Raw genomic sequence first — 114,645 nt, 5'->3', positions numbered from 1 at the left:
GGTGATTGCCAAGCTGGAAAACAAACAGAATAACTCGGCACAGCAACTGGCAGACTTGCGCCAGCAAGTGCAAACCACCGCGCGCAAACTGGCAGAAACCCGCCAGCGCGTAGCGCAGATGCTGGCCAGGCAGTACAAGAGTGGCGATCACGACGCCATGAAGCTGATGCTCAACGCCGACGATCCGAACCAGACTTCGCGCGACATGGTGTATTACCAGCATATTGCCAAGGCACAGCAGCAAATGGTGACGCAACTGATCAGCCATCAACATGAGCTTGAAGCGCTAACCTTCCAGCTGGAACAGGAGCTGGCCCGCCTGGATGCGCTGTCCAACCACAAAAGCCGGGAAAAAAACGCCCTGCTCAACAGCAAGACCAACAAGCTTGCCCAGTTGAACAAGATATCCGGCGAAATCCAGGCCGGACAAAGCCGGCTGAGCAAGCTGCAGGAAGATGAAAAGCGGCTGACCAACCTGATTGCCCAGATCAACCAGGAAATCGAGCGCCGCCGCCAGGAAGCCATCCGCAAGGCGGCGGAAGAACGCAAGGCCCGCCAGGCCGCGGCACTGGCGGCCAAGAAAGAAAACGAACGCCGCCGCAAACTGGCAGAAAGCGCGCGCAAACAAGGCAAGCCGGTACCGGAAGTGGCCAGAAAATCGGTTCCGGTACCCCAAGAGAAGCCGGTTGAAGAGGTGGCTGACAGCAGCGCGGCAGGCAAGGCCTTTGCCAGCCTGCAAGGCCGTATGAAGATGCCGGTATCAGGACAACTGGCAGGCCGCTTTGGCAGCGCGCGCAGTGAAGGCACTTCGTGGAAGGGTGTATTCATCCGCACCTCCGCTGGCCAGCCGGTTCATGCAGTCGCCGATGGCAACGTGGTGTATGCTGATGCGCTACGCGGATTCGGCAACGCCGTGATCGTAGATCATGGCGGCAATTATCTGACGGTGTACACCGGGCTGTCGTCCATCGGCAAGGGCGTGGGCAGCACGGTGAAAGCCGGAGAAACACTTGGCAACACAGGCGCACTGGACAGCGGCGAATCCGGCCTGTACTTTGAAATCCGGCATATGGGACAACCTCTCAACCCGCAAACCTGGGTACGTTAAGCCACTCGCGGTATCGGAGACCAACACACAACATGACTAGTCATCGCATGAAAAAAATTGCCTGGCTTGCCGCCGGGGCTCTGGCAGGCGGTGCCCTGACCCTCAGCGTACAGGCTTTTGCCGGCAAGGAACCCACCACCCTGCCGCTGAACGAGCTGCGTACCTTTGCCGAAGTATTCGGCCGCATCAAGCAGGATTATGTCGATCCGGTTGATGACAAGAAGCTGATTACCGAAGCCATCAAGGGCATGCTCAGCGGTCTGGACCCCCACTCCGACTACATGGATGCAGATGCATTCAAGGAACTGCGCGAAGGCACCCAGGGTGAATTTGGCGGTCTCGGCATCGAGATTGGTGCCGAAGACGGCCTGGTGAAGGTGGTGTCGCCAATCGAAGATACCCCGGCACAGAAAGCCGGCATCAAGAGCGGTGACCTGATCATCAAGATTGACGACACGCCGGTACGCGGGCTGTCGCTGAATGACGCGGTCAAGCGCATGCGCGGCAAGCCGGGCAGCAAGGTGACGCTCACCATTGCCCGCAAGAGCGAAACCAAGCCGCTGGTATTTGCCATCACGCGCGCCATCATCAAGACCAAGAGCGTGAAATCCAAACTGCTGGAACCGGGCTACGGCTATGTGCGCATCACCCAGTTCCAGGAGCACACCACGGAAAACCTGGCCGAAGCCATTGCCAGCATGACCAAGCAGAACAAGCAGCCGCTCAAGGGCCTGGTGCTGGACCTGCGTGACGATCCGGGTGGCTTGCTGACCAGCGCTGTCGGTGTTTCTGCCGCCTTCCTGCCCAAGGATGCACTGGTGGTGTATACCGAAGGCCGTACCGCTGACGCCAAGATGAAACTGACGGCTTCCGCACAGAACTACGGTCGCCCCGGCATGCCGGACCCGCTGTCGGTACTGCCGCAGGAAACCCACAAAGTGCCGCTGGTGGTGCTGGTGAACGGCGGCTCCGCCTCGGCATCGGAAATCGTGGCCGGCGCACTGCAGGATCACAAACGTGCGGTGCTGGTTGGCACGCAAACCTTCGGCAAGGGTTCGGTACAATCCATCCTGCCGCTGGGCAGCGCCGGTGGCATCAAGCTGACCACCGCCCGCTACTTTACCCCTAGCGGCCGCTCCATCCAGGCCAAGGGCATTGTGCCGGATGTGGTGGTGGAAGACGCTACCGTGACGGCGGCCGACCAGGCACTGCGCGTGCGCGAGGCGGATCTGGAAAACCATCTGGCCAATCCGAATGGCGATGAAGTCCCGTCCAAAGCGGCCAAACCGACCAAGCCAGCAACGCCGCCTGTGATCAAACAGGAAGCACCCAAGCCACAGGACGACAAGAACGCCAGCCCGGAAAACCCGCGCGAGCCGAACCCGAAACAGGATTACCAACTGTCTCAGGGCCTGAACATCCTCAAGGTGCAGCAAATCCTGATCAAACAAGGCAATTGATGCCATTTTCGACAGCCACCCTGCTACTGGCAGCGGTGGCTGTTTTCATTTCCGGCCAGCTCATGGCAAGCGGCAAAAGCCCTGCCCTTCCAGTCCTATTCCTGCTAGGCTTGTCGCTTCCGAAGTCCTTACATGGCGGGAGCCACTCCAACAATGCTGAACCGGGAATTTGTCCTCTCCTTCCGTGAAGCCGCCCCCTACATCAATACCTTCCGCGGTAAAACCTTCGTGCTGGCAGTCAGCGGCGAAGCCGTGATGGAAGGCGGGTTTCACAATCTGTCGCAGGATATCAACCTGCTGGTGAGTCTGGGCGTACGCGTGGTGCTGGTACACGGCATCCGTCCGCAGATCGAAACACTGCTCAAGCGCTTTGGCCTGAACCGGCTGTTCCACCGCGACCGACGAGTGACCGATGCCAGCACCATGGAGATCGTCAAACAGGCCTGTGGTGCCACCCGCCACGGCATTGAGGCACAGCTATCGATGGGCATGCCCAACTCCCCCATGTTCGGCTCCCACTTGCGCGTGGCCGGCGGCAACTTCATCACCGCCCAGCCGCTGGGCGTGCTGGATGGGGTGGACATGCAATACACCGGCCAAGTGCGGCGCATCGACGTGGATGGCATCAATACCCGGCTGGGAGCTGGCGAACTGGTCTTGCTCTCGCCGGTGGGCTATTCCGTCACCGGCGAGGCTTTCAATCTGACCATGGAAGAAATGGCCGCCCAGTTGGCATCGGCCCTCAAAGCCGAAAAGCTGATCTTCGTGATTGAAGGGCGCGGTGTTACCAACGAGCAAGGACAGCATGTCAGTTCGCTCACGGCACAGCAGGCCGAAGACCTGCTGCATGCCGGCCATCTGCAACGCGATGTCACCGCCTACCTGCCCTATGCCATCAAGGCCACCCGCGATGGGATTCCGCGTGCGCATCTGGTCAGCCATCACGAAGACGGTTCGCTGCTGGCCGAACTGTTCACCAATGGCGGCACCGGCACCATGATTGCCCGCGACAGTCTGGTGAAGGTGCGCAATGCCAGTGTGGACGACATCGGCCCCATCCTGAACCTGATCCGCCCGCTGGAAGAACAGGGCATCCTGGTCAAGCGCAGCCGCGAGCATCTGGAGATGGAAATTTCCCAATACTCGGTGCTGGAACATGACGGCAAGATTTATGGCTGCGTGGCCATGCATGTGTTTCCCGAAGCCGGCATGGCAGAGCTGGCCTGCCTGGCCGTGGCACCGGAGCGCCGGGAAGGCCGCTTTGGCGAAACCCTGCTCAAACATGTGGAATACCAGGCCCGCACCCGTGGCCTGAAAGCCCTGTTCGTGCTGACCACCCAGACTGCGCACTGGTTTGTCGAACGCGGCTTTGCCGAGGCCGGACGTGGCCAACTGCCGCTGGCACGGCAAGCCTTCTATAACAACCAGCGTCGTTCCAAGATCTTCGTCAAGGAATTGTGAGCCCGCAGACCACCCCGGCGGCGGCATGGTTGGAAGGGTGTCATGGTTGTGACACAATACTGCAGTATATTCAGTTCAATTTTTGCAAGGATTAGCAATGGCCAGAAACGTCAATTGCATCAAGCTGGGTCGCGAGGCCGAAGGTCTGGACTTTCCGCCCCTGCCGGGCGAGCTTGGCAAGCGTGTGTATGAAAATGTCTCCAAGGAAGCCTGGCAAGGCTGGCTGCGTTATCAGACCATGCTGATCAACGAAAACCGCTTGAGCCTGGCCGATGCCCGTGCCCGCCAGTATCTGGCCGCACAGCTGGATGCCTACTTCTTTGGTCAAGGTGCTGATGCACCGGCTGGCTACACGCCACCGCAGCAGTAATTGTTTCAAGCCCTCCTGCGCGAGGGCTTTTTTGTCTCCACACTCATCATCATTGGCGCGAAACCGTATGTCACAAACCCACGAGTTGCTGCTCAACCGTGAACTGGGCCTGATCGAATTCAACCGCCGCGTACTGGCCCAGGCTGAAGATCCAAGCCTGCCGCTGCTGGAGCGTCTGAAATACCTGTGCATCGTCTCGTCGAATCTGGACGAGTTCTTCGAAGTGCGCATGGCCTGGCTGAAAGATACTGCCCAACTGACTCCGGGACGCATTCTGGCCGATGGTTCCACACCGGTACAGATCATGGCGCGCATTTCGGCGGCAACGCACGAACTGGTCCGCCAGCAATATGCGGTGATGAGTGATGTGCTGTTCCCGGCATTGCGTGAGGAAGACATCATCTTCCTGCGCCGTAACGAATGGACCGAACAACAGCAGGAATGGGTACACGATTTCTTCAGCAATGAGCTGATGCCCATCCTCACCCCGATCGGGCTGGACCCATCCCACCCCTTCCCCAAGGTGCTGAACAAGTCGCTCAACTTCGCGGTGGAACTGGAAGGCCGTGATGCCTTTGGCCGTCAGTCGGACATCGCCATCGTGCAGGCACCGCGCATTCTGCCGCGCGTGATCAAGGTGCCGCCGGAAGTGTGCAGCGGCCACCCGCATACCTTTGTCTTCCTGTCCTCCATCCTGCACTCCCATGTACACGAGCTGTTCCTGGGCATGACGGTGAAAGGCTGCTACCAGTTCCGCGTCACCCGCGACAGTGAGCTGACGGTAGAAGACGAAGACCTGAAAAACCTGCGCACAGCCTTGCAAGGTGAATTGAGCCAACGTCAGTTTGGCGATGCGGTACGGTTGGAAATTGCCGACACCTGCCCACCGCATATGGAAGAGTTCCTGCTCACCCAGTTCAATCTGAAGAAGCCGGACGTGTACCGGGTCAACGGCCCGGTCAATCTGGTGCGACTGATGCAGGTGCCGGATCTGGTGGACCGCCCGGATTTGAAATTCCCGCCCTTCGTGCCCTCTCTGCCAGACCAGTTGGGCAAGAAGCAGCCGCTGTTCGAAGCCATCCGCAAGGGCGATATTCTGCTGCACCATCCCTTCCAGAGCTTCCAGCCGGTCATCGACATGCTGAATCTCGCCGCGACCGACCCGCAGGTGGTGGCCATCAAGATGACGGTATACCGCACCGGCACCGACTCGGTACTGATGGAGTCGCTGATTGCCGCCGCCCGCGCTGGCAAGCAGGTGACGGTGGTACTGGAACTGATGGCGCGCTTCGACGAGGAAGCCAACATCAGTTGGGCCAGCCATCTGGAAGATGCCGGCGCGCACGTGGTATACGGCGTATTCGGCTACAAGGTACACGCCAAGATGCTGATGGTGATCCGTCGCGAGGACAAGCGCCTGCGCCGCTACGTACATCTGGGTACCGGCAACTACCACCCGCGCACCGCCCGTTTCTACACCGACTTCGGCCTGCTCACCTGCAATGAAGAAATCGCCAGCGATGTGAATGACATCTTCGTGCAGCTCACCGGCCTGGGGCGTGCCAGCCAGCTCAAACAGTTGTACCAGAGTCCCTTCACCTTGCATGGCTTGCTGATCGACTCCATCGAACGTGAAATCGAGCACGCCCAGCAAGGCCGCACCGCACAGATCATCGCCAAGATGAATGCCTTGCTGGAACCACAGGTCATTCACGCGCTGTACCGCGCCAGCCAGGCCGGGGTGAAAATCCAGTTGATCGTGCGTGGCGTCTGCGCACTTCGCCCCGGCGTGCCGGGGCTGTCGGACAACATCACCGTGCGTTCGGTGGTGGGCCGCTTCCTGGAGCATCCACGCGTCTATTACTTCTACAACGACAAGCAGGAAAACCTGTATATCTCCAGCGCCGACTGGATGGGCCGCAACCTGTTCCGCCGCATTGAAACCTGCGTGCCGATTCTGGACCCCAAGGTAAAGCGCCGTGTCATCAAGGAAGCGCTGCGCCTGTACCTGGAAGACAATGTCAACGCCTGGGACATGCAGCCGGATGGCAGCTACAAGCGTCGCTCCAGCCGTGGCAAGGAGCGCTGCGCCCAGAATGTGCTGCTGGAAGAATACGCCCGCTAGCGATTGCGCCAGCACATCGTACGCCATCACGGCCATCAGGTGGAACTTCTACCTGGTGGCCGTTTTCCTATGCAACAGTCACTGGCAAAGGAAAGCATCTTGGAAATCCTGTTCTTTGTACTCGCTGGCGTGCTGATCGTATTAGGCATGGCCGGCACCCTGTTTCCCGCCCTGCCCGGTCTGCCGCTGATGCTGGGTGGTTTTCTGCTACTGGCCTGGGCCGATCAATTCCAGCATCTGGGCAGCAGCGCGCTGCTGCTGATGACCTTGCTTACTGTTGCGGGACTGGCTATCGACTTTGTCGCCGGCCTGCTGGGTGCCAGGATGACCGGAGCCAGCAAGCAAGCCCTGTGGGGGGCCTTCATCGGCAGTATTGCCGGCCTGCCGCTGGGATTGGTCGGTGTCATTCTGGGGCCGCTGCTTGGAGCTGCCATCGGCGAGCTGCTGGCCCGGCGTGATGCCTGGCAGGCCGGGCGTGTCGGGCTGGGCACCCTGGCCGGTTTCCTGATCGGTACCGTTGCCAAGCTTGGCTGTGCCTTTGCCATGCTGGCCACCGCCTTGTTTGCCTGGTTCTGGTAATCCGCGGCTGGCAGACCGGCAGCACAGCGCAGCCGGCCTGCTTTTGGTAGAATCTGGCGGTCAACGATTATTCAGCAGGGTCCCTCATGGCTCAATATGTAATGTCCATGCTCCGCGTGAGCAAAGTGGTGCCGCCCAAGCGCCAGATCATCAAGGATATCTCCCTGTCCTTTTTCCCCGGTGCCAAGATCGGCCTGCTGGGCCTGAACGGCTCGGGCAAATCCACCGTGCTGCGCATCATGGCCAATGTGGACAAGGAATACGACGGCGAAGTACAGCATCTGCCTGGCGTGAAAATCGGCTATCTGCCGCAGGAGCCGCAGCTGGACCCGGAAAAGACCGTGCGCGAAGAAGTGGAAAGCGGCATGGGTGACGTGATGGGTGCGCAAAAACGGCTGGAAGAAGTCTATGCCGCCTATGCCGATCCGGATGCCGACTTCGACGCTCTGGCCGAAGAACAGGCCAAACTGGAAGCCATCATTGCCGCCGGTGCCGGTGACAATGTGGAACACCAGCTGGAAATTGCCGCCGACGCACTGCGCCTGCCGCCGTGGGATGCCAAGATCGGCCCCTTGTCCGGTGGTGAAAAACGCCGTGTAGCGCTGTGCAAGCTGCTGCTATCCAAACCGGACATGCTGCTGTTGGACGAACCCACCAACCACCTGGACGCCGAATCGGTAGAGTGGCTGGAACAATTCCTGGTGCGCTTCCCCGGCACCGTGGTGGCCGTTACCCACGACCGCTACTTCCTCGACAACGCCGCCGAATGGATTCTGGAACTGGACCGTGGCGAAGGCATTCCGTGGAAAGGCAACTATTCCAGCTGGCTGGAGCAGAAGGAAGAACGCCTGGAGAAGGAAGCCAAGAGCGAAGGCGCCCGCATGAAGGCGATGAAGCAGGAACTGGAATGGGTACGCCAGAACCCCAAGGGCCGTCAGGCCAAGTCCAAGGCGCGTATCGCCCGCTTTGAAGAACTGTCCAGCTACGAAACCCAGAAGCGTAACGAAACCCAGGAAATCTTCATCCCGGTGGCCGAGCGCCTGGGGAATGAAGTGATCGAATTCGATGGCGTATCCAAAGGCTTTGGCGACCGCCTGCTGATCGACAACCTGTCGTTCAAGGTACCGGCAGGTGCCATTGTCGGCATCATCGGCCCCAACGGTGCCGGTAAATCCACCCTGTTCAAGATGATTGCCGGCAAGGAACAGCCGGACAGCGGTACGGTGAAGATCGGCCAGACCGTGCAAATGGCCTTTGTCGAACAGAGCCGCGAAGGCCTGGAAGACGACAAGACCGTATTTGACGACGTATCCGGCGGTGCCGACCTGCTGACCGTGGGCCGCTTTGAAATGTCCAGCCGTGCGTATCTGGGCCGCTTCAACTTCAAGGGTGCCGACCAGCAGAAGAAGGTGGGCATGCTGTCCGGTGGTGAGCGTGGCCGTCTGCATCTGGCCAAGACCCTGCTCAAGGGCGGCAACGTATTGCTGCTGGACGAACCGTCCAACGACCTTGACGTGGAAACCTTGCGTGCGCTGGAAGATGCGCTACTGGAATTCGCCGGCACCGTGTTCGTGATTTCCCACGACCGCTGGTTCCTCGACCGTATCGCCACCCACATCCTGGCGGCGGAAGGCGAATCGCAGTGGACCTTCTTCGACGGCAATTATCAGGAATACGAAGCCGACAAGAAGAAACGTCTGGGTGAAGAAGGTGCCAAGCCCAAGCGTATCCGCTACAAGCCGATTACCCGCTGATCAGCCTGCCACAAAACAGAACCCCCGCACTGGCGGGGGTTTTGTCATTCAGACACTTCAAGGACTCAGGACAACTGGCTGTGCGAACCATCGCACAAGGGCTGGCCTTCGCTCAGCTTGCAGCCACAGAAGTATACCAGGCCGCTCTTGTCCGCCACATACTCGACCGGACTGAAACAGGAGCCGGCATGGCTGCCATCGCAAAACGGCTGTTTTTCACTTTGCCCACAAGCACACCACCAGTAACGCTTGCCAGCCTCCACTTCAACAGCATAGGGAAAACTCTGCGGAGAAAACGGTTGTTCAGCCATTGCACACTCCTTGCCAAACGGCATCCGGGCCTTTCAGCTTAGTGGGCAAACCGGACGAAAACCAGCCAACTCGGCCTGCCGCACATGAAATGCTAAAATGCCCGCATGTACTCCCTTCTTCGCCGCTGTAGCCTGCTGCTGATCATGCTGATGACCGCCTGCAGCACGCTGCCAGACTACCCGCCAGCGCCAGCAGGCTTTTACCGGGTTCAACCTGGTGACACGCTGTACCGCATTGCCGTCAAGCATCGCCAGAGTGTGGGCAATCTGGTGAATTGGAACCAACTCAAGGACCCTTCCAGCATCAATGCTGGCCAGTTGCTGCGCATCAGTCCGCAAAATAGCAGCGGCCCAAGCCAGCCCAGGCCAACGGCCAAACCGGCCCCCACGACCCCATCCCGCCCAGCCGCCAGTAGCATCGCGCTGCAATGGCCAGTCCGCGGCGTGGTGATTGGCAAGTTCAACGGTAACAACAACAAGGGCATCGACATCGCGGGCAAGGAAGGCGAGCCGGTACGCGCCGCCGCCGGAGGCACTGTTGCCTATGCCGGCAAGGGCATACGCGCCTATGGCAATCTGCTCATCATCAAGCACGGCAATGATTACCTGACGGCGTATGCCCACAACCAGACCTTGCTGGTAAAGGAAGGACAAACCGTGCAGGCCGGCCAGCAGATTGCCACTCTTGGCCATTCCGGCAGCAGCCGCGACATGCTGCATTTCGAGCTGCGCCGCCAGGGCAAGGCCATCGATCCGCTATCCGCCCTGCCTGCTCAATAACCACGCCCCCGCTGCACCAGCCCCTGCGGCGGCAAGCCTTGCTGCAAGGACTGCAGATTGGCGGCAATCTGCGCCACGGCGGTAGTCACTAATGTCATGGCAGCAATATGCGGTGTGACCAGCACCGCAGGATGGCTCCATAGCGGATGCACAGACTCCAGCGGCTCCACTTCAAACACATCCAGCATGGCAAAGCGCAGCTGGCCACTGTCCAGCAGCCCCAGCAAGGCTGCTTCATCCAGCTGCTCACCTCGCCCGGCATTGATCAGGGCAGCACCACGCGGCAACAGCGACAGCATGCGGCCATCCAGCAGGCCACGTGTGGCAGGCGTGGCCGGCAGCAAATTCACCAGAATATCGGTACGCGCCAGCAAAGCAGGCAAGCCGGCATCACCGGTAAAATCCTCCACGCCCGGCAACTGCCTGCCGCTGCGACTCCAGCCGGCTACCGCATACCCCATGGCTGCCAGTGCCTGTGCCACGCGACCGCCAATCTCGCCCAGCCCCAGCACGCCGATACGGGTCTGCGCGGCCGGGGTGGCAGCCACCGGCTGCCATTGGCGTTGCGCCTGCTGACGACGGTATTGACCCATGTAGCGCTGTACGTGCAAAACACCGTACAGCACATATTCCAGCATCTGCTGCGCCATGCCGGCATCGGTCAGCCGGATCACTGGCACCGCCGGGTCCAGATCATCACGCTTCAAGATGCGGTCTACTCCCGCCCCCAGCACAAACACTGCTTGCAGATTCACCATGCCCTTGAAGAAACCGGCTGGCGGATTCCACACCACGGCATGTGCCACCTGGCTGGCATCCACGGCCGCGGGCCAGCAGGCCAAGGCCCTGCCTGGCAATGCCTGCTGCAGTGCGTCCCGGTACGCAGCCATATCCTGTGGCGTATAGAGGTAAATCATCGGACTCTCCCAAAAGTGGCGGCATACTGCTCATGCATTGTAAATAATCCTCCCCCTTCAGAGCAGATTTTCCTGGATGCACGGCGGTCTGCAGCATCGCCAGGGCATGCAGCGATTGCCCTGGCCGGCACATTGGGCCAAGATCACGGCTTGGCTTTATGGAACTCGCCCCGCATGACCCGAACCTTTTACCCGCTGCTGCTGCTGACCATGCTTGCCGCCTGTAGCACCCAACCCGTCGCCCCATCAGCGAGCCAACCTACAATACCAGCCGTACCGGCTCCCGCGCCGCTACCCACACCGACGCCACCACCTCCTGTCGTGCCTGCGCCCAGTGTCATCCCCCCCCCTCCAACCATTCCTGCCGCCAAGCCAGCCTTGAACGAGAGCCAGGGACGCGCCTTGCTGGGCAGGCTGCTGCCACCGCATATCAGTGACCGCCAGGGCTGGAGCAATGACATCATTTCCGCCTTCACCGCCCTGAAGATTCCCTATCGGGCGGAAAACTTCTGCGCCGTTGCTGCCGTGATAGAACAGGAATCCAGCTGGCAAGGCGACCCGACCGTCCCCAATCTGCCGAACATCGTCTGGGGCAAGATTGGCGAGCGGGCCAACAAATACCTGGTACCGCTACCCGTGGTCAAAGCCGCGCTGCTCAAAACCTCGCCCAACGGCAAGAGCTACAAGGCACGTATCGACAGCTTGCGTACCGAGCGCGAAATGAACCTGCTGTTCGAGGACATGTCAGCCGAAGCCAGCAAGCTGGGCTTGCCGATGAATATGAAAAACCCCATTCGTACCGGTGGACCGATGCAGGTGAGCGTGGAGTTTGCCGAAGCGCACGTCAAAATCTGGCCCTACCCTTACCAAAGCGGCAACAGCATCCGCAATGATGTGTTCACCCGCCGTGGCGGTATTTATTTCGGCAGCGCCATCCTGCTGCAATACCCGGCACCGTATCAGGACATGATCTACCGCTTTGCCGACTTCAATGCCGGACGTTACAGCAGCCGCAATGCGGCCCTGCAAGCAGCCGTCAGTCAATTGACGGGCCGCAAGCTGGCGCTGGATGGTGATTTGCTCAGTTATACCGGCAAGCAGGCAACGGGCAGCACCTACCAAGCCTTGCTGAGCTTGCGCAGCCGACTGGACATGAGCCAGAGCGCCATTGAAAGGGATTTGCAGCAGGAAAAAAGCAGCGCCCTGGCGCAAACCGAGCTGTATCGCAAAGTATTTGCGCTGGCAGACAGCAAAGCGGGCAAGCCGCTGGCACGCGAACGCATGCCGCAGATCGACCTGCACAGCCCCAAGATCAGCCGCAAGCTGACCACACAATGGTTTGCCGACAAGGTGAATGCCCGCTATCAAAGCTGCATGGCCAGGCAATAGCCACGCATGGAAATGATGAGGCAAGCAGGCCGGGGAAGGCCTGCTTGCTGCAGCGGCAGGCATCATGGCGTGACACAGCGTGAGGACAAAAACGAAAAAGCCCAGTCTTGCGACTGGGCTTTTTCTTGAATCCTGGCGTCCCCACGGGGAATCGAACCCCGGCTACCGCCGTGAAAGGGCGGTGTTCTAACCGCTAAACTATAGGGACTTTGGTGCACCCGGAGCGATTCGAACGCCCGACCCTTTGGTTCGTAGCCAAATACTCTATCCAACTGAGCTACGGGTGCAGATTCTGGCGGAGAAAGAGGGATTCGAACCCTCGATACAGGTTTAAGCCCGTATGCTTCCTTAGCAGGGAAGTGCCTTCGACCACTCGGCCATTTCTCCGTTCAGAGAGCGCCATATTAAGCAAGGCAGCGCCCTCTGTCAAGCATTTGAACCAAAAATTATGCCGGCTGATCCAGGCCGAATACCTTGTGCAGCACGCGTACGCCCAGCTCCAGATATTTCTCGTCCACCAAAACCGATACCTTGATTTCGGAAGTGGAGATCATCTGGATGTTGATGCCCTCTTCGGCCAGGGTACGGAACATGGTGGAAGCCACGCCACAGTGCGAACGCATGCCTACGCCAACGATGGAGATCTTGGCGACTTTTTCGTCGGCATCAATCTTGGCAGCACCGATGTGGGTCTGCACTTCGCGCAGGATCTCCATGGTGCGGTGGAACTCGCCACGCGGCACAGTGAAGGAGAAGTCGGTGGTACCGTTCTCGCCCACGTTCTGGATGATCATGTCGACTTCGATGTTGGCATCGGCAATCGGACCGAGAATCTGGTAAGCGATGCCCGGCTTGTCCGGCACGCCTTTCACATTGATGCGTGCTTCATTACGGTCAAATGCGATGCCTGCAACGACGGCCTTTTCCATGTTTTCATCTTCCTCGAACGTAATCAGCGTGCCTTCCCCTTCATCCTCGAAGCTGGACAACACACGCAGACGTACCTTGTATTTCCCTGCGAACTCTACCGAACGGATCTGCAATACCTTGGAACCCAAGGACGCCATTTCGATCATCTCCTCGAAGGTGATGGTCTTCAGGCGACGGGCATCAGGCACCACGCGCGGATCGGTGGTGTAAACACCATCCACGTCGGTGTAGATCTGACATTCATCCGCCTTCAGTGCGGCAGCCAGTGCCACGGCGGAAGTATCGGAACCACCACGACCCAGCGTGGTGATGTTGCCGTTTTCATCCACACCCTGGAAGCCGGCCACCACCACTACCGAACCGGCAGCGAGGTCTGTCCGCATGGCGGCTTCGTCGATGGATTGAATACGCGCCTTGTTGTGGGCGTCGTCGGTAGTGACACGCACCTGCCAGCCACAGTAGCTCTTGGCGTCAACGCCAATGTCCTTGAGCGCCATGGCCAGCAGGCCGATGGTGACTTGCTCGCCGGTGGAAATGATCACGTCCAGCTCGCGCGGGTCCGGATAAGCCTGGATCTCTTTGGCAAGGGCAATCAGTCGGTTGGTTTCGCCACTCATGGCAGATACCACCACCACGACATCATGTCCCTGCGCTTTCCATTTGGCGACACGGCGGGCCACGTTCTTGATGCGCTCCGGAGAGCCCATCGAGGTACCGCCGTACTTTTGTACGATGAGTGCCATGCTTGCTTCTTATATAGAAAGGTTGATATGTCGGACTTCGATTCTGGCCCGATCTTCGCCATAAAAGCAAGGCCATTGTTCGACAATGCCCACTGCTCTTTGCGCAATGCAACAAATGGCGGGCCTTCTACCGTGTCGAATCAGATAAAACGCAGGCCGGACCGGTTCTTTCAGGTGGTTTGGCAAAGCAGGCGCTGCGGATGGGTGTAGACATTGACGCGTCCCGGTCTGGCAAAGCCCAGCAGGGTAAGGCCGTACTGCTCGGCCATCTGTACCGCCAGGGCGGTTGGTGCGGCCACTGCCACCAGGATTTCGATCCCGGCAGCGGCGGCTTTTTGTACCATTTCATAACTGGCGCGGCTGGTGACCAGCGCGGCACCTGCGCCCCAGTTACTGAGCGCACGGCAACCTATCAGCTTATCCAGTGCCACATGGCGGCCCACGTCTTCGCACACTTGCAGCAAGCGGCCTTCCAGATCCAGCCAGGCTGCCGCATGGGCGCAGCCGGTGGCTTGCGACAGCAACTGCTGTGCCGGCATGGCCTGTAAGGCCAGATTGAGCGCTGGCAGCCCCAGGCGGACGCTATCGGGCAGCGCTAACAGCGGGCGGAAGACTTCGGCCAGTTGCTCCACGCCGCACAGACCGCAGCCGGTGCGGCCTGCCAGTTGGCGTCGCCGTTCCTTGAGGGCGGCAAAGCAGGCGCTGGCCAGTTCGACATGTACTTCAATGCCACTGGCAACTTCTCGCACCTCGATGTCGTAGATGTCGGCCAGTTGACGGGCAATGCCCTCTGCCAGGGTAAAACCGCGGGCAAAGTCTTCCAGTTGCTGCGGGCTGGCCATCATCACCACATGGGCCAAGCCGTTGTAAACCAGGGCAACGGGAATTTCGCAGGCAAGCACGTCGTCACGGGACTGCAAGGGCTGCCCGACCTGCCATTGCTGGCGTTGCACCGTAAGCTGCGGGGGGAATGCAGGGGGCTGGTCTGCGCTCATCAATTTGCATTCTCAATGGGTAAATTGGCATCTGCTATTTGAGCTTGGGCAAATAGCTGACGATAATGCATGCAGGCTACAACCGTCCGGTTGTTCAGGCCAGTCTTTCCTGTGTCCGTCTCTGTGCGCCGCGTGGCGGTTGTCTGGGACACGAGATCTGGAAAGCCTTTACTCCATTCCTCACAAGGAGCCCCTCCATGCAGGTCAATCGGCGGCAGTTCTTCAAGCTGTGCGCCGGGGGTATGGCAGGTTCTACGATTGCAACACTGGGTTTATTGCCGGAAAAGGCCATGGCCGATGTACGCAGCTACAAGCTGCTGCGTGCCAGTGAAACCCGCAACACCTGTCCTTACTGCTCGGTAGGCTGTGGCATTCTCATGTACGGCCTGGGCGATGGCGCCAAAAACGCCAAGTCCGAAATCTTTCATATCGAAGGCGATCCGGATCATCCGGTCAACCGCGGCGCACTCTGTCCCAAGGGCGCAGGCCTGGTGGATTTCATCCACAGCCCCAACCGCCTGAAGTACCCGGAAGTACGGGAAGCCGGCAGCAATGAATGGAAGCGCATCAGCTGGGATGAGGCGTTCGCCCGCATCGCCAAGCACATCAAGCAGGACCGCGACGCCAATTTCATCGCCAAGAACGCGGATGGCGTGACGGTAAACCGCTGGCTGTCCACCGGTTTTCTGGCCGCTTCGGCCTCCAGTAATGAAGCTGGCTGGCTGACCCACAAATTCACTCGCAGCCTGGGCATGCTGGCTGTCGACAATCAGGCGCGTGTATGACACGGACCAACGGTGGCAAGTCTTGCCCCAACATTTGGTCGCGGTGCCATGACAAACCATTGGGTCGACATCAAGAACGCCAATCTGATCGTGGTGATGGGTGGCAATGCCGCCGAAGCACACCCGGTTGGCTTCCGCTGGGCTATTGAGGCCAAGACCCGCAACAAGGCCAAGCTGCTGGTTATCGACCCGCGCTTTACCCGTACTGCCTCGGTGGCAGACTTCTACGCGCCCATCCGCACCGGCACGGACATTACCCTGTTGTCCGGCGTGATCCGCCATTTGCTGGAAACCGGCAAATACAACAAGGAATACACGCTCGCCTATACCAATGCGGCACTGCTGGTACACCCGGACTTCACCTTTGAAGACGGCCTGTTTAGCGGTTACGACGCGGAAAAACGCAAGTACGACAAATCCACCTGGGCCTACCAGTTGGATGAGAAGGGCATGGCCAAACGCGACGACACGCTGAGCGACCCGCGTTGCGTGATCAACCTGCTCAAACAACATGTGTCGCGCTACACCGCCGATGTGGTGGAAAACATCTGCGGCACGCCCAAGGCGGCTTTTGAAGCCATTTGCTCTTATCTGGCCGAAACCAGTGCGCCGGACAAGACCACCTCCTTCCTGTATGCCCTGGGTTGGACCCAGCATTCCATTGGCGCGCAAAACATCCGCACCATGGCGATGATCCAGCTATTGCTGGGCAATATGGGCATGGCCGGTGGTGGCATCAATGCGCTGCGTGGCCACTCCAATATCCAGGGTCTGACCGACCTGGGCCTGCTCTCCACCAGCCTGCCGGGCTATATGACCATGCCGTCGGAAAAAGAGCCGACGCTGGACAGCTATCTGAGCAAATACACCAGCAAGCCGCTGGCCGACGGCCAGATGAACTACTGGCAGAACTACCCCAAGTTCTTTATCTCCTTCATGAAGGCGATGTGGGGTGACAAGGCCACGGCAGACAACAACTGGGGCTATGACTGGCTGCCCAAGTGGGACAAGGGCTACGACGTGCTGCAGTACTTCGAGCTGATGCACCAGGGCAAGGTGAACGGTTACTTCTGCCAGGGCTTCAACCCGGTGGCCTCCTTCCCCAACAAGAACAAGATCGTGGCTTCGCTGTCGCGACTGAAGTTCCTGGTGATCATGGACCCGCTGGTGACGGAAACCTCCACCTTCTGGCAGAACCACGGTGAGCAGAACGATGTCGATCCGGCCAAGATCCAGACCGAAGTATTCCGCCTGCCCACCACCTGTTTTGCCGAGGAAGACGGCTCCATCGTCAATTCCGGCCGCTGGCTGCAATGGCACTGGAAGGGTGCGGAAGGCCCTGGCGAAGCCATGACCGACCCGCAAATCCTGGCCGGCATCTTCCTCAAGCTCAAAGCCATGTATGCCAAGGATGGCGGCACCTTCCCGGATGCCATCAACAGCCTGTCCTGGGCTTATGGCGACCCGCACGAGCCCAAGCCGGAAGAGCTGGCCAAGGAGCTGAACGGCAAGGCGCTGGCTGATCTGCCCGATCCGAAAAACCCCGGCCAGTTTCTGGCGAAAAAGGGCGAGCTATTGCCTGGCTTTGCCCTGCTGCAGGCCGATGGCAGCACCGCCTCCGGTTGCTGGATTTTTGCCGGTAGCTGGACCCAGGCCGGCAACCAGATGGCACGGCGCGACAACAGCGACCCGTCCGGCCTTGGCAACACCCTGGGCTGGGCCTGGGCGTGGCCGGCCAACCGCCGCATCCTGTACAACCGCGCCTCCTGCAAACCGGATGGCACGCCATGGGACAAGAAACGCACGCTGATCAAGTGGAATGGCGAAAAGTGGGTGGGTGTGGACGTGCCGGACTTCAAGGCTGACGAACCGCCAGGCAGCGCCATGGCACCCTTCATCATGCAGCCGGAAGGGCTGGGACGCCTGTTTGCGCTGGACAAGATGGCTGAAGGGCCGTTCCCTGAGCATTACGAGCCGTTCGAGACGCCGCTTGGCACCAACCCGCTGCATCCCAAGGTGATTTCCAACCCGGCCGCCCGGCTGTTCAAGGACGACAAGGCGCAACTGGGTCAGCATCAGCAGTTCCCCTACGCTGCTACCACCTACCGCCTGACCGAGCACTTCCATTACTGGACCAAGCATGCGCGGCTGAACGCCATCATGCAGCCGGAACAGTTTGTGGAAATCGGCGAGGAACTGGCCAAGGAAAAAGGCATTGCCCATGGTGATCTGGTGAAGGTGTCATCGCAGCGCGGCTATATCAAGGCCAAGGCGGTAGTAACCAAGCGCATCAAGGCGCTGAAGGTGAACGGCCAGCAGGTACACCATATTGGCGTGCCGATTCACTGGGGCTTTGAAGGCGTGGCCAAGAAGGGCTTCATCGCCAACACGCTGACGCCGTTTGTCGGGGATGCCAATACCCAGACGCCGGAGTTCAAGTCCTTCCTCGTCAACGTTGAGAAAGCCTAAGGAGCGACCATGTCACTGCAATCGCAAGATATCCTGCGCCGCTCCGCCAGCCCCACCCAGCCGCCGATTGCGCGCGAGCACAAGGCGGAAGTGGCCAAGCTGATCGACGTGTCCACCTGCATCGGCTGCAAGGCCTGTCAGGTGGCCTGTTCGGAGTGGAATGACCTGCGCGACGAGGTGGGCAGCAATGTCGGGGTGTACGACAACCCGGCCGACCTGTCCGCCGAAAGCTGGACGGTGATGCGTTACAGCGAAACCGAGCAGAACGGCAAGCTGGAATGGCTGATCCGCAAGGACGGCTGCATGCACTGCGCCGACCCCGGCTGCCTGAAAGCCTGTCCTTCGCCCGGTGCCATCATCCAGTACGCCAACGGCATCGTGGACTTCCAGTCCGAGCACTGCATTGGCTGCGGCTATTGCATTGCCGGCTGTCCGTTCAATGTGCCGCGCATCAACCAGAAGGATAACAAGGCCTACAAATGTACCTTGTGTTCCGACCGGGTAAGCGTGGGGCAGGAGCCGGCCTGTGTGAAAACCTGTCCCACCGGCGCCATCCGCTTTGGCAGCAAGGAGGACATGAAGGAATACGCACAGGAACGGGTGGAGGAGCTGAAAACCCGTGGCTATGCCAATGCCGGGCTGTACGATCCGCAAGGCGTGGGCGGCACCCATGTGATGTATGTGCTGCACCATGCCGATCAGCCCGAGCTGTACCACGGGCTGAAGAAGGACCCGCAGATCAGCCCGGTGGTCAGCCTGTGGAAGGGCATTCTCAAGCCGTTGTCCACCATCGGCCTGGCCGCTTCGGTGCTGTTCGGCTTCTTCCACTACATCGGCGTCGGCCCCAACAAGGCCGAAGATGACGAAGAGGAGGACAAGGCATGAGCAAGGAAAAGCTGATCAAGCGCTACAGCGCGGCGGAACGCATCAACCACTGGATCGTGGCGCTGTGTTTCCTGTTGCTGGCCATCTCCGGCCTGGCCTTTTTCTACCCGGCCTTCTTCTGGCTCACCGGGGTGTTTGGCACGCCGCAACTGGCGCGCATCATCCACCCCTTTGTCGGCGTGCTGATGTTTGTCGGTTTTGCCCGCCAGTTCTTCCGTTACTGGCAGCACAACTTCATCGACCAGGAAGACATCAAGTGGATGAAATCGGTGAAGTCGGTGCTGGCCGGGCATGAGGTAGGCGATACCGGCAAGTACAACGGTGGCCAGAAAGGCATGTTCTGGCTGATGACGGGCTGCCTGCTGGTGCTGATTTGCACCGGTGTCGTCATCTGGCGGCCCTACTTTGCCTACTCCTTCCCCATTGATGTGGTGCGCATTGCCCTGCTGCTGCATGCCTGGAGCGCACTGGCGCTGATTGCCGGCATCATCGTGCATGTGTACGCCGCCATCTGGGTGCGCGGCACCATCCGCGCCATGGTGGAAGGCGTGGTCACCCATGCCTGGGCCAAGAAGCATCACCCGCGCTGGTATCGTGAAATGACAGGAGACAAGCACAAGCCATGAGCATACGCATTGTTCCGGTCGAGCAATTGGCCGAACGGCAGGCAGCCAGCCTGGACATCACCCCGCTGCTGCTGCCGCAGCCCGCCACGCTGTATCGTCAGCGCGCGGCGCGGCTGCAGCAGTTGGCTGCCGGCCATGTGATGGCCGATTACCTGCAACTGGCCAGCCGCATTGCCCAGGCGCAACACCAGTTGGTACACAGCCAGCCGGTGTTGCTGCCCGTGCGGGAGGCCTATTTCCAGCAATGTGCCGAGCACGGCCTGCCGCCCTTGGGGGCCATGGCCTGGCAACGTGACGCGCAGTGGCTGCAGGTGCTGCTTGCCCTGTGTACACAACTGGCGGACGGTGCCAGTGCAGCCGTGCAGCAGGTGCTGGCGCAGTTGCTGGCCGCACCGGCAGAGCAGCATGAACAGGCAGCCCAGTCACTGCTCTGCGGTGATCTGACCGCGGTGGATAGCGCGCAAGCGCCCTTCATCTGGGCGGCCTTGTCGGTGTACTTCAGCCAGTTGGCCAGCCAGTTGCAGGTGGCTGCCGTGGCCGAACCGGGCGATGCGCGTCATCTGTGTCCGGTCTGTGCCAGTGCGCCGGTGGCCAGCGTGGTACGCCAGGGTAATGAGGCCGGTCTGCGCTACCTGCACTGCAGCCTGTGCGAAAGCGAGTGGCATATGGTGCGCGCCAAGTGCAGCAACTGCGAAGCCACCCGCGACATCGGCTACTGGTCGCTGCAGGACGCGCATGCTGCCGTGCGTGGCGAATCCTGTGGCGACTGCGGCAGCTATCTGAAAATCCTGGCGCTGGACAAGGACCAGCAGGCCGAAGCGGTGGCCGACGACCTGGCCAGTCTGGCGCTGGATGCCGCGCTGGAGGAACAGGGCTTTGCCCGCAGCGGGCTCAACCCGCTGTTGTTTCCCGGCTAGACAGACCAGCTAGCTGCCTCTGCAACCGGCCCGCGTGGCCGGTTTTTTATTGCTGCTCCAGCACAGCGGTCTGCACACAATCGCCCCCTGGCCGCAGTTTGCCGTTTGCATTCAATTCACCCAGCAACTAGAAAACAAGAACATCAAACCGATGTCGTGATGACAAAAAACGGCTGCCACAGCCGCATAAACGACCATCCGCCACAGTTGCTGGGTGTAGTGGCCAGCCTGCAGGCCCATGGCAAGCATGACAAGGGGGGGAATATGAGCAAGACCATACTGATTGTCGATGACTCCACCAGCTTGCGGCTGGTGATCAAGATGACACTGGAAGGTGCCGGTCATCATGTCATTCAGGCTGCCGATGGCCAGCAGGCGCTGGCCATGCTGGAGCAGCACCGGATCGACCTGATCATCACCGACCTCAATATGCCGGTGCTGGATGGTTTTGGCCTGCTCGATCACATTCGTCAGCATCCGTCCCACCGGCAAATACCGGTGGTGATGCTGACCACGCAGGGTGCGCCCCACCTGCAACAGTTGGGCCAGCAAAAAGGCGGCTGCAGCTGGATTGTCAAGCCGTTCGAGCCTTCCCACCTGCTGGCCGTGGTGGCCCGCCTCACCCAACGCTGAGGCCCGCCATGTCCCATCTGCTCTCGCTGTCTGGTGAACAGACCATCTACCAGGCGGTGGCCTTGCACCAGCAACTGGCCGACGCGCTGCAGCAACACCCGGAGCTGGCACTGGAGCTGTCGCAAGTCAGCGAAATCGACTGTGCCGGTGTCCAGGTACTGCTATGGCTGCAGGCCGCCATGCAACAGCAAGGCCACCCGCTACGGCTGTACCAACCCAGCCAGACCGTCAGCAGCTTTCTGCAACTGATGGGGTTTGATCAGTTACAAGCTTGTGTGGAGCATGGCGATGAATCTTGAACAGGCCATGCAGTCCTTCCTGCTGGAATCTGCCGAACTGCTGCAAGAGATGGAAAGCATCCTGCTGGAAGCCGAAGCCGACAGCATCACCGCCGAACAGCTAGGGGCACTGTTCCGCTGCATGCACACCATCAAGGGTTCGGCCGGCCTGTTCGGACTGGATGACATCGTCCACTTCAGCCACCAGGCAGAAAACCTGCTGGACCAGTTGCGCGATGGCAAGCTGCAACTGGATGCAGAACTCAGCGGCCTGCTGCTGCGCAGCCACGACCACGTCAAGGCGCAACTGGCCGCGCTGGAAGCAGGCCAGCCGCTACCGGCTGGCGAAGCCGCCGCCATCGAGGCCGAAATGGCACAGCGCTTGCAGGCTGAGCCGCCGCCATCCGCCAGCACAGACGAAACCCACCCACCGCTGCCTAGCAGCGACTGGCTGCTGACACTGCGCTTTGGCCCGGATGTCCTGCGCAATGGCATGGACCCGGCGTCCTTCATCCGCTACCTGGCCACGCTGGGCGAAATAAAGACCATTGCCAGCCGCAGCAGCAGCTTGCCCGCCGATGAGCATTTCGACCCGGAACGCAATTACCTGCGGCTGGAGCTGCAGTTTTACGGCGCGGTGGATGCAGAACAACTGGACGGGGTGTTTGCCTTCGCCAGCGAAGGCAGCCAGTTCATCATCAGCCCGCGTACACAACTGGAGCAGCATCTGGCACAAGCACTGTCACTGGGCGATGCGGCCGAGCAGCAATGCAGCCGTCAACTCTGGCAGCAGTGGGGGCTGTTGCCAGAGCCGCAGCCCGCCGGGGAAACAGCCGCCACCACGCCGGATGAGCCACCCTGCACGGCAGAGCCCCTGGTGCCAACCGCCATGGCCAATCCGCCCGCCGATAGCGAGGGCAAAACCACCCGCAGCAGCGAAAGCCGCTTCATCAAGGTGGAAGCCGGCAAGCTGGACAGCCTGATCAATCTGGTGGGCGAGCTGGTGATTGCCGGGGCCGCCACCAGCCTGCTGGCACGCCGCCATGGCAATGGCCCGCTGCTGGAATCTACCGCCGTGCTCTCCGGGCTGATCGAGCAGATTCGCGACCAGAGCCTGGCCATGCGCATGGTACCCATCGGGGAAACCTTCAGCCGCTTTGGCCGCGTGGTTCACGATGTCAGCCGAGCCCTGGGCAAGGAAATCCGGCTCCAGGTCAGCGGTGCCGACACCGAGCTGGACAAGTCCATGGTGGACAAGCTGGCCGATCCGCTCACCCACCTGGTGCGCAATGCCATCGACCATGGCATCGAAGACGTGGCGCAGCGCCGTGCCGCCGGCAAGCCGGACGCAGGGCACCTGTGGCTGGACGCCTACCACGACTCCGGCAGCGTGGTGATTGAAGTGGCCGACGATGGCGGCGGTCTGAGCCGGCAGCGCATTCTGGACAAAGCCCGTCAGCGCGGCATGCTGCACGGCGACAGCCCGCTGGCCGAGCAAGACGTGTTCCGGCTGATCTTCGAAGCCGGCTTCTCCACCGCAGCCCAGGTCAGCAATCTGTCCGGACGCGGCGTCGGACTGGATGTGGTGAAGCAGAACATCGAGCAACTGCGCGGCACAGTGGAAGTGGAAAGCGAAGAAGGCCTTGGCACCACCTTCCGCCTGCGCTTGCCACTGACCTTGGCCATCATCGATGGCTTTCTGGTTACGGTGGGCAGCGCCACCTTTGTCCTGCCGCTGGACAGCGTAGTGGAGTGCATGGCGCTGCCGGAGGCGGCACTGGCCACAGCAGCAATGGGGCGCTTCAGCCTGCGCGGCGAAGTACTGCCCTTGCTCAACCTGCGGCGTTTTCTGGAGCTCGATGGCCAGCCCGGCCATCGCCAGAACGTAGTCGTCATCCAGACCGGTGACTGCAAGGTGGGCCTGGTGGTGGATGCGCTGAACGGCGAGTTCCAGACTGTCATCAAGCCGCTAAGTCCGCTGTTTCGGCAGCTCAAGGCCATCAGCGGCTCCACCATCCTGGGCAATGGTGAAGTCGCCCTCATCCTGGACGTGCTGGCACTCACCCAGCATGCCCGTGCGCAAGAACACATGCTTTACCTGGACGGACAAGAGGCAGCGTCCTTGCTGCCTGACCACTGGCAGCACCATAACGACGGGCAAACGGGGAAAACATCATGAAAAAATCTGCACCCATGGGAATAACCATGCGGCTAAGCCTGGGCTTTGGCAGCATTCTGCTGTTGCTGCTGCTATGTGTATCGGCCGCCTTGTACAGTTTTGAACGCAGCAGCGTCATGCTGGGCAATATGCGCGTGAATGACCGGGATGCCAGCCGCGTCTCCACCCTGATCGAACAGCTACAGGAGCTACGGGTGGTGTACCGCAACGTGATCATCTACCCGGACCTGCACGCCATCAATATGGCCATCCAGAAATACAATGAAGCACGCCAGCGCTATCTGGACAGCGAGCGGGTGCTGGTACGCGACATGCTGGCCGAGCAGGCGCTGACCCGCCATGAACGGGATTTGCTGGCGCAGTTGGCCACGGCACGGCCACCTGCCTTCAGTGCCATGGACAAGTCCGAAGGACAGGCCGCCAACAACGAAAAAGACACCGCCATCCAGTTGATGAAGACCGAAGTGACACCGGCGATGGAACGGCTGATGGATATCCTGCGTCAGTTGTACGACACCGAACAGAACCTGAACGAAGAAGCCAGGCAACAGACCGAACAGAGTATCCAGCAGGCCCATGACATCATGAGCATCCTGGCCATTACAGCGCTGCTGCTGGGCAGTGTGCTGGCAGCACTGATCGTCCGCTCGCTACGCCGCATCATCGGCGGCGAACCCCATGCCGTGGCTGAAATCATGCAGCAACTGGCTGCCGGGAAACTGGATGGCCGACTGTCGCTGCGCAAGGGTGACAATAGCAGCATGATGTACTCGGTGGCACGCACGGTCAGCACCCTGTCCGGCATCATGGCCGAAGTGAAAAACAGCTCCGCCAACCTGGCCTCCGCGGCACAACAACTGACTGCCACCTCGCAAGCGCTGTCGCAGTCGGCCAGCGAATCCGCTGCCGGCATCGAGGAAACCACCTCCGCAGTGGAGGAAATGTCTGCCGCCATCAATCAGACCAATGACAACGCCCGTATTACCGAGGGCATTGCCGAACAGGCGGCACGCGAAGCCACCGAGGGTGGCGAAGCCGTACGCCAGACCGCCGCCGCCATGCGGCAGATTGCCGAGCGCATCGGCATCATTGACGACATTGCCTACCAAACCAATCTGCTGGCGCTCAATGCCGCCATCGAAGCCGCCCGCGCCGGCGAACATGGCAAAGGCTTTGCCGTGGTGGCTGCCGAGGTACGCAAGCTGGCCGAACGCAGCCAGGTGGCGGCACAGGAAATCAGCCAGGTGGCCGCCAGCAGCGTGGGGCTGGCCGAACAGGCTGGCAAGCTGCTGGAGGGCATGGTGCGCTCCAGCGGGCGTACCGCTGACCTGGTGCAGGAAATCGCCGCGGCATCCAGCGAACAGGCCAGCGCCGTCAACCAGATCAGCAGTGCCGTACAGCAGCAAAATGGCAGCACCCAGCAAAATGCCTCAGTCAGTGAAGAACTGGCCTCCACTGCCGAACAAATGAGCAGCCAGGCGGAAAACCTGCTGGAACTGATGAATTACTTCCGCTTCAAAGACAGCCAGGGTGAAGCAGCAGCCGGCCCGCATGAACCACCGTCCGCCCAGGCCGGCCTGTCAGCCCCTCTGCGGCGCATCGGCGGCAGCCATGCCGATGATGCCGACTTCATCCGCTACTAGGCCCCCACCATGGCAGCACAGGCACACTGGCGCAGACAGGCCGCCGCCCCGCCAGCACAGGCAGCGGCCAGCGCAGCCGCACAGCGGCAATACCTGCGTTTCAAAACGGGCGATGCTCAGATGGGCATTGTGCTGGAGGCCATCCGCGAACTGCTGGAATACCAGCCACTGACCACCGTACCGCACATGTCGCCCTTGCTGGCCGGCGTACTCAACCTGCGAGGCAGCGCAGTGCCGGTGCTCCATCTGGCCCACTGCCTGGGCTTGCCGACAGCCGCGCCACAACGCCGCAGCTGCATCATCCTCCTGCAGTCGGCCACCACACCGCTCGATCAGATCGGCATTCTGGTGGACGAAGTCCATGCCGTGGTGCAGATCAGCAGCGATGCCATCGAAGCACCGCCGCAACTGGGTGCGCTGCTTCCCCCCGGCTTGCTGGCGGGCATGGTGCGTGAAACCCAGGGCTTCACCCTGCTGCTGGAGGCTGGGCAACTGCTGGCACCGCCAGTGCTGGCACAGCTATGCCGTGCCAGCACGGCTGCGGTGGCGGCATGGCCAGACAGCCCGTCGTCATCGGGAGAAGAACATGACTGAATCCATCACCGCCAGCAGCGGACAGTATCTGCGCTTCCAACTGGGGGCGGAAACCTTTGCCTGCGACATCCTGCAGATCCGGGAAATCCTGGAATACCACCGCCCCACCACCGTGCCGCAAATGCCTGCCTTCGTGCATGGCGTGATGAACCTGCGTGGCAGCGTGGTACCGGTCATCGACCTTGCACAGCGCTTGGGCCGCGCACCGGGCAAGGTGCTGCGGCGCAGTTGCATCGTCATCCTGCAACACGGCGCTCCGGCCCAGCCTCATCCTGTGGGCATGCTGGTGGATGCAGTACATGAAGTCATCGACCTGCACCCTGCCGACATCATGCCGCCGCCGCCATTTGGCAATCAGCTGCGGGCCGACTTCATTGCAGGCCTGGCGCAGTGCGATGGCCATTGCCTGATGCTGCTGCAAATGGACAAAGTGCTGTCGCTGGAGGAAATGGCCGCCCTGGCCAGACCGGCTGGGCTGCAGATTCAGGCGGACATCCGCAGCGTGTTGAACTAGATTGGGATAAGCAGTTGCCTGCAACCCTTGTACCCGTTTTCGCTGTCAACCAGACCAAGATCATGCCCAGTGACTCACGCAAAGAGATTTTCCTGCATCCGGGTGAATGGAAATTCGCCGGTCAGGAATACATCATCAGCACCCTGCTCGGGTCCTGTGTCTCCATCGTGATGTGGCATCCGCAGCTATTGCAGGGGGGCATGTGTCATTACCTGCTGGCCCGGCGCAGCGACAGCAGCGACACCTTGTCCGGCCGCTACGGTGACGAAGCCATGCTGCTGTTGCTGCGTTCCGCCCTGGCCTGCGGCAGACCATTGAAAGAGTTCCAGGTCAAACTGCTGGGCGGGGCTACCGTGCTGTCACACCGCGAGGGAGAACGCAGCAGTAATGACGTGGCGGCACGCAATGTAGAGATGGCGCGCCAATTGGCACGCCAGTTGGGGCTGAATGTGCAGGCGGAAGATCTGGGCGGGACCAGTCCCCGCATGGTGGTGTTTGATGTGCAATCCGGCGATGTCTGGGTGCGCCTGTCACAGGATGGCGATACCCACGACAGCCTGTCGGCCAAAACAAGGAAAAAAGCATGAGCATCAAAGTGATGATCGTGGACGACTCCGCCGTGGTACGGCAGGTTCTGAGCGAAATCTTCAATGCCAGCAGCGGCATCGAGGTCATCGATGTAGCCACCGACCCCATTGTTGCCATGGAAAAAATGAAGCAGCAGTGGCCGGATGTCATCGTGCTGGATGTGGAAATGCCACGCATGGACGGCATTACCTTTCTCAGGCAGATCATGGCCAGCCGGCCTACGCCGGTTGTCATCTGCTCCTCGCTCACCCAGAAAGGGGCCGACATCAGCATGCAGGCGATGGCTGCCGGCGCAGTGGAAGTCATCGCCAAGCCGCATGCGGGAGTAAAACAATTCCTGCAGGACAGCAACAACCTGCTGGTGCAGGCGGTGAAAGCCGCCGCCCAGGCGCGCATGAGCCGCATGCGCAGCCTGCCCCCCACCCCGCTGGAAACCCGCCCCAAGTTGTCGGCAGACGCCGTGCTGGCTGCACCAACCGGCCAGCAGATGTTCCAGACCACCGAACGCATCGTCATCATCGGCACTTCCACTGGCGGCACCCAGGCACTGGAAACCATCCTGACCAAGCTGCCGCGAACCTGTCCGGGGCTGGCCATCGTGCAGCACATGCCGGAAAAATTCACGGCATCGTTTGCCGAGCGGCTGGACCGGCTATCGGAAATCGAAGTGAAAGAAGCCGCCAGCGGAGACCGCCTGCTGCCAGGCCGGGCACTGATTGCCCCCGGCGGCAAGCACATGATGATCAAGCGCAGCGGTGCCTATTATCAGGTGGAAGTGGTGGATGGCCCGCTGGTCAGCCGTCACAAGCCATCCGTCGATGTGCTGTTCCGCTCGGCCGCCAAATTTGCCGGCCGCAATGCGCTGGGCATCATCATGACCGGCATGGGGGATGACGGTGCCAAGGGCCTGAAGGAAATGCACGATGCCGGTGCCAGAACCATCGCCCAGGACGAAGACAGCTGCGTGGTGTTCGGCATGCCCAAAGAAGCCATCAAACTGGGGGCCGCTGACGAAGTCATGCCTCTGGACAGTATTGCCAAGGCCATATGCCGCTGAAAGGGAACGACAGCAAGCCGCATGCCGGCATGCAGGATGTCTTGATCGTGGAAGACAGCAGCCTGCATCGGCAACGGGCCAGCGACATCTGCCAACAACTGGGCTTTGGCAGCATCAGGCATGCGGGCAATGGCGAGGAAGGCATGGCGATGGTGCGTGAACGCCTGCCCGACCTGCTGCTGCTGGATCTGGAAATGCCGCGCATGGATGGGGTGCAGGTGATGCAGCAACTGGCACAGGAAAACCTGGCCCCACCCATCATTCTTACCTCCGGCAAGGACTATATGTTGATTTCCACGCTGGAGCTGATGGGTGCCGGACTAGGCCTGCCGGTGCTCGGTGGCCTGAAAAAACCGCTCAAGCAAAGCCAGTTGCAGGATCTGCTGCAGCGCCTGTGCCGACAAGCTAGCAAACACGGGGAAGACTGCCGGCTGTACGATCCGGCAAGCGTGCGCCAGGCGCTGGAACAAGGCCAGATCATCCCGCACTACCAACCAAAGGTCGACCTGAAAAGCGGCCATATCAAAGGGGCCGAGATGCTGGCACGCTGGCAGCATCCGACAGACGGGCTGATCTCGCCGGCGCGCTTCATTCCCGTGATAGAGCAACAGGACTGGGCAACCGAACTGACACTCAGCATGCTCGAACAAGGCTTGCGCCAATGGCAGGAGTGGGCACGCCACGGCTTGCGCCTGCCATTGTCCATTAATCTTTCCGCCCGTTCGCTACAGGACAGCAGCCTGATCAGTGCGGTAGAAAGCCGGCTGCAGCACAGCCGGGTACCCGCCCGTTACATCATCTTTGAAGTCACTGAAACCGCCATCGCCGACAAGCTGACCGAAGCCATCGGCATTGCCGCCCGCCTGCGGCTGACCGGCATCGGCCTGTCGATTGACGATTTCGGCACCGGCTTTGCCACGCTGCAGCAACTCACCCGCTTTCCCTTCACCGAACTGAAAATCGACCAATCGCTGGTCACCTCCATTGCCGACAAACCCCATCTGCAGGCCATCACCGACAGCATCATCGCCCTGGGAAACCGCATGCAGCTATGCACCGTGGCCGAAGGCATCGAAACGCAGCAAGATCTGGACACCATGCTGCAACACGGCTGCCTCATGGGGCAGGGCTACTTTATTGCCCGACCGATGGATGCCAGCCAGTTTCTACTCTGGGCCAAGCAGCACCAGCCTGGCTTCAAGCCGACACCGCGCACCATCAGCTAGCACACCGACAGCCACCATCCTGCGGCATCAGGGCAGCCGCCACAGCGGCGGCTCGTCCATCAGGGCAATCTGTTCGCGTAGCGACAGAATCTGCTCCTCCCAGAAACGCGGCTGGGCAAACCAGGGAAAGGCAGCGGGAAAGGCCGGATCATGCCAGCGCCGCGCCAGCCAGGCGGCGTAGTGCAACAGGCGCAGCGTGCGCAATGCTTCCAGCAAATGCAGCTCACGCAGATCAAAATCGCAGAAGTCCTCGTAGCCGGCCAGCACGTCGCCAAGCTGGGCGGATTGCTCCTCGCGCGTGCCGGACAGCAGCATCCACAAATCCTGCAGCGCCGGTCCCATCCGGCTATCGTCAAAGTCGACAAAATGCGGGCCATCGTCCGTCCACAGCATATTGCCGTTATGGCAATCGCCATGCAGCCGCAACTGCCGTACCGCACCGGCACGGTCGAAACAACGCCTTACACCATCCAGCGCCTGTGCCGCCACGCCGCGGTACACCTCGCGCAGATCGGCCGGCAATACATGAGCATCCAGCAGATAGGCAACCGGCTCCTCGCCAAAGCTGTGGATATCCAGTGCGGGACGGTGCTGGTACGGTGCCACCTGCCCCAGTGCATGGATGCGCCCCAGAAAGCGGCCTATCCACTCCAGCGTGTTGCTGTCACCCAGCTCCGGCACCCGGCCGCCGCGGCGGGTAAACAGCGCAAAGCGGAAATCCTGATAGTGATGCAGGCTGGCATGGCCAAACAGCATGGGCGGCACCACGGGAATCTCGCGTTCGGCCAGTTCCAGACTGAAGGCATGTTCCTCCATAATCTGCGCATCGCTCCAGCGTCCCGGGCGATAAAACTTGGCCACCAGCGGCGGGCCATCCTCCATGCCCAGCTGATAGACACGGTTTTCATAGCTGTTGAGTGCCAGCAGGCTGCCGGAGGCTCGCAGCCCCAGACTTTCCACTGCATCCAGCAGGACATCTGGCGTCAAGCCGGCAAAGGGGGGCATGGTTTCTTGGGTCATGGCGGCATTATACGTACAGATCACACATCACTATCCATTGCTGTCCGCACTCGGCTAGTATCCAGAATGGAAACACCCACTTTGCAGGAGAATGTCATGCATCCCAGCGACTCGCGCCACGACAGGAAGCTGCTGTCCCTGCCCGCCGAAATTGCCGAAGCCACCTGGACGGGCTGGCAGTGCATCGCCCATACCTTGCACCATCAGCGTTGCGAACCGGCCAGCGACCGGCGCAGCCAGCTATTGCACCTGCTGCGCTGGCTGGCCGGCAATCTGTTGCTGGTCGGGCTGCTCTACCTGCTCTACCGATATTCCCGTTTCTGAAAATACACCATGCCGCTGAAAAACCTGTATGCCCGTCTACCCTCGGTAGACCGGCTGCTCAATCATCCCCTGCTGGAAAAGGTGCTGGACCGCCACGGCAATGCCGCACTGGCCGCCGCCGTGCGCCAGACCCTGGACGAAGCCCGTCAGCACATCCGCAGCAACAACAGCCTGCCGCGCTGGGCCGAAGACGAACACCAGTTGGCCTCCCTGGCCAGCCAGCGGGTAAGTACCCGCCAGCAGGTCCGGATACGCCCGGTATTCAACCTCAGCGGCACCGTACTGCATACCAATCTGGGACGGGCGCCGATGGCGGAGGCTGCAGTCGAGGCAGTCAGCCGCGCCATGCGCGAAGCGGTAACGCTGGAATACGATCTGGATGGTGCTGGCCGTGGCCATCGGGATAGCGCCATCAGCGAATTGCTGCAGGAACTGACCGGTGCCGAAGCCGCCTGCGTGGTCAACAACAATGCCGCGGCGGTGCTGATTCTGCTGTCCACCGTGGCAGCCGGGCGTGAAGTGGTGGTATCGCGGGGAGAACTGGTGGAAATCGGTGGTGCCTTCCGCATGCCGGATGTCATGCGTCAGGCCGGTTGCAAGCTGGTAGAAGTGGGCGCCACCAACCGCACCCACCTGCGCGACTACCGCCAGGCCATCAATGCGGAAACCGGCTTGCTGATGAAAGTACACACCAGCAACTACCATATTGAAGGCTTCACCCACAGTGTCAGCGAAGCCGAACTGGCCGAACTGGCACACCAACATGGCCTGCCAGCAGCCACCGACCTGGGCTCAGGCGCACTGATCGACCTGTCTGCCTACGGCCTGCCGGCGGAACCCATGCCACAACAGATGATTGCCCAAGGCGTGGATCTGGTCAGCTTTTCCGGCGACAAGCTGCTGGGCGGCCCACAAGCCGGGCTGATCATCGGCAAGAAAAGCTGGATAGACAAAATCCAGCAACATCCGCTCAAGCGCGCACTACGCTGCGACAAGATGACACTGGCGGCACTGGAAGCCACGCTACGGCTTTACCTGCAGCCAGACCGGCTGGTGCGCCAGCTTCCCACCCTGCGCCGGCTGGTACGCGCGCAGCCAGACATGCAGCAACAAGCGCTACGCCTGCTGCCCTTGCTGAGCCACTTTGCCGGCAACAATTTCGACACCGCAGAACAGGCCTGCCTGTCGCAGATCGGCAGCGGCTCGCTGCCGGTAGATCGCCTGCCCGGCTGGGCTATCACCTTCAGTCCGCGTGATGGTCGCGGCAGCACGCTGGAAGCACTGGCCAACCGGCTACGCAGCCTGCCCGCACCGGTGATTGGCCGCCTGTACGATGGCAAGCTGTGGCTGGATTTGCGCTGTCTGGAAGATGAAAGCGCCTTTCTGGCCAATCTGCGCCAGGCAGACCCGGCGGGCAATCCCGGCTAGCCGTGCCAGCGGCTCCAACCCAGGATCAGCACCAAGGCCGCCACACCCCAGCACAGGGTGGCGGCAGCCAGCGCCCAAGGCAGACGCAGGCGGTCCAGCAGGCAATACAGGCTGAACAGGTAGACAAAATAAGGCAGCAAGGACCACATGCCAAACAGCAGCGTGGTCTTGAGTGCTACTGCACCGCGCTCACTACCGACAATGTAATGGGCAATCAGCGCAAAAGTGGGGAATAGCGGCACCAGGCCGGCAATATAGTAATTACGCGAGCGCGACAGCAGGCTGATCAGCACTACCGCCAGCGCGCCGAGCAGGGACTTGAGCAACAGAGCCAAGATCATTCCACAGCAGGATGGATAACAGGCACCATTCTGACATGATCAGCCGCCAACAGCGCCGAAATGCAGATCATTCTTATTATTGTTTTTATTTACCGAAACAAACGGCGCAATTAATAAAAACTTAAGCCAGCTATGGCATACTGCACTTCCCCACCAGATCCGGACTGTTTTGCCATGACCATACACCCCAGCCATTCCCCACACGAAACCGTGGACGAAGCCGCGCGCAACAAGGCTGCGCACCGCAGCACCATGGTCAGCGTCTGGGTCAATATCGTCCTGGCCAGTGCACAAATCCTGATCGGGGTGTTTGCCAGATCCCAGGCGCTGATCGCGGACGGGATTCACTCGCTGTCCGACCTGCTCTCCGACTTTGTTGTGCTGCTGGCAGGCCATCACAGCCGCAAAGCACCGGATGCCGACCATCAATACGGCCACCAGCGCTACGAAAACGCCGCCTCGCTGGTGCTGGGCCTGCTGCTGCTGGCCGTGGGCATTGGCATGCTGTGGTCGGCCGCAGTGAAGTTTCATGACCCCTCTGCCATCCCCACCGTACACAGCGTGGCCCTGTGGGTTGCCATCACCGCGCTGGTTTCGAAAGAAGTGCTGTTCCGCTTCATGCTGGCAGTGGCGCAGCGGGTACGCTCCAGCATGCTGGTGGCCAATGCCTGGCACGCGCGTTCCGATGCCGCTTCCTCACTGGTCGTGGCCATCGGCATCATCGGCAACCTGATGGGTTATCCGATTCTGGACCCGGTTGCCGCACTGATCGTAGGCTTCATCGTGGGCAAGATGGGCTGGACTTTTGCCTGGAATTCACTGCACGACCTGATGGATCGTGCCGCCGACACCGAAGAAGCAGATGCCATCCGCCACACCCTGCTGGCCACCAGCGGCGTACGGGCGCTGCATGATCTGCGCACCCGCAAGATGGGCGACCTGATCCTGGTGGATGTTCACCTGGAAGTCGATGGCCATATGAATGTATTCGATGCCCATTCCATTGCAGAACAGGCACGCGCACGGGTGATGGCCGCCCATCCGGTGCTCAATGTCATGACCCACATCGACCCGGTGGGCCTGGAACACCCTACAGATCGCTCCGTCGCATGATTTTTGCCACTGCCGGCCATGTCGATCATGGCAAGACCGCCCTGCTCACCGCGCTAACCGGCCAGAATGCCGACCGCTTGCCGGAAGAGAAAAAACGCGGCATGACCATAGACCTGGGTTATGTCTACCTGCCGCTGGCGGACGGACGGGTAGCCGGCTTCATTGACGTACCGGGCCACGAGAAATTCCTGGCCAACATGCTGTGCGGCCTGTCTGGCATTCCGCATGCCTTGCTGATCGTTGCCACTGACGACGGCATCATGCCGCAGACACGAGAACACCTGGCCATCCTGCAGCTAAGTGGCATTCCCCAGCTCAGCGTAGTCATCAGCAAGTGCGATCTGGCTGATTCCCGCCGGCAACAGGCAGTGGCCAAGGACATCCGCCAACTGCTGGCCGCCAGCCCATGGCCAGATGCACCGCTCTTTCCGGTATCCAGCCACAGCGGCGCGGGGATTGCGCCATTACGCCAGCACCTGCTGCAACACCTGTCAGCACTCCCCTCCCCTGCCGGCCAGCGTTTCCGCCTGGCCATAGACCGCGCCTTCAGCCTCAGCGGTGCCGGCCTGGTAGTCACCGGTACCGCCCTGGGCGGTCAGGTACAACTTGGCGACCGGCTCTGGCTCAGTGGCAAGGATGAGCCACTCAGGGTGCGTAGCCTGCATGTGCAAAATACCGCAGCGCAGTCTGGCCAGGCCGGGCAACGCATCGCACTGAATCTGACTGGGGATATTGAAAAGAAAGACATCCAGCGCGGTGACTGGCTGTTCAGCACCACAGCGCCTGCACCTAGCAGCCGCATCACCGTCAGCGTGCAGGCCATCGCCCCCCTGCGGCACTGGCAGGCCTTGCATATCCACCATGCAGCACGCCACATTACCGGACGGCTGGCACTGCTAAACCGCAGCCAACTGGCTGCCGGAGAAACCGCCCTGGCCGAACTGGTTCTGGACCAGCCATTGTGGATGGTTTGCGGTGATCGGCTGATCCTGCGCGATGCCAGCGCACGCGACACCCTGGCCGGCGCACGTCTGCTCGAATTGCAGGTACCGGGCCGCGGCAAACGCCAGCCGGCCCGGCTGGCTTATCTGCAGCAATTGCAGCACGCCACACTCACCCCCGCCGACAGACTGCAACTGCAAAGCCGGCAGCAGACCGTGGTGCTACAGGATTTTGCCTGGGACATGCAGCTGGATGAACCCGCCCTGCAACAATTGCTGCAAGCCAGTCCCGGCCAGCAAGTGGCCGGACGGTTCTATCACCTGCAACACTGGGAAGCCATGCAGGACACCTTGTTGCAACGGCTGGCCATGCTGCACCAGCAACAGCCGGACCAGTTGGGTGCCAGCCGAGGCCGCCTGCGCCGGCTGGCCCTGCCCACCGAGCCGGAAAGCACGCTCAACCTGCTGGTGGAACAACTGCTGCAACAGGGCCGGCTGCTGCAAACCCGCGGCTGGCTACACCTGCCACAGCATGTACTGGCCTTCACCCCGCAGGAGGAGCAGCACTGGCAGCGACTGTCATCCTGCTTTGTCGGCAGCGAAGCACACTGGGTGCGCGATCTTGCCGACACCCTAGGCGACGATGAAGGGGAAACACGCCGCCTGCTGCACAAGGCTGCGCGCTTGGGACATGTGGTGGCCGTGGTGCAGGACCGCTATTTCTCCAGCGCCAGCATGCAGGCCATGGCTGACATCATCCGCCAGCTCTGCCAGCAACACGGACATGCCGACGCTGCCGCCTTCCGCAACCAGCTGGGCTGCGGCCGCAAGCTGGCCATTCAGATACTGGAATTTTACGACCGCACCGGCTTTACCCGCCGCCTGGGCGACCGCCACCTGCTGCGCGAAAACCTGCTGTTTTCCAGCAGTCAAACCACTGCAGCGCAGCACGCTTTCCCGCCGACGTGAAACCGGTATAATCAGCCGGCATGGAAGAGAGGCATCCCCGGTGGGGTGGCTGGTCTTCAAAACCAGAGGGGGCCGCCAGCGGTCCCGGGTGGGTTCGACTCCCATTCTCTTCCGCCATCAACAAGCCACGCCAAGCCGCGTAAAACCGCGTTAAACCAAGGCCCAGCAACGGTTTCAAACTAACAGCGCTGACGTGATGGCGGCTTTAGGCGGCTTCATGCGGCGTCAGAATTCGCACAAATTTCGCACAAGAAACTGAAGGAAATGCAACCTGGGCGCAGCACCCTGAGTGCGTGCGGATATGAGAAGTGGCAATGATGCAAAATACGGGCGCAGAAACCATGCGCAAAACGCATGAAACCGCATGAAGGCAACCAGGTGCAATTCCAGCACAAGAGCCTTGCCACGGGCTGTTTACGGGGCAATCATGCAGCTGCATATTTTTCGACGCCTCAAGTGGGCGGGCGGGGTGGGACAGCAGCCATGCCGGAAAGCGGCACCATCCTGCCTGGCCGCAAGATAGCGGTGGCCGCTTCATGAAACAAAACAGCAAGCGCGCGGCGCTATGCGTCCCTGCCCTCTCATCCAAGCACCTGCGCGCCGGTCAAGGCCACTTGCCTACCGGACAACACAGATGACAAAACCCGCATTACTGCGGGTTTCATCGTCATTCTGCCGTAATGGTTGTAGCGCGCGGGCCAGGGCTCACCCAGTCATGCCAGCCAGGGTGCGGCGATAGTACTCAAGATACACCGCATAAAGGTGATGCAGCACGCTGGCACTGCGGCGGCCTGATTTGGACAGGCATGCCTGCCGGGCGGCATTCAGTTCGCGCAATTCGTAGGGCATCAGCACGATTTCATCACGCGACTGGAAAACCGAATAAACCGATTTCAGGTTTTCAATGGCATGCTGGATCAATCTTGCTTCGGGAGAATGCACATTTACATACAGCACATGAAATGCCTTGAACAAGGCAATCAGCTGGATGATCCGGTCGCCATCTCCCTTGCCGGAACAAAGATCCGAACAACAGGAAGTCAAATTCTGTTTGATATTTATCATCTTGCCACACCGACCTTCACTGACTATTGCCGGACATCACGCAACTGCCGTGACATGATACAGCCCGGATTCAACACCTCACTCACCACTACCGACGGCCAGCAGCAACAAGATGCCTGCCGCGATTCCGATATTCCCAGCATGCCAGCCAGATTCCCGCATGACAGCCGGGCACGGTGACAAGACCGTTCACCTTGTACCAAAGGGCAGAAAAACACAGGCATACCTGCCAAGGATAACACTCTTGACTGACTTGCCAAGTGAGCGCAGCAAAGCAAATTATTGCGAATACTCGGCAGATTATTTAAAAGTCATAACAAGTAAAAAATGATCATCCATATCCATTAAATAGCTGCAACAGCGCTGCCAGCCAGCGTGTATTGCCGGACAAACAGTCATGATCAGGGCTGATCAACCGTCCGCTCACCGCATGCAAGCATGCCTAAAGTCGTGTTCTGGCAGAACTTTCTCCAGCACCCTGCCATCTTCTATAACAGATCATCAAAGCCCGCACGGGCTGGGGGATAAGATAAATGTTCAATCAACATCTGAAACAGCGGATTGCACAGTTGGAGCAGCAACTGGCCGCCTCACGGCAACTCGAAACGGCGCTGGACCTCTCCATGGCGCAAATTCGCTTTAGCCCAGATGGCACCATCAGCGCGGTCAACCAGAACTTCCTCGACACCATGGGCTATACCAGCCCTGAACAACTGCTGGGCAAACCGCACAGCATGCTGTGCGATGCAGCCTATGCGGCCAGTGCCGACTACCGCAAGCTGTGGGAAGGGCTGCGCCGCGGCGAGAGCTACCACAACCGGGTGCGCCGCCTCTCCCGTGATGGCCGCACCGTCTGGCTGGAAGCAACTTACACCCCGATACTGGATGCGCAAAACCGGGTGGTCAGCATCATCAAGCTGGCCACCGACGTCAGCCATAGCGTGCAAGAGGCCGCTCGCAACAAGGCCATCCTGCAGGCCATCAACCAGGCGATGGCCGAAATAGAATTCACCCCGGATGGACAGATCATTGATGCCAATGAAAATTTCCTGAACGTAACAGGCTATACCCGCGACAGCCTGATCGGTAAACAGCACCGCATGCTGTGTACCGCCGAATTTGCCGCCAGTCCGGAATATGCCGCCTTGTGGGAACGCCTGCGCAATGGTCAGCACTACAGCGGACGTATCCAGCGCCTCACCCGCGACGGCAGACTGATCTGGCTGGAAGCCAATTACAACCCGGTGCGGGACGAACAGGGCAGAGTGTGCAGCGTCATCAAGTTTGCCACTGACATTACTGCCCAGATCACCCAGCAACAGCAGGAACGCGAGTCTGCCTTGCTGGCTTACTCATCCTCGCGTGAAACCCAGTCGCTGGCCGACGCCGGTGTGTTCGACATCGAGCAGAGCATTGAAGACATCATGAATATGGCCAACAACATCGAGCGTGGCAGCCAGCAGGTACAGCAACTGGGTGAGCGTTCGCAACAGATCGGCTCCATTGTGCAAACCATCAAGGAAATTGCCGACCAGACCAATCTGCTGGCGCTGAATGCAGCCATCGAAGCCGCCCGTGCCGGCGAGATGGGCCGTGGCTTCGCGGTGGTGGCCGACGAAGTGCGCAAGCTGGCAGAACGCACGTCGAGTTCCACCGTACAAATCAATACCATGGTGCAGGACATCCAGAAGCATACCCTTACTGCCGTCGCCAGCATGGACAGCCTGCTGGCCCAGGCCAATGGCACTGTGCAGCTATCCCAGCGGGTAGGAGAAACCATTTCCAGCATCAATCACCAGGCCAAAGGCGTGGTTGCCGCAGTCAGCCGTTTTGCCGACATGAAAAACCGGGATACACATGACGCCAGCTAGCACACGAGGGTAAATCCGAATTGGCAGCGGCAGCATGAACATTATCTAATGCAGCCTGAACCCTGCTCCTGCCTGTTGGAGGCCCCGCGCACCATGAAAATCGGCCTGTTCATTCCCTGTTTCATCAACGAACTGTTCCCCCATGTGGCCATGGCCACGCTCGAACTGCTGGAAAGCCTGGGCTGTGAGGTGGACTACCCGCTGCAGCAATCCTGTTGCGGCCAGCCACTGGCCAATAATGGCGATAGCAAGGGCGCTTGTGACGCCGCTAAGCGTTTTACCGCAGTGTTCCAGCAATACGACTATGTAGTCGCCCCCTCCGGCAGTTGCGTTTCGCACGTCACCCACCACTATGACTGGTATATTGCGGAAGACCCCGCCTACCAGCAGCTCAAGCCCAAGGTCTACGAAATCATCGAATTCCTGCAAGATGTGCTGAAGCTGGAAAAGCTGCCCAAGCCGGTGTACTTCCCGCACAAGGTTTCCATTCACCAAAGCTGCCACGGCCTGCGCGAGCTGCATCACGCCAGCCCGTCCGAACTGATGATGCCCTATCACTCGCGCCTGGAGTCCATCCTCAAGCTGGTGGATGGCGTGGAAGTGTTGCTGCCGGAACGCCGTGACGAATGCTGCGGTTTTGGCGGCACCTTCTGCGTGGATGAGCCGGAACTGTCCACCGCCATGGGCGAAGACCGCATTGCCCAGCACGAAGCCACCGGCGCGGAATACATCGTCGGTGCCGACCCCTCCTGTCTGATGCATATGGGTGGCATCATCCGTCATCAGGGCAAGACCATCCGCCCGCTGCACATCGTGGAAATCCTCACCGGCCGGGGAGCAGGCGCATGAAAGACGACAGCGTAAAACACCCGCAGGCAGCGGCTGAATTCCTCAAGGACCGCGCCCAGGCCAAGTGGCACGACAGCGCCATCTGGTGGGTAAGACAAAAACGCGATGCCCAGGCCAAGCAACTGCCGGAGTGGGAAGAACTGCGCCGGCTGGCTCGCGAGATCAAGGCACATACCCTGTCGCAGCTGGATGACTACCTGGCCCAGTTTGAAGCCAATGCGCAGAAAAACGGTGTCACCGTACACTGGGCGGCCGATGCCGACGAGCACAACCGCATCGTGCACGGCATTCTGGCAGCACGGCAGGTGAAGAAGCTGGTCAAGTCCAAGTCCATGCTGACCGAAGAGTGCGGGCTGAACCCTTATCTGGAACAGCGCGGCATCGAGGTGGTGGATACCGACCTGGGCGAGCGCATCGTGCAATTGCGCCACGAAGCCCCCAGCCACATCGTGATGCCGGCCATCCACCTGAAAAAAGAACAGATTTCCGAACTGTTCCACAAGGAGCTGGGCACCGAGGCCGGCAATAACGACCCCACCTACCTCACCCACGCGGCACGGGCCAATCTGCGCGAACACTTCCTGTCCGCCGACGCCGGCCTGACCGGGGTGAACTTTGCCATTGCCGAAACCGGTGGCGTGGTGGTGTGTACCAATGAAGGCAATGCCGACCTTGGCACCAGCCTGCCGCCGATTCACATTGCCAGCATGGGCCTGGAAAAAATCATTCCCAAGCTGGAACACCTGGGCGTGTTCACCCGGCTGCTGGCCCGCTCCGCCATCGGCTCGCCGGTAACGACCTATACCTCGCATTTTCACCAGGCGCGGCCCGGTGGCGAGATGCACATCGTCATCGTGGATAACGGCCGCAGCGAGATTCTGGGCAATGAAGACTTTTACCAGAGCCTGCGCTGCATCCGCTGCGGTGCCTGCATGAACACCTGTCCGGTTTACCGGCGCAGCAGCGGCTTTAGCTACAGCTACATCATTCCCGGCCCCATCGGTTCTACCCTTGGCCCCAGCCGCGACATGAAAAAGCACGGCAGCATGGCCTTTGCCTGCAGTACCTGCGGCTCCTGCTCCAATGTCTGCCCGGTCAAGATCAATCTGCACGAACAACTGGTACTGCACCGCAAGAAGGCGTTTGAGCAGAACCTGCTGCCAGTCGGCAAAAAAATGGGTTTGCTGGCCATGCGCTTTCTCACCCAGCACCCAGCGCTGTTTGACCTGAGCGGCAAGGTGATGCGCAAGGTGGTACCCATCATTCCGGAAAGCCTCACCCGCCACAGTGCCTGGAGCCGAGCCGGACGGGATGTTCCGCCGATGCCGGCACAAAGCTTCAAGGAGCTGTACCAACAGCGCAGTCAGGACAAGCAGGACAAGGAGGGCCAACAATGAGCGCCCGTGACAACATACTGGCCCGCATTCGCCAGAACCGGCCGCAAGCATCAGCGCTGCCGGATATTCATGCCGTACCGTTCATCCGCTACGACAACCAGTTTGAAGCGTTTGCCACGCTGATCCGCAATCTGGGTGGCGACGCAGTCCAGTTGCAGGATGGCCAGAGCGTGGCCGATGTCGTGGCCGCACGCTGGCCGGAAGCCGGTCGCACCGTCGACCTGACCGTGGCTGGGCATGAAGAAGTGGATGATCCGCACGCCTGGCATGACGTCGACGTCGCCATCGTCCCAGGCCAACTGGCGGTGGCGGAGAATGCCACGGTGTGGGTCAGCCATCCGGACAACCGTTTCCGCTCGATTTACTTCCTCACCCAGAAGCTGGTACTGGTAGTGCCGCGTGAGGCGATGGTAGACACCATGCGCGATGCCTATGCCCGTATCGAAGTGGCAGAACACGGCTTTGGTGCCTTCATTTCCGGCTCCTCACGCACGGCGGATATCGAACAAAGCCTGGTGATGGGTGCGCACGGTGCCATGGCGGCCCTGGTGATATTTGTCTGATTTGTACGCACGGAGCATTGCTTCCTTGGGGCCCCTGCGGGGGCCTTTTTTCATATCAGCCCGCCCCATGAAAAAACCGCCGGTCCAAAGACAGGCGGTTTTGTGGTGTCACTGCAGTCAGGCGATCAGCGGCTGACTTCCACCTTGTAGCGCGGCGGCAGCAGCAAAGCCGGAATCTCGCGCTGTGCCTTGCGGCTGCGGCGGCTGCTACCGGCAGGCTTGATGGTTTTCAGGCCTTCGCCAGACTTGCCCGCCATCAACGCGGATGCCGGTACCGACATCGGATCACGCAGGGTTTCGCGCGCAGGGGCACGCGGGGCGGAACGGCCATGATCACGACCAGCATCACGCTCGCGCTCGTGTCGATGAGAGGATTCCTCACGCGGCGCAGCCGAGCCTGGCTCAAAGCCGGACACCACTTGCGGCGTCAGCGTTTGACGGGTCAGCTTTTCAATGGCCTCATGCTGACGGGTTTCCGCCGGACTCATCAGCGACATGGCCACCCCGCTGGCACCGGCACGACCGGTACGACCAATGCGATGCACATAGTCTTCCGGCGAATTGGGCAATTCGTAATTCACCACGAAGGGCAGTTCACTGATATCCAGGCCACGCGCTGCCACATCAGTGGCTACCAGCACCCGCAGATTGCCTTCCTTGAAGGCGGACAGGATTTCCAGCCGCGAGGCCTGTGCCTTGTCACCATGAATGGCTTCGGCCACCAGACCGTCACGTTTCAGATCCCGCGCCAACTGGTCAGCGCTCAGCTTGGTCTTGCAGAACACGATGACCTGGCTCATGTCACGGCTCTTGATCAGATGGCTCAGCAAATAGCGCTTGCGACCAGCATCGACGGAATACACCAGTTGCTCAACGTGTTCATTGGTGGCATTTTGCCGCGCCACTTCCACGGTTTGCGGGTCTTTCATGAAGTCGGCGGCCAGACGCTTGATTTCCGGTGCAAAGGTGGCCGAGAACAGCAGGGTCTGCCTTTCCTTGGGCAGCAGGCTCATGATCTTGCGGATATCCTGGATGAAGCCCATGTCCAGCATGCGGTCGGCCTCGTCCAGCACCAGCACTTCCACCTTGTTTAGCTGGATGCTTTTTTGCTGGATGTGGTCCAGCAAACGGCCCGGCGTGGCAATCACCACTTCCATGCCACGCCGCAGCTCGGCAGTCTGCGGGTCCATATTCATGCCGCCAAACACGGTGGTGGCTCGCAGCGGCAAATACTTGGTATAGGTTTTTACATTCACGCCAATCTGGTCGGCCAGCTCGCGCGTGGGCGACAGCACCAGCGCCCGCACCGGGTGCATGGCCGGGGAAACACTGGTATTGGCGAATTTTTTCAGGCGCTCAAGAATGGGCAGCATGAATGCCGCTGTCTTGCCGGTGCCGGTTTGTGCAGCAGCCAGCAAGTCGCGTCCGGACAGCACCAGCGGAATGGCCTTGGCCTGGATGGGCGTAGGCTCGGAATAACCCTGTTCTTCAATGGCACGAAGAATCTCGGGCGACAGCCCGAGTTCGGAAAACAGCATGTGTGTGCTCCTGCAATTCGATTGGGCGATATCATCGCAGCATGCGACGCATCCCCCTTGTTCATGAACATGGCCAGGCCAAAATGGCAACGCCGCCCATCAGGGGCGGCGGTAGGCAGGCATCAGGCCATGTGGTTGGCGATACTGAGCAACAGGACGACAAACAGCCATAGCAAGGCTGAACGCCAGACCAGTCCGACGGCACTTTTCAGAAAGGCCGGATCAGCCTCGTCACCCAGGCCCAGTTCGGGCCGGAACTTGATGGAGTAATCCTGTCTGAGCGGATCGCCCAGCTTGACCCCCAGCGCACCTGCTGCCGAGGCCAGAAGAATGCCATTGGCGTAGTTACCCCAGGTTCTGGCCTGGGAGCGCCAACAGTAAACAGCATCTTCGAAGTCACCCATCACCGCAAAACTGGCAGCGGTGAGGCGTACCGGCAACCAGTCCAGCCAGGCTGCGGCACTGCCGGCAAAGCGGCCAAACCGGTCTTCTTCTGCCTGACGGCTCCCCCACTTCTGCCCCAGCATGCTGCACAGACGGTACAGCAAGGCACCGGACGGACCAGGCAACAGCACAAACCAGAACATGGTGCCGAAGACATGACGGTAACTGTCCACTACGCCTTGCTCGATCGCCAGCCGGGAAATCTCGCCCACCGACAACTCAGCAGCCGGTTGGCCAGTCCAGCGCGACAGTGCAAGGCGTGCGTCCAGATCACGCCCTTCAGCCAGCGCCAGCGAAATCTCGGAAAAGGCACTGGAGAAATGGCGGAACCCCATGGTGAGATACAGCACCAGCACATTCCACAGAATGGCCAGCAGCGGATTGGCTGCATAAAGGGCGTAGTACACGCCCAGGCTCAGCAGCACCGGCGGCAGGATGGCCAGCATCCACGCAAAGACGCCGTGCCGGTTGGCACCGGCATTCAGATTGCGTTCCAGGTGATTGGCATAGCGGGTAAATATATGCCAGACGCGGTTACGGTTGCCCAGGGGGCGCAGCTGTTCAAGTGCCAGCGCAAATATCAGGGAAATCAGGGTCATCAGATTATGGATGGTGGTTTGCTCAGGCCCAGTGGCGAAGATACCACAAAGGGGCAGGTACGCCCACCACATCGCATCTGCCGAGCGACGTGCAGGGGAAAATACGGATCAGGCAGAACCCAGAAAGCGGCGTCCGCCAACCGGCTGCGGCTGCTGGCCGCCACGGTCGTAACTGAGGGTGGCGGCAGCGGCCTGACGCAATACGGCCAGTGATTCTTCCACCTGCCCCAGTTGCTGTTCGATAAAACTGCCATTGAGCTGATTGATGCCCTGGGCACGATGGATGAGATCTTCCAGTGCCAGCCAGGCCTGGCGTTCTTCGGGCTTGTCGGCCAGCCAGATGTACACGGTATCGCTGTCGGACAAGCCCAGCGACTTCATCAGCCTGGCGCGAGACTGCGAGTGCATGGCCAGTTCGTCCAGCACCTTGCTCTTGCTGTCAGCCAGGTCCTCCAGCAGGTGTACCTGGCCGGCAATCATCACCTGCTGCTCCTGTTGCAGCAGCTCCACCAGACGGGCCACTTGCGCAGCCTCGGCCCGGCACAGATCGGCAAAACCTTGTTCTTGCGTCATTGCAGCTTGACCATCGTGCCAACAGTTACTGATTCAGCAGCTCTTGCGTAGACGCAATCAGGCTGTCGGCAATCTTCTCCGGGTTAACCGAGAAGCTGCCGGATGCGATAGCGTTCTTGATGGCATCCACTTTGGCCGCATCAAAAGCCGGTGCGGTGTCTGCCTGGGCTTCCAGCGCACTGATGCTGCTGGCCAGCGGGTTGATTTTCACGCTATCGGTCGGGGTGGAGCCGACAGCAGTAGCCTGTGTGCCGGCATCACGCCGGGCCAGCTTGCTCTGGCCGCTATAGGCAGCAACGGCACTACCCGAGTTGTCGATTTTCATGGCGAGGCCTTCCAAACTAGCTAGGGGTTTCTCTATTATCGGCTGAAAAAGCAAACTCTTGAAATATTTATCAATAACTCAGGCTGACGGTGCCATCCGGCAGCACCACGCCGCGAATCACCCTCCCGCTATTTAGCCTGACGGAGACAGCATCCCCTATCGCCGCATTGCCATTGGCAATGCCCTCGGACAAGACGCGGAAGCCTTCACCACCGGCTTCCACCTTGACCGGCTGGCCGGCGCGCACCAGATATGGCGCATGCACCATGAAACTGCGCAGCCAACTGCCTGCCGGCGCTCCGCTGCGCATGCTTTGGCCAACGGCAAGGTCAAGATTGCTGAGCACATTGCGCGCCATGGCAGGATTGGCCACCTCCACCAGCTTGACATCCCCCTGCTGCAGCACTTCACCGGCACTCACCGAACGAGTCAGTACCACACCCAGTTGTTTTTCGTTGATGCTGACCGGCAGGCGTATGCTCCAGCCGCTATCCGGACAGACAATCACCAGCGCCGTATTGCCCGTGGTCTGTGCCGTATTGGACCAGTCCACCCGCGGCGATGCGCAGGCGGACAACACCAGCCGCCGATCCAGTTTGCCCAGCTTGTAGGTAGCCTGACGCGGGGCCATTTCCTGCTGCATGAAGCGGTCGGCCAGTTTTTCCAGCGCGGCCATATCCTGGCTGGCGGCGGCCTGCGCCAGGCCGGGCAGCAGCCAGGCCAACATCAGTGGGGAGAATTTCATCCTGCCATTGTATCCGCTACGATCCTGCCTGCGTATCGCTACCGGCCCATGCGGTGACTGCCAGACCTGCCAGCCTTGCAATCACAGCATTCTGAGTGCGAAATCCGCCGACAGTTGCTGCTCCAGATAAAAAAACAGGCCACACGGGCCTGTTTTTTCAACAACACCGGCGCTTACTGCGCCAGTGTCTGTTCGACAAAGGCCTTGACCTTGGCAGCATCGGCATCGAACACCACCACTTTTTGCGGCAGGTCTTCCAGGCCATCAAAGCCGGCGGGGCGCGGCGGGTCACGGTCCAGTGCTTCGCGGATGGTATCGGCAAACTTGGCCGGCAGCGCGGTTTCCAGGCAGACCACGGTTTCACCCGGCAAACGCAGCTCACGTGCCACCTTGATGCCATCGGCGGTGTGCGTATCCACCACCACGCCATCGGTTGCGTCCACCGCACGGATGGTGGCCAGACGGTCGGCATGGCTGCTCTTGCCGGAAACAAAACCGAACTTGTCCGCTGCCTCGGCCAGCTTGGCCGACAGATCAAAGCCCTTGCCGGCGTCTACATCGGCCCACAATGCCTTCACCGCAGCACCGTCGCGCCCCACCAGATCGAACACAAAGCGTTCGAAGTTGGAGGCCTTGGAGATGTCCATGGACGGGCTGGAGGTGACATAGGTATTGGCCGTGCCGCGCGGACGGTAAGCACCGGTGCGGAAGAATTCGTCCAGTACGTCGTTTTCATTGGTGGCCACGATCAGGCGCTGCACCGGCAGGCCCATCTGGCGCGCGATATGACCGGCGCAGACATTGCCGAAGTTACCCGACGGCACGCAGAAGCTGACTTGTTCGTCATTGCTGCTGGTGGCGTTGAAATAACCCTTGAAGTAGTACACCACCTGCGCCACCACGCGGGCCCAATTGATGGAGTTGACGGTGCCGATCTGGTACTTGGCCTTGAAGGCGTGGTCGTTCTGCACTGCTTTCACGATGTCCTGACAGTCATCAAACATGCCCTTGATGGCGATGTTGTGAATGTTGGCATCTTGCAGGCTGAACATCTGCGCGCGCTGGAAGGGGCTCATCAGGCCGTCCGGGCTGAGCATGAACACGCTGATGCCCTGCTTGCCGCGCATCGCATATTCGGCAGCGCTGCCGGTGTCACCAGAAGTGGCACCAAGGATATTGAGCGACTGGCCTTTTTTGCCCAGCACGTATTCGAAGAGATTGCCCAGCAACTGCATGGCCATGTCCTTGAAGGCCAGCGTCGGGCCATTGGACAGTTCCAGAATCACCAGGCCATCGGACAGGCGCTTGACCGGGGTGATGGCTTCGCTGCCAAACACGGCTGCGGTGTAGGTGCGGCTGACGATGTCCTTGAGGTCGGCCTCGGGAATATCGGTGGCAAACAGGCGGATGATTTCAAACGCCAGTTCGGCATAGGACAGACCGCGCCAGGCGTCCAGCTGGCTGCGGCTGATCTGCGGGTAGCTTTCCGGCAGCGCCAGGCCGCCATCGGGAGCCAGACCCATGAGCAGGATGTCGCTGAAACTTTGCGGCTGCATGCCGCCACGTGTGCTGATGTACTTCATGTGATGTGATTCAACCTGTACGAATGCGGAAGACGGTGCCAGAAGGATGGTCGCGGACTGATAGGTGTCAATCGGCGGCGCTGGCCTCCAGATGATGACTGCAAGCAGCGGAGGCTTCGGCCAGGCGTTTTTTGCCGCGCGGGTCGCCCTTGCGGATCTGCCCGGTCAGCACACCCATCACTTCTTCGGAAGTGAAGGTGTTGGCCAGATGCTCACTGGCGCACTGACAGTATTTCTGAATCTGGGCATCCGAGCGCTCGCTGGCTCCATCCGAGGCCGGCGTGCGCTTGATACAGCCACGCATCAGAAATCCCTGCAGCAGATTATGCTGACCGGGGGTCAGTGGCGTGGCATACAAAGTTGATGCCGTCAGGGCACAGGCCATGCCTACGCCATTCATCCAGTACCTTGCCATGTGCAACCATTCCATGGCCGCCCCACTGTGTGCAGCAGGGCGGCAGCTTGCTTAGTCGTTGAGTTCTTCCATGCGCAGGCGCACCACCTTGCCCGATACGCTTTCCAGCGCTTCGATAGCGGCGATGGCTGCATTGATGGCGCGTTCCTGCACACGATGGGTGAGGATCACCACTTCGGCATTGCCCTCGCTGGCAGAACCCTTCTGGATCAGCGCTTCGATGGAAATGCCGTTTTCTGCCAGCAGGCCGGTGATATTGGCCAGCACACCAGCGCGATCGGCCGCACCGATACGCAGGTAGTAGGAGCTGTAAACCTCACCAATCGGCAGGATGGGCAGGTTTTTCAGTTGGTCCGGCTGGAAGGCCAGATGCGGCACGCGATGTTCCGGGTCTGCGGTCAGCAGGCGGGTTACGTCGACAATGTCGGCCACCACGGCAGAGGCGGTGGGCAGCGCGCCGGCACCGGCACCGTAGTGCAGGGTCTGGCCGATGGCATCGCCCTTGGCCAGCACGGCATTCATCACGCCGTTGACATTGGCAATCAACTGGCTGGCCGGAATCAGGGTCGGGTGTACGCGCAGTTCCACGCCGGCATCGGTACGGCGGGTAAAGCCCAGCAGCTTGACGCGGTAGCCCAGTTCTTCGGCGTACTTGATGTCGCGGCCATCCAGCTTGCTGATGCCTTCCAGATAGCAGCTGTCAAACTGCATCGGGATGCCAAAGGCCAGCGCGGCCATGATGGTGAGCTTGTGACCGGCGTCGTGGCCTTCAATGTCGAAGGTGGGGTCGGCTTCGGCATAGCCCAGGCGCTGTGCCTCGGCCAGTACGTCGGCAAAGCTGGCACCCTTGTCGCGCATTTCGGTCAGGATGAAGTTGGAAGTGCCGTTGATGATGCCGGCAATCCATTCGATGCGGTTGGCCGACAGGCCTTCACGCAGCGCCTTGATGATGGGAATGCCACCGGCAACCGCAGCTTCGAAGGCCACCATCACGCCCTTTTCCTGGGCGCGGGCAAAGATTTCATTGCCATGCACCGCCAGCAGCTTCTTGTTAGCCGTCACCACGTGCTTGCCGTTTTCGATGGCCTTGAGCACCAGTTCCTTGGCGATGGTGTCGCCACCAATCAGTTCGACCACAATGTCAACTTCCGGATTGTTGACCACCAGCATGGCGTCATCCACCACCGGCACGCCTTCGCCCAGCACTTCACGGGCGCGGGCCACATCGCGGTTGGCGGCCATGCATACGCGGATGGGGCGACCGGCGCGGCGGCTGATTTCCTCGGCGTTACGCTTGAGTACGGTGGCGGTACCGCCACCGACTGTCCCCACTCCCATCAGGCCAATATTGATCGGCTTCATAACATTCTCCATGTCTGTCTCTAGTGTTTTGTCCCGGGCCGACGGCCTCTTGGCAAAACGGCGGTGGCCGGCTTGCCAGGAGGTCTTCTGGCAGATGATTCAGCCGACGGATTGTGACATCCGTCGGCTGAATAGCGCATCAGGCCGTGCCGTGACGCTGGCGGTAACGTGCCAGGAATCGGGCAATGCGGCCTATCGCTTCGATCAGGTCATCCGAGTTAGGAAGGAATACCACGCGGAAGTGATCCGGCGCAATCCAGTTAAACCCGCTGCCCTGCACCAGCAACACTTTTTCTTCCTGCAAGAGTTCCAGGATGAACTGCTGGTCGTCGCTGATGGGGTAGATTTTCGGGTCCAAGCGCGGGAACAGGTACAAGGCCCCTTGCGGCTTGACGCAAGTCACACCCGGAATATCGGTGAGCAGCTTGTGCGCCAGGTCGCGCTGGCGGGCCAGGCGTCCGCTTGGAGCTACCAGGTCGTCGATGCTCTGGTAACCGCCCAGGGCGGTCTGGATGGCAAACTGCGCCGGCACGTTGGCACACAGGCGCATGGAGGCCAGCATGTTCAGGCCTTCGATATAGTCGCGCGCGTGTTTTTTCTCGCCGCACAGAATCATCCAGCCAGCGCGGTAGCCACAGGCGCGATAGTTCTTGGACAAGCCATTGAAGGTGACCACCAGCAGGTCCGGTACCAGCGAGGCGATGGAGGTGTGCTTGACCTCGTCGTACAGCACCTTGTCGTAGATTTCGTCGGCGTAGATGATCAGCTGGTGCTGGCGCGCCAGATCGACAATCTGCTGCAACAGCGCCGGCGGATACACGGCACCGGTGGGGTTGTTGGGGTTGATCACCACGATGGCGCGGGTATTGGGGGTGATCTTGGCGCGGATGTCATCGATGCTGGGGAACCAGCCCTGCTCTTCGTCACAGACATAGTGCAGCGCCTTGCCACCGGCCAGGCTGACCGCAGCCGTCCACAGCGGGTAGTCCGGTGCCGGCACCAGCACTTCGTCGCCATTATCCAGCAGCGCCTGCATGGCCATCACGATCAGCTCGGACACGCCGTTGCCGATGATGATGTCGTCCATGCTGACATTGGGTAGCTGTTTTTCCTGCGCGTAATGCATGATGGCCTTGCGCGCGGCAAACAGCCCTTTGGAATCGGAATAGCCGGAGGCGGATGGCAGGTTGACGATGACGTCTTCGATGATTTCATCCGGCGCAAAGAAACCGAACGGTGCCGGGTTGCCGATATTCAGCTTGATGATGCGATGGCCTTCGTCTTCCATCTTCTTGGCATGCTCAAGCACCGGGCCACGGATGTCGTAGCAGACATTGGCGAGCTTCTGCGATTTGTGTACTGGCTGCATGGTGGCCTGTTTTTCCGTCACGGACCGCGCCCCGGCTTTGGCGGTGTGCTGGCGGCGGCGCGGCTTGTTGTCTTTCATTGGAGTCCCTTGTCTGTCCCGGCCACGGGCAAAGCGTACCTTGGCGGCTGGTCAGGGTATAATCCTATCCCAATCCGTGTTGCACTGCATGACGACGTGCGCGCCATACCGGCATGGCTGCAACAGCGCTGCGTGCTGATTTTTATTCCTTGCGGGAAATCCACTCCATGAAAATGCATCAGGCCCTGGGACTGGGCAAAAACCTGTTTACCGGCTACGGCGAAGGCCATGTGCTGATCAATGCCCAACGCCATGATGGCAACCTGATCGTCACCCCGGACAGCGTGCAGCCCTGGGGTGTGGCCGACTTTGCCAGCCTGACCGAGCAGCATTTCAGCATGCTGCTGGAGATGCAGCCGGAGGTGGTGCTGTTTGGCTCCGGGGCCAGCCTGCGCTTTTTCCACCCGAAGCTGATGGCAGCCCTGACCAATGCCGGTATCGGCGTGGATGTGATGGATACCCAGGCCGCCTGTCGCACCTTCAATATCCTGATGGCGGAAGACCGCCGGGTGATTGCCGCCATCCTGGCCATCTAAACCCGTCACACCACTTGGCATCCGTCCGCTGATGCCATAGCAAAAGCCCCGCCATGCGGGGCTTTGCCTTGTGCCGGGTTGCGGATCCGCCTCAGGCCGTGGTGGCTTTTTCGCCACCAAACTCCTCGAATGCCTGCAAGGCTTCGGCAGCCGTCATCAGCGACGGACCGCCACCCATGTATACCGCCACCTGCAGCATCTCCATGAACTCCGCCCGCGTACAAGCCAGTTCCACCAAGGCCTTGCTGTGGAAAGCCAGACAGCCTTGACAGCGGTTGGCGATACCGATGGCCAATGCAATCAGCTCCTTGGTTTTGTTGGATAGCGCGCCCTCCGTATGGGCAGCGCGGCTCATCTGGCCAAAGCCTTTCATGGTGTCGGGAATTTCACGGCGGAACGCGGCCAGCTTGCTGCCCAGCGCCTGGGCCAAATCAGGGTAATCGTGGCTCATTGCTCTCTCCTTCCAGATTAAATTCATTTTTATATTATATATATTTATATATTGAATCAAGCCTGGATTGCGTCCTGCCACAGAAAAAATCCTGCGTGGTAATCTGCAGCATCCCACCACCTGCAAGGACCCGCCGTGCCCCACTCCAGCAATGAACTGGCCGACTACGACCACGTACGCCAATGGGCAATGCAGTCCTTGTTCCAGCACATGGACGACAGCTACCAGGGCACGGTGATTGTGGATGATCAGGCCCGCATCATCTGGATCAATGCCCGCTATGCCGAACGCTTTGGCTTTACCGATCCGGCCAGCGCGCTGGGGCAGCCAGTGGAAAACGTCATTCCCAACAGCCAGATGCGCGAAGTGCTGAGAACCGGCGTGCCGATGCTGCTGGACATCATGCCCACCGGCAAAGACCAACTGGTGGTGACGCGGCTGCCGCTGAAGGATGGCCAGGGCAAGATCATCGGAGCCGTGGGCTTTGCCCTGTTCGACCAGATTCAATCACTGGCCCCGCTGGTGGCCAAGTTTGCCCGGCTGGGCGAGGAGCTGGCGGCCACGCGCGAATCGCTGGCGCAGGCGCGGCGCGCCAAATACAGTTTTGACGACTTTGTCGGCCACAGCAGCCAGATCAGCGAAGTCCGCCGCCAGGCCATGCTGGCCGCCCCGCTGGAAGGCGCGGTATTGCTGCTGGGGGAAACCGGCACCGGCAAAGAAGTGCTGGCGCATGCCATCCATGCCGCCTCACCCCGCGCCGGCAAGCCCTTGGTCAGCCTGAACATGGCGGCCATCCCGGACACCCTGCTGGAAGCCGAACTGTTTGGTGCCAGCCCCAACGCCTATACCGGAGCGGATAGGAAAGGCCGTATCGGCAAGCTGCAACTGGCCGATGGCGGCACCCTGTTTCTGGATGAAATAGGCGATATGCCGGCCAGCCTGCAAGCCAAGCTGCTGCGGGTATTGCAGGACAAGGAGTTCGAACAGCTCGGTGCCAACCGCGTGCTGCGGGCGGACATCCGCATCATTGCCGCCACCTCGGCCCGGCTGGAAGAAAAAGTGGCGGCTGGCAGCTTTCGTGCCGACCTGTATTACCGGCTGAATGTGCTGACCATCCACCTGCCTGCGCTACGCGAACACTTGCAAGACCTGCCCGAGTTGACCGAAGCACTGCTGGGTCAACTGGCGCGCCATGGTCATCTGGCACGCAGCCAGATCAGCCATGCCGCCTTGCAGCGGCTGGCCGCCTATCACTGGCCAGGGAATGTACGTGAACTGCGCAATATCCTGGAGCGCGCCAGCATGCTGGCCCAGGGCAGCTTGCTGGACGAGGCCGACATCCAGGCGCTGCTGGGCCCCATCCACACCCCTCCCCAAGCCGGAGCGGCCAGCTACCAGCAGCAGATGGCCGGCTTCGAAGCGCAATTGCTGCGCCAGGCGCTGCAACAGGCCAATGGCCATGTACCCACGGCGGCGCGCCAACTGGGCATGGGCCGCGCCACCCTGTACAAAAAACTGGCGGCGCTGGGCATCAACCCCAGCCAATTCTGAATCGCGGCACGACCATTCTTTTATGTCGTCTCCACAAAGAGACGACGTCTACAAAGCGAGACTTCCACGCTTTCCCTGCTGCCACAAGGCTTTGCTGCCGACAGTGCCGCCCTGCTCGTCTCAAAATCGAGACAATCCGTGGCCCCAACGCTGACAAATCACACTAAATCATTGATTTATAACAGATAGCAATTCTGGCACGCTTCCTGCAATATCCAGGCAGCGACATGGGGCAACCCCATGATCGTCCGGTCTGGCACAGGCCATACAACAATATGAGGAGATACACCATGAGCTTTATCGTGGTTTTGCTGGCCCTGTTTTTCCTGATGCTGGCCGCCTATCGCGGCTACAGCGTCATCCTGATGGCACCGCTGGCTGCCCTGGGCGCGGTACTGCTGACCGAGCCCTCCGCCGTGGCCCCCGCCTTCAGCGGGCTGTTCATGGACAAGATGGTGGGCTTCATCAAGCTGTACTTCCCGGTGTTCTTGCTGGGCTCGGTGTTTGGCAAGCTGGTGGAAATGTCCGGCTTTTCCAAATCCATCGTCGCTGCCGTCATCCGCTTTATCGGCGAGAAACGTGCCATCGCCGTCATCGTGGCGGTGTGTGCGCTGCTGACCTATGGCGGGGTATCACTGTTTGTGGTGGTATTCGCCGTCTATCCCTTTGCCGCGGAGCTGTTCCGCCAAAGCAATATTCCCAAGCGGCTGATTCCCGGCACCGTGGCCCTGGGCGCGTTTTCCTTCACCATGGACGCCCTGCCCGGCACCCCGCAAATCCAGAACATCATCCCCACCACCTTTTTCAAGACCACTGCCTGGGCCGCCCCGGCACTGGGTATTTGCGGTGCGGTATTTATCACCCTGGTGGGGCTGGCTTATCTGGAATGGCGCCGCCGCAGCCTGATGGCAAAGGGCGAAGGCTATGGCACCGATTTGCGCAACGAGCCGGAACACGTCGACACCAGCAGCCTGCCCTCGCCCTGGCTGGCCATCGCACCGCTGCTGCTGATCGGCATCAGCAACTTTGCCTTCACCCGCTGGATTCCCGCCTGGTACGGCAGCAGTCACGAACTGCAACTGGCCGGCATGGCCAAGCCGGTCACTACCCAGATTTCCACCGTCACCGCCATCTGGTCGGTGGAAGCCGCCCTGCTGCTGGGCATTGCCTTTGTCGCCCTCACCGCCTGGCCCGCCATCAAGGAGCGCTTTGCCGAAGGCAGCAAGGGGGCGATTGCCGGTGCCATGCTGGCCGCCATGAATACCGCGTCGGAATACGGCTTTGGCGCTGTCATTGCAGCCCTGCCCGGCTTCATGGTGATTGGCCATGCCTTGCAGAGCATCCCCAACCCGCTGGTGAATGCCGCGGTCACGGTCAGCACGCTGGCCGGCGTCACCGGCTCGGCCTCCGGTGGCATGAGTATTGCACTGGCCGCCATGGGCGAGCAGTTCATCAGCGCCAGCCAGGCGGCAGGCATTCCGCTGGAAGTGCTGCACCGGGTGGTGGCCATGGCCAGTGGCGGCATGGACACCCTGCCGCATAACGGCGCGGTGATCACCCTGCTGGCAGTCACCGGCCTCACCCACCGCGAGGCTTACCGCGACATCTTTGCCGTCACCCTGATCAAGACGCTGGCGGTGTTCTTCGTGATCAGCGTGTTCTATCTCACTGCGCTGGTCTGATTCCATCCAGCCATCCCCTACCCCGGCCCTGCGCTGTGCAGGGCCAGACAGGACAATCGACATGACAACACTGGCAGGCAAAACCGCGCTAGTCACCGGCTCTACCAGCGGCATCGGTCTGGGCATTGCCCAGGCACTGGCCGCAGCGGGGGCCAATATCGTACTCAATGGTTTTGGCGACGTTACTGCTGCACTGCACCGCATCCGTGCCTGCGGGGTGCAAGCCTGGCACCACCCGGCGGATTTATCCGACCCGGCCCAGATTGACGCGCTGTGCGCCTTTGCCGCACACGAAAGCGGCGGCGTGGACATTCTGGTGAACAATGCCGGCATCCAGCATGTATCCCCCATCGAAGCCTTCCCACCGGCGCAGTGGAACAAGGTGCTGGCCATCAACCTGAGCGCAGTCTTCCACACCAGCCGCCTGCTGCTGCCGCTGATGCGCCAGCGCGGCTGGGGCCGCATCATCAACATCGCCTCCACCCACGGGCTGGTGGCCTCCAGCGGCAAGTCTGCCTATGTGGCAGCCAAGCATGGCGTGCTGGGCCTCACCAAGACCGTGGCACTGGAAACCGCCCACAGCCCCATCACCTGCAATGCCATTTGTCCGGGCTGGGTGCTCACCCCGCTGGTGGCACAGCAGATTGCCGACCGCGCCAGCGCACAGGGCATCAACCCGCAGCAGGCGCAGCACGATTTGCTGGCCGAAAAACAACCCTCCGGCCAGTTTGTCACCCCGGCGCAACTGGGTGCGCTGGCCGTGTTTTTATGCAGCCCGGCTGGCGATGAAGTACGCGGTGCCGCCTGGGCCATGGATGGCGGCTGGACCGCCCAATAAGCCAAGCAAGGACAATACGATGAACAAGCTTTACCCGGATGCCGCCAGCGCACTGACGGACATTGTGGCCGACGGCCAGACCATTGCCGTGGGCGGCTTCGGCCTGTGCGGCATTCCCGAGGCGCTGATCACCGCACTGCGTGACAGCGGCGTGCGCAATCTCACCGCAATTTCCAATAATGCCGGGGTGGACGGCTTTGGCCTGGGCCTGCTGCTGCAAACCCGGCAAATCCGCAAGATGGTGTCGTCCTATGTTGGGGAAAACAAGGAATTCGAACGCCAGTACCTGAGCGGCGAACTGGAGCTGGAATTCACCCCGCAAGGCACGCTGGCGGAAAAACTGCGTGCCGGTGGCAGCGGCATTCCCGCCTTCTTCACCCGCACCGGCTACGGCACGCTGGTGGCCGAAGGCAAGGAAGTGCGCGAATTCAACGGCCACCCGCACATTCTGGAACAAGCGCTGTTTGCCGACATTGCCCTGGTCAAGGCCTGGAAGGCCGACCGGGCCGGGAACCTGATCTACCGCCGCACCGCGCGCAATTTCAACCCGAATGTGGCCATGGCCGGACGCATCACCGTGGCCGAAGTGGAAGAAATTGTCGAAAACGGCATGCTGGACCCGGATGCCATCCACACCCCCGGCATCTTCGTGCAGCGACTGGTGCTGAACCCTCACCCCGAAAAACGTATCGAGCAGCGCACCGTGCGCAGCGCAGCCCTGACGGAGGCATGAACATGGCCTGGACACGCGAACAAATGGCTGCACGGGCAGCCCAGGAATTACAGGATGGCTTTTATGTGAACCTGGGCATCGGCCTGCCCACGCTGGTGGCCAACCATGTGCCGGCGGGCATGGAAGTGTGGCTGCAGTCGGAAAACGGCCTGCTGGGCATCGGCCCGTTTCCGACCGAGGACGAAGTAGACCCGGACCTGATCAACGCCGGCAAGCAAACCGTCACCACCCTGCCCGGCTCGGCCATTTTCAGCTCGGCCGACTCCTTTGGCATGATTCGCGGCGGCAAGATCAATCTGGCCATCCTCGGCGCAATGCAGGTCAGCCAGCATGGCGACCTGGCCAACTGGATGATTCCGGGCAAGATGGTGAAGGGCATGGGCGGCGCGATGGACCTGGTGGCCGGTGTCGGCAAGGTGGTGGTGCTGATGGAGCATACCGCCAAGAAAAAGGACGGCACGGAAGAAGCCAAGCTGCTGGAACGCTGCACCCTGCCCCTGACCGGCGTGGCGGTGGTCAGCCTGATCATCACCGATCTGGGCGTGATCCGGGTGGAAGCGGACGGCCTGCATCTGCAAGAGCTGGCACCGGATGTCAGCGTGGCAGACATCCGCGCCCGCACCGCCGCCCCACTGCATGTGCCGACCGCGCTTGCAGCCAGGGAAAGCGCCATCGCAAGCTGAGTTGCCTTCACATCAGCCATGAAAAAAGCACGCGTCTGATTGCCAGAGGCGTGCTTTTTTACTGCCGTACCGCAAGGACTAGAGCAAGGATTTGACCAGCAAGGCGGTCAGCAGGATGGCAATCAGGCTGAGCAGGAAGTTCTGCCGTTTCTGCTCGCGCATCAGGTGCATATAACCCTCCACCAGCAAATCGCTCTTGGCCGCCGACAAGGCCTCGTTCAGCTTGCGCGGCAGCGTGGGCAGGGTGGTAGCCCATTGCGGGGCCTCCTGCTTGAGCGTGCGCAACATGCCGCGCCAGCCAATCTGCTCGTTCATCCACTTGGTGAGGAAGGGCTTGGCGGTATCCCACAAGTCCAGTTCCGGGTCCAGTTGACGCCCCAGGCCCTCGATATTGAGCAGGGTTTTCTGCAGCAATACCAGTTGCGGCTGGATTTCCACATTGAAGCGGCGGCTGGTTTCAAACAGGCGCAGCAACACCAGGCCAAAGGAAATCTGCGACAGCGGCTTTTCAAAGATGGGTTCGCACACCGTGCGTACTGCCGCTTCCAGCTCTTCGGCCCGCGTCTCTTTCGGCACCCAGCCCGACTCGATATGCGCAGTGGCCACGCGGTGGTAGTCACGGTTGAAGAAGGCCAGGAAGTTGACCGCCAGATAATGCTTGTCCTCGTCGGTCAGGCTGCCGACGATGCCGAAATCCAGCGCGATATAGCGGCCATCTTCCGCCACAAAGATATTGCCCGGATGCATGTCGGCATGGAAAAAACCGTGACGGAATACCTGGGTGAAGAAGATTTCCACCCCGAAGCGCGACAGCTTGCGCAGGTCCACGCCCTGCTCGCGCAAGCGGTCAATCTGCCCCACCGGCGTGCCGTGCATCCATTCCAGCGTCAGCACCTGCCGGTTGCTGTAGTCGTAAAACACTTCCGGCACGATCAGCATGTCCGAACCGGTAAAGTTGCGCCGCAACTGGGAGGCATTAGCCGCCTCGTGCATCATGTCCAGTTCGTCGTGCAGGTATTTGTCGAACTCGGCCACCACCTCGCGCGGCTTCAGCCGCTTGCCGTCGATGAAAAAGCGTTCCACCCAGCCGGCCAGCGTGGCCATCAAGGCCAGGTCCTGCTCGATCACCGGCTGGATGCCGGGGCGCAATACCTTCACCGCCACTTCGCGGCCACGGCTGCCATCCGGCTGTTTCAGCCAGGCCTTGTGGACCTGTGCCACCGAGGCACTGGCCACCGGGGTGATCTCAAAATCCACGTACAAATTCTCTACGGGCTGGCCAAAGCTCTGTTCGATCACCTGCCGCGCCAGCGCACCATCAAACGGGGCGACACGGTCCTGCAACTGTGCCAGCGCGTCGGCATAGTCCGGCGGCAACAAATCGCGCCGGGTGGACAGCACCTGGCCGAACTTGACGAAGATCGGCCCCAGGCTTTCCAGCGCCAGCCGGACACGTTCCGGCAGCGGTGCGCTGATATCGCGCGGCACCGGGCACAGTTTCAGCAAACTGTGGACAAAGCCCAGCCGGGAATGGCCCTGGAAAAAATCATCCAGGCCATAGCGGTACAGCGTGGAAACAATCTTGAAAAAACGCGAAATCCGCATAATGAGAACGGGCTTGCCCTTATTCCTTGGTTTGCGCCAGCGCCGCTTCCAGCCGCGCCAGTCGTTTTTCGCTGCGCGCTACATCGTCACGCAGGCCATCCACTGCGGCCACAAAGCCGCCCACCGCCTGGCGGCTGGCCAGCAGGGGCGCTTCTTCTCGCAGGTGTTCCACCCAGTTTTCCAGCAGCCGCCAGGCAATCTCGCCCTTGAAGCCCAGCGAGGCGCGCGCCACGCGTTGCAGGCGGTTGGCTGCCACATCCCCCATGACGCGGGACAGATCTTCGCCAGCATCCCAGCGCAGCCGTGCAATCAGACGGCCAATGGCTGCCGCCAGCTCGGCATCGCCTTCCAGGCTGACATCGCTCAGCGCCGGATCACGGCCACTTACCGCAGCCAGCGCCGCGGCGTGCTGCAAACGGATGGTGGCTTCCGGTTCGCCTTCACAGGCCGCCAGCCAGCCTTGCTCGGTAATCACCCCGCGCACAGTGAGCGGAGCCAGCACAATGCCAACGCGGCGACCGGCATGGCCGGCCAGTTCGGCACGCACGGCGGGCTGCTGCTTGAGCAGATGATTGAATACTGCAATCTGAATGCGCATCGCGTCTTCTCCGGAAGAATGCTGGCTCAGTGCTTCAAGCGGGCAAACAAGAGATTGATGCCCAGCAGGATGAACAGGCCGCCACACAGTTGATCCAGCCGCTGCGCCACACCCTGGCGTCGCAGCCAGTCACCCAGCCGCGCCGACAGCAAGGCCAGCAGCGTACACCAGGCCAGGCCGGTGGCGACAAAGCTCAGCCCCAGAATGACAAAGGATAGGGCGGTGGCACCCGGCTTGACGAACTGCGGCAGGAAGGCGAGGAAAAACAGCGCCACCTTGGGATTGAACAGATTGGTGAAAAAAGCTTCACGCAGGATTTTGCCCGGCCGCGCTGCTTCCAGCCGGGCCGCATCGCTGGCGACACTGCTGCCGGGGCGGCGCAGCATCTTCACCCCCAGCCACAACAGATAGCCCGCCCCCAGCAGCTTCACCGCCAGAAAGGCCATGGCAGATGTCGCCAGCAACGCCGACAGGCCAAATGCCGCCAGCAGGGTGTGGCCCAGACTGCCCAGGCCTATGCCCAGCGCCGACAACAGCCCCACCTTGCTGCCCTGTGCCGTACTGCGGCCCAGAATGTAGAAGGTGTCCGGGCCGGGCGTCAGGTTAAGCAACAAGCCTGCCGCCATGAAGGCCCACAGATTGGTGATGCCATCCATGGCGCGTGTCCTTACAGTTTGTAGCCCTTGTGCAGCGCCACCACGCCGCCGGTCATGTTGTGGTAGTCCACCTTGCCGAAACCGGCTTCCAGCATCATGGCCTTCAGGGTTTCCTGATCCGGATGCATGCGGATGGATTCGGCCAGGTACTGGTAGCTGTCGGCATCGCCGGCCACCATCTTGCCCATCACCGGCAGCGCCTTGAAGGAATAGAAGTCATAGAAGGGCGACAGCGGTTTCCATACCTTGGAAAACTCCAGCACCATCAGCTTGCCGCCCGGCTTGAGCACACGGCACATTTCCTTCAGCGCGGCGTCCTTGTGCGTCATGTTGCGCAGGCCGAAGGCCACCGACACGGCGTCGAAATAATTGTCCGGGAACGGCAGTTTTTCCGCATCGGCCAGCGATACCGGCAGGATCAGGCCTTCGTCCAGCAGGCGGTCACGGCCCACGGTCAGCATGGAGCTGTTGATGTCGGTCAGCCACACTTCGCCCTTCTTGCCCACGCGCTTGCTCCAGCCGCGCGCCAGGTCGCCGGTGCCGCCGGCGATGTCCAGCACCTTGTCACCGGGTTTCACGCCGGAGGTGGTGAGGGTGAAGTGCTTCCACACGCGATGCAGGCCACCGGACATCAGGTCGTTCATCACGTCGTACTTCTTGGCGACAGAGTGGAAAACCTCGGCTACCTTGCCGGCCTTTTCACTCTCGGCCACCGTCTTGAAGCCAAAATGCGTTTCTTGATCCATATTCACTCCCTGCTCGCGCCTGCGGCGGCGAGGCGATTCAAATAATCCTGCCAGTACGCTTCCTGCCGCGCGCCCAGCTCGTAAAGGTAAGACCAGCTATAGAGGCCACTGTCATGGCCATCGTCAAAAGTGATTTTCAGCGCGTAGTGGCCTACCGGCTCCAGCGCGGTGATGCCGACATGGCGCTTGCCGGTTTGCAATACTTCCTGCCCCGCGCCATGACCGCGCACTTCAGCCGAAGGCGAGTACACGCGCAAATATTCAGCCGGCAACTGGAAACGGGCACCGTCCTCGTAACTGATTTCCAGCGTGCGGGACACTGCATGCAAGGTGATTTCCTGCACTTGCGGGCTATCGGGAGTCAATCCTGCCATGTCTGCCTCATCTGTGGGTAAGGGGTTCAGCCCTGTTCGTCCTTGCGCTCCAGCAGCATGGCGTCGCCATAGCTGAAGAAGCGGTATTCCTGCTGCACTGCATGGGCATAGGCCGCGCGCATTTCCGCATAGCCGGCAAAGGCCGACACCAGCATCAGCAGGGTGGATTTGGGCAGGTGGAAATTGGTGAGCAGGCGGTCCACCACGCGGAAGCGGTAACCCGGCGTGATGAAGATATCCGTCTCGCCACGGCCAGCCACCAGCTCGCCGCTGCGCGCAGCGGATTCCAGCGCGCGCATGCTGGTGGTGCCAACGGCCAGCACCTTGCTGCCACGGGCATGGGCGGCCTGGATCAGATCGTAAGTGCGTTGCGGCACGTCGTAGATTTCGCTGTGCATCTTGTGGTCGGCAATGTTTTCCACCCGTACCGGCTGGAAAGTGCCCGCGCCCACGTGCAGGGTGACATAGGCCAGTTCCACGCCCTTGGCCTGCAAGGCCGCCAGCATTTCTTCGGTAAAGTGCAGGCCGGCAGTCGGCGCGGCTACCGCGCCTTTTTCCCGCGCATAGACGGTCTGGTAGCGTTCGTCGTCCTCGCCTTCGGCCGTTCTCTCTATATAGGGAGGCAGCGGCAGCTTGCCGGAGGCGTCCAGAATGTCGAACAGATTGTCCTCGGCCAGAAAGCGCAGCTTGAACAGCTCGCCCTCACGGCCCAGCATTTCGGCTTCCCAGCGTTCGGCAAAAATCAGCCGGGTGCCGGGCTTGGGCGACTTGGAAGAACGGACATGCGCCAGCGCGGTGTGCTCGTCCAGCACCCGCTCGATCAGCGCTTCAATCTTGCCGCCGCTGGCCTTTTCGCCAAACAGCCGCGCCTTGATCACGCGGGTGTCGTTGAACACCATCACGTCGCCGGGGGCAAGCAGGCTGGCAAAGTCGGCAAACTGACCGTCGCTGAGGGTAGGGCCGGCAACATGCAGCAAACGGCTGGCACCACGCACGGCAGGCGGGTGCTGGGCAATCAGGTGATCAGGCAGGTGGTAATCAAAATCAGACAGCAGCATGGTGTGAAGCTCGAATCAAAACCGGCAAATTATACCTGCGACCGCCTGCACCGGCACGGACTTGTTCGGGATCGGGCCGAATTTGAGCTTGATCAAGGGCGTACCGCAAGAAACTGTAAAAAATTTGCCACCGTTTAAAATGCGGTTCACTGTAGTGCATTCGCTCGAAATGGCGGGCTTTCCGGGTAAACCAGCAGGTGTGGACCGATATCAAACAACCGTTTGAAATACTGGAAAAGCTAGACATCGTGTCGCCATTTGCGGCAAACTCGCGCCCATGTTGAACTCAGGAGCAAAGCTTTGACCGGAAAAATCCTTGTGCTGCACGGCCCCAATCTCAATCTGCTTGGAACACGGGAACCACAGCACTATGGCCGGGATACGCTTGCCTCCATCAACCAGCGGCTGACCGAACAGGCCAGCGCCGCCGGTTTCGAGCTTGAGGCGCTGCAAAGCAACGCCGAACACCTCTTGATTGAGCGCGTTCATGCCTGCATGACAGACGGAACGTCGTTCATCATCATCAATCCAGCGGCCTTCACCCATACCAGCGTTGCCCTGCGTGACGCGATTTCCGGGGTAAAGGTGCCATTCATAGAAGTACACCTGTCCAACGTCCACGCCCGCGAACCCTTCCGCCAGCATTCGTATTTTTCCGATCTGGCGGTAGGTGTGATTTGCGGCCTGGGCGCCCAGGGCTATGAACTGGCACTTGCGCACGCCATCCGGCGTCTGTCCGCGCAAGCCTGAGCATAATAAAGTACATCCCATCCGAAGGATTACCATGGATCTGCGTAAACTGAAGAAACTGATCGATCTCGTCGAAGAATCCGGCATTGCCGAACTCGAAGTGACCGAAGGGGAAGAAAAAGTCCGCATCACCCGCGTATCGGCCAATACCCAGCAAATTGCCTATGCTCAGCCGATGATGCAAATGCCGATGCAACAGCAAGTGGCCGCGCCGGCTGCTGCCGCACCGGCCGCCGCTGCCGAAGCCCCGGCGGCCGCCAACAATGCCAATGCACTGAAGTCGCCGATGGTAGGCACCTTCTACCGCTCCGCCAGCCCGGGCTCCAAGCCTTTCGTGGAAGTGGGCCAGAGCGTGAATGCCGGTGATACCCTGTGCATCATCGAAGCCATGAAGCTGATGAACGAAATCGAAGCCGACCGTTCCGGCGTGGTGAAGGCCGTACTGGCCGAAGACGGCCAGCCGGTTGAATACGGCGAGCCGCTGTTCATCATCGAGTAATTCTCTCTGCCTCGCTAATAGACGCCAGAGATGACAGGGGCACGACACCGCGTCAGTGCCCCTGTTGTTTGACGCGCCACCCAACGGACGTCCATACCATGTTTGAAAAAATCCTGATTGCAAACCGCGGCGAAATCGCCCTGCGCATCCAGCGCGCCTGCCGCGAACTGGGCATCAAGACCGTGGTCGTGCATTCCGAAGCCGACCGTGAAGCCAAATACGTCAAGCTGGCCGATGAATCGGTCTGCATCGGTCCGGCCCCGTCGACCAAGAGCTACCTGAACGTACCGGCGCTGATTGCCGCTGCCGAAGTGACCGACGCCCAGGCCATCCATCCGGGTTACGGCTTTTTGTCGGAAAACGCCGACTTTGCCGAACGCGTGGAACAATCCGGCTTCGTCTTCATCGGCCCGCGCCCGGAAACCATCCGCCTGATGGGCGACAAGGTATCCGCCAAGGACGCCATGATTGCCGCTGGCGTGCCCTGCGTACCGGGTTCCGACGGTGCCTTGCCGGATGATCCGGCCGAGATCGTCAAGATTGCCAAGAAAATCGGCTTCCCGGTGATCATCAAGGCTGCCGGTGGTGGCGGTGGTCGCGGCATGCGCGTGGTGCATACCGAAGGCGCACTGATCAACTCGGTACAAATGACCCGTACCGAAGCCGGTGCGGCATTCGGCAACCCGACTGTCTACATGGAGAAATACCTGCAGCAGCCGCGCCATATCGAAATCCAGATTCTGGCCGACGAATACGGCAATGCCATCTATCTGGGCGAGCGCGACTGCTCCATGCAGCGCCGTCACCAGAAAATCATTGAAGAAGCACCGGCACCGGGCATTACCGACGAGCAGCGTCAGCGCATCGGCACCGCCTGCGCCGAAGCGTGCAGCCGCATTGGCTACCGTGGGGCCGGTACTTTCGAATTCCTGTTCGAAAACGGCGAGTTCTACTTCATCGAGATGAACACCCGCGTACAGGTGGAACACCCGGTGACGGAAATGATCACCGGCGTGGACATCGTGCAGGAGCAGATCCGCATTGCTGCCGGCGAAAAGCTGCGTTACAAGCAAAGCGACATCGTGCTGCGCGGCCATGCCATGGAATGCCGTATCAATGCCGAAGACCCTTTCACCTTCGTGCCCTCGCCCGGCAAGATCGAAAGCTATCACCCGGCTGGTGGCCCCGGCATCCGTATCGACTCGCACATCTACCAGGGCTATACCGTGCCGTCGCATTACGACTCCATGGTCGGCAAGCTGATTTCCTATGGTGACAACCGCGATCAGGCCATGGCCCGCATGCGCGTTGCGCTGTCGGAAATCTCCATTTCCGGCATCAAGACCAATATCCCGCTGCACCAGGAATTGTTCATGGATGCCGCCTTCCAGCGTGGCAGCACCAGCATCCACTATCTGGAAGAGCGCCTGTCGCAAATGAAAAAGGGAGACGCATAATGGCCTGGCTGCAAGCCACCATCGATACCGATTCGGCGGTGGCCGAACGCCTGGCCGATGCGCTGATGGACGCGGGCGCGCTGTCGACCGCCATTGAAGACGCCCTGGCCGGTACCGACCAGGAACAGCCCATCTTTGGCGAACCGGGCATGCCGGTGGACAAGCTGTGGAACCACAGCCGCATCATCACCCTGTTTGCCGAAGATGCCGACGTGGCCCTGCTGATTGCCGCCGCCTGCAACGCCTGCAAGCTGGGCATGCCGGTTTACAAGACCGAGCGCGTGGAAGAGCAGGACTGGGTACGCCTGACCCAGTCCCAGTTCGAGCCCATCCGTATCTCGGACCGCTTGTGGATCACCCCCACCTGGCACGACGCTCCGGCTCCGGATGCCATCAATCTGCAGCTTGATCCGGGCCTGGCCTTCGGCACCGGCAGCCATCCCACCACGCGGCTGTGCCTGCAGTGGCTGGATGCGCATATTGCCGGTGGCGAAAGCGTGCTGGACTACGGTTGCGGTTCCGGCATCCTGGCCATTGCCGCGCTCAAGCTGGGTGCGGGCAGTGCCGTGGGCGTGGACATTGATGCCCAGGCCGTGCGTTCCAGCCGCGACAATGCGGACCAGAACAATGTAACCGCCACCTTCTGCCTGCCGGATGCCAATCCGGCAGCCCAGTACGACGTGGTGCTGGCCAATATCCTGGCCAATCCGCTGCGTATGCTGGGTCAGCTGCTGGCCAGCCACGTGAAAACCGGTGGTAAAATCGTGCTTTCCGGTATTCTTGCCGAACAAGCCGACGAACTGTCTGCCATTTATGCGCAGTGGTTTACCATGGACACCCCGGTGTTCGATGAAGGCTGGACCCGACTGACAGGAACCCGACGCCCAAGCGTATGAGCTACACCACACAGTGCCCCAGTTGCCAAACCCGTTTCAAGGTTAACGACCAGCAGCTCTCTGCCGCCAAGGGACTTGTCCGCTGCGGGCGCTGTGCGCATGTATTCAACGCTACCGAACATTTTGTCAGCGCCGAAGCCCCAGCGGCGCCCAGCAGCCCGGTCCCGCCAGCCGTGCAGCCCCCTCCCCCCGCTCCGCCAAGCCCGCCGCCAGCGGCAGCGGACCCGATGGATGACTTCGAGCTGGAACTGCCGGACTTCGACCCGCAAACAGCCGCCAGCGAACCGCCTGGCGACAGTTTCAGCCTGGATAGCACCACACCCGACGTCACCAGCAGCGCCGCCACGCCAGACACCAGCCGCGAAGCGGAAGAATTCCAGCGCGCACTGGCAGAAGCACTCAGCGCCCGCACGAGCACACCGCCTGCGCCAGCCAGCTATGCCACGGCACTTGAGGCGGACGAAGAAGCGCCCGCCCTGCCCGAGGTATTTGGCAAGCAGCGGCGTACTGCAGAGGTGGCAGCGCGCGTAGAGGCCGCCGCTGCCGAGCAAACTGCCGAAGCAGCCCCGGCACGGCCGCAAGCACTGGCGACCGAGGAAACGACAGCGCCAGAACCGCAAGAAGAGGCTAGCGAGCCGCAAGCGAAAACCCACAAACCGCTGCTCACCGTGATCATGGCCCTGCTGGCCATCATCGGCAGTGTTCTGCTGGCCGGGCAGTTGGTCTATTTCAACCGTACCCGCATCGCGGCAGAAGTACCGGAATCCCGTCCGGCCCTGGAGGCATTCTGCAGCATCGTCGGCTGCAAGGTGCCCTGGCCCAGCGACATTGGCCAGGTGCGCACTGAGTGGTCGGAGCTGGCCTTTGTCCCCGAACATGCCAACCTGATCCAGTTGTCGGCCACGCTGAAGAACCACGCCGCCTTCGCGCAGAACTACCCGATGCTGGAAGTTTCGCTGAAGGATGCCGATGATCAGGTGCTGATTCGCAAAGTGTTCTCGCCCAAGGAATACCTGAAGGCCGATGACTTCAAACTGCAGCGCTTCAATGCCAATAGCGAAGTCAAGATCACCATGCGACTGGATATCGGCAAGGTGCGCGCCATGGGTTACAGCCTGTACTGGTTCTACCCCTGAGCCCTGTTAAGTGTCAAAAAAGCGGCCTGTGCCGCTTTTTTTTCGTCCTTGATCAAGAAATCCCCGATCGCGCCTTGTATTTGCCGGCAGCCTGTCCACCATGAAAAGACAAGGAGGCCGCATGGACGATTTCACATTGCTTTATGGCGACGACAGCATCCCGGTGGCAGGCAGTTTTCCTCAGGCCGGACACTACCTTCCCAGCTTCATGCTGGTGGACGAGCACAAGCGCGACGTGGCGCTGGAGGTTTTTGGCGGCAGCCCGAAAGCCATCATCACCCTGCTGTCACTGGACGAGAATGAGCACGGCGGGCTGGCGCTGCTACAAGATACCCGCCGCTTTCTGGAAAGCTGGCCGGAGCTGGCCATCATCGTCATCACGGTGGACTCCCCCTCCTCGCTGCTGCGCTGTCGGCGGGAACACGGCCTGCCGGGCGTGACACTGCTTTCCACCCTGCGCGGGCGTGACTTCCACAAGCAGTACGGCGTGCTGGCGCTGGGCTATCCACTGAGCGGCTATACCGTGCCAGCCATGCTGATTGCCGATGGCGACAACCTCATCCACTACGCCGAGCGCTTGCACAACAGCAAGGGCCGCTTCGACCAGGATGCCATTGCCGCCTTGCTGGCGGCGGCGGAGACACCGGATAGCACCGCCAGCAGCTGAGCCACAGTCCGGATTGAAAACCGTGGGGCGGTGATGACGCATTGCCGCCCCAAAAGTTTCCTAAAATTGAACACCATGAGTAAACAAACGATTAAATAAATTGGTATTTATTGAAAAATAAATGGTCAATATACTGAACCCAAGCTGTAAGACACAGCAGTCCCCACACTCAGCAAGGAGCACAGTATGAAAACCCTGGCCATCGCCCTGATTACCCTGATCACCAGCAGCGCAGCATTTGCTCATGATGTCGACAACAACCCGCCGACTCCTGCCACCGTCAGCGCCTGGCAAGCCGAGCAGCAAGCCATCCGTGATGAGTTTGCCAAGCTGCCGGCAGCCGAACAACAACGCATCCAGAAAATCAATGCCTACTGGGATGCGCAAAGCCTGCGTGAAAACCAGCGCACTCACTAAGCCCGATCGGGCCGCGCTGCTGGCAAGTGCCAGCATGAAAAAAGCCTCCGCAACGGAGGCTTTTTGCATGCGTGTCAGCCGGCATCATTGCAAGGCACCGCCCCCTTCAGACTTGGGCGCACGGCTGAGCAAGCCTTCCACCACCCGGTGGGGTTCATTGCCCTGATACAGCAAGCCGCACACTGCGGCGGTAATCGGCATTTCCACTTCCAGGCGCTCGGCCATGGTCAGGACTTCACGCGCCGTGCTCACCCCTTCGGCGACATGGCCCAGCTCGGCCAAGATCACGTCCAGTGATTTGCCTTCTGCCAGCTTCAGCCCCACCTGACGGTTACGCGACAAGGCACCGGTGCAGGTCAGAATCAGATCTCCCATGCCGGCCAGTCCCATCATGGTCTGCTGACTGGCACCCAGCGCGCTGGCCAGGCGGGTGATTTCCGCCAGCCCACGGGTAATCAGCGCAGCACGGGCATTCATGCCGAAACCAAGGCCATCGGCCACACCGGTGGCAATGGCCATCACGTTCTTGACCGCCCCGCCGACTTCCACTCCCACCAGATCATCATTGGCATACAGGCGCAGCAGCGGGCTGTGCAATTCGCGGGCGATACGGCGGGCAAATTCGCCATCATCTGCCGCAATGGTGACAGCGGCAGGCAGGCCCTCGGCCACCTCACGGGCAAAGCTGGGACCGGACAGCACGCCGCAGGGGTGGTCTGGCGGCAATTCTTCGGCCACCACCTGATGCGGTAACAGGCTGGAACCTGCTTCGAATCCCTTGCAGGCCCACAAGATGGGCGGCAGTTCGGATGACAGCGCAGTCAGCGCCCGCAGCGTGGGGCGCAAACCGGCAATCGGGGTGACGATCAGGATGAGTTCCGCCCCCTGGATGGCACGCGGCAACTCGGCAGTCAGGGTGATGGAATCGGGAAAGGGGCAGTCGGGCAGATAGCGGCGATTGACGCGCTCGGCAGCCAGTTCAGCCATCAATGCGGCATCACGTCCCCACAGGCTGACATCATGGTGACGGGCAAAGGCCAATGCCAGTGCGCTACCCCAGGCACCGCTTCCCAGTATCGCCAGTTTCATGGTTTACAAACCCCACAGGTCGCTGATGCGGGCAAAGCCGGTACTGCCATCACGATGCTTGATGCGTACCCAGCCATCCTTCGGTGCTTCCTGCCATTGCAGTACGCCATCACGGGCAACCGAGAACACGGGTTTGCCATCGGCAGCGGGGCTGTCACGCACCACCGCCTGGTCTGCAGTCACCAGCAGCCAGCGTTGGCTGGAAAGGGCTGCATGCGGAATCCAGGCGATGCCGCCAGTGGCATCGCGCACGCGGGACCATTCCTTCTGGCTGGACAGGACTTCAACCGGATAATAACGGCTGACCACGAACAGCTTTTTGGCACTCAGCGCAGGCGCCTCGTACAGCGCCACGCCGGTTTCCTTGACCGAACGGAACTCCAGAGCCTGTGCCGGCAGGGCGTACAGCCCGGCCAGCATGGCAGTGACAGCGACGAGGCGGCGCAGCATCAGGCGTTGCCGGCTTCGGCTTGCTGAGCACGCTGCTGCATGTACAGCGCTTCGAAGTTGATCGGCGACAGCAGCACCGGCGGGAAGCCGGCACGGTTTACCAGGTTGGACACGGTTTCGCGCGCATACGGGAACAGGATGTTCGGGCAGGCAACACCCAGGATAGGTTCGATGTCTTCGGTCGGTACGTTTTCGATGCGGAAGATGCCAGCTTCGGTCACTTCGCACAGGAACATGGTTTTTTCCGGCAGCTTGGCAGTCACGGTCACGGTGAGGGCCACTTCGAAGAAGCCATCGTCAATCTGCTTGCCTTCGCTGGCCAGTTGCATGTCGATTTCCGGCTGGGCCGCTTCCAGATACACCTGGGGAGCGTTCGGCACTTCCAGGGACAGATCTTTTACATAGATTTTTTCGATGGAAAATACCGGTTGCAGCTCTTGTTGTTCGCTCATGTCTTGTCTCGCACTTGGCCGTCAGACAACGGCCGGTTAGTCAGGAAATCAAGCACGCATCATCGCATGAAAGCACGGCGTGCTGCCAGTGGGGGGCAGGTGGATTAAACAGCTTGGCAGATGCGGCTTGATGCCGATCAATCAGCCAGCAGCACTTCGAGCTTGCCAGCCTGGTTAAGAGCAACCAGATCGTCGCAACCACCGACATGGGTGTCGCCGATATAGATTTGCGGCACGGTGCGGCGGCCGGTGCTGCTCATCATCCGGTCACGGGCTTCCGGGTCCAGATCGATGCGGATTTCCTCGATATCGCTTACTCCCTTGCTGGCCAGCAGTTGTTTGGCGCGGATGCAGTAAGGGCAGACTGCGGTGGTATACATGGTGACGTGTTTCATGAAAAACCTGTTGATGCGTGGTGGGTTCAGGGTTGCATTATAGCGTCAGGCACTGTGTTCGCGCTGTTGTCTGGCACGCTGCGGTCAAAGCGGCGGATCAGGTCGGCAACAATGCCATCCAGCGCCGGCCCCATGGCCAGCGCGCGCGGGCTGTTGACGATGGCCACGATGGCCAGCCGGCGTCCATCGGCGGCCTGCCAGTAGCCGGCCAGTGCCTTCACGTCCTTGAGTGTGCCGGTTTTCATCCGCAGCCGCGGACCGGTTGCGGCAAAGCGGCGCTTGAGTGTGCCATCCTCACTGGCCAGCGGCAGGGTGGCCAGCAATTCATTGCCATAAGGGCCGCGGGCGGCATTGAGCAGTACCTGCCCGAGCAGCCGTGCCGACACCCGCTCGCGGCGGGACAGGCCGCAGCCGTTTTCCAGCACCAGCGCCTCGTCGGAAATATGCTGCTCGGCCAGTAAACGGCGCACGGCATGCTGCGCATCGGCCGGGGTGTCGCCACTGCTGCCGTCTTCTCGCCCCAGCGTGAGGTAGACGGTGCGCGCCATGGTGTTATTGCTGTACTTGTTGATATCGTTCAGTGCCACGCTAAGCGGCTCGGACTGGAACTGCGCCAGGGTGCGCGCCCCCGCCGGTGCGCGGCCCAGCGCCATGCCTTGCGGGCCGCTGCCACCCAGTTCGCTCCACAGGGCGGCAAAGCTTTGCGCGGCAAAGTCATTCTGATCCAGCACATTCACATAAGCCTGGCTGCCATCACAGGCGGCGGGCAGCTTGCCACTGACTTCAATCTGGCTGCCTTGCTGGCGGATATGTACCCATTGGCGCACATCCGGGCAGGTGCTGGCGGTGTCGCCGCCATTGCCCAGGCTGGCTTGCAGCCGGACACCTGCCAGTGGCGGATCCAGCGCCACGCGCACACCGTTGCCATCATTGAAAAAGCGCAGCCAGGCTACTTTCAGTCCGGTAAGGTGGGTATCCGGCTCCACGGTAAAGGACTTGCCTTCGTCCCCGCCAAAATTGTCTGCCGTGCCTATGCTGCTAAAAGCGCTCTTGTCCAGCAGCAGCCTGCCTTCTATCTGCCGGATGCCGCGCAGGCGCAGGCTGTGCAGCAGGGTTTGCAGATCGGCCATGCCAAAGCGCGGGTCGCCGGCCCCCACCCAGACCAGATCCCCCTTGAGTACGCCGTTTTCCACCGCCGCTGCCGATACCAGCCGGGTGGTCCAGCGATAGCCGGGCTTGAGTCTGTTGAGTGCCACCCAACTGGTGATCAGCTTCATGGTGGAGGCCGGATTGACTGCGGCATCGGCACGCAGGCTGGCCAGTTCGGCCCCGCCTTCCACCGGCGCGGCCCAGATGGCAACTTCGTCGGCCCGCAAACCATGCAGATCCAGCGCCATGGCCGAGAGAGAAACTGCGCTCAGGCAGCCGGCAATACATGCAACTACAGACTTCATTACATCTCCTGCGGGTCCACATCCAGCGACCAGCGCAAACCGCGCCCATGCTGACGCGCCAGGGCATCCAGCAAAGGGGGTAATTGATCAAGAAAACGATGCAGGGCCTGACGACTGGGTGATTCCAGCACCAGTTGGGCGCGTTCACGATTGGCCAGCCGTACCATCAGCGCGGGTGCCGGACCGGAAATCAGCACCTCCTCCGCCAGTGGCTGCACTTGTGCGCGCACCTGGGTGAGGAAGGCGTTGGCCTGTGCCAGCTCAGTGGCATCGGCACGCAGCAGGGCCTGGTAGACGGCGGGTGGAAAGGCGGCCAGGCGGCGCTCCTGCAGCAAGCTGGCAGCAAAACCGTCAAAATCATGCGCCACCAGGGCCTGATACAGCGGATGGTCCGGCCATTGGGTCTGCACCAGGACCTCACCCGGCGCATCGGCACGGCCAGCACGGCCTGCCACCTGGGTGAGCTGGGCAAACAGCCGCTCGGATGCACGATAATCGGCCGAGTACAGCCCGCCATCGGCATTCAGCACTGTCACCAGCGACAGGGTACCAAAATCATGCCCCTTGGCCAGCATCTGGGTGCCGACCAGCATGTCGACTTCACCGGCATGGACCTGGCGGTAGATTTCATCCCATGCTTGTTTGCGCTGCGTGGTATCGCGGTCGATGCGCAGGATGCGGGCGCTGGGAAACAGCCTGCCCAGCGCCGACTCCAGCCGCTGCGTACCCTCACCCAGCGGCTTGATATCCGGCGCGCCACACTCCGGGCAGGCATGCGGTACCGCTTCTTCCCAGCCGCAATGGTGACAGCGCAGCTTGCGCTCCATCAGGTGCAACACCAGCCTAGTGGAACAGCGTGGACAGCCGCTGGTCCAGCCGCAATCGGTGCAGGCCAGCACCGGCGCAAAACCGCGCCGATTGATGAATACCAGGCTCATTTCACCGCGTTCCAGCCGACTGGCCAGCGCCTTGATCACCGCATCGGACAAGCCTTCCGTCAACTTGGCGCGGCGGGTGTCCACCAGCCGCACCGTCGGCAGCCGTGCGGCGCCATGGGCGCGCTGGCTTAGCGTCAGCTTGCGGTAGCGTCCGGCCTCGACATTGGCCACGGTTTCCAGGCTGGGCGTGGCACTGCCCAGGATGATGGGAATGCCGGCCTGCCGGGCGCGCCAGATGGCCAGATCCCTGGCGTGGTAGCGCAGCCCATCCTGCTGTTTGAACGAGCCATCATGCTCTTCATCCACCACGATCAGCCCCAGGCGCGGCATGGGTGTGAAAACGGACAGGCGGGTACCGATGACAATATCCGCCCGCCCCTGCCAGGCATCCAGCCAGTTGCGCAGGCGCTCTCCGTCGGCCAACTGGCTGTGCTGCACGGCAATCCGGCTGGCGGGAAAGCGCTGGATGAAGCGCTCCACCAATTGCGGGGTCAGATTAATTTCCGGCACCAGCACCAGCACTTGTTGACCGGCAGCCAGACTGGGCGCAATGCGCTGCAGATAAACCTCGGTTTTGCCGCTGCCGGTGATGCCATGCAGCAGCCAGCTCTGGAAGCCTGAGGGCTGGGCGGTGAGCGCGCTCAGCGCTGCTTGCTGGTCATCATTCAGGTGTGGTGCAGGTCCCAGCTCCAGCGGCACGCGCTCCGGGCTAACCCGCCTGATGCGTTCCTCGGCCAGCCAATCGGCAAGTATCTTGCCGGCCTGTGGCGTCACTTGGCGGGCCTGTGCCTGGGTCAGTGCGCCATCCCCCAGTGCCTGCCACAAGGCCAGCCGGGCACGCTGCCGCGCCGGCGGCGCTTCGGCTTCGCCCTTGGCCGTCAGGGCAAAGGGGCGCTCATCCGGTGGAATGATGTCGCGGGCTTCACGCAAGCCGGTAGGGAGGGCGGTAAACAGGGTCTGGCCCAGTGGAAAGTGATAGTACGCGGCGGCGAAGTTCACCATGGCAAGAAAATCCGCCGGCAAGGGTGGCAGCGCATCAAATACCTGCGCAACTTCCTTTAGCTGCGTTTCCGGCAAACCCTCCGGGGGTATGCCAGTGACAACCACGCCACACAACTGCCGTGTGCCAAAGGGAACCGCCACCCGCTGGCCGGGTATGACATCAAAATGAGACAGGTAGGTAAATGCGCCAAACAGGGGCAGATCGACCACCACCTGAACTCTCTGAGAAGCCACGGTAAATATTCCCTTTACACCAAACCCAGTTCCGACAAGGCTTTGCGCCATCTATGCACAGAAGCTGTGGATATCTTTGTGAACAACTCTGCATCCCGGCATGGAAAGGCCATTAAATCAGCATTTCCACTAGATTGCACAAAAATTAATCAGAAAAATATTCCGTTTATTTTCAATAACTTGCAAACACTGCACTAATTTTGCTCACCGGGCTTGACAAGGCAGAGCAGAGGAGGTTCCCGATGTGCATAACTCTGAGAACACCAGTCTCCACTGCTGTCAACACCCACTTTGACAGTAAGGAAGATTTCTGCAAAGCCGCATGCAAAAGCACGCCCATGGCAGCACGATACCCCACCCTGTCACAGCAGGATGAGCAGGAAAAAACCGGCGGCAACGTTAAATCAATTTGAAATAAGGCAGGAATAAACAGTTTTATCCTTGCAAATGACAAACAGACCGGGGCTTGCCCCCGGCCTGTCCAAATGACTTACTGATGATACTGACGCGACAGGCGATGCACCGCCTCAACCAGCGCGGCGGCGTGGGCCGGATCGGCGTGCTGGGAAATGCCATGGCCCAGGTTGAACACATGTCCTGAGCCCTGGCCATAAGCCGCCAGAATGCGGCCGGCTTCCGCCTCGATGGCTGCGGGAGAGCCAAACAGGGCATTCGGGTCGAAATTGCCTTGCAGCGCCACCTTGTCCCCCACACGGGCACGCGCCTGGCCGATGTCCGTAGTCCAGTCCAGACCGACACAATCCGCACCGATGGCCGCGATGTCTTCCAGCCACTGCCCACCATTCTTGGTGAAGACAATCACCGGCACACGGCGGCCATCGACCTCACGCTTAAGACCGGCCACGATGCGTTGCATATAGGCCAGCGAGAATTCCCGGTAGGCGGCGTGACTGAGCGCACCACCCCAGGTATCGAAGATCTGTACCGCCTGCGCCCCGGCATCGATCTGGGCATTCAGGTAGTCGGTCACCGTCTGGGCATTGACCGCCAGGATGTGGTGCAGCAGCTCAGGACGGCTGTACAGCATGGCCTTGACGTGACGGAAGTCGTCCGAACCGCCACCTTCTATCATGTAGCAGGCCAGGGTGAAGGGGCTGCCGGAAAAACCGATCAGCGGCACACGTCCATCCAGCGCCTTGCGGATGCTGGCCACGGCATCGAATACATACTGCAGCTTGTCCAGCACCGGCACCTGCAAGGCGCGGATGGCGCTTTCATCGCGCAGCGGGCGTTCAAACTTGGGGCCTTCGCCCTCGGCAAAGTACAGGCCCAGGCCCATGGCATCCGGCACGGTGAGGATGTCGGAAAACAAGATAGCGGCATCCAGCGGAAAACGATCCAGCGGCTGCAGGGTGACTTCGGTAGCAAAATCAGGGCTGGTACACAGGCCCATGAAGCTGCCGGCACGGGCGCGGGTGGCGCGGTATTCCGGCAGATAGCGGCCGGCCTGGCGCATCATCCAGATGGGTGTGTATTCAACCGGCTCCTTCAGGAGCGCACGCAGGAAGGTGTCATTCTTGAGCTGGGTCATGTCGGTATCGGCTTGCGAGCCTGGAATGATTAAAGTCAGCCGGCATTATACCCATCCCTGCCCTGCGCAGGGGTATTACCGGCAGACTGGTCGCCGGCAGGACACGCCATTGTCCGACAAACATCTGGCGGATAAATCCCCCATCCCAGCACAGGCCGGCCGCGGCAAAATGCTGCGGCAAGGCCTGCCAGCCCAGTTGGGGCCAGCGCTGATGCACACCGCGCAAGTGGCTGTTGAGCAGACACAGGCCCAGCCAGCGCGGCAGTGCCAGATTGGCCGCCTGCCGCGCACAGCCCAGTGGCTGGCCGGCAAAGCAGACATGGTCGGTGAGGGAAATCAGCACCGCGCGCAGCCACCAGGCCAAGCACAACATCCAGTGATGCTGGCCGTACACCAGCAAGGACAGGAGCGGTAACAGGCAGGCCAGCACGCCATCCATGCGCGCCGTCCCTTGCCGGCCACTGGCTTGCACGCGCCGGCACAAGCGTGGCCACAACGGCACCCGCTGCTGCAGCCAGGACCAATGTGCGGCCGCAGGATAGCTCAGCAGCAAGAGACTGCCAGCCCAGGCCAGCACATAAGCGCCACCACACAGACGCAGGCACAGCAGTAACTGGCGTTGGCGGGCGGGTTCCGCTCCTGGCTCATAAACCTCTACCCGGCATAGTGTGGTGCGGCTGTAACGGTGGTGCAGCAGATGCGCCTGCCGCCACACATCAAACGGCAGGCCCAGGCTGATCGCCAGCAAGCGCCCGGCCAGCCGGTTATAGCGCCGGGAGGGGAGCAGCCGACCATGGGCAGCCTCATGCAGCAGTTGCCAGCGCAAGGGAATCAGCAGCAGTGCCGCCAGCAACAGCAAGCCATAGGCCGGGTGCAGCCAGGCCATGGCCAAAGGCACGGCCACCAGTTCTACCAGCCACAGCCGCAAGGCCAGCAGCAACAGCAGCATATTGGTGCGCAAGGGAAGGCGGGGAAGAGACATCAGGGCTCCGGCTGCCGGGTTCGCGCCACAGTCTGCGGGCTTTGCATGAAATGCATGTGACGCCCGCCGCGCCAGAGCGAATCAAAGCCAGCCGCTCAAGCCCAGCAGCGCGCCGCCCGCCAGCAGCCACAGCGGATTGATGCGCGTGCGCCACGCCAGCAGCGTTGTTGCCGCACATAGCAGCCAGCCTGCCGGATGCTGGTTGGCCGCCTCGCTCATCAGCATGGCACTGCCGGCCACCAGGCCGATGGTGAGCGGTGCCAGCCCGCGCTCGATGGCACGCCGCCAGGGCGAGGCATGAAAGCGCTGCCACAGCCGGGCCACGTAATAACACAGCAGGGACGATGGCCCGCACATGCCCACCGTAGCCACCAAGGCACCGGCCAGTCCGGCCACCTTCCAGCCGATCAGGCTGACCACCAGCACATTGGGGCCAGGCGCGGCCTGAGCGATGGCAAACAGGGCGGCAAATTCCTGGCCCGTCATCCAGTGATGGCTTTCCACCACGTAGTAGTGCATTTCCGGAATCAAGGTAACCGCCCCGCCCACCGCCATCAGCGAGAACAGGGAAAAACTGGCCAGCAAGGATAGCAGGATCAACATGCCTCCCCTCCTTGCCGCTGGCGACGGCGGGCCAGCCATATCGAAACCGGGCCAAGCAGCAACAGCACCGGCAGCAAGGGCCAGCGCAAGATGCCGACGGCGATGAAGGTCAGCATGGCCATCAGCAAGGCCAAGGGATGCCGTTCAATCTTCTCCCCCATGCGCAGCACCATGGCCAGCAGCAAGCCTGCCGCCGCAGACGCCAATCCATGCAGCGTGCCTTGCACATCGGGCAGATTACGGTAGTGGTCATACAGCACCGCCATGCCCAGTACGATGACCAGCGGTGCCAACATCAAACCGGCCACGGCCAGCCAGGCACCGGCCACACCATGAAAACGCGCGCCGATGGCAATCGACATATTGACGATATTGGGGCCAGGCAGAATCTGGCCCAGGCCCAGCAGTTCGGTAAATTCTTCTTCGGAGAGCCAGCGCCGCTGTTGCACCAGCATGCGATGGGCCAACGGCAACACACCGCCAAAGCCGCTCAGGCCAATGCTGAAAAAGCCGATGAACAACTGCCGCCGGTTGGGAATATTGAGTGTGGGATTCATATGGCAAGGCTAGCGTGCTCCGGTGTACACAACAAACGAGTTTTTATGGCATTGCTTGTGCGCTAGACTCACCAGCATGAATCGTAGACTCCCACCGCTCAATGCACTGAAAGCCTTTGAATCCGCAGCCCGGCAAGGCAGCTTCAGTGCGGCTGCCCAGACGCTTTATGTGACGCATGGTGCCATCAGCCGCCAGATACAACAGTTGGAGGACTGGCTGGGAGTGGCCCTGTTTGAACGTCATGGCCGTCGGGTACGCTTGTCGGCTGCCGGGCAATCCTATCTGCCCGCCATCCAGGCGGCGCTGGATGGCATTGCGGGTGCCACGGAAAAACTGATTGCGCGCAAACAGGGGCGGCGACTCAACATCAATGTCACCCCGACGCTGGCCATGCACTGGCTATTGCCCAGGCTTACACGCTTTCAATTGCGCTATCCCGGGGTGGAACTGCGCCTGGCAACCTCGGACGCCAGCATCAACAACCAGAATGCCGACTTCGACATTGCCATCCGGCGTGGCAAGGATCACTGGCATGGTTTTGTATCGCACGCTTTTCTGACCGAGCGGGAAATTCCGGTGTGCAGCCCGGCCTTGCTGGCGCGTCAGCCCATCCGCCAGCCAGCCGATCTGGCCGCCCACACCCTGCTGCATTCGGAAACCCGACCGGTTGCCTGGTCGCGCTGGCTGGCGGCAGCCGGCGTGCCCGGCCTGCAATCGGCCGCAGACCAGCATTTTGATCATTACTATCTGGCCTTGCAGGGGGCGGTGGACGGACTGGGCGTCACTCTGGGCGCATTGCCGGTGATTGAAAGCGAACTGGCCAGCGGCAAGCTGGTGGCACCACTGGATGGGCCGGAAATATCTGTACGCGGTTACTCATGGGCCGTGCCGCAGTCACTGGTGGGCGATGAGCTGGTGGCCGCCTTCTGCCAATGGCTGGAGGAAGAAGGCAGGCCACACCCGGCATGACAGTACAGGGGCAAGTCCAGCCGCACTCAGGGGTGATACCACAGTGCGCTGTCCTGCAAGGGCGTGGCCGCGGGCAGCAGCGGATTAGCCAGCGGAATTTCCTGCCGCTTGGCAAGCGCCAACTGTGACAGCAGTTGGCCGTTATAACGCTGGAATAGCTGGTTGAAACGGCCATCCTTCAATGCCTTGCGCAGGCCCTGCTCCAGTTGGGAGGCCAGCTCGGGCTTGTGCGGGCTGACAAAAAAATACATGGCCGTGGGATAGTGCAGCACCAGATTGCGGTCAATCAGCAGCCCCTTGGCAACCGGAAAAGCCGCCTCGCGCTGCACTTCAATCACACTGCGCGGAAAATAGTCAAAGCGCTTTCTTTGCAGCATGGGAAACAGATTGCCGTAATCCTGACTGGTACGCACCTGCAGCCCGGCATTACGCAAGATGGCGGTATCCGGCCAATCCGCCACCTGGCCGGCCACCAGTCGGGCAAGCTGCCGCACATCGCGAATGCCGGCCAATACATCCGGCTCACTGGCATTGACCAGCGCCACCCGCCAGCCCAGCAAGCCTTTGTCCAGCGGAATGCGGATGGGAATGGCCTGCTGCTCGCGCTCACGGCTGGTCATGCCCCAGAACAGATCAATGCCTCCGTCCCGCTTGCCCATCTGCACCATGGCCCGCGACTGGTTCATGGTGGTGGCCGCCTGCAACTGACAGCGCAGCGCTACCTCGTCACAGGCCAGTTGCAGGAGTGACAGCATGTAGGGCAGGTGCGGGTCTTCCAGCCCGGACACCAGCGCATAACGCACCGGGACCGGCGGCACCGCAGCAGATGCCGACGGAGATAACAGCACAGCAAGCACGCAGCAGACAATCCAGCGGTACATGACATTCTCCCCAGGCCTTCCGCCACCGTTCAGGCCGCAGGTCGGAAAACCGCATACTTCAGACAGAATCAAGAATCCGATTATAGAAAACGAGCCTGGGGTCTAGCCGTCCTTTCGGTCAGTATGACCTAGCCCGGCCTGCACGGCGGCATGGGGCTGGTTACCCGCGCCCAAGCAGCGACGCAAGTACTGGCGCACGCCATCCAGATAGCTGTAGACCACCGGCAGCACAATCAGGGTGAGCAAAGTGGAACTGACCATGCCGCCAATGATGGCGTGTGCCATCGGGCCGCGGGTTTCCGCCCCTTCGCTGCCGCCAATGGCCATGGGCAGCATGCCGAAAATCATGGCCAGACTGGTCATCATGATGGGCCGCAGACGTACCCGGCCCGCGGCCACGATGGCCTCGTTGCGCGTCATGCCTTCCTGGCGTGACTGGTTGATGAAATCAACCAGCAGAATGCCGTTCTTGGCCGCCAGCCCCATCAGCATGATGATGCCGATGACCGAGAACATGTTCAGCGTGGAGCCGCAGAGCCACAAGGCAACAAACACGCCGACAAAGGCCAGCGGCAAGGCCACCATGATGGCCAGCGGCATGGTGAAACTGCGGAACTGCGCCGCCAGGATCATGTAGATGAAAATCACCCCCATGGCCAGGGCCTGCAGCGCGTAGCCCAGCGATTCTTCCATGTCGCGGCGTTCGCCTTCCTCGGCCAATACCACGCCCGCTGGCAGCTTGAGTCCGGCGGTGATCTTGCTGATGTCGGCAAATACCGATCCGGCATCGCGTCCGGCAATATTGCCGGTTACCGTTACTTGGCGCAGCAGGTCTACCCGGTCGATCTGGCGCGGGCTCAGCCCCGGACTCAGCCTTGTCACCGTGGACAAGGGCACCATGCTGGCCGCACCGTTGGCATCAGGACGCCCGGCGACGGTAATGATGTCCAGCAGTTCGTTGCGCCGTTCGCTGCGTGGCACTTGCAGCAGCACATCGTAGTTTTCGCCATCCGGCGCTTCCCAACTGCCCACCACATCGCCGGCCAGCAATTGCGACAAGGTACTGCCCACCCGGTTCAGATCCACGCCCAGGCTGGCGGCGGCATCACGCCGCACTTCCAGCTTGATGGCCGGGTCGGCATCGGACAGGCTGCTTTGCAAATCCCCCACGCCCTTGACCTTGGCCAATTGGCTGATCAGGAGATTGGCCGCGGCATCCAGTTCGCCAAGATTGCTGCCGCGCAAGCCAATATTGATGGGCTTGCCACCCGGCCCCTCCTTGCCCATTTCCTCCACCGACAGGATTTCCACCCCGGCCACGCGATTGGCCAGCGCGCGCGCCTGCTGCATCGCACTGAACAGGCTGTGATGGCGGCTGGTTTTGCTGCCCATATCAACCAGCAACTGGCCATCGGTCTTGCTGGCGCTGAAACTGCTGCTGCCGGCGGTCAACTGGATGGACCGTACTTCAGGCAGTTGGCGCAGCAGGGCTTCCAGTTCGCGTCCCTTGCTGGCGGTGTAGTCCAGCGAGGAGCCCGGCGCCGTTTTGTAGGACAGGGAAAACTTGCCCTTGTCCTGCCGTGGCATGAATTCACCGCCAATACGCGGCACCAGCATGAAGCTGCCCACCAGCAACAGCAGCGCGGCCAGCAACACTGTCTTGCGGTGGTCCAGCACCCAGCGGATGCTGTGTACGTAGTAGTCGGCCAAGCGGTCCAAGGAGCTTTCGCACCAGTCCAGCATGCGCCCCAGCGGACCACGATGGCGGTCGCCATGCTGGTGCGGGTCTGGCCAGATCGACGACAGCATCGGGTCCAGTGTGAAGCTGACCAGCATGGAAATCAGCACCGCTACCGTGACGGTGAGGCCAAACTGGTGAAAGAACTTGCCGATGATCCCGCTCATGAAGCCCACTGGCAGAAACACCGCCACCACGGTAAGGGTGGTGGCCAGCACCGCCAGGCCGATTTCATTGGTGCCATCCAGCGCCGCCTGATAATGGCTCTTGCCCAACTGGCGATGGCGCACGATGTTTTCCCGCACCACGATGGCATCGTCGATCAGCAGGCCGATGGACAGGGAGAGTGCCATCAGCGTCATCAGGTTGAGGGTGAAACCCAGTGCCTGCAAGGCAAACAAGGTGCCAATCAGCGCCACCGGCAGGGTGAGTCCGGTAATCACCGTGCTGCGCCAGCTCCCCAGAAACAGGAACACGATCAGCACGGTCAGGCCGGCACCTTCCAGCAAGGTGGCTTCCACATTGGCCAGCGATTTCTTCACATCCTCCGACTTGTCGTAACTGATGTGTACCTGTGTACCGGCCGGCATGCTGCCTTGCATGTCGTGGATCACCTGTTTCACGCCATCGGCCACCTCCACCACATTGGCACCGCGCGCGGCACGGATATCGATGCCAACCCCTGGCTTGCCATCAATCAGCGTCATGCTGGATGCCTCGGCTTCGGCATCGCTCACCGTAGCCACATCCGACAGGCGGATGGTGCTGCCATTGCGATAGCCGGTAACCAGATTGGCAAAATCCTCCGGCGACTTGAGCTTGCCGCTCACCCGCACATTCATTTCATTGCTGGCGCTGCTGACCGCGCCGGCCGGGTAGTCGCGGTTGCCTGCCCGAATGGCATCGGCCACTTCCTGCAAGGACAGGCCGCTGGATTCCAGCCGGTAGGGGTCCACATCAATGCGGATCTGACGCTTGACGCCACCCACCACCTTGGCTTCGCCAACCCCGGTCACAATCTGCAGGCGCTTTTTCAGGGTGTTGTCCAGCCAGGTGGTGAGCGTGCGCTGCGATACCTGGCTGGAACTGAAGCTGATGGATAATAGCGGCTGGTCGTTGGGGTTGAACTGCGATACCGAGGGGGTATCGATTTCGCGACGGAAGCGCCCCTGCACGCCGCCCACCCGGTCACGCACATCCTGTACCGCCACCGCCGGATCCACGCTCAGGGCAAACTCCACCACGATGGTGGAGCTGCCTTCAAACGAATAGGAACGGATATGCTTGATGCCATTGATGGTATTGATGGCTTCTTCCAGCGGGCGCGTGACTTCGCTTTCCACCACCTCGGGCGAAGCACCGCTGTAATGGGTGCTGACCACCGCCACCGGGAAACGGATGTCCGGCAACTCCTCCACCGGCAGGCGCGACCAGGCAAACAGCCCCAGTACCAGCAAGGCCAGCATCAGGACCGTGGCGAAATAGGGATTGCGCACGCTGACACGGGTCAACCACATGCTTGTCCCCTTATTATTTAAGTTGCGCCGGCAGGGTAACGGCATCCCCGCTGGCCACGCCCAGCAAGGGGGCGGCCAGCACCACCTGACCGGGACTGAGTCCTTCCACCGCCAGCTTGCGCTCGTTTTGCGACCACAGCAGAACCTTGACCGGCTGACGCTTGAGCCGCCCTTGCGTCACCAGCATCACCCAGGGCTGTCCTTGCACATCCTGTACCGCGGTTTGCGGCAGCACCACCTGCCCGTCCAGCGCACGCAGCACCACGCCACCCTTGGCAAACTGCCCGGCCTTCAGGTGGCCGTCGGCATTATTCACCCGGATATAGATGAGAAAGCTGCGCGTGCCGCTCTGCGCCACCGGATTGACCCGCACCACTTCGCCAAGAAACTCGTCCGGCAAGCCCTCCACGCTGAAACGTGCCTGCTGACCGGGCTTGATGCGGCCAATCCATTGCGACGGCACACTGGCGCTCAGTTCCAGCGTGCCAAGATCGGCAATCGAGAATAAACGCGCATTCTTGGCGGCGATTTCTCCTGGGTTGATCTTGCGTTCGTACACCACACCCGCAATCGGAGCGCGCACCACACTGTCGGCCTGCTGGCGGCGGGCGCGTGCCAACTGGCTGCTTTGCGCCTGCAGCTCGCCCTGGCGCACGGTGTACTCGCTTTCGGCCTCGTCATAGGCCAACTGGGAAATGAAACCCTTCTGCAGTAGCTCGTGCTGCTTGTCCAGCTTGATGCGCGCCAGCTTTAACCGCGACTGATTACCGGCCAGTTGGGCCTGCTGCTCGCTGACCGACTGGTCCAGCGACTCCGAATCCAGCCGCGCCAGCACCTGGCCTTGCTGCACCACCTCGCCCTCGCGCACCAGCACATCGCGTACCCGTGCCTCCACTTCGGCGGCAATACTGCTGCTCTTGAGCGCCGCCAGCGTGCCGGTAAACGGCAGGGTGTCACGCAGGCTGCCACGCGCGGCCACTTCGATATCGGCACGTGACAGCGCCCGTGACGGTATGTGCGCCGCCACCGCAGATGCGGCCGTCTTGCCCTCGGTGGCAACATCATGGCCGCCACTGCAGGCCGCCAATCCCCCTAGCATGATTCCCCAACCCAGCCAGCTCGACTTCATGTCTTTCTTGTTCCGTTTCTGATCATCACGGTGCCGCCGCCATCGATGGCGTCACCCCGCGGGGCAACAACATCCACAGGCTGCCGCTTTGTTTCATTTTGCCGGCATACATGCCGGCCTCGCTGCCATAGCCCCAGAACAAATCGGCCCGCACCGCGCCCTTGATGGCGCTGCCGGTATCCTGGGCATGCACCAGCCGGGTCAGCGGCTGCTGCGACAAGGGCCAGGTTGTCGCCAGATAAACCGGCGTACCCAGCGGGATGTAACGCGGGTCCACCGCAATGCTGTAACCACCGGTGAGCGGCACCCCCAGCGCTCCGGCAGGGCCGCTGTCACCGCCCGGCAGCACTTTGAAAAAGACATAGCTGGGGTTGACGCCAAACAAGGCTTGCTGCTTGCCGGGATTAGCCTTGATCCAGGCCTGGATGCCCTGCATGGATGCATTGGCCAGCGTCATTTCCCCTTTGTCCACCAGCCATTTGCCGATGGACTGGTAGTTGTAGCCGTTCTGTTCGGCGTAACCGACGTGCAGAAAGCTGCCATCCTCCAACTGAATCCGCCCCGAGCCCTGCACCTGCAGGAAGAACAGCTCTACCGGATCCTCCACCCAGGCCAGCACCGGCGCGGTGGACACGCCCTTGCCCTGATTGATTTCCGCCCGGGTGTAGTACGGCAGCAGACGGTTGCCGGACAAACGCCCTTTCAGCTTGCCGCCGGGACGATCGACCGGAAAATCGGCCGGATGAATTTCCACTTCCCCGGCCCCGGCCACGGTTTTGTCCGGCAATAGCTGCAGACGGTTGGCAGCGCTACGGCGTGCCACCAGCACGCTGCGGCCATGCAGGGCGGCAGGGTAGTCCAGCACCAGCAGATCCGCCGGCACGCCATACACCGGCCACGGCGTGCGTTCGCTGCGGCTGCGGCTGCCATTGAGCAGCGGCTCGTAATAACCGGTAATCAGGCCACTGCTGCTGGCACCATCACGCACCGGCCAGGCATTGAAGCGCGTCTCAAAAAACTGGCGTACCTGTACGCCATCCTCCGGCGGAATGCGGGCGGCATCGGCACACACGGCTTGCCAGGCGGGCTTGCGCGCCATGGCTTTGCAGCTTTGCTTGAGCGCCAGCAGGGTATCGCCCATCGGCTGCTGCTGCCAAGCCGGCAGCGACGCCGGGCTGAGCTGGCCACGGCCATCGGGCAACGTCGGTGTGTAGGTAGTGGAACAGGCAGCAAGCCACAGCAGCGGCAGGGACAGCAACAAACGTTTCAACATGGCAGCAACATCATGAATGGGTGAGGAAACCGGCCGGACAGGCCAGCCGCCCATGTTACCGCGCGCGCCTTGCGCCTGCACGGTACTCTGCGCGATGGGACCATGCCATCCACAGCAGGTTCTGGCACTGACACTTTTCATCGAGCCGCAACAAAACTGCAAACAAAGCTGGCTAACATGGCCAGCACAACACAGTCCACTGGCGCGCCATCGCTATGGCCGGCCAGGCCATCACGCTGCTTGAAACAAGGAGATATCTCATGAAACGCCTTTTTGCCCGTTCGGCCCTGTTTGCAACCCTGGCCCTGACCATTGCTGGCGCAGCCCTGCCGGCACATGCCGAAGATGCCCCGGTTAGCGACGAGCAACTGGCCAGCAACGTCAAGAACGCACTGGATGCCGATCCGGAACTGAAAGCCCTGGACCTGCACGTAGTCAGCAAAAAGCAGGAAGTCACCATTGACGGCAAGATGACCGACGATCAGCAAATGTTCAAGGCTGGCGTCATCGCCGAGAAAGTGCCGGGCGTGAAGTTTGTCATCAACAACATGAATATGTAAGCGTCAGGCTGCATCCGCTTGCCGCACGCCCCCGCCTGTCGGGGGCGTTTGCATTGTGGCCGGCTGCGCATGAGATTTCTGCACCAGCAGTCTGATCTGCAGCATTACTGCCATCCGATTTCCAATAGACACTGTGAATTTTCCAGGCGACTATCCACTTTCCAGGCACTCCGTACAGTAATTGCCAGTCCACAGCAGCACCGTGGCCAGCCATGTCGCCGAAATTGAATGGTAGTTAAACGAAAATAACCCGAAAAACAGGCAAATTATCGTAAAAACACGCTAATAACCCTCCCGTCCCTGAGCCATTGACGCCAGACATGCCGGATTTGCACACTCTGCACCGCACCCACCTTCCCCTTATTCAGCGGAAGGTTTTTTGTCTCGTCACCACTCAGGAAACATCATGTCCAGCCGCATCCTCTCCTACACCCTGCTCAGCTTGCTTCCCGCCATGGCCATGGCCGAGACCACTTTGTACGGCAGCTTGCGCGTTGGTATCGACAGCATGCAAAGCGTTGATACCGGCTTCAAACGCACCACCGGCATTGACGACTTCAGCAGTCGCATCGGTTTCAAGGGCAGTGAACAGCTGAATGGACAGCTGCAAGCCATCTGGCAGGTGGAAACCGGACTGGCCATGGATGGCATGCCTACCGGCGGCACCGGCAGCGGCACACTGGCCAACCGCATGAGCTTTGTCGGCGTGCAGGACAGTTGGGGCAAGCTGCGTGTCGGCTATCTGGATGATGTGCTGACCAGCACCCAGGCGACCGACATCTTTGCCAGCCCACGCCGCGAGGCCAACAGCGGCATTGCCTACCCGCTGTATGAAGCCCGCGATATTTTTGGCAGCAACAATTACGGCGACAGCCGGGCCAAAAACAGCCTGCGCTACGACAGCCCGCGCTGGAATGGCATGGAAGCCTCACTGCAATACGGGGCGGGAGAAAGTCAGCGCGCCAGCCGTAAAGCTGGAGAAACCTGGGGCCTGCGCTTGGGATATACCGATGCCGGTTATTTCATCAACTATGCCTGGATGACACGTCTGAACACGGTCGGTACCAATAACAGCGCCATTCACCGCGTGGAGCTGGGTTATCGCGGTGAAGCGCTGCAACTGGCGGCCACGCTGCAAAGAATCCGGCTGTATGGCAATGCTCATCAAAACAAGGATGGCAGTAATGATTTCGAGATTCCTGGCATCCTGCAGCAAAGCAATATTGCCCAGACCGGGAATAACAAGCTGAGCAGCCAGGTGGTGGCGCTGAGTGCCGGCTATCAGTTGGGGGCGTTCAAACCCATGCTGCAGTACTCACACCGTGGCCGGGTTTACATGGATGGTCAGCATCTGAACTGGTCGGCCAATCAATGGGCTGCCGGCGTGGAATACACCCTGAGCAAGCGCAGCCTGCTGCAAGCGGGTTACGGCGCGGTACGACAGAATGCCGGAGGACAAAACGCGCTGGCCTGGAGCAAATCCAGCGCCAGCACCGGCTGGATGATGATGCGGACCGATTTTTAAGCAAACCCGGGGAGTAGCATTGTGCTTTTGCGCAAAGTAAAACCCTAGCAACGCGGCCACGGTCCCGTCCAGCATGCCGACGGGAGGCCGGGATGAGCTGTTAAGCGCCTGCCCTGTCTGAGCGATTTGATCTTGGCAAATCGCGCGTTCAGGCGTGCCTCGCACGGGGCAGGCCCTGACGGGGAGCCGCAGGCCATGCTGCATGCTGGCGGAGTGGCCTTGGCGGTGAAGGAGGGCTTGGCCACGCAAGCCCTCTTTCCCGTTTGCCGCGCGAAAACGGCACTTAAACCGTCATCCGCCTCACCCGAAACCGATTCACTGACCAAACATGAAGCCGGATTTACACCGCTTCCAGCGCCAGCAGTTCTGCCATGGTCTGGCGGCGACGGATCAGGCGCGGACCAGCGGCATCCAGTAGTACTTCAGGCAGCAAGGGACGGCTGTTGTAGTTGGAAGACATGGTGGCACCATAGGCACCGGCATCATGGAACACCAGCCAGTCGCCCACCTCGGCCTGGGGCAGCAGACGGCTTTCCACCACGCCGCCCTCCTGCTGGGTGAACACATCCCCGGATTCGCACAGCGGGCCGGCCACTACCGTCGGCACGGCACCGGATTTCTCGGTGCCATTGCGCTCCAGCACCGAAATTTCGTGGTAGCTGCCATACAGCGAAGGCCGCATCAAGTCGTTGAAGCCGGCATCCACCAGCACAAAATGGCGGCTGCCCATATCCTTGACCGCACGCACCTCGGCAATCAGCGCGCCGGCTTCGGCCACCAGGAAGCGACCCGGTTCGATTTCCAGCCGTACCGCATGGCCCAGCAGTTGTTCCACTTGCTTGCGGGCGGCGTCCCACAACTGGAAGTAATGAGCGGTATCGATTCGGCCATCGCCATCACGATAGGGAATGGACAGGCCACCACCGGCGGAAATGGCTTCGATATCCTGGCCCAGGCTGCCCACCAGTTCCACCATGGCACCGCATACCTGCTGCAGATGGCCATAATCCACGCCGGAACCGATGTGCATGTGAATGCCCACCAGCTTCAGGCCAGTTGCAGCAATCACCTCCAGCGCGGCCGGCAGATCGGCATGCCAGATGCCATGCTTGCTGTTTTCGCCACCGGTATTGGTCTTGTGGCTGTGGCCATGGCCAAAACCGGGGTTGATGCGCAGCCATACCCGATGGCCGGGGGAGAGCGCACCTAGCTGGCGCAACATATCGATACTGCCGGCATTCACCACGATACGCTCGGCGACTACCTGCTCCAGCGTGGCACGATCCAACACGTCGGCAGTAAACACCACTTCGGAAGGCTCGGCCGAGCTCAAGTCATAACCGGCCTGGCGCGCACGCGCGATCTCGCCCAGCGATACCGCGTCCACCATCACGCCCTGTTCACGCATCAGACGCAGGATATGGGTATTGGAATTGGCTTTTTGGGCATAGCGAATCACATCGAACTGCTTGAGCTGGGCAATGCGTGCACGAATCATCGCGGCATCGTATACCCACAGCGGGGCAGAAAATTGTTCGGCCAGGGTGGCAAGCTGCGTGGCGGAGAAGGTTTTCATGGCAATCCATTCAGGGTTTTGCTTGAGTGTGCCGTGGCTGTCGCCAAAAATAAAATATCAATTTGTCGTCAGGTCTTTCATTTATGATATGACTTTGACTGATCATCCCTCACTGCCATGTCCTTCAGCTTGCGCCATGTGGAAATCTTCCACGCCATCATGACCAGCGGCAGCGTGACCGAAGCTGCCACACTGCTCAACACCTCCCAACCCACCATCAGCCGAGAACTGGCACGGCTGGAGCAACTAAGCGGCCTGGTCTTGTTCGAACGTATCCGGGGGCGGCTACGCCCCACCCTGCAGGCCTTGCAACTCTTTGAGGAAGTGCAGCGCGCCTACCTGGGACTGGAGCGGATTGTCAGCACCGCCCAGGCCTTGCGCCGCTTTGACGAAGGCCAGTTATCCATTGCCTGCCTGCCGATGTTTTCCCAGGCAGTCCTGCCTACGGTGTGCCAACGTTTCTTGCAGCGCTATCCACGGGTAAAACTCAACATCACGCCACAGGAATCGCCGCTGCTGGAAGAATGGCTGGCGGCACAGCGGCATGATCTTGGGCTGAGCGAGAGCCACATCCAGCCACCGGGCACCAGTCAGCAGCAAGTATTCTGTGCCGACGAAGTTGCCGTGCTGCCGCAGGGGCATCCACTGGGCAACAAGCCGGTGCTGGATCTGGCGGATTTCGCCGGCCAGGATTTTGTCAGTCTGTCGGCCAGCGATATCTATCGCCAGCAGTTGGACGCCTTGTTTGCCTCACAAGGCATTGCCCGCCAACTCCGGCTGGAAACCCACAGCGCGGCCTCGGTCTGCAGCATGGTGCGCCAGGGCATCGGTCTGGCGGTGGTCAATCCGCTGACCGCACTGGAATTTGCCGGTCATGGCGTCATCATCCGCCCGCTATCCGTCTCACTCCCCTTCCGGGTCAACCTGCTGCGCCCCTTGCATCGCCCAGCGTCCGCGCTGGTGGACAGCTTTGCCAAACTGCTGTGCGAGGTACTGGAGGAAATTCAACAACCTCACCCATAAAGCACGACCAGGCGTTGGGCGGTGCAGGAGGCACTCCGGCTGGAAAAAATGACTATGGCATCGTCATTTTTGTCTATACCGAAGAAACAGCACTGTTTTCTGACTGGAATGTGCTGCTGACAATACCTGGCGTCTGGTGTTGTCCTTCCTAAAGCACCAGTCATCCGGGGAAAAAAATGCGTAACAACCAGCCTGTCACACAGCACGAGTTATTCTTGCATCCACAGCGCCCCATCGTGACCAAGACCGACCTGCAAGGCCATATCACCTACGCCAACCGCGCCTTTATTGAAATCAGCGGTTTTACCGAAAAAGAGCTGATTGGCCAGCAACATAATATCGTGCGTCACCCCGACATGCCGGCGGAAGCTTTCGACGACATGTGGCACACCATCAAGGAAGGTCATCCTTGGCGCGGGCTGGTGAAAAACCGCAGCAAGCAGGGGGATTACTACTGGGTGGATGCCTATGTGACCCCGATTCGGGAAAACGGCAACACGGTTGGTTACATGTCGGTACGCAGCGCCCCGGACCAGCAGCAATGCCAGCAGGCAGAACAGCTATACGCCGACATCCGGGCCAAGCGCAGCCGCTTTCCCCAGACCCGGCAACCCACCGTGCTGAGCTTGCAAAAGCTGCTTACCCTCTCCATGCTGCCCCCCATCCTGGCCCTGCTGGCGGAATACATCCTGCCGGACAGCATCATTCACGACATCCTGAATGCCGGCAGCATCCTCTGGCTGCTTGGGGCTGCGGTACTGATTCATCAGCGCCTGGCCACACCACTTGAATATGCCAAACAAGGCCTGGCCAGATTGTCCGAGGGCAACTTCAAGCAGGCCATTCCGCAGTCAGGCTGTCAGGACATGCGCCAGATGCTGGAAATGCTGGAAACCATGCGCATCAATACCCGCGCCGTGCTGGCCGATGTGGTAAGCGGTGCCCACGATATCAGCCAGGCCGCAACGGCTACCCATACCGAAGCCAGCAATCTGCAACAGCGCGGAGAGCATGCACTGGAAGGCATTACCCGCGTAGCCTCCGCCCTGGAGCAGCTATCGGTGTCGGTGAATGAAATCTCCATGACCACCCGCACAGGTGCAGGCCATGCCACCGAAGCCACCAGCCTGGCCAATGAGGGTGAGACAAAAATGCAGCAGACACGGCATGCCACCCAGCAAGTGATGGGAGAATTCGAACACACCAGGGATGCGATTCTGGTGCTGGAAAAATCGGCGGAAGAGATAGGATCTGTCACCTCGGTGATCAAGGACATTGCCAACCAAACCAATCTGCTAGCCCTGAACGCGGCCATCGAGGCGGCACGGGCAGGTGAACAGGGACGCGGCTTTGCCGTGGTGGCCGATGAAGTGCGCAAGCTGGCGGAACGCACGGCAGGCAACACGCAGGAGATCGAGCAATCCATCAATGTGCTGCACGAGCGCACCCGTCAGGTATTGCAGAATGTCCAGACCGCGCTGGACAAGGTCCAGAGCGTGGATGAGGCCATCAGCAATGCCAGCAACAGCCTGGAAGCCATTCGCCAGGCCAACCAAGGCGTATCGGCATCGGCCGCCAACGTGGCGGAAATGCTGCAGCAGCAATCTTCGGTTTCCACCGAAGTGGCACAGAACATGGAAACCATGAGTGCGCTGACCGAGCAGAACAGCCAGAGTATTGCCAATGCCCGCGATGTCGCGCAGCAACTGCATACCACCGCGCATGATCTGAAACGCCTGGTCAGTCATTTTGAACGCCATCTCTGAACCCGGCATGGGCCACCGCGACAGCAGGTGCTTTTGCTACAATAGCGCGGCACGCTGCCGGTAACGGTGGCGCAACCGATTCCCACCAGGCGGCCTACGGCCGCCTTTTTGTACTTGCTGCCCACCTCCGGCAGCCTGCCAACCCAGATTGTCAGGAGTGGATTCCGCTTGAAACTGCGTACCGTACTGCGCATTGCGCTGCTGCTGATCCTGATGGACATTGCCGCCGTCAGCGCCTTTCGTGCCAGCGTGGACGGCTCGCTGGAGGAACTGCGCGCCGCCAATACCCAAAGGCTGGAGCTGTACGCCAACAGCCTGAATAGTGAAATCGGCCACTATGCGCGCCTACCCAGCCTGCTGGGGCTGTCCCCCTATGTGGAAGGACTGCTGCACGCCCCAAATGATGTGCATCGCCAGCAGGCAGCCAACGACTATCTGGAACGCCTGAGCCAACGCACCGGTGCCAGCGCCATCTATATCATGGATGACAAAGGGATTGTCCGCGCCACCAGCAACTGGCGGCAGACCGACAGCTACCTGGGCGAAAACGATTCCTTCCGTGCTTATTTCACCGATGCCATGAGTGGGCAGCCTGGGCGCTTCTTCGGCGTAGGCACTACCCGCAGCGAGGCAGGTTATTACCTGTCGGAACCACTGACCAGCCGCGGCCACATCATTGGCGTGGCGGTGGTGAAGGTAAACATGGAATACCTGGAAAAGCTGTGGCGGGAAAACAAGACCACCGTGATGGTGAGCGACCAGAACGGCGTGGTGATTCTGGCCACAGAACCAGGCTGGAAATTCAGCACGCTCAAGCCCTTCAGCAAAGCCCTGCAGGATGCCTTCGACCGCAATCTGCAATACAACCGCAAGCGCCTGTTGCCGCTGGGACTGGAAGAACGGCGCAGCCTGGGCAATGGCAGCCACATTTACCGGCTGGACCAGAGCGGCCGGCGCACGCTAAGCCGGCTGGCCTATCCGCGCGACATGCTGGGTCAGTCGCTGCAACTGCCGCTATCAAGCTGGAAGCTGACCGTGCTCTCCAGCCTGGACCCGGTCTACCAACTGGCTTACAACCGGGCCGCCTTGGCGGCAGTGCTGACCCTGCTAAGCCTGACCGGCATTCTGTGGCTGAACGAACGCCGCCGCCGCCTGCGCGACAAGCTGTCAGCGCGCGAAGCACTGCAGCAGGCCTACCGCGAACTGGAACGCAAGGTGGAAGAGCGCACGGCAGATCTGTCGCGCGCCAACCAGCAGCTACATGAAGAAATCAGCGAACGCATCCGCACCGAACAGCACCTGCGTCAGACCCAGGACAATCTGGTCCAGGCGGGCAAGCTGGCGGTACTGGGCCAACTGGCCACCGGCATCGCCCACGAGCTGAACCAGCCACTGGCGGCACTGCGTACCCTGTCTGGCAATGCCATCAAGTTTCTGGAACGCCAGCAGAATGAAACCGCCCGTACCAATTTGCAAACCATCTGCCAACTGGTGGACAAGATGGGCGAAATCACCAGCGCCCTGAAGGGTTACTCGCGCAAATCCACCAGCAGCCTGGGGACGGTGGACATCAGCCTGGCCATGGACAGCGCGCTGCTGTTGCTGCGCAACCGCCTGGAAGGCAGCCAGGTCCGCATCCTCCGGCCCAATGCGCCAGAACCATGGCAGGCGCGTTGCGACCCCAACCGTTTCGAGCAGGTGCTGGTCAACCTGCTGGCTAATGCGCTGGACGAACTGCAAGACCAGCCGGATGGGCTTATCGAGATCAGTGGCCATTGCACAACCGCACAACTGATACTGCAAATCCGCGATAATGGCCCCGGCCTGCAGGAAGCCGTGCGTGCCCAGCTATTCGAGCCTTTTGTCACCACCAAACCGGCCGGCATCGGCCTGGGACTGGGGCTGACCCTGAGCGCCGGCATCATTGCCGAGGCCGGCGGCAGTCTGAGTGCCGACAATCACCCGCAGGGCGGTGCCGTGTTCACCATCACCCTGCCGCTTGCTACAAAGGAAAACCGCCATGTTTGATGGCATGAAAGTGTTGATCGTCGAGGACGACCCGGATGTCCGGCTGGGCTGCGAGCAAGCGCTCATGCTGGAGGGCCTGGATGCCCGCGGCGTGGCCAGCGCCGAGCAAGCCCTGGGCCTGCTGCATCACGGTTTTCCCGGCGTGCTGGTCAGCGACATCCACCTGCAGGGGCAGGATGGCATGGCACTGCTGCGCACCATCAAGGCCCAGGATCCCAGCCTGCCTGTCATCCTGATCACCGGCCATGGCGATGTCAGCCTGGCGGTACAGGCGATGAAGGATGGTGCTTACGACTTCATCGAAAAACCCTTCTCCCCGGAACGCCTGCATGAAGTGGTATGCCGCGCCATGGAGCAGCGCCGCCTGAGCCTGGAAGTGGAAACCCTGCGCCGTCAGTTGCAGGACAAGCAAAGCCTGGAATCGCGCCTGATCGGCCGCTCGCCGGCCATGGAAAAAGTGCGGCGCATGATTGCCGACCTGGCCGACACCTCGGCCAATGTGCTGATTCTGGGTGAAACCGGCACCGGCAAGGAACTGGTTGCCCGCTGCCTGCATGAAATCAGCCGGCGGCAGAAGCACAACTTTGTGGCGGTCAATTGCGGCGGGCTGGCAGAAAACCTGTTCGAGAGCGAGATTTTCGGCCACGAGGCTCATGCCTTCACCGGCGCAGCCAAGCGCCGTATCGGCCGCATCGAATATGCCAATAACGGCACGCTGTTCCTCGATGAAATCGAAAGCATGCCGCTGCCCTTGCAAATCAAGATGCTGCGCGTGCTGCAGGAACGCACGCTGGAACGCCTGGGTTCCAACACCCCCATTCCGGTGGACTGCCGGGTGATATCGGCCACCAAGGCCGACCTCAAGGCCATGGGCAATAACGGCAGCTTCCGTAGCGACCTTTACTACCGGCTGAACGTGGTCACGCTGCAACTGCCGCCGCTGCGCGAGCGCCGCGAGGACATCCCGCTGCTGTTCGAGTATTTCCTGCTGCAATCGGCCAGCCGCTTCGACCGCCCCACCCCGCAACTGGAAGCCCACGAACAGGCCGAGCTGCTGGCCTACGACTGGCCGGGCAATGTGCGCGAGCTGCGCAATGTGGCCGAACGCTATGTGCTGGGCATTCGCACCCCGCTGTCCGAATCCGGCGAACTGAGCCAGAGCCTGCCGCTGGCCGAAACCGTGGAAGCCTTTGAACGGGCACTGATTGCCGAGGAATTCCGCCGCCACGGTTACAGCCTGAGCCGCACCAGCGAAGCGCTGAAAGTGGCCAAGACCACCCTGTTCGACAAATTGAAAAAATACGGCCTGAATCAATCGGGTTGATGGCCCGGCTGATGACCGGGCTGATGGCATGCCTGCGGTCCCGGCCTCTGCCGGGCGGCAGACATAAAAAAAGCGGCCACCGGGGCCGCTTGCCAAAGGCTGCTTGATCAGTCGCCACACCATGCTGCCGCTGCGGGGGGATCACACCAACGGTGTCGCAGCAGTCAGACAGGCCGGTGCAGCGCCTGTCAGCCAGCTCAATAGGTGTAGAACATGCGTTGCAGTTCTTTGGTGTCGTGGGTCTTGGTCAGACCCAGCATCAGCAGGATGCGGGCTTTTTGCGCATTCAGCGTGTCGCTCACCACCAGATCTTCCTGATCATCATTGGCTTCACCATTACGCGCCACGATACCGCTACCCACGCGCGAGCTGCGTACCACGATCACACCCTTCTTACGGGCGTCACGGATGGCAGGCATCATCTGGGCGGCAATACTGCCATCGCCCACACCGGCTTGCACGATGCCCTGGGCACCTGCAGCAATATCGGCATCCATGGCCACGCGGTCCATGTTGGCGTAACCGTAAACGATGTCGACGCGCGGCAGGCTGTTCAGCTTGGAGACGTCAAATTCGGTATCCGCGGTATTCTTGCGGGTGGACATGCGGTAGAAATGCGGCTTGTTGTCCTGCATATAGCCCAGGAAGCCCAGTTCCGGCGTCTTGAAGGTGTCGGTGGTGGAAGTGTTGGTCTTGGTCACTTCACGGGCGGCATTGATCTGGTCGTTCAAGGAAACCAGCACGCCCTTGCCAACGGCTTCCTTGCTGCCCGCCAGGATCACGGCGTTATACAGGTTGATCGGGCCGTCAGCACTGATGGCGGTAGACGGGCGCATGGAACCCACCACCACTACCGGCTTCTTGCTCTTCACCACCAGGTCCAGGAAGTAAGCGGTTTCTTCGATGGTGTCGGTGCCGTGGGTAATCACCACGCCATCCACATCCTTCTGCGCCAGCAGCTCGTTCACACGCTTGGCCAGCTTCAACCACACTTCATTGGTCATGCTTTCGCTGGCGATCTGCGCAACCTGTTCACCACGAACGTCGGCCACCTTGGACAGCTCTGGCACGGCGGCAATCATCTTGTCCACGCCCAGCTTGGCAGCGGTATAACCGATGGTGGTGGTGCTGGTGGCACCAGTACCGGCAATGGTGCCACCGGTAGCCAGAATCACCACATGCGGCTTGGCCGCGTCAGCAGCCTGGGCCGATTGACCACACAGCGCAGCCATCACGGCAGCGCTGGACAACAGCAGTTTAAAAGTTTTTTTCATGTCTCTTCCTTTGTAGAAAAGCAAGTGGGAGATGGCGTTGCCGGGGAGCAACTCACTACAGCGATCAGCCCCGCGTCCTGCCTGTCCGCCTGTATCGGCAGCTTGGGCAGGCCGGGGTCTGTCACCTGATTTTTATAGTGTTAATGCGTGGCAGGGACCGGGGGGCTTAAGCCTGTTCTTCGGCCAGCACCGGGTTAGCCTGTGCAGCTTCGGCATCGATATCGCCTTCCGAAGCGGCCACCACGGTAGTGGCAATGGCGTTACCCAGCACGTTGGTGGCGGTACGGCCCATGTCCAGGAAGTGGTCGATACCCAGGATCAGCAGAATGCCGGCTTCAGGCAGATTGAACATCGGCAGCACGGCAGCCACCACCACCAGCGAAGCACGCGGCACACCGGCAATACCCTTGCTGGTGATCAGCAGGATCAGCAGCATGGTGATTTGCTGGCCCAGGGTCAGGTTGATGTTGGCTACCTGGGAAATGAACAGGGCGGCAAACGAGGTGTACATGATGGAGCCGTCCAGGTTAAACGAATAACCCAGCGGCAGCACGAAACCGGACACACGTTCCTTGATGCCAAAACGCTCCAACTGCTCCAGCAGGGTCGGGTAAGCAGCTTCGCTACTGGCGGTGGCAAAACCCAGCATCAGCGGCATGCGGATGGTTTTGAGCAGGGCAAAAATCTTCTTGCCGACAAAGCCATAAGCCGCAGCAATCATCAGCAGCCACAGGCAGGCCAGCGCCAGGTAGAAGCTACCCATGAACTTGGCGTACATGGACAGCACGCCCAGGCCATCAGCGGTAATGGTGGAAGCCACGGCACCGAATACGCCAACCGGGGCAAACATCATCACGATATTGGTAACGCGCAGCATGATGTTGGCCAGTTGTTCCAGGCCCTTCATCAGGATGTCCGGTTTTGGGCCCTTGTAAGAAGCAATGGCAAAACCGAAGAACACCGAGAACACCACCACTTGCAGCACTTCGTTTTTCGCCATGGCGTCAAAGAAGCTGGTGGGGAACATGTGGGTGATGAAGTCCTTCAGGTTCAGCGCACTGGTTTTCAGTGCCGGAGCGGCACCATCAACCACCGGCAGGGTGTAACCCACACCAGGCTGCAGACTATTGGCAAAAATCAGGCCCAGGAACAGGGAAACCAGCGAAGCCCCCATGAACCAGCACATGGCTTTCAGGCCAACGCGACCGACAGAACGGGAATCACTGCTGCCAATGCCATGTACCAGGGTGGACATCACCAGCGGTGCAATGATCATCTTGATCAGACGCATGAACACGTCGGTCAGGATGGAAAAGTAACCGGCAACATCTTTCAGTTGCTTGGGATCGGTAATCGAAGTGTGACAGCCATAGCCGACTGCGATACCCAGCACGAGGGCAATCAGCACCCACAGGGTGATCTTGTTGGTTTTCACGAGCGTTTCTCCAGAGTAACCCGGCTTTGGGCCGGTGTTGAGTCCGCTCGTATCAGCAGTAATCATGCCAGAAAACCGTCAATAAATATCAAGTCAACTCATTGTTTTAAAACAATAAAATAAAAAATACAATGACATTAATTCGGAAAGCCGAACACAGAGAGGGAGGCGCGTTTGGAAACCCGACCAAAGCAACCAGGGATAGGTCTGCCGCAGAGGACAGGCCAGCCAGCTAGACCTGCGCGCCAAACAAAAGTTTCCGCAATGCAGCATCTGGATCGGCAATCCCAACGCCCGCAACAATGAAAAACGGCCTGCCGCATCACGCGACAGGCCGTTGGATTTGGTGGGCCCTGCGGGGCTCGAACCCGCGACCAAAGGATTATGAGTCCTCTGCTCTAACCAACTGAGCTAAAGGCCCGAAGGGGAGCATTATAGCAGAATGCAATAAAAATCCCCAAGCCCTGATGCAAGCGGCTTGGGGACTCCGTACTAAACGACAGGCTGAATTACTGACCGCCCGGCTCGTTGTCAAGGAAGCTGCGCAAACGTTCCGAACGGGTCGGATGACGCAGCTTGCGCAGGGCCTTGGCTTCAATCTGACGAATACGCTCACGCGTCACATCAAACTGTTTACCCACTTCTTCCAGGGTGTGGTCGGTATTCATGTCGATACCAAAACGCATGCGCAATACCTTGGCCTCACGCGGAGTCAGGGTATCCAGCACTTCCTTGGTGGCGTCCTTCAGGCTGGAGTACATCGCAGCATCCGACGGTGCCAGGTTGTTCTGGTCCTCGATGAAATCACCCAGATGGGAATCGTCGTCATCGCCGATCGGGGTTTCCATGGAGATGGGCTCCTTGGAAATCTTCATGATCTTGCGAATCTTCTCTTCCGGCATTTCCATTTTTTCCGCCAGTTCGGCCGGATCCGGCTCACGGCCGGTTTCCTGCAGGATCTGACGCGAAATGCGGTTCATCTTGTTGATGGTTTCGATCATGTGTACCGGAATACGGATGGTACGGGCCTGGTCCGCGATCGAGCGGGTGATGGCCTGACGAATCCACCAGGTGGCATAGGTGGAGAACTTGTAACCACGACGGTATTCGAACTTGTCCACCGCCTTCATCAAGCCGATATTGCCTTCCTGGATCAGGTCGAGGAACTGCAAGCCACGGTTGGTGTACTTCTTGGCGATGGAAATCACCAGACGCAGGTTGGCCTCGATCATTTCCTTCTTGGCACGGCGCGCCTTGGATTCACCCGCCGACATCTGGCGGTTGATTTCCTTGAGCTCCTTGATCGGCAGCATGGCACGATCCTGCAGCTCGGACAGCTTGGTCTGCTTCTCGATGATGGCGTACTTGAAGCGGGTCAGTGCCTCGCTCCAGGCCTTGCCGGAATCGATTTCGGTTTCCACCCAGGCGGTGTTGATTTCGTTGCCGGGGAATACCTTGATGAAGTGGGTGCGGTCCATGCGCACGCGCGTCACACAGATGTCCTGGATATCACGTTCGAACGTACGGATTTCGTTGACACGGCGGCGCAGCGATTCACACAGCGATTCGATCTGGCGGGTGGAGAAGCGCACCATCATGAACTCGGTGGTGATGGCGTCTTGCAGTTCCAGGTAAGCCTTGGACTTGGAGCCTTCCTTTTCCAGCACCTTGACCATCTTGTCGAACATCATGCGCACACCGGCAAAGTGCTCCAGCGTCTGCTGCTTGAGTTCTTCCAGATTGGCAAGATTAGCCGCTTCGGCGCTGGCTTCGTCGTCCTCGCCCTCTTCTTCCTCGTCTTCCAGCAGCGCGTCTTCTTCAACCTCCGGCTCGGCAAACGGGAGCGCAGCTTCCGCAGCTTCGGCATTAGGGTCGATGAAACCGTCGACGACTTCGTCAACGCGGATTTCTTCCTTGCCGATGCGCTCGACCAGCTCCAGCACTTCTGCCACGGTGCCCGGGCATGCCGAGATGGCCAGAATCATGTGCTTGAGGCCGTCTTCGATACGCTTGGCGATTTCGATTTCGCCTTCACGGGTCAACAGCTCGACCGAGCCCATTTCGCGCATGTACATGCGCACCGGGTCGGTGGTACGGCCAAACTCGGAATCCACCGACGACAGGGCCGCCTCGGCTTCTTCCACCGCATCTTCATCCGCAACAGCCGGCGTGGCATCGGACATCAGCAGGGTTTCTGCGTCCGGCGCTTCGTCATAAACCTGGATGCCCAGACCGGAAATCATCGTGACGATGTTTTCAATCTGCTCGGCATCGGACACATCTTCCGGCAGGTGGTCGTTGATCTCGGCGTAGGTGAGATAACCACGTTCCTTGCCCAGGGCAATCAGCTGGCGCAGCCGTTTACGCTGCTCTTCCAGGCTCATTACCTGTTCTTCGTTGTCCTGCACATCTTTTTGATTTTCGGGAGAGGCCGCCATTTTGCTTCCTGCTTTAAAAAAGCCGAAAAAAACAGTTGATTATAACACAACTACGTCACCCCTGCCCCGGCTCACATAGGCGAGCCGAGCAGGTCTCGGAGCAGTTCCCTGAATAATGCTTTTTCTTCCGGACTTAGACCTTCGTTACGGTCCTTCAGTTTTAGCCTTTCCACCTGGGCTTCACGCAACATTTTCAGCAATCTGGCGTTGCCATGCTGAAACTGGATGCGGTCATCCTCACCGGGGTCGGCAAACTCGTCCGGATCCTGCATGGCCTGGTGCAGCACACTGTCGATCAGCCCTTCGTAGGGGGTGCCACGCAAGCCCTCTATCAATTGCGCCGTATTGGGCGGCTGTTCGTGTTCCTGCACACTTTCGGCCAACATCGCAAAGCAGGCCAGTTCGTCGGACAGCGGCAGGCTGTCCGGCAGGCTCACATCGCTGGCCCACGCCGGGTTCATCAGCAGCCATTTGATCTGCTTGTGAACAATGGGCGTGTTGATCTGGCGATATGATTCCTCCGGCAAGCGGTATTCCCGCTTGCCCTTGCGCTCCGGTGCCTTCTTGCCTGTGGTCAGCATGTCGAAATCGTCGACGTCCATGCCGGCAAGTTCTGCCAGCCGCTTTCTGATCATGAAGCCAAGCGCCGGTGCTGCAATTTGTGCCAGAAGCGGGCTGGCCTGTTTGATCAGGTCGGCCCGCCCTTCCGGCGTATTCATGTCCACGCGGCCTGTCAGCTCGCGGGTAAAGTAAACCGACAGCGGCAGGCTGTGCTGTTCCAACTGCTGCTCAAATGCTTCGGTACCGAATTCCCGTACATAGCTGTCCGGGTCGTGCTCCTGCGGCAAAAACAGAAAATTCAGCGCCTTGCCGTCCTGCAATTGCGGCAGGCTGTTTTCCAACGCACGCCAGGCGGCCTTCTGGCCAGCCTTATCGCCATCAAAGCAGAAATACACCTGATCGGCATGACGCATCAGCTTGCGCACATGCTCGCCAGTGGTGGCCGTCCCCAGCGTGGCTACCGCATAGCCGATGCCATACTGCGCCAATGCCACCACATCCATATAACCTTCAACCACCAGCACGCGATTCTTTTCTCGAATCGCCTGGCGGGCTTCGTACAAGCCGTACAGTTCGCGGCCTTTTTCGAACAGCACCGTTTCCGGCGAGTTCAGATACTTCGGCTCCCCCTTGCCCAGCACGCGCCCACCAAAACCGATGATGGCTCCGCGCTGATTACGGATGGGAAACATCACCCGCTCACGGAACCGGTCGTAACGCTTGCCGCTTTCCTCATTGAAAATGACCAGACCGGCATCCACCAGCTTGTCATCCTGATACTGCGGAAAGATGGCCTGCAGATTCTGCCACTCACCAGGGGCATAGCCGAGGCCAAAGCGCGCAGCCACTTCGCCACTGACACCACGCCCTTTCAGGTAGCTGATGGCGACCGGCGCTGACTTCAACTGCTGCTTGAAATACCCGGCAGCCAATTGCATGACTTCTTCCAGCGACAACTGCCGCTCACGCGCGGCGCGCGTGGCTTCCGGATTGACACTGCGCACCTCCGGTACCGGCATGCCAACGCTGTCAGCCAGCATCTTTACCGCATCGACAAAGCCCAAGCCCTGGTATTCCATGACGAAGCCGATGGCCGAGCCATGCGCACCACAACCAAAGCAGTGATAAAACTGTTTGCTGGGGCTAACCGTGAAGGAGGGGGATTTTTCCTTGTGGAAGGGACAACAGGCCAGATAGTTCTGGCCTGCCTTTTTCAGCGGGACATAGCGATCCACCACGTCGACAAGATCGACACGGGACAGCAACTGATCAACAAAGTCCTGTGGAATCAACGCCGAACACCTGCCTTAACACGGAGGAACAAATTACCGGACCATACTGCGCCCGGCCAGAGATCAGGCAGCAAGCCTGGCCTTGATGCGAGCCGAAACCAGTGCCATGTCGGCACGTCCCGCCAACTGCGGGCGTAGCAGGCCCATAACCTTGCCCATGTCCTGCATGGAGGCAGCACCGCTGTCGACCACGGCCTTGGCCACCAGCTCGTCGATTTCGGCTTCAGACAGTTGCTGCGGCATATAAGCCATCAGCACCGTCATTTCGGCCTTTTCCTTGTCGGCGAGATCCTGACGCTGGGCTGCTTCGTACTGGGAGATGGAGTCACGACGCTGCTTGAGCATCTTGTCGATCACCACCACGATTGCGGCATCATCCAGTTCGATGCGTTCGTCCACTTCCTTTTGCTTGATGGCAGCCATCAACAGACGAATGGCGGCCAGACGCTCGGTTTCCTTCGCCTTCATGGCGGACTTCATGTCATCGCTGATACGGGCTTTGAGGCTCATGTCGTGCTCACGGGAGCGCCATGTCAAGACATGGCGGAAAATTCTGGAGTACAAATGGCAAAACCGCAGGCCATGCCTGCGGTCCCGCTTTATGACCGATGCAACTCTTAGAAGAGTTTCGGCGGCAGCATCTGGCTGCGGATGCGCTTGTAGTGGCGCTTAACGGCAGCAGCGTGCTTGCGCTTGCGTTCGGTGGTCGGCTTTTCGTAGAACTCACGAGCGCGCAGTTCGGTCAGCAGACCGGTTTTTTCTACAGCGCGCTTGAAGCGACGCATGGCGACTTCGAACGGCTCGTTTTCTTTAACGCGAATATTCGGCATTGACTCAAGTATCCTTAGATTCCTAGGCGGCAGACGTAGGGCCACCCATAAAAAACAGTATTTTAACAACAATACGCAGTTTGGAAAAGTCTGAAGCATTCCCGACAAGCTTTTTGTGGCGCTTTTGTGCATCACGGCTTGCGAGAAGAAATCACCCCCTCACTAGGAGAACTTGGTACAGCGCTATAAAAACGTTTCGGCATCCGTTCTGCACAGTAGGCAGCACGGCCAGCCTCGACAGCCAGTTTCATGGCATGTGCCATCAATACCGGATTGCCGGCTGCAGCAATTGCGGTATTCATCAGCACGCCATCACAACCCAGTTCCATGGCGATGGCCGCATCGGAGGCGGTACCCACCCCGGCATCCACCAGCACCGGCACACTGGATTGCTCGATGATCAGTTTCAGGTTCCACGGATTGAGGATGCCCATGCCGGAGCCAATCAGGCTGGCCAGCGGCATGATGGCGCAGCAGCCTATCTGTTCCAGCTCACGGGCGATGATAGGATCGTCGGAGGTATACACCATCACATCAAAGCCCTCGGCCACCAGTACTTCGGCTGCTTTCAGCGTTTCCTTGACGTTGGGGAACAGATTGCCGGAGTCACCCAGCACTTCCAGCTTGACCAGACGGTGGTCATCCAGCAGCTCGCGCGCCAGGCGCAAGGTACGGATGGCATCCTCGGCGGAATAACAGCCCGCCGTATTGGGGAGCAGAGTGTAGCGGTTCTGCGGCAAAAAATCGAGCAGATTGGGCTCTCCGGCATGCTGACCCAGATTGACGCGACGAATGGCCACCGTGACGATATCGCAACCAGAGGCATCCAGCGCCTGGGCTGTCTGTTCAAAATCACGATATTTGCCGGTTCCCACCAGCAAACGGGAATTGTATGCCTTACCTGCGATGACCAGTTGATCCTGCACCTTCCACTCCTTCGCCCTTGTGTCAGCCACCGCCGACAGCCACTACGATTTCCAGTTCATCCCCATCACTCAGAACAGCGCTGCCATGCTGACTGCGGGGCACGATTTCGCCATTGAGCTCGACAGCCACCCGCTTGCCAACCAGCTCCAGCGCCTGCACCAGCTCAGCCACCGTGGCCAGCCGGGCGAATTCTTTCACTTCACCATTGATGCGCAACTGCATGTGTTATCTCCGCTCTGTCCGCTGCACCACCACCAGGCTCTGCACCTCGTTCAGCACGCGGGACAGATGCTCGACACTCTCCACCTGCAGGCGGAAATGAATATGGATGAAGCCATCGCCAACATGCGTATCCTGGGTGTCCACGCTTTCGATATTGGCCGAGGCCTGCGAGATGGCGGCGGCAATATCGGCCAGCGCTCCACGCTCGTTACGGGCCAGCACACTGACGCTGACACCAAACATACGGTCACGCTGGGTTTCCCAATTCACGTTCAGCAGCTTGTCGTGATCAACCCTCTGCACATTCGGACAGCTAACGCGGTGAATCACCAGCCCCTGCCCCTTGGTAATCACCCCAAGGATTTCATCGCCTGGCAAGGGGTTACAGCAACTGGACAGTTGCACGGTGCCGCCTTCAGTACCGCGGATGGTGATTGGCCCTACCCGCACTTCTTCACCCAGACGCTCACCAGCCAGTTCCACCAGACGGCGCGCCACGGCAATCGGCAGCAGTTTGCCGGCCCCAATCTCGGCCAGCACTTCGCCAAAGCCCTGCAGCTTGTCGCCGTGTACTGCCATGTACTCCGCCTTGAGCGCGTCATCCAGCAGCAGCGGCGACACCGCCAGGGCACCAATCGCCTGCTTGAGCAGTTTTTCGCCCAGCGTGGCAGCTTCTTCGCGCTGCAGGCTCTTCAGGTAATTGCGAATGCCGGAACGGGCGCGACCGCTCTGCACGAAGGTGAGCCAGGACGGGTTAGGCTTGGCCTGGGTGGAGGTGATGACTTCCACCGTATCGCCATTGCGCAGCACGGTGCGCAAGGGCATCAGCACATGATTGACGCGGGCGGCAATACAGCGATGACCTACGTCGGTATGTACGGCATAGGCAAAGTCGACCGGGGTGGAGCCTTGCGGCAGCACCATGATCTTGCCCTTGGGGGTGAACACGTACACCTCGTCGGGGAACAGGTCGATCTTGATGTGTTCGAGGAATTCGACGGCGTCGTCACTCTCCTCCTGCATGTCCAGCAGGCTTTGCAGCCACTGGTGTGTGCGCTGCTGGGCGGTATTGATACCGGCATCGCCACTCTTGTACATCCAGTGCGAAGCCACGCCCGCCTCGGCCACGCCGTTCATTTCGCGGGTGCGGATCTGCATCTCCACCGGCGTGCCATAAGGGCCGAACAAGGTGGTGTGCAGGCTTTGGTAGCCATTGCCCTTGGGAATGGCGATGTAGTCCTTGAACTTGCCCGGAATAGGCTTGTACAGGCTGTGCAGGGCACCCAGCGCCAGGTAACAGCTTGGGATGTCGTTCACCACCACGCGGAAACCGTAGATATCCAGCACCTCGGAAAACGACAGGTGTTTTTCCTGCATTTTCTTGTAGATGCTGTAGAGGTTTTTTTCGCGCCCCTTGATGGTGGCTTCGATATTGCTTTCCACCAGCCGCTGGCTGACGGTTTTCAGAATCTTGTTAACCACTTCGCGGCGATTGCCGCGCGCGGCGCGCACTGCCTTGGACAATACGCTGTAGCGATGCGGATGCAGATGCTTGAAGGCCAGATCCTGCAGCTCGCGGTACACCTTGTTCTGACCGATGCGGTTGGCAATCGGCGCATAGATTTCCAGCGTTTCCAGCGCGATGCGCTGGCGCTTGTCCTCGCGCATGGAATCCAGCGTGCGCATATTGTGCAGACGGTCGGCCAGCTTGACGATGATGACGCGGATGTCACGCGCCATGGCCAGCACCATCTTGCGGAAGTTTTCCGCCTGGGCGGTTTCCTTGGTCTGGTATTCCAGCCTTTCCAGCTTGGAGAGGCCATCCACCAGGTCAGCAACCACCTTGCCGAATTTCTCGGCCAGTGTGGGCTTGGTGACGCCGGTATCTTCCAGCACGTCGTGCAACAAGGCAGCAGCCAGCCCCTGCACATCCAGCCGCCAGTCGGTCAGCATGGTAGCCACCGCCAGCGGGTGAGTGATGTAAGGCTCACCGCTCTTGCGGGTCTGGCCTTCGTGCGCCTCGCGGCTGACTTCGAAAGCCTGGCGCAGCAGCTGCACGTCCTCCGGCTTGAGATAACGGCCTGCAGCCTCAAAAAATGCAGCCGCTTCGCGTTCGATCAATGCATTGTAATCGATGGCACTCTCAATACCGGTTTCCATGCTTCGCTCCGCCTGCACCCGGATCAGCCCTTGTTGCGAGTGAGTACTTCGCGGCCAACATGGCCGGCAGCAATTTCACGCAGGGCAACCACGGTGGGCTTGTGACGACCGGCATCCACAAAGGACGTTGCACCGGAAGCCACCTGGCGGGCGCGATAAGCTGCAGCCAGCGTCAGGTCAAAACGGTTCTGGATACGGTCCAGGCAATCATCTACGGTAATACGGGCCATAATGGGTTCTTTCGTAAATTGTACGATGTGGTTAACTATATCGAGTTTCGCCGCAGCAACCAATGCGTGCTAGCCGCGCTGGACACCCATGCGCGCAAGCGCTTGTGCCAGACGGCGGGTTTGCACTTCTGCGCGCAGCCTGCGGGCACGGAAGATGCTGATCAGATCAACGCGGGCACGCTCGAAATCGTCATTCACCACGATGTAATCGTATTCGGCAACTTTGTCGATTTCGGAGCGGGCCGACGCCAGACGCCGCAGAATGACTTCCTCACTGTCGGTTCCGCGGCCACGCAGACGGCGTTCCAGCTCCTCGATGGACGGTGGCAGGATAAAAATACCCACCGCATCGGGGAATACCTTGCGTACCTGCTCAGCGCCCTGCCAGTCGATTTCCAGCAGGATGTCACGTCCTGCCTCCAGCCGGCTTTGCAGCCAGCGCACACTGGTGCCGTAGAAGTTGCCATACACTTCGGCATACTCCAGAAAATCGCCGGCCGCAATCATGGACTGGAACGCAGTGTGATCAATGAAATGATAATGCTTGCCGTCTTCCTCACCGGTGCGCGCGGCACGCGTGGTGTAGGAAACAGATAGCTCGACCGTGGGCTCGGCTTGCAGCAAAGCTGCCACCAGCGAGGTTTTGCCGGCCCCGGAAGGGGCTACCACGATGTAGATGTTCCCGACGGCCTTGCTCATCAATCGCACATCCTGCCAAAGAAAGGGTAATTTTTCAGAATACCACAGACTGCTTTTCCGGTTAAGAGCAAAAGTATCTTCATGTCAAGATTTAGGTATTTGTCTTCACACCGAAGTAAAATCCTGCGTCTTATCCAATACATAACAAGGCTCGGAGCATCTCTGTCATGCAACTACTGGAAAGCTTTTTCAAGCTGAGGGAACACGGCACTTCGGTGAGGACCGAAGTCATTGCCGGCTTCACCACCTTCCTGACCATGGCTTATATCGTGCTGGTCAACCCGCTGATCCTGTCTGCCACCGGCATGGACTTGAATGCAGTCTTCGTCGCCACCTGCCTGGCAGCCGCACTGGGCACCGCCATCATGGGTCTGGTTGCCAACTATCCGATAGCACTGGCTCCCGGCATGGGGCTGAATGCTTACTTCACCTTCAGCGTGGTCAAGGGTATGGGGATTCCCTGGCAAGCTGCGCTGGGTGCGGTATTCATTTCCGGCATCGTTTTTCTGGCTGTCAGCCTGTTCAAGGTGCGTGAAGCCATCGTCAATGCCATCCCGCGCTCGCTGAAGTTTGCCATCTCTGCCGGTGTTGGCATGTTCCTGGCCATCATCGCGCTGAAGAACGCAGGCGTGATCGCACCGCATCCGGCGACCTACCTGACGCTGGGCAATATTCACAACCCGACCACCCTGCTGGCTATCCTGGGTTTCTTCCTGATTGTGGCACTGGAATACCGCAAGGTTCCCGGCTCCATCATCATCGGCATCCTGATCGTAACCGTGCTGTCCATCCTGTTTGGCCTGTCCAAGTTTGAAGGCATCTTCGCTCCGGTGCCGAGCATGGCACCCACCTATATGGCAATGGATCTGCACGGCGCGATGAGTGCCGGTCTGATCGGGGTGATTTTCGTATTCTTCTTTGTCGACCTGTTTGACACCACCGGCACGCTGGTGGGCGTATCGCACCGTGCCGGCCTGCTGGACAAGGATGGCAAGCTGCCGCGCCTGAAGCGCGCCCTGCTGGCCGACTCCGTGGCCATTACCGCCGGTGCCGTGATGGGTACATCCTCCACCACCGCGTATATCGAATCTGCCGCCGGCACCGCAGTCGGTGGCCGTACCGGCCTGACTGCCGTGGTGGTTGCCATCCTGTTCCTGGCCTGCTTGTGGGTATCTCCGCTGGCCAAGACCGTACCGGCCTACGCCACTGCACCGGCGCTGTGCTACGTTGCCGTGCTGATGGCGCGCGGCCTGGCTGAAATCGAGTGGAATGACCTGACTGAATCCGCTCCTGCGGTGATGACTGCACTGGCCATGCCGTTTACCTTCTCGATTGCCGATGGTATCGCTTTTGGCTTCATCAGCTATGCTGTGATCAAGATTCTGGCCGGTCGCTTTGCCGACCTGAAGCCCGCCGTGGTGGTGATTGCCGCACTGTGGATCTTCAAACTGGCCTTCTTTGCCTGATCGTCAGCCAGTCAATCAGGGCCTGCCGCCTGGTGCGGTGGGCCTTTTTGCTTTGTGCGACAGCAAACACGGTCGCTTCATTTGAAAGTACAATAGCGCCATGGAAAATCTCAGCAATCTCGACTACTCCAGCTATCTCAAGGGCTGGATCCGCACCGTGCCCAACTGGCCCAGCCAGGGTGTGATGTTCCGCGACATCACACCGCTGCTGCAGAACCCGAAAACCTTCCGCATGCTGATCGACATCTATGTGCATCGCTACATGCTGGAACAGGTGGATCTGATTGCCGGGCTGGACGCACGCGGTTTCATCATCGGCTCGGTACTGGCTTACGAGCTGAATGTGGGCTTCGTCCCCATCCGCAAGAAAGGCAAGCTGCCTTTCACCACGGTGGCAGAAGAATACGAACTGGAATACGGCAACGCCACGGTGGAGATTCACACCGATGCTTGCAAACCGGGCGACCGGGTCATTCTGATCGACGATCTGGTGGCAACCGGCGGCACCATGATGGCTGGTTACAATCTGCTGAAAAAGCTGGGCGCAGACGTGCTGGAAGCGGCTGCCATCATCGAATTACCCGAACTGGGTGGCGGAAAACTGGTGCGCGATAGTGGACTGGATGTATTTACAGTCTGCTCCTACGAAGGCCACTGAACCTGCGACAGCGGCCTCCTCAAGACATGAAAAACGGACCTGAATGGTCCGTTTTTCAATGACTGATGCCACACCTCAGTCGTCCACTCGCCTGGCCTTGGCCAGCAGACCCACCTGATAACGGCCATAGGCCACCAAGCCACGCCAGGTCCAGCGCGCCAGCAAGTAACACAGAAACAAGCCGCCACCACCCAAGGCCATCAGCAGCAAGCCGGTCAGCAACATGCCCTGCGCACTCAAGCCCCAGTTCAGGCCACCGATATCCACTTGCCCGGTGTCATCCTTGATATGCAGCCGGCCAAGCGCATCACTGGCATTGCGCTCCAGGCTGACCGTGCCATCGCTAGACTGGATATGGATGCTGGCCCGTCCGGACGATGCCTCGCGCACGACATCCACTCTTTCGCCGTTGCTGCCGCGAATGTGGATATTACCCTCCGGGCCACCCTGGGCAAAATCAGACCAGATGGCCCGCACCTCGGGTGCTTCGTGAATGACCGGCCAGCCGAATAGCTGATTACATGCAAATGTGCCAAACAACACCAGGCCGCCAATCAGGATGCCGGTGGAAGCCAGCGCCGCCATGGTCAGCATCCACAGATAAAACAGGAAGGGCGCTGCCAACAGGAAGTTGAGCAGACCCATGCCGGCAATGGCCCCCACCACGGCAAACAGATTGCCGAAGCTCTTGCGGCTTTCCCAGCGCGCAATGTGATGGCGGGCGGTCAGCTCTCGTGCCAACTGGCGCGGGTCTCCCAGTCCGGCGGCGATATCTGCTTCACTGCGGCCTGCCGCCAGGCCATCACGGAAATATTCCTGATAATCGCTGATGATGTCCTGTCTTTCGCTTGCCGGCAGCCTGGACAGTGCCTCCTGTAATTGGCTGATGAATTCTTGCTGGTTCATGATGCCTCTCCCTTGGTCTGGCCGGCGGCCAGTTGCAACACACTGTTCACATCGGCAACAAACTCCTGCCATTCCTGCTGCATCAGCACCAGTTGTTGCCGCCCTGCTGCCGTCAGGCTGTAGTACTTGCGCGAAGGCCCGCTGGCCGACTCCACCAGATAAGTGGAAACCCATGCTTCGGCCTGCAGTCTGCGCATCAGCGGGTACATGGTGCCTTCGCTCACCTCCATGCTGCGCGACAGAATGCTTACCAGCTCGTAGGCATAGCTATCCCCGGCGGCCAACGCGGCCAGCACACACATATCCAGCGTGCCCTTTTTCAACTGCGTTTTCATGGTAAGACTCCCATACCTTGCATTACACGGTAGATAGGTGTGCCAGATGCAAGGTCAGGTCGAATACTATCCCTAACTACTATGCATTGCAAGGTACATGGTAAAACCACGTAGTTGCCCCAGCCCGACACTATCCACGCCATCTAAGAATTTTCTTTAATTCAAGTAAGAAAATTCACGATTCATAACGCATAATCCCCCACATTACCCAACCCGGAATAACAGGCATGAGCACGAAAAAGAAATCACTCGCCCTGGTCCTTGGCGGCGGCGCACCCAATGCAACCCTGATGGCCGGCTCGCTGGTGGCATTCATTGAAGCGGGCGTGGAATTCGACATCATCTCCACCTCGGGTGCCGGTGCGATAGTCGGCCTGCTGTACATGGCAGCCAAAGGCCAGCCCCCCAAGCAAGCACTGGAAAAACTGGCCGACATGGGCGTGGCTGACGCGCTGTACTCTGCCTTTCCGGTCAACTTCAAGGTATTCAACAAACCGGGCTTGATGGCCGACCTGTGGCGGCAGTGGCAACAGGCCAACCCGGTGCTGCAAGCCATCCAGGCACAGGCTGACCAGGGGCCGCTGCAGCGTCTGGCTGCCGACTGGAGCAGCTGGCTGATGGCGACACTCTGCCCTAGCGATCTAAACGCCCAAAGCCAGGGCCTGTGCGCCCATGTGCCGTTTATCGATCAAGTGGTGGACTTCAGCAAACTGGCCAGCATCAAGCCGCAGTTTTACCTGAATGCCTACAATCTCAGCCGGAAGCGCATGGAATGCTGGGACAAACGGCAAATCACCCATGAGCACTTCCTGGCAGCGCTGTCCTTCCCGCTGATCTACCCGCCTTATCTGCTGGATGGCGACTACTACATCGAAGGTGCCGCCATCGACACCCTCAACTTCAAGCGCCTGTTCCAGGATCATCCTTATATCGATACCACCGTGGTGTTCGATGTATTGGGCAGCGAAGAGATCCTGCATCCGCCGCGCGACCTGTACGACGCCTGGGTGCAGTCCATCATCACCCCGCTGACTGAAATTGCCCGCGATGACCTGAAGCTGTTCGAGGCCCTGCATAACAAGGATGCCGAAGGCAAGCCGCGCACCAAGTTGCTGCGTGTGGCCTATGACAAGTTCATCCGTCCGGAACAGCGCGAGCAGGAGCTGGACTGGTCCTACTCCAATCTGTCGCAGATGTATCAGGCAGGCTATGCCGCCGGACAGGCATTGTGCCGCGACCATGCCGCGGAACTGGGCCTGGCCTGATTCTGCCGCTACCATGCAACAAGGGCTGCCATGGCAGCCCTTGTTCATCTACATCTCACCTGCCCTTCAACCGACGTCGCCACGCCGCCGCAGGTGTTTCAGCCCCTCGCTCAGTACCACTCGATACCGCTCTTCTCGGTGGAGATGATGGTACCGGCTTCGCCCTTGACGATCTTCTCGATGTCTTCCAGCGCGCCAATCACCGCACGCTTGCCGGTCAAGCGGGCAAATTCGCAGGCGGCTTCCACTTTCGGGCCCATCGAGCCGGCGGCAAAGCCCAGCTTGTCCATTTCGTCCGGGTGGGCGTGGCGGATGGCCTTGGCTTCGGGGGTGCCCCAGCCAACAAACACGCTCTTCACGTCGGTGGCGATGACGAAGTAGTCGGCGTCCACTTCGCGGGCCAGCAGGGCGGAGGCCAGGTCTTTGTCGATCACCGCTTCCACGCCCACCAGCTTGTCGCCCTGGTACATGGTGGGGATGCCGCCACCACCGGCAGCAATCACGACCGCGCCTTTTTCGATCATCCATTTGATGGGGCGCAGTTCGAAGATGCGTTTCGGTTTCGGGCTCGGTACCACGCGGCGGTAGTAGTCGCCGTCGGCTTTCACCGTCCAGCCGTGGCTGGCAGCCAGCGCTTCGGCTTCTTCCTTGCTGTACACCGGGCCGACGAACTTGGTGGGGTTCTGGAAGGCGGGGTCGGCGGCGTCCACTTCGGTCTGGGTGAGGATGGTGGCCAGCGGCACTTCAAACGGCAGCACATTGCCCAGTTCCTGTTCGATCATGTAGCCGATCATGCCTTCGGTCTGGGCACCGAGGACATCCAGCGGATAGGGGGTGACTTTGCCGTCGACGTGGCGGGCGTAGGCGTCGTTTTGCAGGCCGAGCAGGCCGACTTGCGGACCGTTGCCGTGGCACATCACCAGGTTGTGGCCCAGCCGGGTGACGGCGGCCAGTTGTTCGGCGGCCACCTTGACGTTGGCGCGTTGGTTGTCAGCGGTCATGGCTTCGCCACGACGTTGCAGGGCATTGCCGCCCAGGGCTACGACGACTCGCATGATGTTTCCTTTTCTGGCCCTGTCCGCGCGTGCGGGACAGTGGCGTGGCCGGTCTGCCTGTGGCAGGCCGGTGTGTGTCGGATGGGGCGGCAGGTCACCGGGGGATGACCTGCCGGAGGGTGGAATCCGCCTGAGTGAGGGGGAGCGGATTCCGCCGCCACGACTGCAAGGGGGTGTCGTCGTGGTGGGTGAAACGGTATAGCTGTCAGACTTCAACTTCAGGTGATTCAGCTGCTTGCACGGCGTTTTGCCTTACACGCTGGCGACGTGGCAAAGTCAGCGCAGCGGCTGCTGCCAGGCGCGCCGCCGCAGACAGTACAGGTCGTACGGCAAGGCGGCGCAACAACGCAGCGGGGCTTTGCCACGTTGTCCAGTCTTAATCGCCCAGCGTGGCGACCAGGATGGCCTTGATGGTGTGCATGCGGTTCTCGGCTTGCTCGAAGGCAATGCAGGCTTCGCTTTCGAACACGTCTTCGGTCACTTCAATGCCATTGGCCAGGTCCGGGTATTGCGCGGCAATTTCCTTGCCCACCTTGGTTTCGCTGTTGTGGTACGCCGGCAGGCAGTGCATGAACTTGACTTGCGGGTTCTGTGCAGCAGCCATCAGCGCGGCATTCACCTGGTAAGGTTTCAGCAGGCGGATGCGTTCGGCCCACACTTCGGCCGGTTCGCCCATCGATACCCACACGTCGGTGTGGATGAAGTCGGTGCCCTTGACGGCTTCGGCGGCGTCTTCGGTCAGGGTGATGCGGGCGCCGGTCTTGGCGGCGATGGCACGGCATTCGGCCACCAGTTCATCGGTCGGCCACAGGTGTTTCGGGGCGCCGATGCGCACGTCCATGCCCAGCTTGCTGCCAATCACCAGCAAGGAGTTGCCCATATTGTTGCGGGCGTCGCCCAGGTAGGTGTAGCTGATTTGCGAGATCGGCTTGTCGCTGTTTTCCCACATGGTCAGCACGTCGGCCAGCATCTGGGTGGGGTGCCATTCGTCGGTCAGGCCGTTGTACACCGGGACGCCGGCGAATTTGGCCAGTTCGTTTTCCACCATGTCCTGGTCGAAGCCGCGGTATTCGATGGCGTCATACATGCGACCCAGCACGCGGGCGGTATCTTTCATCGATTCCTTGATACCGATCTGCGAGCCGGACGGTCCGAGGTAGGTGACGTTGGCGCCCTGGTCGTAGCAGGCTACTTCGAACGCACAGCGGGTGCGGGTGGAGGTTTTTTCAAAGATCAGGGCGATGTTCTTGCCCTTCAGGTGTTGCTGTTCGGTGCCGGTGTACTTGGCGCGTTTCAGGTCGCGGGCCAGGTCGAGCATGTAGCGGATTTCGCGCGGGGTGAAGTCCAGCATGCGGAGGAAGTTGCGGTTGCGCAGATTGAAGGCCATGGTAACACTCCTTGTTTCGGTGCCGGGTGGCGGGCTTGGCCGTCGCCACCGGGCGAGATTGATGTGCTTGGTGTGCTGCGGGGGCAGCGGTTTAAATCTTCACTTCGTCACGGATGATCGGGCAGGTCATGCAGTGACCACCGCCACGGCCACGGCCCAGTTCGGAGGCCGGAATCTCGATCACTTCCACCCCGTGCTGACGCATCAGCTTGTTGGTGTAGGTGTTGCGGTCGTAGGCCACCACCACGCGGCGGTCCAGGGCCACCACGTTGTTGCCGTCATCCCATTGTTCGCGTTCGCGCTGGTAGGCATCGCCGGCGGTCTGGATGATGTGGACTTCCTTCAGGCCGAGGGCCTGGCGCACCACTTCGGTAAACGGCACGCCGTCGTGGCGTTCGAAGCGGACTTCGCCTTCCTTGTCACCGGCGTAGATGCTGGTGCAGACGATTTCGTTGACCACGTCCGGGAACACCGACAGCAGGTCGATATCGAGGAAGCTGAACACGGTGTCCAGGTGCATGGCGGCACGCGATTTGGGCATCTGGCAGGCAATCACGCGGGTGGCGCCGCCTTCCTTGCCCAGCACATTGCGGGCTACTTGCACGACGGCTTGCGGGCTGGTGCGTTCGCCCATGCCGATGAGCACCACGCCGTTGCCGATCGGCATCACGTCGCCGCCTTCCAGCGTGGCCGGGCCGTGGTTCTTGTCGCAGTCGCCCCACCATACCTTCACCTTGCCGGCGAAGTACGGGTGGTGCTGGTAGATGGCTTGCAGGATCAGGGTTTCCTGACGGCGGGCCGGCCAGTACATCGGGTTGAGCGTCACGCCTTCGTAGATCCAGCAGGACGGGTCGCGCTGGAACAGGCTGTTGGGAATCGGCGGGATGACGAATTCGGACTGGTCCAGATAGCCGCCGAACAGGCCT

The 114,645-nt window shown here is 60.4% G+C and carries 108 protein-coding genes and 5 tRNA genes (2 of these 113 cut by a window edge); 55 read left to right on the top strand and 58 right to left on the bottom strand.

The features are described from left to right. The 7 genes from DLM_RS01155 to ettA form a co-directional block, all read left to right on the top strand. Positions 1–1,108, top strand: partial view of a murein hydrolase activator EnvC family protein gene (locus DLM_RS01155; protein WP_089083999.1) — the 3' portion only. The gene continues 221 nt to the left of window position 1, outside the view; only the last 1,108 of its 1,329 coding nucleotides appear in the window; the start codon falls outside the window, past its left edge; it ends in the stop codon at positions 1,106–1,108. Positions 1,109–1,155: 47 nt separating this feature from the next. Continuing rightward, a complete protein-coding gene (locus DLM_RS01150) occupies positions 1,156–2,568 on the top strand; it encodes a S41 family peptidase (RefSeq protein ID WP_089083998.1) in 1,413 nt (470 codons plus the stop codon). A gap of 153 nt (positions 2,569–2,721) precedes the next feature. After that, a complete protein-coding gene (gene argA, locus DLM_RS01145; RefSeq protein WP_089083997.1) occupies positions 2,722–4,029 on the top strand; it encodes an amino-acid N-acetyltransferase in 1,308 nt (435 codons plus the stop codon). Positions 4,030–4,126: 97 nt separating this feature from the next. Beyond that, complete coding sequence (locus tag DLM_RS01140) at positions 4,127–4,399, top strand: oxidative damage protection protein (protein ID WP_045845523.1); 273 nt, start codon at positions 4,127–4,129, stop codon at positions 4,397–4,399. Between the two features lie 67 nt (positions 4,400–4,466). Further along, complete coding sequence (gene ppk1 / locus DLM_RS01135) at positions 4,467–6,524, top strand: polyphosphate kinase 1 (protein ID WP_089083996.1); 2,058 nt, start codon at positions 4,467–4,469, stop codon at positions 6,522–6,524. A 99-nt stretch (positions 6,525–6,623) separates the two neighbouring features. Continuing rightward, positions 6,624–7,103, top strand: a complete 480-nt coding sequence (locus DLM_RS01130) for a DUF456 domain-containing protein (RefSeq protein ID WP_231959985.1) — start codon at positions 6,624–6,626, stop codon at positions 7,101–7,103. Positions 7,104–7,189: 86 nt separating this feature from the next. Next, positions 7,190–8,857 carry an energy-dependent translational throttle protein EttA gene (gene ettA, locus DLM_RS01125; protein ID WP_089083994.1) on the top strand — a complete coding sequence of 556 codons (1,668 nt, stop codon included), beginning with the start codon at positions 7,190–7,192 and terminating at the stop codon, positions 8,855–8,857. Between the two features lie 65 nt (positions 8,858–8,922). Here the strand turns inward: ettA and DLM_RS01120 are convergent, their stop codons facing one another. After that, positions 8,923–9,168: a CDGSH iron-sulfur domain-containing protein gene (locus DLM_RS01120; RefSeq protein ID WP_089083993.1), complete on the bottom strand. Its 246-nt coding sequence runs from the start codon at positions 9,166–9,168 to the stop codon at positions 8,923–8,925. A gap of 105 nt (positions 9,169–9,273) precedes the next feature. Between DLM_RS01120 and DLM_RS01115 the strand changes: the two genes are divergently transcribed. After that, on the top strand, positions 9,274–9,948 hold the full coding sequence (locus DLM_RS01115; RefSeq protein WP_089083992.1) for a peptidoglycan DD-metalloendopeptidase family protein: 675 nt from the start codon (positions 9,274–9,276) through the stop codon (positions 9,946–9,948). Here DLM_RS01115 and DLM_RS01110 read toward each other — a convergent pair. Further along, positions 9,942–10,865 (bottom strand): 2-hydroxyacid dehydrogenase, encoded by a 924-nt coding sequence (locus DLM_RS01110; RefSeq protein WP_089083991.1) that lies wholly within the window; start codon positions 10,863–10,865, stop codon positions 9,942–9,944. The genes DLM_RS01115 and DLM_RS01110 overlap by 7 nt on opposite strands. Before the next feature lie 378 nt (positions 10,866–11,243). Here DLM_RS01110 and DLM_RS01105 point away from each other — a divergent pair, with 378 nt between their 5' ends. After that, the gene (locus tag DLM_RS01105) at positions 11,244–12,254 is read left to right on the top strand and encodes a DUF1615 domain-containing protein (protein ID WP_231959982.1); all 1,011 of its coding nucleotides are present in this window, start codon (positions 11,244–11,246) and stop codon (positions 12,252–12,254) included. A gap of 133 nt (positions 12,255–12,387) precedes the next feature. On the opposite strand, the gene DLM_RS01100 is transcribed toward DLM_RS01105, so the two are convergent. From DLM_RS01100 to fdhD, 5 genes are all read right to left on the bottom strand, one after another. Beyond that, positions 12,388–12,462: transfer RNA gene (locus DLM_RS01100), tRNA-Glu, on the bottom strand. Between the two features lie 2 nt (positions 12,463–12,464). Beyond that, positions 12,465–12,541 (bottom strand) — tRNA-Arg (locus DLM_RS01095). 6 nt (positions 12,542–12,547) lie between these two features. Then, positions 12,548–12,641, bottom strand: a tRNA-Ser gene (locus DLM_RS01090). Between the two features lie 59 nt (positions 12,642–12,700). After that, positions 12,701–13,927, bottom strand: a complete 1,227-nt coding sequence (locus DLM_RS01085) for an aspartate kinase (RefSeq protein WP_089083989.1) — start codon at positions 13,925–13,927, stop codon at positions 12,701–12,703. 170 nt (positions 13,928–14,097) lie between these two features. Continuing rightward, a complete protein-coding gene (gene fdhD / locus DLM_RS01080) occupies positions 14,098–14,922 on the bottom strand; it encodes a formate dehydrogenase accessory sulfurtransferase FdhD (RefSeq protein ID WP_089083988.1) in 825 nt (274 codons plus the stop codon). Between the two features lie 197 nt (positions 14,923–15,119). On the opposite strand from fdhD, the gene fdnG reads away from it, so the two are divergent. From fdnG to DLM_RS01015, 13 genes are all read left to right on the top strand, one after another. Continuing rightward, positions 15,120–18,176: a formate dehydrogenase-N subunit alpha gene (fdnG, locus tag DLM_RS01075; protein WP_089083987.1), complete on the top strand. Its 3,057-nt coding sequence runs from the start codon at positions 15,120–15,122 to the stop codon at positions 18,174–18,176. A gap of 9 nt (positions 18,177–18,185) precedes the next feature. Then, complete coding sequence (gene fdxH / locus DLM_RS01070; RefSeq protein ID WP_089083986.1) at positions 18,186–19,061, top strand: formate dehydrogenase subunit beta; 876 nt, start codon at positions 18,186–18,188, stop codon at positions 19,059–19,061. After that, complete coding sequence (locus DLM_RS01065; protein ID WP_089083985.1) at positions 19,058–19,687, top strand: formate dehydrogenase subunit gamma; 630 nt, start codon at positions 19,058–19,060, stop codon at positions 19,685–19,687. Before fdxH ends, DLM_RS01065 begins: the two co-directional genes overlap by 4 nt. Continuing rightward, entirely contained in the window at positions 19,684–20,604 is a 921-nt protein-coding gene (gene fdhE / locus DLM_RS01060) for a formate dehydrogenase accessory protein FdhE (RefSeq protein ID WP_089083984.1), read from the top strand. Before DLM_RS01065 ends, fdhE begins: the two co-directional genes overlap by 4 nt. Before the next feature lie 159 nt (positions 20,605–20,763). Further along, positions 20,764–21,237 (top strand): response regulator, encoded by a 474-nt coding sequence (locus DLM_RS01055; RefSeq protein WP_231960313.1) that lies wholly within the window; start codon positions 20,764–20,766, stop codon positions 21,235–21,237. Between the two features lie 8 nt (positions 21,238–21,245). Continuing rightward, positions 21,246–21,536, top strand: coding sequence for an STAS domain-containing protein (locus tag DLM_RS01050; RefSeq protein WP_089083983.1), 291 nt, complete (start codon positions 21,246–21,248; stop codon positions 21,534–21,536). Continuing rightward, entirely contained in the window at positions 21,526–23,694 is a 2,169-nt protein-coding gene (locus DLM_RS01045) for a chemotaxis protein CheA (protein ID WP_089083982.1), read from the top strand. Before DLM_RS01050 ends, DLM_RS01045 begins: the two co-directional genes overlap by 11 nt. Continuing rightward, positions 23,691–25,337, top strand: a complete 1,647-nt coding sequence (locus tag DLM_RS01040; protein WP_089083981.1) for a methyl-accepting chemotaxis protein — start codon at positions 23,691–23,693, stop codon at positions 25,335–25,337. The genes DLM_RS01045 and DLM_RS01040 overlap by 4 nt, the downstream gene beginning before the upstream one ends. 9 nt (positions 25,338–25,346) lie before the next feature. Next, the gene (locus DLM_RS01035) at positions 25,347–25,931 is read left to right on the top strand and encodes a chemotaxis protein CheW (RefSeq protein ID WP_089083980.1); all 585 of its coding nucleotides are present in this window, start codon (positions 25,347–25,349) and stop codon (positions 25,929–25,931) included. Continuing rightward, a complete protein-coding gene (locus tag DLM_RS01030) occupies positions 25,924–26,445 on the top strand; it encodes a chemotaxis protein CheW (protein ID WP_089083979.1) in 522 nt (173 codons plus the stop codon). The genes DLM_RS01035 and DLM_RS01030 overlap by 8 nt, the downstream gene beginning before the upstream one ends. Before the next feature lie 62 nt (positions 26,446–26,507). Then, on the top strand, positions 26,508–27,032 hold the full coding sequence (locus DLM_RS01025) for a chemotaxis protein CheD (RefSeq protein WP_089084091.1): 525 nt from the start codon (positions 26,508–26,510) through the stop codon (positions 27,030–27,032). Beyond that, positions 27,029–28,090 (top strand): protein-glutamate methylesterase/protein-glutamine glutaminase, encoded by a 1,062-nt coding sequence (locus DLM_RS01020; protein ID WP_089083978.1) that lies wholly within the window; start codon positions 27,029–27,031, stop codon positions 28,088–28,090. Before DLM_RS01025 ends, DLM_RS01020 begins: the two co-directional genes overlap by 4 nt. Beyond that, positions 28,081–29,316, top strand: coding sequence for an EAL domain-containing protein (locus DLM_RS01015; protein WP_231959980.1), 1,236 nt, complete (start codon positions 28,081–28,083; stop codon positions 29,314–29,316). The genes DLM_RS01020 and DLM_RS01015 overlap by 10 nt, the downstream gene beginning before the upstream one ends. A 27-nt stretch (positions 29,317–29,343) precedes the next feature. Here DLM_RS01015 and DLM_RS01010 read toward each other — a convergent pair whose 3' ends face one another. Continuing rightward, on the bottom strand, positions 29,344–30,336 hold the full coding sequence (locus DLM_RS01010) for a serine/threonine protein kinase (protein ID WP_089083977.1): 993 nt from the start codon (positions 30,334–30,336) through the stop codon (positions 29,344–29,346). Positions 30,337–30,432: 96 nt separating this feature from the next. Between DLM_RS01010 and DLM_RS01005 the strand changes: the two genes are divergently transcribed. After that, complete coding sequence (locus DLM_RS01005) at positions 30,433–30,660, top strand: hypothetical protein (RefSeq protein WP_089083976.1); 228 nt, start codon at positions 30,433–30,435, stop codon at positions 30,658–30,660. A gap of 9 nt (positions 30,661–30,669) precedes the next feature. Then, positions 30,670–32,088, top strand: coding sequence for an L-seryl-tRNA(Sec) selenium transferase (selA, locus tag DLM_RS01000; protein WP_089083975.1), 1,419 nt, complete (start codon positions 30,670–30,672; stop codon positions 32,086–32,088). On the opposite strand, the gene DLM_RS00995 is transcribed toward selA, so the two are convergent. Further along, on the bottom strand, positions 32,085–32,429 hold the full coding sequence (locus DLM_RS00995; RefSeq protein WP_231959978.1) for a GlpM family protein: 345 nt from the start codon (positions 32,427–32,429) through the stop codon (positions 32,085–32,087). The two genes, selA and DLM_RS00995, sit on opposite strands and share 4 nt — an antisense overlap. 174 nt (positions 32,430–32,603) lie before the next feature. Here DLM_RS00995 and DLM_RS00990 point away from each other — a divergent pair, with 174 nt between their 5' ends. The 4 genes from DLM_RS00990 (at position 32,604) to DLM_RS00975 (ending at position 35,992) form a co-directional block, all read left to right on the top strand. Continuing rightward, on the top strand, positions 32,604–33,542 hold the full coding sequence (locus tag DLM_RS00990) for a cation diffusion facilitator family transporter (protein ID WP_089084088.1): 939 nt from the start codon (positions 32,604–32,606) through the stop codon (positions 33,540–33,542). Further along, complete coding sequence (gene selB / locus DLM_RS00985; RefSeq protein ID WP_089083974.1) at positions 33,539–35,452, top strand: selenocysteine-specific translation elongation factor; 1,914 nt, start codon at positions 33,539–33,541, stop codon at positions 35,450–35,452. The genes DLM_RS00990 and selB overlap by 4 nt, the downstream gene beginning before the upstream one ends. A gap of 22 nt (positions 35,453–35,474) precedes the next feature. Beyond that, positions 35,475–35,569 (top strand) — tRNA-Sec (locus DLM_RS00980). A 237-nt stretch (positions 35,570–35,806) separates the two neighbouring features. Next, the gene (locus tag DLM_RS00975) at positions 35,807–35,992 is read left to right on the top strand and encodes a hypothetical protein (protein WP_089083973.1); all 186 of its coding nucleotides are present in this window, start codon (positions 35,807–35,809) and stop codon (positions 35,990–35,992) included. Positions 35,993–36,157: 165 nt separating this feature from the next. Here the strand turns inward: DLM_RS00975 and DLM_RS00970 are convergent, their stop codons facing one another. Beyond that, positions 36,158–36,517 (bottom strand): hypothetical protein, encoded by a 360-nt coding sequence (locus tag DLM_RS00970; protein WP_089083972.1) that lies wholly within the window; start codon positions 36,515–36,517, stop codon positions 36,158–36,160. A gap of 533 nt (positions 36,518–37,050) precedes the next feature. Between DLM_RS00970 and DLM_RS23820 the strand changes: the two genes are divergently transcribed. From DLM_RS23820 to DLM_RS00950, 4 genes are read left to right on the top strand one after another with little or no spacing between them, the layout of a single operon-like run. Continuing rightward, positions 37,051–38,388 (top strand): methyl-accepting chemotaxis protein, encoded by a 1,338-nt coding sequence (locus DLM_RS23820; RefSeq protein ID WP_089083971.1) that lies wholly within the window; start codon positions 37,051–37,053, stop codon positions 38,386–38,388. 48 nt (positions 38,389–38,436) lie between these two features. Next, positions 38,437–39,237 carry a (Fe-S)-binding protein gene (locus tag DLM_RS00960; protein WP_231959976.1) on the top strand — a complete coding sequence of 267 codons (801 nt, stop codon included), beginning with the start codon at positions 38,437–38,439 and terminating at the stop codon, positions 39,235–39,237. Then, entirely contained in the window at positions 39,234–40,634 is a 1,401-nt protein-coding gene (locus tag DLM_RS00955; protein ID WP_089083970.1) for a lactate utilization protein B, read from the top strand. The genes DLM_RS00960 and DLM_RS00955 overlap by 4 nt, the downstream gene beginning before the upstream one ends. After that, positions 40,631–41,197, top strand: a complete 567-nt coding sequence (locus tag DLM_RS00950) for a LutC/YkgG family protein (protein WP_089083969.1) — start codon at positions 40,631–40,633, stop codon at positions 41,195–41,197. Before DLM_RS00955 ends, DLM_RS00950 begins: the two co-directional genes overlap by 4 nt. A gap of 125 nt (positions 41,198–41,322) precedes the next feature. On the opposite strand, the gene DLM_RS00945 is transcribed toward DLM_RS00950, so the two are convergent. The 9 genes from DLM_RS00945 to DLM_RS00905 form a co-directional block, all read right to left on the bottom strand. Beyond that, positions 41,323–42,735 (bottom strand): DEAD/DEAH box helicase, encoded by a 1,413-nt coding sequence (locus DLM_RS00945; RefSeq protein ID WP_089083968.1) that lies wholly within the window; start codon positions 42,733–42,735, stop codon positions 41,323–41,325. Positions 42,736–42,857: 122 nt separating this feature from the next. Then, a complete protein-coding gene (locus DLM_RS00940) occupies positions 42,858–43,778 on the bottom strand; it encodes a CobD/CbiB family protein (RefSeq protein WP_089083967.1) in 921 nt (306 codons plus the stop codon). A 108-nt stretch (positions 43,779–43,886) separates the two neighbouring features. Then, positions 43,887–44,351 (bottom strand): flagella synthesis protein FlgN, encoded by a 465-nt coding sequence (locus DLM_RS00935; RefSeq protein WP_089083966.1) that lies wholly within the window; start codon positions 44,349–44,351, stop codon positions 43,887–43,889. A gap of 25 nt (positions 44,352–44,376) precedes the next feature. After that, positions 44,377–44,676, bottom strand: coding sequence for a flagellar biosynthesis anti-sigma factor FlgM (gene flgM, locus DLM_RS00930; RefSeq protein ID WP_089083965.1), 300 nt, complete (start codon positions 44,674–44,676; stop codon positions 44,377–44,379). Positions 44,677–44,746: 70 nt separating this feature from the next. Continuing rightward, positions 44,747–45,421 (bottom strand): flagellar basal body P-ring formation chaperone FlgA, encoded by a 675-nt coding sequence (flgA, locus tag DLM_RS00925; RefSeq protein ID WP_231959969.1) that lies wholly within the window; start codon positions 45,419–45,421, stop codon positions 44,747–44,749. Positions 45,422–45,594: 173 nt separating this feature from the next. Next, entirely contained in the window at positions 45,595–47,004 is a 1,410-nt protein-coding gene (gene thrC, locus DLM_RS00920; protein ID WP_089083963.1) for a threonine synthase, read from the bottom strand. A 67-nt stretch (positions 47,005–47,071) separates the two neighbouring features. Then, positions 47,072–47,419, bottom strand: a complete 348-nt coding sequence (locus DLM_RS00915) for a hypothetical protein (protein WP_145985745.1) — start codon at positions 47,417–47,419, stop codon at positions 47,072–47,074. A gap of 51 nt (positions 47,420–47,470) precedes the next feature. Then, entirely contained in the window at positions 47,471–48,781 is a 1,311-nt protein-coding gene (locus DLM_RS00910; protein ID WP_089083961.1) for a homoserine dehydrogenase, read from the bottom strand. Positions 48,782–48,920: 139 nt separating this feature from the next. Beyond that, positions 48,921–50,150: a pyridoxal phosphate-dependent aminotransferase gene (locus DLM_RS00905; RefSeq protein WP_089084086.1), complete on the bottom strand. Its 1,230-nt coding sequence runs from the start codon at positions 50,148–50,150 to the stop codon at positions 48,921–48,923. A gap of 245 nt (positions 50,151–50,395) precedes the next feature. On the opposite strand from DLM_RS00905, the gene DLM_RS00900 reads away from it, so the two are divergent. Beyond that, positions 50,396–50,764, top strand: coding sequence for an Mth938-like domain-containing protein (locus tag DLM_RS00900; protein WP_089084085.1), 369 nt, complete (start codon positions 50,396–50,398; stop codon positions 50,762–50,764). A 91-nt stretch (positions 50,765–50,855) separates the two neighbouring features. On the opposite strand, the gene DLM_RS00895 is transcribed toward DLM_RS00900, so the two are convergent. Next, complete coding sequence (locus DLM_RS00895; RefSeq protein ID WP_089083960.1) at positions 50,856–51,215, bottom strand: carboxymuconolactone decarboxylase family protein; 360 nt, start codon at positions 51,213–51,215, stop codon at positions 50,856–50,858. Positions 51,216–51,350: 135 nt separating this feature from the next. On the opposite strand from DLM_RS00895, the gene DLM_RS00890 reads away from it, so the two are divergent. The 5 genes from DLM_RS00890 (at position 51,351) to DLM_RS00870 (ending at position 56,702) form a co-directional block, all read left to right on the top strand. After that, on the top strand, positions 51,351–52,766 hold the full coding sequence (locus tag DLM_RS00890) for a sigma-54 interaction domain-containing protein (protein WP_269461342.1): 1,416 nt from the start codon (positions 51,351–51,353) through the stop codon (positions 52,764–52,766). Positions 52,767–53,056: 290 nt separating this feature from the next. Beyond that, positions 53,057–54,448 carry a GntP family permease gene (locus tag DLM_RS00885; protein WP_089083959.1) on the top strand — a complete coding sequence of 464 codons (1,392 nt, stop codon included), beginning with the start codon at positions 53,057–53,059 and terminating at the stop codon, positions 54,446–54,448. Positions 54,449–54,509: 61 nt separating this feature from the next. Then, positions 54,510–55,286: a 3-hydroxybutyrate dehydrogenase gene (locus tag DLM_RS00880; protein WP_089083958.1), complete on the top strand. Its 777-nt coding sequence runs from the start codon at positions 54,510–54,512 to the stop codon at positions 55,284–55,286. Positions 55,287–55,305: 19 nt separating this feature from the next. Beyond that, positions 55,306–56,019 carry a CoA transferase subunit A gene (locus DLM_RS00875; protein WP_089083957.1) on the top strand — a complete coding sequence of 238 codons (714 nt, stop codon included), beginning with the start codon at positions 55,306–55,308 and terminating at the stop codon, positions 56,017–56,019. A 2-nt stretch (positions 56,020–56,021) separates the two neighbouring features. Next, a complete protein-coding gene (locus DLM_RS00870; protein WP_089083956.1) occupies positions 56,022–56,702 on the top strand; it encodes a CoA transferase subunit B in 681 nt (226 codons plus the stop codon). Positions 56,703–56,780: 78 nt separating this feature from the next. Here the strand turns inward: DLM_RS00870 and ubiB are convergent, their stop codons facing one another. Genes ubiB through queA form a run of 6 tightly spaced genes read right to left on the bottom strand, consistent with a single transcriptional unit; the run spans position 56,781 to position 61,739 of the window. Beyond that, a complete protein-coding gene (gene ubiB, locus DLM_RS00865; protein ID WP_089083955.1) occupies positions 56,781–58,307 on the bottom strand; it encodes a ubiquinone biosynthesis regulatory protein kinase UbiB in 1,527 nt (508 codons plus the stop codon). 19 nt (positions 58,308–58,326) lie between these two features. Continuing rightward, on the bottom strand, positions 58,327–58,905 hold the full coding sequence (locus DLM_RS00860; protein ID WP_089083954.1) for a ubiquinone biosynthesis accessory factor UbiJ: 579 nt from the start codon (positions 58,903–58,905) through the stop codon (positions 58,327–58,329). A gap of 26 nt (positions 58,906–58,931) precedes the next feature. Beyond that, complete coding sequence (locus DLM_RS00855; RefSeq protein ID WP_089083953.1) at positions 58,932–59,561, bottom strand: LysE family translocator; 630 nt, start codon at positions 59,559–59,561, stop codon at positions 58,932–58,934. 11 nt (positions 59,562–59,572) lie between these two features. After that, positions 59,573–60,307 (bottom strand): bifunctional demethylmenaquinone methyltransferase/2-methoxy-6-polyprenyl-1,4-benzoquinol methylase UbiE, encoded by a 735-nt coding sequence (gene ubiE, locus DLM_RS00850; RefSeq protein ID WP_045845476.1) that lies wholly within the window; start codon positions 60,305–60,307, stop codon positions 59,573–59,575. A gap of 2 nt (positions 60,308–60,309) precedes the next feature. Further along, a complete protein-coding gene (locus tag DLM_RS00845; RefSeq protein ID WP_089083952.1) occupies positions 60,310–60,681 on the bottom strand; it encodes a gamma-butyrobetaine hydroxylase-like domain-containing protein in 372 nt (123 codons plus the stop codon). A 26-nt stretch (positions 60,682–60,707) separates the two neighbouring features. Beyond that, on the bottom strand, positions 60,708–61,739 hold the full coding sequence (gene queA / locus DLM_RS00840) for a tRNA preQ1(34) S-adenosylmethionine ribosyltransferase-isomerase QueA (protein ID WP_089083951.1): 1,032 nt from the start codon (positions 61,737–61,739) through the stop codon (positions 60,708–60,710). Between the two features lie 300 nt (positions 61,740–62,039). Here queA and aroQ point away from each other — a divergent pair, with 300 nt between their 5' ends. The 7 genes from aroQ to DLM_RS00805 all read left to right on the top strand — a co-directional run bounded on the left by aroQ (position 62,040) and on the right by DLM_RS00805 (position 67,561). Next, a complete protein-coding gene (gene aroQ / locus DLM_RS00835) occupies positions 62,040–62,489 on the top strand; it encodes a type II 3-dehydroquinate dehydratase (RefSeq protein WP_089083950.1) in 450 nt (149 codons plus the stop codon). A 34-nt stretch (positions 62,490–62,523) separates the two neighbouring features. Next, positions 62,524–62,988, top strand: coding sequence for an acetyl-CoA carboxylase biotin carboxyl carrier protein (accB, locus tag DLM_RS00830; RefSeq protein WP_089083949.1), 465 nt, complete (start codon positions 62,524–62,526; stop codon positions 62,986–62,988). Positions 62,989–63,086: 98 nt separating this feature from the next. Then, entirely contained in the window at positions 63,087–64,445 is a 1,359-nt protein-coding gene (accC, locus tag DLM_RS00825) for an acetyl-CoA carboxylase biotin carboxylase subunit (RefSeq protein ID WP_089083948.1), read from the top strand. Next, positions 64,445–65,341, top strand: coding sequence for a 50S ribosomal protein L11 methyltransferase (gene prmA, locus DLM_RS00820; protein ID WP_089083947.1), 897 nt, complete (start codon positions 64,445–64,447; stop codon positions 65,339–65,341). The genes accC and prmA overlap by 1 nt, the downstream gene beginning before the upstream one ends. Then, a complete protein-coding gene (locus DLM_RS00815) occupies positions 65,338–66,477 on the top strand; it encodes a DUF3426 domain-containing protein (RefSeq protein ID WP_089083946.1) in 1,140 nt (379 codons plus the stop codon). The genes prmA and DLM_RS00815 overlap by 4 nt, the downstream gene beginning before the upstream one ends. 121 nt (positions 66,478–66,598) lie before the next feature. Continuing rightward, positions 66,599–67,144 (top strand): thiol peroxidase, encoded by a 546-nt coding sequence (locus DLM_RS00810; RefSeq protein ID WP_089083945.1) that lies wholly within the window; start codon positions 66,599–66,601, stop codon positions 67,142–67,144. Positions 67,145–67,330: 186 nt separating this feature from the next. Next, positions 67,331–67,561, top strand: a complete 231-nt coding sequence (locus DLM_RS00805) for a hypothetical protein (RefSeq protein ID WP_089083944.1) — start codon at positions 67,331–67,333, stop codon at positions 67,559–67,561. Between the two features lie 84 nt (positions 67,562–67,645). Here the strand turns inward: DLM_RS00805 and DLM_RS00800 are convergent, their stop codons facing one another. From DLM_RS00800 to DLM_RS00755, 10 genes are all read right to left on the bottom strand, one after another. Next, on the bottom strand, positions 67,646–68,650 hold the full coding sequence (locus tag DLM_RS00800; protein WP_089083943.1) for an NAD(P)H-dependent glycerol-3-phosphate dehydrogenase: 1,005 nt from the start codon (positions 68,648–68,650) through the stop codon (positions 67,646–67,648). A gap of 3 nt (positions 68,651–68,653) precedes the next feature. Next, positions 68,654–69,100, bottom strand: a complete 447-nt coding sequence (locus tag DLM_RS00795; RefSeq protein WP_231959966.1) for an SH3 domain-containing protein — start codon at positions 69,098–69,100, stop codon at positions 68,654–68,656. Continuing rightward, the gene (gene secB, locus DLM_RS00790; RefSeq protein WP_089083942.1) at positions 69,100–69,552 is read right to left on the bottom strand and encodes a protein-export chaperone SecB; all 453 of its coding nucleotides are present in this window, start codon (positions 69,550–69,552) and stop codon (positions 69,100–69,102) included. The genes DLM_RS00795 and secB overlap by 1 nt, the downstream gene beginning before the upstream one ends. 137 nt (positions 69,553–69,689) lie before the next feature. After that, complete coding sequence (gene grxC / locus DLM_RS00785) at positions 69,690–69,947, bottom strand: glutaredoxin 3 (protein WP_089083941.1); 258 nt, start codon at positions 69,945–69,947, stop codon at positions 69,690–69,692. A gap of 26 nt (positions 69,948–69,973) precedes the next feature. Continuing rightward, positions 69,974–71,401, bottom strand: a complete 1,428-nt coding sequence (gene dacB, locus DLM_RS00780; protein ID WP_089083940.1) for a D-alanyl-D-alanine carboxypeptidase/D-alanyl-D-alanine-endopeptidase — start codon at positions 71,399–71,401, stop codon at positions 69,974–69,976. Continuing rightward, on the bottom strand, positions 71,401–73,575 hold the full coding sequence (locus DLM_RS00775; RefSeq protein WP_231959961.1) for a primosomal protein N': 2,175 nt from the start codon (positions 73,573–73,575) through the stop codon (positions 71,401–71,403). Before DLM_RS00775 ends, dacB begins: the two co-directional genes overlap by 1 nt. A 490-nt stretch (positions 73,576–74,065) precedes the next feature. After that, positions 74,066–75,127, bottom strand: coding sequence for a uroporphyrinogen decarboxylase (hemE, locus tag DLM_RS00770; protein ID WP_089083938.1), 1,062 nt, complete (start codon positions 75,125–75,127; stop codon positions 74,066–74,068). After that, entirely contained in the window at positions 75,108–76,109 is a 1,002-nt protein-coding gene (locus DLM_RS00765; protein ID WP_089083937.1) for a fatty acid desaturase, read from the bottom strand. The genes hemE and DLM_RS00765 overlap by 20 nt, the downstream gene beginning before the upstream one ends. Positions 76,110–76,190: 81 nt before the next feature. Beyond that, entirely contained in the window at positions 76,191–76,712 is a 522-nt protein-coding gene (locus tag DLM_RS00760) for a chromate transporter (protein ID WP_089083936.1), read from the bottom strand. Next, positions 76,706–77,269, bottom strand: coding sequence for a chromate transporter (locus DLM_RS00755; protein ID WP_089083935.1), 564 nt, complete (start codon positions 77,267–77,269; stop codon positions 76,706–76,708). The genes DLM_RS00760 and DLM_RS00755 overlap by 7 nt, the downstream gene beginning before the upstream one ends. 76 nt (positions 77,270–77,345) lie before the next feature. Between DLM_RS00755 and gcvA the strand changes: the two genes are divergently transcribed. Beyond that, positions 77,346–78,239, top strand: coding sequence for a transcriptional regulator GcvA (gene gcvA / locus DLM_RS00750; protein WP_089083934.1), 894 nt, complete (start codon positions 77,346–77,348; stop codon positions 78,237–78,239). 26 nt (positions 78,240–78,265) lie between these two features. Here the strand turns inward: gcvA and DLM_RS00745 are convergent, their stop codons facing one another. The 4 genes from DLM_RS00745 to DLM_RS00730 all read right to left on the bottom strand — a co-directional run bounded on the left by DLM_RS00745 (position 78,266) and on the right by DLM_RS00730 (position 84,777). Then, on the bottom strand, positions 78,266–79,120 hold the full coding sequence (locus tag DLM_RS00745; RefSeq protein ID WP_197715480.1) for a hypothetical protein: 855 nt from the start codon (positions 79,118–79,120) through the stop codon (positions 78,266–78,268). A gap of 102 nt (positions 79,121–79,222) precedes the next feature. Continuing rightward, positions 79,223–82,375 (bottom strand): efflux RND transporter permease subunit, encoded by a 3,153-nt coding sequence (locus DLM_RS00740; RefSeq protein WP_089083933.1) that lies wholly within the window; start codon positions 82,373–82,375, stop codon positions 79,223–79,225. 13 nt (positions 82,376–82,388) lie between these two features. After that, positions 82,389–83,504, bottom strand: a complete 1,116-nt coding sequence (locus DLM_RS00735; protein WP_089083932.1) for an efflux RND transporter periplasmic adaptor subunit — start codon at positions 83,502–83,504, stop codon at positions 82,389–82,391. Positions 83,505–83,529: 25 nt separating this feature from the next. Further along, positions 83,530–84,777, bottom strand: coding sequence for a murein transglycosylase A (locus tag DLM_RS00730; RefSeq protein WP_089083931.1), 1,248 nt, complete (start codon positions 84,775–84,777; stop codon positions 83,530–83,532). A gap of 260 nt (positions 84,778–85,037) precedes the next feature. Between DLM_RS00730 and DLM_RS00725 the strand changes: the two genes are divergently transcribed. Together DLM_RS00725 and DLM_RS00720 are read left to right on the top strand one after the other, a co-directional pair. Further along, positions 85,038–85,337, top strand: a complete 300-nt coding sequence (locus DLM_RS00725) for a BON domain-containing protein (RefSeq protein ID WP_089083930.1) — start codon at positions 85,038–85,040, stop codon at positions 85,335–85,337. A 406-nt stretch (positions 85,338–85,743) separates the two neighbouring features. After that, positions 85,744–86,862 carry a porin gene (locus tag DLM_RS00720; protein ID WP_089083929.1) on the top strand — a complete coding sequence of 373 codons (1,119 nt, stop codon included), beginning with the start codon at positions 85,744–85,746 and terminating at the stop codon, positions 86,860–86,862. 340 nt (positions 86,863–87,202) lie between these two features. Here DLM_RS00720 and lysA read toward each other — a convergent pair whose 3' ends face one another. Then, a complete protein-coding gene (lysA, locus tag DLM_RS00715; RefSeq protein ID WP_089083928.1) occupies positions 87,203–88,438 on the bottom strand; it encodes a diaminopimelate decarboxylase in 1,236 nt (411 codons plus the stop codon). Between the two features lie 117 nt (positions 88,439–88,555). Between lysA and DLM_RS00710 the strand changes: the two genes are divergently transcribed. From DLM_RS00710 to DLM_RS00695, 4 genes are all read left to right on the top strand, one after another. After that, positions 88,556–89,461 (top strand): LysR family transcriptional regulator, encoded by a 906-nt coding sequence (locus DLM_RS00710; protein WP_089083927.1) that lies wholly within the window; start codon positions 88,556–88,558, stop codon positions 89,459–89,461. 215 nt (positions 89,462–89,676) lie between these two features. Further along, the gene (locus DLM_RS00705) at positions 89,677–91,227 is read left to right on the top strand and encodes a methyl-accepting chemotaxis protein (protein WP_231959960.1); all 1,551 of its coding nucleotides are present in this window, start codon (positions 89,677–89,679) and stop codon (positions 91,225–91,227) included. 168 nt (positions 91,228–91,395) lie between these two features. Beyond that, complete coding sequence (locus DLM_RS00700; RefSeq protein WP_197715479.1) at positions 91,396–93,255, top strand: sensor histidine kinase; 1,860 nt, start codon at positions 91,396–91,398, stop codon at positions 93,253–93,255. After that, complete coding sequence (locus DLM_RS00695) at positions 93,248–94,579, top strand: sigma-54-dependent transcriptional regulator (RefSeq protein WP_089083925.1); 1,332 nt, start codon at positions 93,248–93,250, stop codon at positions 94,577–94,579. Before DLM_RS00700 ends, DLM_RS00695 begins: the two co-directional genes overlap by 8 nt. A 197-nt stretch (positions 94,580–94,776) precedes the next feature. Here the strand turns inward: DLM_RS00695 and DLM_RS00690 are convergent, their stop codons facing one another. The 12 genes from DLM_RS00690 to gmk all read right to left on the bottom strand — a co-directional run bounded on the left by DLM_RS00690 (position 94,777) and on the right by gmk (position 106,647). Continuing rightward, positions 94,777–95,853: a type II asparaginase gene (locus DLM_RS00690; RefSeq protein ID WP_089083924.1), complete on the bottom strand. Its 1,077-nt coding sequence runs from the start codon at positions 95,851–95,853 to the stop codon at positions 94,777–94,779. A 166-nt stretch (positions 95,854–96,019) separates the two neighbouring features. Further along, positions 96,020–97,288, bottom strand: coding sequence for a dicarboxylate/amino acid:cation symporter (locus tag DLM_RS00685; RefSeq protein ID WP_089083923.1), 1,269 nt, complete (start codon positions 97,286–97,288; stop codon positions 96,020–96,022). Between the two features lie 344 nt (positions 97,289–97,632). Continuing rightward, positions 97,633–97,709: transfer RNA gene (locus tag DLM_RS00680), tRNA-Ile, on the bottom strand. Positions 97,710–97,797: 88 nt separating this feature from the next. Beyond that, on the bottom strand, positions 97,798–99,726 hold the full coding sequence (gene rpoD, locus DLM_RS00675; protein WP_089083922.1) for an RNA polymerase sigma factor RpoD: 1,929 nt from the start codon (positions 99,724–99,726) through the stop codon (positions 97,798–97,800). Between the two features lie 71 nt (positions 99,727–99,797). Further along, positions 99,798–101,579 (bottom strand): DNA primase, encoded by a 1,782-nt coding sequence (gene dnaG / locus DLM_RS00670; RefSeq protein WP_089083921.1) that lies wholly within the window; start codon positions 101,577–101,579, stop codon positions 99,798–99,800. 63 nt (positions 101,580–101,642) lie between these two features. After that, positions 101,643–102,089 (bottom strand): GatB/YqeY domain-containing protein, encoded by a 447-nt coding sequence (locus tag DLM_RS00665; RefSeq protein WP_089083920.1) that lies wholly within the window; start codon positions 102,087–102,089, stop codon positions 101,643–101,645. Between the two features lie 107 nt (positions 102,090–102,196). Further along, positions 102,197–102,409, bottom strand: coding sequence for a 30S ribosomal protein S21 (gene rpsU, locus DLM_RS00660; protein ID WP_059284939.1), 213 nt, complete (start codon positions 102,407–102,409; stop codon positions 102,197–102,199). A gap of 131 nt (positions 102,410–102,540) precedes the next feature. Beyond that, positions 102,541–103,335, bottom strand: coding sequence for a thiazole synthase (locus tag DLM_RS00655; protein WP_089083919.1), 795 nt, complete (start codon positions 103,333–103,335; stop codon positions 102,541–102,543). Between the two features lie 22 nt (positions 103,336–103,357). Then, complete coding sequence (gene thiS / locus DLM_RS00650; RefSeq protein ID WP_089083918.1) at positions 103,358–103,558, bottom strand: sulfur carrier protein ThiS; 201 nt, start codon at positions 103,556–103,558, stop codon at positions 103,358–103,360. Positions 103,559–103,561: 3 nt separating this feature from the next. After that, positions 103,562–105,718, bottom strand: coding sequence for a RelA/SpoT family protein (locus DLM_RS00645; RefSeq protein WP_089083917.1), 2,157 nt, complete (start codon positions 105,716–105,718; stop codon positions 103,562–103,564). Positions 105,719–105,741: 23 nt separating this feature from the next. Further along, positions 105,742–105,948, bottom strand: coding sequence for a DNA-directed RNA polymerase subunit omega (gene rpoZ, locus DLM_RS00640; protein WP_089083916.1), 207 nt, complete (start codon positions 105,946–105,948; stop codon positions 105,742–105,744). 69 nt (positions 105,949–106,017) lie between these two features. Next, entirely contained in the window at positions 106,018–106,647 is a 630-nt protein-coding gene (gmk, locus tag DLM_RS00635; protein ID WP_089083915.1) for a guanylate kinase, read from the bottom strand. A gap of 167 nt (positions 106,648–106,814) precedes the next feature. On the opposite strand from gmk, the gene DLM_RS00630 reads away from it, so the two are divergent. Together DLM_RS00630 and DLM_RS00625 are read left to right on the top strand one after the other, a co-directional pair. Continuing rightward, positions 106,815–108,113, top strand: a complete 1,299-nt coding sequence (locus tag DLM_RS00630; RefSeq protein WP_089083914.1) for an NCS2 family permease — start codon at positions 106,815–106,817, stop codon at positions 108,111–108,113. A 100-nt stretch (positions 108,114–108,213) separates the two neighbouring features. After that, complete coding sequence (locus DLM_RS00625) at positions 108,214–108,771, top strand: adenine phosphoribosyltransferase (RefSeq protein WP_089083913.1); 558 nt, start codon at positions 108,214–108,216, stop codon at positions 108,769–108,771. A gap of 75 nt (positions 108,772–108,846) precedes the next feature. On the opposite strand, the gene DLM_RS00620 is transcribed toward DLM_RS00625, so the two are convergent. Both DLM_RS00620 and DLM_RS00615 read right to left on the bottom strand, forming a co-directional pair. Next, positions 108,847–109,677 carry a DUF1700 domain-containing protein gene (locus tag DLM_RS00620; protein WP_167467018.1) on the bottom strand — a complete coding sequence of 277 codons (831 nt, stop codon included), beginning with the start codon at positions 109,675–109,677 and terminating at the stop codon, positions 108,847–108,849. Next, complete coding sequence (locus tag DLM_RS00615; RefSeq protein ID WP_089083911.1) at positions 109,674–110,012, bottom strand: PadR family transcriptional regulator; 339 nt, start codon at positions 110,010–110,012, stop codon at positions 109,674–109,676. The genes DLM_RS00620 and DLM_RS00615 overlap by 4 nt, the downstream gene beginning before the upstream one ends. Positions 110,013–110,239: 227 nt before the next feature. Here DLM_RS00615 and DLM_RS00610 point away from each other — a divergent pair, with 227 nt between their 5' ends. Next, positions 110,240–111,277 carry a patatin-like phospholipase family protein gene (locus DLM_RS00610; protein WP_089083910.1) on the top strand — a complete coding sequence of 346 codons (1,038 nt, stop codon included), beginning with the start codon at positions 110,240–110,242 and terminating at the stop codon, positions 111,275–111,277. 110 nt (positions 111,278–111,387) lie between these two features. Here DLM_RS00610 and arcC read toward each other — a convergent pair whose 3' ends face one another. The 3 genes from arcC to DLM_RS00595 form a co-directional block, all read right to left on the bottom strand. Next, positions 111,388–112,332, bottom strand: coding sequence for a carbamate kinase (gene arcC / locus DLM_RS00605; protein ID WP_119313180.1), 945 nt, complete (start codon positions 112,330–112,332; stop codon positions 111,388–111,390). Positions 112,333–112,708: 376 nt separating this feature from the next. Next, positions 112,709–113,719: an ornithine carbamoyltransferase gene (locus DLM_RS00600; RefSeq protein ID WP_089086456.1), complete on the bottom strand. Its 1,011-nt coding sequence runs from the start codon at positions 113,717–113,719 to the stop codon at positions 112,709–112,711. 91 nt (positions 113,720–113,810) lie between these two features. Next, positions 113,811–114,645, bottom strand: the 3' portion of a protein-coding gene (locus DLM_RS00595; RefSeq protein ID WP_119313179.1) for an arginine deiminase. It continues 401 nt past the right edge of the window; only the last 835 of its 1,236 coding nucleotides appear in the window; its start codon lies beyond the right edge, outside the window — the gene reads right to left on this strand; the stop codon is at positions 113,811–113,813.

It is taken from the genome of Aquitalea magnusonii (genome assembly GCF_002217795.2).
Lineage (GTDB): Bacteria > Pseudomonadota > Gammaproteobacteria > Burkholderiales > Chromobacteriaceae > Aquitalea > Aquitalea magnusonii_B.
The sequence above is the reverse complement of the archived record's forward strand: the minus strand, read 5'-3'. Positions and strand labels throughout refer to the sequence as shown.

Excerpts from the sequence above, each read along its gene's own strand:
- DLM_RS01140 (WP_045845523.1), top strand. The coding sequence starts at position 4,127 with ATGGCCAGAAACGTCAATTGCATCAAGCTGGGTCGCGAGGCCGAAGGT.
- DLM_RS01115 (WP_089083992.1), top strand. The coding sequence starts at position 9,274 with ATGTACTCCCTTCTTCGCCGCTGTAGCCTGCTGCTGATCATGCTGATG.
- thrC (WP_089083963.1), bottom strand. The coding sequence starts at position 47,004 with ATGAAGTACATCAGCACACGTGGCGGCATGCAGCCGCAAAGTTTCAGC.
- DLM_RS00760 (WP_089083936.1), bottom strand. The coding sequence starts at position 76,712 with ATGTTGATCCTGCTATCCTTGCTGGCCAGTTTTTCCCTGTTCTCGCTG.
- DLM_RS00855 (WP_089083953.1), bottom strand. The coding sequence starts at position 59,561 with ATGGATGGCATCACCAATCTGTGGGCCTTCATGGCGGCAGGCTTGTTG.
- DLM_RS00690 (WP_089083924.1), bottom strand. The coding sequence starts at position 95,853 with ATGAAAAAAACTTTTAAACTGCTGTTGTCCAGCGCTGCCGTGATGGCT.
- secB (WP_089083942.1), bottom strand. The coding sequence starts at position 69,552 with ATGAGCGAACAACAAGAGCTGCAACCGGTATTTTCCATCGAAAAAATC.
- DLM_RS00800 (WP_089083943.1), bottom strand. The coding sequence starts at position 68,650 with ATGAAACTGGCGATACTGGGAAGCGGTGCCTGGGGTAGCGCACTGGCA.
- ettA (WP_089083994.1), top strand. The coding sequence starts at position 7,190 with ATGGCTCAATATGTAATGTCCATGCTCCGCGTGAGCAAAGTGGTGCCG.
- selA (WP_089083975.1), top strand. The coding sequence starts at position 30,670 with ATGCCGCTGAAAAACCTGTATGCCCGTCTACCCTCGGTAGACCGGCTG.
- DLM_RS01050 (WP_089083983.1), top strand. The coding sequence starts at position 21,246 with ATGTCCCATCTGCTCTCGCTGTCTGGTGAACAGACCATCTACCAGGCG.
- hemE (WP_089083938.1), bottom strand. The coding sequence starts at position 75,127 with ATGACCCAGCTCAAGAATGACACCTTCCTGCGTGCGCTCCTGAAGGAG.
- DLM_RS01020 (WP_089083978.1), top strand. The coding sequence starts at position 27,029 with ATGAGCATCAAAGTGATGATCGTGGACGACTCCGCCGTGGTACGGCAG.
- gcvA (WP_089083934.1), top strand. The coding sequence starts at position 77,346 with ATGAATCGTAGACTCCCACCGCTCAATGCACTGAAAGCCTTTGAATCC.
- DLM_RS00945 (WP_089083968.1), bottom strand. The coding sequence starts at position 42,735 with ATGCTGTTTTCCGAACTCGGGCTGTCGCCCGAGATTCTTCGTGCCATT.
- flgA (WP_231959969.1), bottom strand. The coding sequence starts at position 45,421 with ATGAAATTCTCCCCACTGATGTTGGCCTGGCTGCTGCCCGGCCTGGCG.
- DLM_RS00710 (WP_089083927.1), top strand. The coding sequence starts at position 88,556 with ATGTCCTTCAGCTTGCGCCATGTGGAAATCTTCCACGCCATCATGACC.
- fdhE (WP_089083984.1), top strand. The coding sequence starts at position 19,684 with ATGAGCATACGCATTGTTCCGGTCGAGCAATTGGCCGAACGGCAGGCA.
- DLM_RS00875 (WP_089083957.1), top strand. The coding sequence starts at position 55,306 with ATGAACAAGCTTTACCCGGATGCCGCCAGCGCACTGACGGACATTGTG.
- DLM_RS01055 (WP_231960313.1), top strand. The coding sequence starts at position 20,764 with ATGACAAAAAACGGCTGCCACAGCCGCATAAACGACCATCCGCCACAG.
- DLM_RS00755 (WP_089083935.1), bottom strand. The coding sequence starts at position 77,269 with ATGAATCCCACACTCAATATTCCCAACCGGCGGCAGTTGTTCATCGGC.
- queA (WP_089083951.1), bottom strand. The coding sequence starts at position 61,739 with ATGCTGCTGTCTGATTTTGATTACCACCTGCCTGATCACCTGATTGCC.
- DLM_RS00970 (WP_089083972.1), bottom strand. The coding sequence starts at position 36,517 with ATGATAAATATCAAACAGAATTTGACTTCCTGTTGTTCGGATCTTTGT.
- DLM_RS00745 (WP_197715480.1), bottom strand. The coding sequence starts at position 79,120 with ATGTACCGCTGGATTGTCTGCTGCGTGCTTGCTGTGCTGTTATCTCCG.
- DLM_RS00645 (WP_089083917.1), bottom strand. The coding sequence starts at position 105,718 with ATGGAAACCGGTATTGAGAGTGCCATCGATTACAATGCATTGATCGAA.
- DLM_RS01045 (WP_089083982.1), top strand. The coding sequence starts at position 21,526 with ATGAATCTTGAACAGGCCATGCAGTCCTTCCTGCTGGAATCTGCCGAA.
- DLM_RS01005 (WP_089083976.1), top strand. The coding sequence starts at position 30,433 with ATGCATCCCAGCGACTCGCGCCACGACAGGAAGCTGCTGTCCCTGCCC.
- thiS (WP_089083918.1), bottom strand. The coding sequence starts at position 103,558 with ATGCAGTTGCGCATCAATGGTGAAGTGAAAGAATTCGCCCGGCTGGCC.
- DLM_RS01065 (WP_089083985.1), top strand. The coding sequence starts at position 19,058 with ATGAGCAAGGAAAAGCTGATCAAGCGCTACAGCGCGGCGGAACGCATC.
- lysA (WP_089083928.1), bottom strand. The coding sequence starts at position 88,438 with ATGAAAACCTTCTCCGCCACGCAGCTTGCCACCCTGGCCGAACAATTT.
- rpsU (WP_059284939.1), bottom strand. The coding sequence starts at position 102,409 with ATGCCGAATATTCGCGTTAAAGAAAACGAGCCGTTCGAAGTCGCCATG.
- DLM_RS01035 (WP_089083980.1), top strand. The coding sequence starts at position 25,347 with ATGGCAGCACAGGCACACTGGCGCAGACAGGCCGCCGCCCCGCCAGCA.
- DLM_RS00805 (WP_089083944.1), top strand. The coding sequence starts at position 67,331 with ATGAAAACCCTGGCCATCGCCCTGATTACCCTGATCACCAGCAGCGCA.
- accC (WP_089083948.1), top strand. The coding sequence starts at position 63,087 with ATGTTTGAAAAAATCCTGATTGCAAACCGCGGCGAAATCGCCCTGCGC.
- ubiB (WP_089083955.1), bottom strand. The coding sequence starts at position 58,307 with ATGCGGATTTCGCGTTTTTTCAAGATTGTTTCCACGCTGTACCGCTAT.
- DLM_RS00895 (WP_089083960.1), bottom strand. The coding sequence starts at position 51,215 with ATGAGCCACGATTACCCTGATTTGGCCCAGGCGCTGGGCAGCAAGCTG.
- DLM_RS00735 (WP_089083932.1), bottom strand. The coding sequence starts at position 83,504 with ATGAAGTCGAGCTGGCTGGGTTGGGGAATCATGCTAGGGGGATTGGCG.
- DLM_RS00795 (WP_231959966.1), bottom strand. The coding sequence starts at position 69,100 with ATGCTGCGCCGCCTCGTCGCTGTCACTGCCATGCTGGCCGGGCTGTAC.
- accB (WP_089083949.1), top strand. The coding sequence starts at position 62,524 with ATGGATCTGCGTAAACTGAAGAAACTGATCGATCTCGTCGAAGAATCC.
- DLM_RS01085 (WP_089083989.1), bottom strand. The coding sequence starts at position 13,927 with ATGGCACTCATCGTACAAAAGTACGGCGGTACCTCGATGGGCTCTCCG.
- DLM_RS01110 (WP_089083991.1), bottom strand. The coding sequence starts at position 10,865 with ATGATTTACCTCTATACGCCACAGGATATGGCTGCGTACCGGGACGCA.
- DLM_RS00765 (WP_089083937.1), bottom strand. The coding sequence starts at position 76,109 with ATGTCTCTTCCCCGCCTTCCCTTGCGCACCAATATGCTGCTGTTGCTG.
- DLM_RS00955 (WP_089083970.1), top strand. The coding sequence starts at position 39,234 with ATGAAAGACGACAGCGTAAAACACCCGCAGGCAGCGGCTGAATTCCTC.
- ppk1 (WP_089083996.1), top strand. The coding sequence starts at position 4,467 with ATGTCACAAACCCACGAGTTGCTGCTCAACCGTGAACTGGGCCTGATC.
- grxC (WP_089083941.1), bottom strand. The coding sequence starts at position 69,947 with ATGAAACACGTCACCATGTATACCACCGCAGTCTGCCCTTACTGCATC.
- DLM_RS00740 (WP_089083933.1), bottom strand. The coding sequence starts at position 82,375 with ATGTGGTTGACCCGTGTCAGCGTGCGCAATCCCTATTTCGCCACGGTC.
- DLM_RS00910 (WP_089083961.1), bottom strand. The coding sequence starts at position 48,781 with ATGAAGCCGATCAATATTGGCCTGATGGGAGTGGGGACAGTCGGTGGC.
- DLM_RS00720 (WP_089083929.1), top strand. The coding sequence starts at position 85,744 with ATGTCCAGCCGCATCCTCTCCTACACCCTGCTCAGCTTGCTTCCCGCC.
- DLM_RS00695 (WP_089083925.1), top strand. The coding sequence starts at position 93,248 with ATGTTTGATGGCATGAAAGTGTTGATCGTCGAGGACGACCCGGATGTC.
- DLM_RS00915 (WP_145985745.1), bottom strand. The coding sequence starts at position 47,419 with ATGGCAAGGTACTGGATGAATGGCGTAGGCATGGCCTGTGCCCTGACG.
- DLM_RS00860 (WP_089083954.1), bottom strand. The coding sequence starts at position 58,905 with ATGCGCATTCAGATTGCAGTATTCAATCATCTGCTCAAGCAGCAGCCC.
- selB (WP_089083974.1), top strand. The coding sequence starts at position 33,539 with ATGATTTTTGCCACTGCCGGCCATGTCGATCATGGCAAGACCGCCCTG.
- DLM_RS00815 (WP_089083946.1), top strand. The coding sequence starts at position 65,338 with ATGAGCTACACCACACAGTGCCCCAGTTGCCAAACCCGTTTCAAGGTT.
- DLM_RS01030 (WP_089083979.1), top strand. The coding sequence starts at position 25,924 with ATGACTGAATCCATCACCGCCAGCAGCGGACAGTATCTGCGCTTCCAA.
- DLM_RS00880 (WP_089083958.1), top strand. The coding sequence starts at position 54,510 with ATGACAACACTGGCAGGCAAAACCGCGCTAGTCACCGGCTCTACCAGC.
- prmA (WP_089083947.1), top strand. The coding sequence starts at position 64,445 with ATGGCCTGGCTGCAAGCCACCATCGATACCGATTCGGCGGTGGCCGAA.
- arcC (WP_119313180.1), bottom strand. The coding sequence starts at position 112,332 with ATGCGAGTCGTCGTAGCCCTGGGCGGCAATGCCCTGCAACGTCGTGGC.
- DLM_RS00905 (WP_089084086.1), bottom strand. The coding sequence starts at position 50,150 with ATGCAGCCAGTACACAAATCGCAGAAGCTCGCCAATGTCTGCTACGAC.
- argA (WP_089083997.1), top strand. The coding sequence starts at position 2,722 with ATGCTGAACCGGGAATTTGTCCTCTCCTTCCGTGAAGCCGCCCCCTAC.
- DLM_RS23820 (WP_089083971.1), top strand. The coding sequence starts at position 37,051 with ATGTTCAATCAACATCTGAAACAGCGGATTGCACAGTTGGAGCAGCAA.
- DLM_RS00600 (WP_089086456.1), bottom strand. The coding sequence starts at position 113,719 with ATGGCCTTCAATCTGCGCAACCGCAACTTCCTCCGCATGCTGGACTTC.
- rpoZ (WP_089083916.1), bottom strand. The coding sequence starts at position 105,948 with ATGGCCCGTATTACCGTAGATGATTGCCTGGACCGTATCCAGAACCGT.
- DLM_RS00845 (WP_089083952.1), bottom strand. The coding sequence starts at position 60,681 with ATGGCAGGATTGACTCCCGATAGCCCGCAAGTGCAGGAAATCACCTTG.
- DLM_RS00960 (WP_231959976.1), top strand. The coding sequence starts at position 38,437 with ATGCAGCCTGAACCCTGCTCCTGCCTGTTGGAGGCCCCGCGCACCATG.
- dacB (WP_089083940.1), bottom strand. The coding sequence starts at position 71,401 with ATGAAGTCTGTAGTTGCATGTATTGCCGGCTGCCTGAGCGCAGTTTCT.
- DLM_RS00625 (WP_089083913.1), top strand. The coding sequence starts at position 108,214 with ATGGAAAATCTCAGCAATCTCGACTACTCCAGCTATCTCAAGGGCTGG.
- DLM_RS01025 (WP_089084091.1), top strand. The coding sequence starts at position 26,508 with ATGCCCAGTGACTCACGCAAAGAGATTTTCCTGCATCCGGGTGAATGG.
- ubiE (WP_045845476.1), bottom strand. The coding sequence starts at position 60,307 with ATGGATCAAGAAACGCATTTTGGCTTCAAGACGGTGGCCGAGAGTGAA.
- DLM_RS00620 (WP_167467018.1), bottom strand. The coding sequence starts at position 109,677 with ATGAACCAGCAAGAATTCATCAGCCAATTACAGGAGGCACTGTCCAGG.
- DLM_RS00870 (WP_089083956.1), top strand. The coding sequence starts at position 56,022 with ATGGCCTGGACACGCGAACAAATGGCTGCACGGGCAGCCCAGGAATTA.
- DLM_RS00610 (WP_089083910.1), top strand. The coding sequence starts at position 110,240 with ATGAGCACGAAAAAGAAATCACTCGCCCTGGTCCTTGGCGGCGGCGCA.
- DLM_RS01010 (WP_089083977.1), bottom strand. The coding sequence starts at position 30,336 with ATGACCCAAGAAACCATGCCCCCCTTTGCCGGCTTGACGCCAGATGTC.
- DLM_RS01120 (WP_089083993.1), bottom strand. The coding sequence starts at position 9,168 with ATGGCTGAACAACCGTTTTCTCCGCAGAGTTTTCCCTATGCTGTTGAA.
- rpoD (WP_089083922.1), bottom strand. The coding sequence starts at position 99,726 with ATGGCGGCCTCTCCCGAAAATCAAAAAGATGTGCAGGACAACGAAGAA.
- flgM (WP_089083965.1), bottom strand. The coding sequence starts at position 44,676 with ATGAAAATCGACAACTCGGGTAGTGCCGTTGCTGCCTATAGCGGCCAG.
- fdxH (WP_089083986.1), top strand. The coding sequence starts at position 18,186 with ATGTCACTGCAATCGCAAGATATCCTGCGCCGCTCCGCCAGCCCCACC.
- DLM_RS00990 (WP_089084088.1), top strand. The coding sequence starts at position 32,604 with ATGACCATACACCCCAGCCATTCCCCACACGAAACCGTGGACGAAGCC.
- DLM_RS01015 (WP_231959980.1), top strand. The coding sequence starts at position 28,081 with ATGCCGCTGAAAGGGAACGACAGCAAGCCGCATGCCGGCATGCAGGAT.
- gmk (WP_089083915.1), bottom strand. The coding sequence starts at position 106,647 with ATGAGCAAGGCCGTCGGGAACATCTACATCGTGGTAGCCCCTTCCGGG.
- DLM_RS00665 (WP_089083920.1), bottom strand. The coding sequence starts at position 102,089 with ATGAGCCTCAAAGCCCGTATCAGCGATGACATGAAGTCCGCCATGAAG.
- DLM_RS00630 (WP_089083914.1), top strand. The coding sequence starts at position 106,815 with ATGCAACTACTGGAAAGCTTTTTCAAGCTGAGGGAACACGGCACTTCG.
- DLM_RS00995 (WP_231959978.1), bottom strand. The coding sequence starts at position 32,429 with ATGATCTTGGCTCTGTTGCTCAAGTCCCTGCTCGGCGCGCTGGCGGTA.
- DLM_RS00885 (WP_089083959.1), top strand. The coding sequence starts at position 53,057 with ATGAGCTTTATCGTGGTTTTGCTGGCCCTGTTTTTCCTGATGCTGGCC.
- DLM_RS00725 (WP_089083930.1), top strand. The coding sequence starts at position 85,038 with ATGAAACGCCTTTTTGCCCGTTCGGCCCTGTTTGCAACCCTGGCCCTG.
- DLM_RS00975 (WP_089083973.1), top strand. The coding sequence starts at position 35,807 with ATGAAACCGCATGAAGGCAACCAGGTGCAATTCCAGCACAAGAGCCTT.
- DLM_RS00810 (WP_089083945.1), top strand. The coding sequence starts at position 66,599 with ATGGACGATTTCACATTGCTTTATGGCGACGACAGCATCCCGGTGGCA.
- DLM_RS01150 (WP_089083998.1), top strand. The coding sequence starts at position 1,156 with ATGAAAAAAATTGCCTGGCTTGCCGCCGGGGCTCTGGCAGGCGGTGCC.
- DLM_RS00935 (WP_089083966.1), bottom strand. The coding sequence starts at position 44,351 with ATGACGCAAGAACAAGGTTTTGCCGATCTGTGCCGGGCCGAGGCTGCG.
- DLM_RS00950 (WP_089083969.1), top strand. The coding sequence starts at position 40,631 with ATGAGCGCCCGTGACAACATACTGGCCCGCATTCGCCAGAACCGGCCG.
- fdhD (WP_089083988.1), bottom strand. The coding sequence starts at position 14,922 with ATGAGCGCAGACCAGCCCCCTGCATTCCCCCCGCAGCTTACGGTGCAA.
- DLM_RS00900 (WP_089084085.1), top strand. The coding sequence starts at position 50,396 with ATGAAAATGCATCAGGCCCTGGGACTGGGCAAAAACCTGTTTACCGGC.
- DLM_RS00615 (WP_089083911.1), bottom strand. The coding sequence starts at position 110,012 with ATGAAAACGCAGTTGAAAAAGGGCACGCTGGATATGTGTGTGCTGGCC.
- DLM_RS00940 (WP_089083967.1), bottom strand. The coding sequence starts at position 43,778 with ATGACCCTGATTTCCCTGATATTTGCGCTGGCACTTGAACAGCTGCGC.
- DLM_RS01040 (WP_089083981.1), top strand. The coding sequence starts at position 23,691 with ATGAAAAAATCTGCACCCATGGGAATAACCATGCGGCTAAGCCTGGGC.
- DLM_RS00730 (WP_089083931.1), bottom strand. The coding sequence starts at position 84,777 with ATGTTGAAACGTTTGTTGCTGTCCCTGCCGCTGCTGTGGCTTGCTGCC.